This is a genomic window from Labrenzia sp. THAF187b (assembly GCF_009363375.1).
Taxonomy (GTDB): Bacteria; Pseudomonadota; Alphaproteobacteria; order Rhizobiales; family Stappiaceae; genus Roseibium; species Roseibium algicola.
In genome coordinates, this window is record NZ_CP045344.1 from 4,017,002 (window position 1) to 4,128,236 (window position 111,235).

General features: G+C 57.9%; 122 protein-coding genes, 1 tRNA gene, 1 pseudogene and 1 riboswitch (2 of these 125 cut by a window edge). Of the genes and pseudogenes, 88 read left to right on the top strand and 36 right to left on the bottom strand.

The features are described from left to right. The 30 genes from rpsJ to FIV03_RS18620 all read left to right on the top strand — a co-directional run. Window positions 1-89, top strand: partial view of a 30S ribosomal protein S10 gene (gene rpsJ, locus FIV03_RS18475; protein WP_006936455.1) — the final stretch only. It extends 220 nt beyond the left edge of the window; only the last 89 of its 309 coding nucleotides appear in the window; the start codon falls outside the window, past its left edge; the stop codon is at window positions 87-89. 23 nt (window positions 90-112) lie between these two features. Then, window positions 113-823, top strand: a complete 711-nt coding sequence (gene rplC / locus FIV03_RS18480) for a 50S ribosomal protein L3 (protein WP_031268311.1) — start codon at window positions 113-115, stop codon at window positions 821-823. Beyond that, window positions 823-1,443 (top strand): 50S ribosomal protein L4, encoded by a 621-nt coding sequence (gene rplD, locus FIV03_RS18485; RefSeq protein ID WP_022998241.1) that lies wholly within the window; start codon window positions 823-825, stop codon window positions 1,441-1,443. Before rplC ends, rplD begins: the two co-directional genes overlap by 1 nt. Beyond that, a complete protein-coding gene (locus tag FIV03_RS18490; RefSeq protein ID WP_006936452.1) occupies window positions 1,440-1,733 on the top strand; it encodes a 50S ribosomal protein L23 in 294 nt (97 codons plus the stop codon). The genes rplD and FIV03_RS18490 overlap by 4 nt, the downstream gene beginning before the upstream one ends. Before the next feature lie 18 nt (window positions 1,734-1,751). Next, window positions 1,752-2,582: a 50S ribosomal protein L2 gene (rplB, locus tag FIV03_RS18495; protein WP_055654715.1), complete on the top strand. Its 831-nt coding sequence runs from the start codon at window positions 1,752-1,754 to the stop codon at window positions 2,580-2,582. A gap of 12 nt (window positions 2,583-2,594) precedes the next feature. Next, window positions 2,595-2,873: a 30S ribosomal protein S19 gene (gene rpsS, locus FIV03_RS18500; RefSeq protein WP_022998243.1), complete on the top strand. Its 279-nt coding sequence runs from the start codon at window positions 2,595-2,597 to the stop codon at window positions 2,871-2,873. 2 nt (window positions 2,874-2,875) lie between these two features. Next, on the top strand, window positions 2,876-3,256 hold the full coding sequence (gene rplV / locus FIV03_RS18505; RefSeq protein WP_006936449.1) for a 50S ribosomal protein L22: 381 nt from the start codon (window positions 2,876-2,878) through the stop codon (window positions 3,254-3,256). Further along, a complete protein-coding gene (gene rpsC, locus FIV03_RS18510) occupies window positions 3,256-3,984 on the top strand; it encodes a 30S ribosomal protein S3 (protein ID WP_006936448.1) in 729 nt (242 codons plus the stop codon). The genes rplV and rpsC overlap by 1 nt, the downstream gene beginning before the upstream one ends. A gap of 47 nt (window positions 3,985-4,031) precedes the next feature. Beyond that, window positions 4,032-4,445: a 50S ribosomal protein L16 gene (gene rplP, locus FIV03_RS18515; RefSeq protein WP_022998244.1), complete on the top strand. Its 414-nt coding sequence runs from the start codon at window positions 4,032-4,034 to the stop codon at window positions 4,443-4,445. A 21-nt stretch (window positions 4,446-4,466) separates the two neighbouring features. Next, entirely contained in the window at window positions 4,467-4,667 is a 201-nt protein-coding gene (rpmC, locus tag FIV03_RS18520) for a 50S ribosomal protein L29 (RefSeq protein WP_006936445.1), read from the top strand. A gap of 10 nt (window positions 4,668-4,677) precedes the next feature. Beyond that, a complete protein-coding gene (gene rpsQ / locus FIV03_RS18525) occupies window positions 4,678-4,908 on the top strand; it encodes a 30S ribosomal protein S17 (protein ID WP_022998245.1) in 231 nt (76 codons plus the stop codon). A 69-nt stretch (window positions 4,909-4,977) separates the two neighbouring features. Then, on the top strand, window positions 4,978-5,346 hold the full coding sequence (gene rplN, locus FIV03_RS18530; protein ID WP_006936443.1) for a 50S ribosomal protein L14: 369 nt from the start codon (window positions 4,978-4,980) through the stop codon (window positions 5,344-5,346). After that, window positions 5,346-5,663, top strand: a complete 318-nt coding sequence (rplX, locus tag FIV03_RS18535) for a 50S ribosomal protein L24 (RefSeq protein ID WP_006936441.1) — start codon at window positions 5,346-5,348, stop codon at window positions 5,661-5,663. The genes rplN and rplX overlap by 1 nt, the downstream gene beginning before the upstream one ends. Further along, window positions 5,656-6,213, top strand: a complete 558-nt coding sequence (gene rplE, locus FIV03_RS18540; protein ID WP_022998246.1) for a 50S ribosomal protein L5 — start codon at window positions 5,656-5,658, stop codon at window positions 6,211-6,213. Before rplX ends, rplE begins: the two co-directional genes overlap by 8 nt. A 21-nt stretch (window positions 6,214-6,234) precedes the next feature. Then, window positions 6,235-6,540: a 30S ribosomal protein S14 gene (gene rpsN / locus FIV03_RS18545; protein ID WP_006936439.1), complete on the top strand. Its 306-nt coding sequence runs from the start codon at window positions 6,235-6,237 to the stop codon at window positions 6,538-6,540. A gap of 12 nt (window positions 6,541-6,552) precedes the next feature. After that, on the top strand, window positions 6,553-6,951 hold the full coding sequence (gene rpsH / locus FIV03_RS18550) for a 30S ribosomal protein S8 (protein WP_006936438.1): 399 nt from the start codon (window positions 6,553-6,555) through the stop codon (window positions 6,949-6,951). Window positions 6,952-6,991: 40 nt separating this feature from the next. Next, on the top strand, window positions 6,992-7,525 hold the full coding sequence (gene rplF / locus FIV03_RS18555; protein ID WP_022998247.1) for a 50S ribosomal protein L6: 534 nt from the start codon (window positions 6,992-6,994) through the stop codon (window positions 7,523-7,525). A 12-nt stretch (window positions 7,526-7,537) separates the two neighbouring features. Then, entirely contained in the window at window positions 7,538-7,900 is a 363-nt protein-coding gene (gene rplR, locus FIV03_RS18560) for a 50S ribosomal protein L18 (protein WP_022998248.1), read from the top strand. A 41-nt stretch (window positions 7,901-7,941) separates the two neighbouring features. After that, the gene (rpsE, locus tag FIV03_RS18565; RefSeq protein WP_006936434.1) at window positions 7,942-8,508 is read left to right on the top strand and encodes a 30S ribosomal protein S5; all 567 of its coding nucleotides are present in this window, start codon (window positions 7,942-7,944) and stop codon (window positions 8,506-8,508) included. Window positions 8,509-8,549: 41 nt separating this feature from the next. Next, entirely contained in the window at window positions 8,550-8,747 is a 198-nt protein-coding gene (gene rpmD / locus FIV03_RS18570; RefSeq protein ID WP_006936433.1) for a 50S ribosomal protein L30, read from the top strand. Window positions 8,748-8,770: 23 nt separating this feature from the next. Further along, on the top strand, window positions 8,771-9,238 hold the full coding sequence (gene rplO, locus FIV03_RS18575) for a 50S ribosomal protein L15 (protein WP_022998249.1): 468 nt from the start codon (window positions 8,771-8,773) through the stop codon (window positions 9,236-9,238). A 47-nt stretch (window positions 9,239-9,285) separates the two neighbouring features. Then, window positions 9,286-10,617: a preprotein translocase subunit SecY gene (secY, locus tag FIV03_RS18580; protein WP_022998250.1), complete on the top strand. Its 1,332-nt coding sequence runs from the start codon at window positions 9,286-9,288 to the stop codon at window positions 10,615-10,617. Next, window positions 10,614-11,210 (top strand): adenylate kinase, encoded by a 597-nt coding sequence (locus FIV03_RS18585; RefSeq protein WP_075284704.1) that lies wholly within the window; start codon window positions 10,614-10,616, stop codon window positions 11,208-11,210. Before secY ends, FIV03_RS18585 begins: the two co-directional genes overlap by 4 nt. Window positions 11,211-11,389: 179 nt before the next feature. Then, window positions 11,390-11,758, top strand: coding sequence for a 30S ribosomal protein S13 (gene rpsM, locus FIV03_RS18590; RefSeq protein ID WP_031268319.1), 369 nt, complete (start codon window positions 11,390-11,392; stop codon window positions 11,756-11,758). A 71-nt stretch (window positions 11,759-11,829) separates the two neighbouring features. After that, on the top strand, window positions 11,830-12,219 hold the full coding sequence (rpsK, locus tag FIV03_RS18595; RefSeq protein WP_006936427.1) for a 30S ribosomal protein S11: 390 nt from the start codon (window positions 11,830-11,832) through the stop codon (window positions 12,217-12,219). Between the two features lie 90 nt (window positions 12,220-12,309). Next, window positions 12,310-13,332: a DNA-directed RNA polymerase subunit alpha gene (locus FIV03_RS18600; protein ID WP_006936426.1), complete on the top strand. Its 1,023-nt coding sequence runs from the start codon at window positions 12,310-12,312 to the stop codon at window positions 13,330-13,332. An 81-nt stretch (window positions 13,333-13,413) separates the two neighbouring features. Then, the gene (rplQ, locus tag FIV03_RS18605) at window positions 13,414-13,839 is read left to right on the top strand and encodes a 50S ribosomal protein L17 (RefSeq protein ID WP_152510564.1); all 426 of its coding nucleotides are present in this window, start codon (window positions 13,414-13,416) and stop codon (window positions 13,837-13,839) included. A gap of 261 nt (window positions 13,840-14,100) precedes the next feature. Continuing rightward, window positions 14,101-16,203 (top strand): methyl-accepting chemotaxis protein, encoded by a 2,103-nt coding sequence (locus FIV03_RS18610; protein ID WP_152510565.1) that lies wholly within the window; start codon window positions 14,101-14,103, stop codon window positions 16,201-16,203. A 127-nt stretch (window positions 16,204-16,330) separates the two neighbouring features. Beyond that, window positions 16,331-17,782, top strand: a complete 1,452-nt coding sequence (locus FIV03_RS18615) for a DegQ family serine endoprotease (RefSeq protein WP_152510566.1) — start codon at window positions 16,331-16,333, stop codon at window positions 17,780-17,782. 71 nt (window positions 17,783-17,853) lie between these two features. Further along, window positions 17,854-19,095 carry a replication-associated recombination protein A gene (locus tag FIV03_RS18620; protein WP_208997915.1) on the top strand — a complete coding sequence of 414 codons (1,242 nt, stop codon included), beginning with the start codon at window positions 17,854-17,856 and terminating at the stop codon, window positions 19,093-19,095. Window positions 19,096-19,113: 18 nt separating this feature from the next. Here FIV03_RS18620 and FIV03_RS18625 read toward each other — a convergent pair. Next, window positions 19,114-19,947, bottom strand: a pseudogene (locus FIV03_RS18625) (adenylate/guanylate cyclase domain-containing protein); the annotation flags it as partial. A gap of 476 nt (window positions 19,948-20,423) precedes the next feature. Here FIV03_RS18625 and FIV03_RS18630 point away from each other — a divergent pair. The 6 genes from FIV03_RS18630 (at window position 20,424) to FIV03_RS18655 (ending at window position 26,958) form a co-directional block, all read left to right on the top strand. Next, on the top strand, window positions 20,424-22,817 hold the full coding sequence (locus tag FIV03_RS18630; RefSeq protein WP_152510568.1) for a patatin-like protein: 2,394 nt from the start codon (window positions 20,424-20,426) through the stop codon (window positions 22,815-22,817). Window positions 22,818-22,919: 102 nt separating this feature from the next. Next, a complete protein-coding gene (locus FIV03_RS18635) occupies window positions 22,920-23,705 on the top strand; it encodes a sterol desaturase family protein (RefSeq protein WP_055654709.1) in 786 nt (261 codons plus the stop codon). Then, a complete protein-coding gene (locus FIV03_RS18640) occupies window positions 23,702-24,484 on the top strand; it encodes a sterol desaturase family protein (RefSeq protein ID WP_209009645.1) in 783 nt (260 codons plus the stop codon). Before FIV03_RS18635 ends, FIV03_RS18640 begins: the two co-directional genes overlap by 4 nt. Before the next feature lie 56 nt (window positions 24,485-24,540). Beyond that, on the top strand, window positions 24,541-25,329 hold the full coding sequence (locus tag FIV03_RS18645) for a sterol desaturase family protein (protein WP_062488547.1): 789 nt from the start codon (window positions 24,541-24,543) through the stop codon (window positions 25,327-25,329). Window positions 25,330-25,431: 102 nt separating this feature from the next. Continuing rightward, a complete protein-coding gene (gene crcB / locus FIV03_RS18650) occupies window positions 25,432-25,815 on the top strand; it encodes a fluoride efflux transporter CrcB (protein WP_055654707.1) in 384 nt (127 codons plus the stop codon). Between the two features lie 123 nt (window positions 25,816-25,938). Further along, entirely contained in the window at window positions 25,939-26,958 is a 1,020-nt protein-coding gene (locus FIV03_RS18655) for an RluA family pseudouridine synthase (protein WP_035909367.1), read from the top strand. Window positions 26,959-26,984: 26 nt separating this feature from the next. On the opposite strand, the gene FIV03_RS18660 is transcribed toward FIV03_RS18655, so the two are convergent. The 3 genes from FIV03_RS18660 to FIV03_RS18665 form a co-directional block, all read right to left on the bottom strand. Then, on the bottom strand, window positions 26,985-27,491 hold the full coding sequence (locus tag FIV03_RS18660; RefSeq protein ID WP_152510569.1) for an ATP-binding protein: 507 nt from the start codon (window positions 27,489-27,491) through the stop codon (window positions 26,985-26,987). Window positions 27,492-27,537: 46 nt separating this feature from the next. Beyond that, window positions 27,538-27,708, bottom strand: a complete 171-nt coding sequence (locus FIV03_RS31620; protein WP_167579595.1) for a hypothetical protein — start codon at window positions 27,706-27,708, stop codon at window positions 27,538-27,540. Window positions 27,709-27,870: 162 nt separating this feature from the next. Next, window positions 27,871-29,160, bottom strand: a complete 1,290-nt coding sequence (locus FIV03_RS18665; RefSeq protein ID WP_152510570.1) for a DUF2778 domain-containing protein — start codon at window positions 29,158-29,160, stop codon at window positions 27,871-27,873. 401 nt (window positions 29,161-29,561) lie between these two features. Between FIV03_RS18665 and FIV03_RS18670 the strand changes: the two genes are divergently transcribed. Together FIV03_RS18670 and FIV03_RS18675 are read left to right on the top strand one after the other, a co-directional pair. Further along, window positions 29,562-30,242: an HAD-IA family hydrolase gene (locus tag FIV03_RS18670; protein ID WP_152510571.1), complete on the top strand. Its 681-nt coding sequence runs from the start codon at window positions 29,562-29,564 to the stop codon at window positions 30,240-30,242. Beyond that, on the top strand, window positions 30,242-31,015 hold the full coding sequence (locus FIV03_RS18675) for an ATP12 family protein (protein WP_152510572.1): 774 nt from the start codon (window positions 30,242-30,244) through the stop codon (window positions 31,013-31,015). The genes FIV03_RS18670 and FIV03_RS18675 overlap by 1 nt, the downstream gene beginning before the upstream one ends. Before the next feature lie 36 nt (window positions 31,016-31,051). Here the strand turns inward: FIV03_RS18675 and mgtE (FIV03_RS18680) are convergent, their stop codons facing one another. The 7 genes from mgtE (FIV03_RS18680) to FIV03_RS18710 form a co-directional block, all read right to left on the bottom strand. Continuing rightward, window positions 31,052-32,476, bottom strand: a complete 1,425-nt coding sequence (gene mgtE / locus FIV03_RS18680; RefSeq protein ID WP_152510573.1) for a magnesium transporter — start codon at window positions 32,474-32,476, stop codon at window positions 31,052-31,054. A 77-nt stretch (window positions 32,477-32,553) separates the two neighbouring features. Further along, the gene (locus FIV03_RS18685) at window positions 32,554-33,285 is read right to left on the bottom strand and encodes a proteasome-type protease (RefSeq protein ID WP_152510574.1); all 732 of its coding nucleotides are present in this window, start codon (window positions 33,283-33,285) and stop codon (window positions 32,554-32,556) included. Window positions 33,286-33,416: 131 nt separating this feature from the next. Further along, complete coding sequence (locus tag FIV03_RS18690; RefSeq protein WP_152510575.1) at window positions 33,417-34,235, bottom strand: transglutaminase family protein; 819 nt, start codon at window positions 34,233-34,235, stop codon at window positions 33,417-33,419. 28 nt (window positions 34,236-34,263) lie between these two features. After that, a complete protein-coding gene (locus tag FIV03_RS18695) occupies window positions 34,264-35,214 on the bottom strand; it encodes an alpha-E domain-containing protein (RefSeq protein WP_152510576.1) in 951 nt (316 codons plus the stop codon). A gap of 9 nt (window positions 35,215-35,223) precedes the next feature. Next, window positions 35,224-36,648 carry a circularly permuted type 2 ATP-grasp protein gene (locus tag FIV03_RS18700; protein WP_031268326.1) on the bottom strand — a complete coding sequence of 475 codons (1,425 nt, stop codon included), beginning with the start codon at window positions 36,646-36,648 and terminating at the stop codon, window positions 35,224-35,226. Between the two features lie 93 nt (window positions 36,649-36,741). Then, on the bottom strand, window positions 36,742-37,059 hold the full coding sequence (locus FIV03_RS18705; RefSeq protein ID WP_152510577.1) for a hypothetical protein: 318 nt from the start codon (window positions 37,057-37,059) through the stop codon (window positions 36,742-36,744). A gap of 58 nt (window positions 37,060-37,117) precedes the next feature. Beyond that, on the bottom strand, window positions 37,118-38,068 hold the full coding sequence (locus tag FIV03_RS18710) for an OmpA family protein (protein ID WP_152510578.1): 951 nt from the start codon (window positions 38,066-38,068) through the stop codon (window positions 37,118-37,120). A 320-nt stretch (window positions 38,069-38,388) separates the two neighbouring features. Between FIV03_RS18710 and FIV03_RS18715 the strand changes: the two genes are divergently transcribed. Beyond that, on the top strand, window positions 38,389-39,921 hold the full coding sequence (locus FIV03_RS18715; RefSeq protein ID WP_152510579.1) for an acyl-CoA carboxylase subunit beta: 1,533 nt from the start codon (window positions 38,389-38,391) through the stop codon (window positions 39,919-39,921). Between the two features lie 117 nt (window positions 39,922-40,038). Here the strand turns inward: FIV03_RS18715 and FIV03_RS18720 are convergent, their stop codons facing one another. From FIV03_RS18720 to FIV03_RS18730, 3 genes are all read right to left on the bottom strand, one after another. Further along, window positions 40,039-40,350, bottom strand: coding sequence for a hypothetical protein (locus tag FIV03_RS18720; protein WP_152510580.1), 312 nt, complete (start codon window positions 40,348-40,350; stop codon window positions 40,039-40,041). A 162-nt stretch (window positions 40,351-40,512) separates the two neighbouring features. Next, complete coding sequence (locus FIV03_RS18725) at window positions 40,513-40,983, bottom strand: hypothetical protein (RefSeq protein WP_152510581.1); 471 nt, start codon at window positions 40,981-40,983, stop codon at window positions 40,513-40,515. 120 nt (window positions 40,984-41,103) lie between these two features. After that, complete coding sequence (locus tag FIV03_RS18730; RefSeq protein ID WP_152510582.1) at window positions 41,104-41,580, bottom strand: hypothetical protein; 477 nt, start codon at window positions 41,578-41,580, stop codon at window positions 41,104-41,106. 224 nt (window positions 41,581-41,804) lie between these two features. Between FIV03_RS18730 and FIV03_RS18735 the strand changes: the two genes are divergently transcribed. From FIV03_RS18735 to FIV03_RS18770, 8 genes are all read left to right on the top strand, one after another. Beyond that, window positions 41,805-43,817: an acetyl/propionyl/methylcrotonyl-CoA carboxylase subunit alpha gene (locus FIV03_RS18735; RefSeq protein ID WP_152510583.1), complete on the top strand. Its 2,013-nt coding sequence runs from the start codon at window positions 41,805-41,807 to the stop codon at window positions 43,815-43,817. Between the two features lie 116 nt (window positions 43,818-43,933). Then, a complete protein-coding gene (locus FIV03_RS18740; RefSeq protein ID WP_152510584.1) occupies window positions 43,934-44,587 on the top strand; it encodes an HAD family hydrolase in 654 nt (217 codons plus the stop codon). 110 nt (window positions 44,588-44,697) lie between these two features. Further along, complete coding sequence (locus FIV03_RS18745) at window positions 44,698-45,990, top strand: diguanylate cyclase (RefSeq protein WP_209009703.1); 1,293 nt, start codon at window positions 44,698-44,700, stop codon at window positions 45,988-45,990. A 77-nt stretch (window positions 45,991-46,067) separates the two neighbouring features. Further along, a riboswitch (FMN riboswitch) is annotated at window positions 46,068-46,241 on the top strand. Window positions 46,242-46,327: 86 nt separating this feature from the next. Continuing rightward, window positions 46,328-47,218 carry a DMT family transporter gene (locus FIV03_RS18750; protein ID WP_152510585.1) on the top strand — a complete coding sequence of 297 codons (891 nt, stop codon included), beginning with the start codon at window positions 46,328-46,330 and terminating at the stop codon, window positions 47,216-47,218. A gap of 73 nt (window positions 47,219-47,291) precedes the next feature. After that, window positions 47,292-47,579 carry an acylphosphatase gene (locus tag FIV03_RS18755; RefSeq protein WP_022998281.1) on the top strand — a complete coding sequence of 96 codons (288 nt, stop codon included), beginning with the start codon at window positions 47,292-47,294 and terminating at the stop codon, window positions 47,577-47,579. Between the two features lie 144 nt (window positions 47,580-47,723). After that, window positions 47,724-48,944 carry an NAD-dependent epimerase/dehydratase family protein gene (locus FIV03_RS18760; protein ID WP_062488568.1) on the top strand — a complete coding sequence of 407 codons (1,221 nt, stop codon included), beginning with the start codon at window positions 47,724-47,726 and terminating at the stop codon, window positions 48,942-48,944. Between the two features lie 8 nt (window positions 48,945-48,952). Next, complete coding sequence (locus FIV03_RS18765; RefSeq protein ID WP_152510586.1) at window positions 48,953-49,819, top strand: glycosyltransferase; 867 nt, start codon at window positions 48,953-48,955, stop codon at window positions 49,817-49,819. Beyond that, window positions 49,819-50,703 (top strand): NAD-dependent epimerase/dehydratase family protein, encoded by an 885-nt coding sequence (locus FIV03_RS18770; RefSeq protein ID WP_173013880.1) that lies wholly within the window; start codon window positions 49,819-49,821, stop codon window positions 50,701-50,703. The genes FIV03_RS18765 and FIV03_RS18770 overlap by 1 nt, the downstream gene beginning before the upstream one ends. Window positions 50,704-50,794: 91 nt before the next feature. Here the strand turns inward: FIV03_RS18770 and FIV03_RS18775 are convergent, their stop codons facing one another. Both FIV03_RS18775 and lipB read right to left on the bottom strand, forming a co-directional pair. Beyond that, on the bottom strand, window positions 50,795-52,717 hold the full coding sequence (locus FIV03_RS18775) for a methyl-accepting chemotaxis protein (protein WP_173013881.1): 1,923 nt from the start codon (window positions 52,715-52,717) through the stop codon (window positions 50,795-50,797). Between the two features lie 291 nt (window positions 52,718-53,008). Continuing rightward, window positions 53,009-53,716 (bottom strand): lipoyl(octanoyl) transferase LipB, encoded by a 708-nt coding sequence (lipB, locus tag FIV03_RS18780; protein WP_152510589.1) that lies wholly within the window; start codon window positions 53,714-53,716, stop codon window positions 53,009-53,011. Window positions 53,717-53,814: 98 nt separating this feature from the next. Between lipB and FIV03_RS18785 the strand changes: the two genes are divergently transcribed. The 6 genes from FIV03_RS18785 to mgtE (FIV03_RS18810) all read left to right on the top strand — a co-directional run bounded on the left by FIV03_RS18785 (window position 53,815) and on the right by mgtE (FIV03_RS18810) (window position 57,660). After that, window positions 53,815-54,081, top strand: a complete 267-nt coding sequence (locus FIV03_RS18785) for a FliM/FliN family flagellar motor switch protein (protein ID WP_022998287.1) — start codon at window positions 53,815-53,817, stop codon at window positions 54,079-54,081. A 132-nt stretch (window positions 54,082-54,213) separates the two neighbouring features. Next, a tRNA-Leu gene (locus FIV03_RS18790) sits at window positions 54,214-54,300 on the top strand. Between the two features lie 219 nt (window positions 54,301-54,519). Then, window positions 54,520-55,107 (top strand): hypothetical protein, encoded by a 588-nt coding sequence (locus FIV03_RS18795; protein WP_152510590.1) that lies wholly within the window; start codon window positions 54,520-54,522, stop codon window positions 55,105-55,107. Between the two features lie 113 nt (window positions 55,108-55,220). Further along, window positions 55,221-55,709, top strand: a complete 489-nt coding sequence (locus FIV03_RS18800) for a hypothetical protein (RefSeq protein WP_152510591.1) — start codon at window positions 55,221-55,223, stop codon at window positions 55,707-55,709. Window positions 55,710-55,740: 31 nt separating this feature from the next. Next, complete coding sequence (locus FIV03_RS18805; RefSeq protein WP_152510592.1) at window positions 55,741-56,070, top strand: hypothetical protein; 330 nt, start codon at window positions 55,741-55,743, stop codon at window positions 56,068-56,070. A 174-nt stretch (window positions 56,071-56,244) separates the two neighbouring features. Then, window positions 56,245-57,660: a magnesium transporter gene (mgtE, locus tag FIV03_RS18810; protein ID WP_152510593.1), complete on the top strand. Its 1,416-nt coding sequence runs from the start codon at window positions 56,245-56,247 to the stop codon at window positions 57,658-57,660. A 28-nt stretch (window positions 57,661-57,688) separates the two neighbouring features. Here the strand turns inward: mgtE (FIV03_RS18810) and FIV03_RS18815 are convergent, their stop codons facing one another. Continuing rightward, window positions 57,689-58,129: a DUF1330 domain-containing protein gene (locus tag FIV03_RS18815; protein WP_152510594.1), complete on the bottom strand. Its 441-nt coding sequence runs from the start codon at window positions 58,127-58,129 to the stop codon at window positions 57,689-57,691. A 49-nt stretch (window positions 58,130-58,178) separates the two neighbouring features. On the opposite strand from FIV03_RS18815, the gene FIV03_RS18820 reads away from it, so the two are divergent. After that, on the top strand, window positions 58,179-58,772 hold the full coding sequence (locus tag FIV03_RS18820; protein ID WP_173013882.1) for a TetR/AcrR family transcriptional regulator: 594 nt from the start codon (window positions 58,179-58,181) through the stop codon (window positions 58,770-58,772). Between the two features lie 309 nt (window positions 58,773-59,081). Here FIV03_RS18820 and FIV03_RS31905 read toward each other — a convergent pair whose 3' ends face one another. Then, window positions 59,082-59,885: a MarR family transcriptional regulator gene (locus FIV03_RS31905; RefSeq protein WP_152510596.1), complete on the bottom strand. Its 804-nt coding sequence runs from the start codon at window positions 59,883-59,885 to the stop codon at window positions 59,082-59,084. Between the two features lie 148 nt (window positions 59,886-60,033). On the opposite strand from FIV03_RS31905, the gene FIV03_RS18830 reads away from it, so the two are divergent. From FIV03_RS18830 to FIV03_RS18905, 16 genes are all read left to right on the top strand, one after another. After that, entirely contained in the window at window positions 60,034-60,459 is a 426-nt protein-coding gene (locus FIV03_RS18830; protein WP_152510597.1) for an organic hydroperoxide resistance protein, read from the top strand. Window positions 60,460-60,535: 76 nt separating this feature from the next. Further along, window positions 60,536-60,820 (top strand): YciI family protein, encoded by a 285-nt coding sequence (locus FIV03_RS18835; RefSeq protein WP_152510598.1) that lies wholly within the window; start codon window positions 60,536-60,538, stop codon window positions 60,818-60,820. Window positions 60,821-60,978: 158 nt separating this feature from the next. After that, complete coding sequence (locus FIV03_RS18840; RefSeq protein ID WP_152510599.1) at window positions 60,979-61,401, top strand: VOC family protein; 423 nt, start codon at window positions 60,979-60,981, stop codon at window positions 61,399-61,401. Between the two features lie 56 nt (window positions 61,402-61,457). Next, complete coding sequence (locus tag FIV03_RS18845; RefSeq protein WP_022998298.1) at window positions 61,458-62,168, top strand: GH25 family lysozyme; 711 nt, start codon at window positions 61,458-61,460, stop codon at window positions 62,166-62,168. Between the two features lie 90 nt (window positions 62,169-62,258). Next, window positions 62,259-62,684 carry a MerR family DNA-binding transcriptional regulator gene (locus FIV03_RS18850; RefSeq protein WP_152510600.1) on the top strand — a complete coding sequence of 142 codons (426 nt, stop codon included), beginning with the start codon at window positions 62,259-62,261 and terminating at the stop codon, window positions 62,682-62,684. Continuing rightward, entirely contained in the window at window positions 62,684-63,127 is a 444-nt protein-coding gene (locus tag FIV03_RS18855) for a PaaI family thioesterase (RefSeq protein ID WP_152510601.1), read from the top strand. The genes FIV03_RS18850 and FIV03_RS18855 overlap by 1 nt, the downstream gene beginning before the upstream one ends. A 3-nt stretch (window positions 63,128-63,130) precedes the next feature. After that, window positions 63,131-63,577: a GNAT family N-acetyltransferase gene (locus FIV03_RS18860; protein ID WP_152510602.1), complete on the top strand. Its 447-nt coding sequence runs from the start codon at window positions 63,131-63,133 to the stop codon at window positions 63,575-63,577. Window positions 63,578-63,598: 21 nt separating this feature from the next. Continuing rightward, window positions 63,599-64,771, top strand: a complete 1,173-nt coding sequence (locus FIV03_RS18865; RefSeq protein ID WP_152510603.1) for an isovaleryl-CoA dehydrogenase — start codon at window positions 63,599-63,601, stop codon at window positions 64,769-64,771. A gap of 21 nt (window positions 64,772-64,792) precedes the next feature. Next, window positions 64,793-65,185, top strand: coding sequence for a cupin domain-containing protein (locus tag FIV03_RS18870; RefSeq protein WP_055654641.1), 393 nt, complete (start codon window positions 64,793-64,795; stop codon window positions 65,183-65,185). A gap of 121 nt (window positions 65,186-65,306) precedes the next feature. Continuing rightward, window positions 65,307-65,942 carry an SDR family oxidoreductase gene (locus FIV03_RS18875; RefSeq protein WP_286202202.1) on the top strand — a complete coding sequence of 212 codons (636 nt, stop codon included), beginning with the start codon at window positions 65,307-65,309 and terminating at the stop codon, window positions 65,940-65,942. A gap of 230 nt (window positions 65,943-66,172) precedes the next feature. Further along, on the top strand, window positions 66,173-66,808 hold the full coding sequence (locus FIV03_RS18880) for a TetR/AcrR family transcriptional regulator (protein WP_152510605.1): 636 nt from the start codon (window positions 66,173-66,175) through the stop codon (window positions 66,806-66,808). Next, window positions 66,805-67,767: a VOC family protein gene (locus FIV03_RS31910; protein WP_286202203.1), complete on the top strand. Its 963-nt coding sequence runs from the start codon at window positions 66,805-66,807 to the stop codon at window positions 67,765-67,767. Before FIV03_RS18880 ends, FIV03_RS31910 begins: the two co-directional genes overlap by 4 nt. A 79-nt stretch (window positions 67,768-67,846) precedes the next feature. Next, on the top strand, window positions 67,847-68,530 hold the full coding sequence (locus FIV03_RS18890) for a GNAT family N-acetyltransferase (protein WP_209009704.1): 684 nt from the start codon (window positions 67,847-67,849) through the stop codon (window positions 68,528-68,530). A gap of 13 nt (window positions 68,531-68,543) precedes the next feature. After that, on the top strand, window positions 68,544-68,948 hold the full coding sequence (locus tag FIV03_RS18895) for an ACT domain-containing protein (protein WP_152510606.1): 405 nt from the start codon (window positions 68,544-68,546) through the stop codon (window positions 68,946-68,948). Between the two features lie 114 nt (window positions 68,949-69,062). Continuing rightward, window positions 69,063-69,920 (top strand): adenylate/guanylate cyclase domain-containing protein, encoded by an 858-nt coding sequence (locus FIV03_RS18900; RefSeq protein WP_152510607.1) that lies wholly within the window; start codon window positions 69,063-69,065, stop codon window positions 69,918-69,920. Window positions 69,921-70,103: 183 nt separating this feature from the next. Next, window positions 70,104-70,718 (top strand): ATP-dependent Clp protease proteolytic subunit, encoded by a 615-nt coding sequence (locus tag FIV03_RS18905; protein ID WP_022998310.1) that lies wholly within the window; start codon window positions 70,104-70,106, stop codon window positions 70,716-70,718. A 67-nt stretch (window positions 70,719-70,785) separates the two neighbouring features. Here the strand turns inward: FIV03_RS18905 and FIV03_RS18910 are convergent, their stop codons facing one another. The 3 genes from FIV03_RS18910 to FIV03_RS18920 all read right to left on the bottom strand — a co-directional run bounded on the left by FIV03_RS18910 (window position 70,786) and on the right by FIV03_RS18920 (window position 73,099). Next, complete coding sequence (locus FIV03_RS18910) at window positions 70,786-71,190, bottom strand: Clp protease ClpP (RefSeq protein ID WP_152510608.1); 405 nt, start codon at window positions 71,188-71,190, stop codon at window positions 70,786-70,788. A gap of 365 nt (window positions 71,191-71,555) precedes the next feature. Then, window positions 71,556-72,509, bottom strand: a complete 954-nt coding sequence (locus FIV03_RS18915) for a sensor domain-containing diguanylate cyclase (RefSeq protein ID WP_152510609.1) — start codon at window positions 72,507-72,509, stop codon at window positions 71,556-71,558. A gap of 44 nt (window positions 72,510-72,553) precedes the next feature. Continuing rightward, window positions 72,554-73,099 (bottom strand): methanogen output domain 1-containing protein, encoded by a 546-nt coding sequence (locus FIV03_RS18920; RefSeq protein ID WP_209009705.1) that lies wholly within the window; start codon window positions 73,097-73,099, stop codon window positions 72,554-72,556. Window positions 73,100-73,410: 311 nt separating this feature from the next. Here FIV03_RS18920 and FIV03_RS18925 point away from each other — a divergent pair, with 311 nt between their 5' ends. Together FIV03_RS18925 and FIV03_RS18930 are read left to right on the top strand one after the other, a co-directional pair. Next, window positions 73,411-74,208 (top strand): YdcF family protein, encoded by a 798-nt coding sequence (locus FIV03_RS18925; protein ID WP_152510610.1) that lies wholly within the window; start codon window positions 73,411-73,413, stop codon window positions 74,206-74,208. A 112-nt stretch (window positions 74,209-74,320) separates the two neighbouring features. Further along, complete coding sequence (locus FIV03_RS18930) at window positions 74,321-75,568, top strand: adenylate/guanylate cyclase domain-containing protein (protein WP_209009706.1); 1,248 nt, start codon at window positions 74,321-74,323, stop codon at window positions 75,566-75,568. Here FIV03_RS18930 and FIV03_RS18935 read toward each other — a convergent pair. The 3 genes from FIV03_RS18935 to FIV03_RS18950 all read right to left on the bottom strand — a co-directional run bounded on the left by FIV03_RS18935 (window position 75,454) and on the right by FIV03_RS18950 (window position 78,269). After that, entirely contained in the window at window positions 75,454-76,209 is a 756-nt protein-coding gene (locus tag FIV03_RS18935; protein WP_077292720.1) for a DUF599 family protein, read from the bottom strand. The two genes, FIV03_RS18930 and FIV03_RS18935, sit on opposite strands and share 115 nt — an antisense overlap. A gap of 519 nt (window positions 76,210-76,728) precedes the next feature. Continuing rightward, the gene (locus tag FIV03_RS18945) at window positions 76,729-77,271 is read right to left on the bottom strand and encodes a hypothetical protein (RefSeq protein WP_152510611.1); all 543 of its coding nucleotides are present in this window, start codon (window positions 77,269-77,271) and stop codon (window positions 76,729-76,731) included. A gap of 113 nt (window positions 77,272-77,384) precedes the next feature. Continuing rightward, complete coding sequence (locus tag FIV03_RS18950) at window positions 77,385-78,269, bottom strand: SDR family oxidoreductase (RefSeq protein ID WP_209009707.1); 885 nt, start codon at window positions 78,267-78,269, stop codon at window positions 77,385-77,387. Window positions 78,270-78,390: 121 nt separating this feature from the next. On the opposite strand from FIV03_RS18950, the gene FIV03_RS18955 reads away from it, so the two are divergent. Further along, window positions 78,391-78,825 carry a DUF1489 family protein gene (locus FIV03_RS18955; protein WP_152510613.1) on the top strand — a complete coding sequence of 145 codons (435 nt, stop codon included), beginning with the start codon at window positions 78,391-78,393 and terminating at the stop codon, window positions 78,823-78,825. Window positions 78,826-78,835: 10 nt separating this feature from the next. On the opposite strand, the gene FIV03_RS18960 is transcribed toward FIV03_RS18955, so the two are convergent. Beyond that, window positions 78,836-79,441, bottom strand: a complete 606-nt coding sequence (locus FIV03_RS18960; protein ID WP_173013883.1) for a TetR/AcrR family transcriptional regulator — start codon at window positions 79,439-79,441, stop codon at window positions 78,836-78,838. 131 nt (window positions 79,442-79,572) lie between these two features. Here FIV03_RS18960 and FIV03_RS18965 point away from each other — a divergent pair, with 131 nt between their 5' ends. From FIV03_RS18965 to FIV03_RS18975, 3 genes are all read left to right on the top strand, one after another. Further along, entirely contained in the window at window positions 79,573-80,163 is a 591-nt protein-coding gene (locus tag FIV03_RS18965; RefSeq protein WP_209009708.1) for a DUF2306 domain-containing protein, read from the top strand. A gap of 103 nt (window positions 80,164-80,266) precedes the next feature. Further along, a complete protein-coding gene (locus tag FIV03_RS18970) occupies window positions 80,267-81,007 on the top strand; it encodes a VWA domain-containing protein (protein ID WP_152510615.1) in 741 nt (246 codons plus the stop codon). A 147-nt stretch (window positions 81,008-81,154) separates the two neighbouring features. Further along, window positions 81,155-81,862, top strand: a complete 708-nt coding sequence (locus tag FIV03_RS18975) for a DnaJ domain-containing protein (protein ID WP_152510616.1) — start codon at window positions 81,155-81,157, stop codon at window positions 81,860-81,862. A 17-nt stretch (window positions 81,863-81,879) separates the two neighbouring features. On the opposite strand, the gene FIV03_RS18980 is transcribed toward FIV03_RS18975, so the two are convergent. Beyond that, window positions 81,880-83,565, bottom strand: a complete 1,686-nt coding sequence (locus FIV03_RS18980; RefSeq protein WP_152510617.1) for an SPOR domain-containing protein — start codon at window positions 83,563-83,565, stop codon at window positions 81,880-81,882. A gap of 606 nt (window positions 83,566-84,171) precedes the next feature. Here FIV03_RS18980 and FIV03_RS18985 point away from each other — a divergent pair. The 8 genes from FIV03_RS18985 (at window position 84,172) to FIV03_RS19020 (ending at window position 92,494) form a co-directional block, all read left to right on the top strand. Continuing rightward, on the top strand, window positions 84,172-84,504 hold the full coding sequence (locus FIV03_RS18985; protein WP_055656591.1) for a phasin family protein: 333 nt from the start codon (window positions 84,172-84,174) through the stop codon (window positions 84,502-84,504). A 398-nt stretch (window positions 84,505-84,902) separates the two neighbouring features. Next, on the top strand, window positions 84,903-85,235 hold the full coding sequence (clpS, locus tag FIV03_RS18990) for an ATP-dependent Clp protease adapter ClpS (RefSeq protein WP_031268357.1): 333 nt from the start codon (window positions 84,903-84,905) through the stop codon (window positions 85,233-85,235). Between the two features lie 12 nt (window positions 85,236-85,247). Further along, window positions 85,248-87,695 carry an ATP-dependent Clp protease ATP-binding subunit ClpA gene (gene clpA, locus FIV03_RS18995; RefSeq protein WP_055654606.1) on the top strand — a complete coding sequence of 816 codons (2,448 nt, stop codon included), beginning with the start codon at window positions 85,248-85,250 and terminating at the stop codon, window positions 87,693-87,695. Window positions 87,696-87,936: 241 nt separating this feature from the next. Then, complete coding sequence (locus FIV03_RS19000) at window positions 87,937-88,641, top strand: SDR family oxidoreductase (protein ID WP_022998329.1); 705 nt, start codon at window positions 87,937-87,939, stop codon at window positions 88,639-88,641. A gap of 130 nt (window positions 88,642-88,771) precedes the next feature. Then, the gene (locus tag FIV03_RS19005; RefSeq protein ID WP_075282957.1) at window positions 88,772-89,533 is read left to right on the top strand and encodes an AzlC family ABC transporter permease; all 762 of its coding nucleotides are present in this window, start codon (window positions 88,772-88,774) and stop codon (window positions 89,531-89,533) included. Continuing rightward, the gene (locus tag FIV03_RS19010; RefSeq protein WP_152511983.1) at window positions 89,533-89,907 is read left to right on the top strand and encodes an AzlD domain-containing protein; all 375 of its coding nucleotides are present in this window, start codon (window positions 89,533-89,535) and stop codon (window positions 89,905-89,907) included. The genes FIV03_RS19005 and FIV03_RS19010 overlap by 1 nt, the downstream gene beginning before the upstream one ends. 85 nt (window positions 89,908-89,992) lie before the next feature. Continuing rightward, window positions 89,993-90,643 carry a glutathione S-transferase family protein gene (locus FIV03_RS19015; RefSeq protein WP_152510618.1) on the top strand — a complete coding sequence of 217 codons (651 nt, stop codon included), beginning with the start codon at window positions 89,993-89,995 and terminating at the stop codon, window positions 90,641-90,643. A 237-nt stretch (window positions 90,644-90,880) separates the two neighbouring features. Continuing rightward, complete coding sequence (locus tag FIV03_RS19020) at window positions 90,881-92,494, top strand: ABC transporter substrate-binding protein (protein WP_152510619.1); 1,614 nt, start codon at window positions 90,881-90,883, stop codon at window positions 92,492-92,494. 87 nt (window positions 92,495-92,581) lie between these two features. Here the strand turns inward: FIV03_RS19020 and FIV03_RS19025 are convergent, their stop codons facing one another. After that, entirely contained in the window at window positions 92,582-93,010 is a 429-nt protein-coding gene (locus FIV03_RS19025; RefSeq protein WP_152510620.1) for an HIT family protein, read from the bottom strand. Window positions 93,011-93,211: 201 nt separating this feature from the next. Next, complete coding sequence (locus FIV03_RS19030) at window positions 93,212-93,589, bottom strand: metalloregulator ArsR/SmtB family transcription factor (RefSeq protein ID WP_286202204.1); 378 nt, start codon at window positions 93,587-93,589, stop codon at window positions 93,212-93,214. Window positions 93,590-93,628: 39 nt separating this feature from the next. Between FIV03_RS19030 and FIV03_RS19035 the strand changes: the two genes are divergently transcribed. Then, a complete protein-coding gene (locus tag FIV03_RS19035) occupies window positions 93,629-94,996 on the top strand; it encodes an aminotransferase class V-fold PLP-dependent enzyme (RefSeq protein WP_152510621.1) in 1,368 nt (455 codons plus the stop codon). Window positions 94,997-95,140: 144 nt separating this feature from the next. Here the strand turns inward: FIV03_RS19035 and FIV03_RS19040 are convergent, their stop codons facing one another. The 3 genes from FIV03_RS19040 to FIV03_RS19050 all read right to left on the bottom strand — a co-directional run bounded on the left by FIV03_RS19040 (window position 95,141) and on the right by FIV03_RS19050 (window position 99,643). Continuing rightward, window positions 95,141-98,560 (bottom strand): acyl-[ACP]--phospholipid O-acyltransferase, encoded by a 3,420-nt coding sequence (locus tag FIV03_RS19040; protein WP_152510622.1) that lies wholly within the window; start codon window positions 98,558-98,560, stop codon window positions 95,141-95,143. Window positions 98,561-98,662: 102 nt separating this feature from the next. After that, window positions 98,663-98,944 (bottom strand): YiaA/YiaB family inner membrane protein, encoded by a 282-nt coding sequence (locus FIV03_RS19045; RefSeq protein ID WP_022998340.1) that lies wholly within the window; start codon window positions 98,942-98,944, stop codon window positions 98,663-98,665. A 15-nt stretch (window positions 98,945-98,959) separates the two neighbouring features. Continuing rightward, a complete protein-coding gene (locus FIV03_RS19050; protein WP_173013884.1) occupies window positions 98,960-99,643 on the bottom strand; it encodes a PspA/IM30 family protein in 684 nt (227 codons plus the stop codon). A 126-nt stretch (window positions 99,644-99,769) separates the two neighbouring features. On the opposite strand from FIV03_RS19050, the gene FIV03_RS19055 reads away from it, so the two are divergent. Next, window positions 99,770-100,357, top strand: coding sequence for a TetR/AcrR family transcriptional regulator (locus tag FIV03_RS19055; protein WP_152510624.1), 588 nt, complete (start codon window positions 99,770-99,772; stop codon window positions 100,355-100,357). 39 nt (window positions 100,358-100,396) lie between these two features. Here FIV03_RS19055 and FIV03_RS19060 read toward each other — a convergent pair whose 3' ends face one another. The 3 genes from FIV03_RS19060 to FIV03_RS19070 form a co-directional block, all read right to left on the bottom strand. Then, a complete protein-coding gene (locus FIV03_RS19060; protein WP_152510625.1) occupies window positions 100,397-102,460 on the bottom strand; it encodes a M13 family metallopeptidase in 2,064 nt (687 codons plus the stop codon). A 156-nt stretch (window positions 102,461-102,616) separates the two neighbouring features. Continuing rightward, complete coding sequence (locus FIV03_RS19065; protein ID WP_152510626.1) at window positions 102,617-104,098, bottom strand: protein adenylyltransferase SelO; 1,482 nt, start codon at window positions 104,096-104,098, stop codon at window positions 102,617-102,619. Window positions 104,099-104,224: 126 nt separating this feature from the next. After that, on the bottom strand, window positions 104,225-104,872 hold the full coding sequence (locus tag FIV03_RS19070; protein ID WP_062488627.1) for a TetR/AcrR family transcriptional regulator: 648 nt from the start codon (window positions 104,870-104,872) through the stop codon (window positions 104,225-104,227). Window positions 104,873-105,313: 441 nt separating this feature from the next. Here FIV03_RS19070 and FIV03_RS19075 point away from each other — a divergent pair, with 441 nt between their 5' ends. Together FIV03_RS19075 and FIV03_RS19080 are read left to right on the top strand one after the other, a co-directional pair. Beyond that, complete coding sequence (locus FIV03_RS19075; RefSeq protein ID WP_209009710.1) at window positions 105,314-106,609, top strand: HlyD family secretion protein; 1,296 nt, start codon at window positions 105,314-105,316, stop codon at window positions 106,607-106,609. Between the two features lie 216 nt (window positions 106,610-106,825). After that, on the top strand, window positions 106,826-108,382 hold the full coding sequence (locus FIV03_RS19080; protein WP_022998347.1) for a DHA2 family efflux MFS transporter permease subunit: 1,557 nt from the start codon (window positions 106,826-106,828) through the stop codon (window positions 108,380-108,382). A gap of 42 nt (window positions 108,383-108,424) precedes the next feature. Here FIV03_RS19080 and FIV03_RS19085 read toward each other — a convergent pair whose 3' ends face one another. Further along, window positions 108,425-110,479 (bottom strand): hypothetical protein, encoded by a 2,055-nt coding sequence (locus tag FIV03_RS19085; RefSeq protein ID WP_152510628.1) that lies wholly within the window; start codon window positions 110,477-110,479, stop codon window positions 108,425-108,427. Between the two features lie 32 nt (window positions 110,480-110,511). After that, window positions 110,512-111,235, bottom strand: partial view of a phosphatase PAP2 family protein gene (locus FIV03_RS19090; RefSeq protein WP_173013885.1) — the 3' portion only. Its footprint extends 566 nt past the window's final position; only the last 724 of its 1,290 coding nucleotides appear in the window; its start codon lies off the right edge, out of view; the stop codon is at window positions 110,512-110,514.

Consider the following 111,235-nt stretch of genomic DNA (forward strand, 5'->3'; position numbering starts at 1 on the left):
TCGATATCGTTGATCCGACGCCCCAGACGGTGGACGCGCTCATGAAGCTCGACCTCGCCGCTGGTGTCGACGTCGAGATCAAGCTCTAAGCCGGGTCGAAGGGGACACATCCATGCGTTCTGGAGTGATCGCTCAGAAAGTGGGCATGACCCGCATCTATAACGATGCAGGCGAGCATGTTCCGGTCACCGTTCTGCGGCTGGAAAATTGCCAGGTGGTTGCCCACCGCACTGACGAAAAAAATGGTTACACTGCGCTGCAGCTCGGTGCAGGTACCCGTAAAGTAAAGAATACGCCGAAGGCACTGCGTGGCCACTTTGCTGTTGCAAAGGTCGAGCCGAAGCGGACCGTGGCCGAATTCCGCGTTTCTGCGGAAAACCTGATCGACGTTGGCGCGGAACTGACCGCTGACCACTACGTCGAAGGCCAGTTTGTCGACGTGACCGGCACTTCTATCGGTAAGGGTTTTGCCGGTGCCATGAAGCGTCACAACTTCGGTGGTGGCCGTGCATCGCACGGTAACTCGATCTCGCACCGTTCGCACGGTTCTACCGGTCAGTGTCAGGACCCGGGCCGCGTGTTCAAGGGCAAGAAAATGGCCGGTCACATGGGTGATGCCCGCGTGACCACGCAGAACCTGAAGGTTGTGCGCACTGATGTTGAGCGTGGCCTGATCATGGTCGAGGGCTCTGTTCCGGGCGCCAAGGGCGGCTGGATCCTGGTCCGCGACGCGATCAAAAAGGCGCTGCCGGAAAACGTTCCGGTTCCGGGTGCTTTCAAAGCAACCGAAGCGACTGCGGCCGCCGGGAAGGAGAGTGAGTGATGGAACTCCAGGTCAAGACCCTCGAAGGTGGGGCGGCCGGTTCGATCACGGTGTCTGACGAGATCTTCGGTCTCGAGCCGCGCACCGATTTGATCCACCGTGTGGTGCGTTGGCAGCTGGCCAAGCGCCAGGCAGGCACCCACAAGTCGCTGGGCCGTTCGGAAGTTTCTGGTACGACGAAGAAATTCGTTCGCCAGAAAGGCTCCGGCGGCGCACGTCACGGCAACAAGAAGGCCCCGCAGTTCCGCGGTGGTGGTAAGGCATTCGGCCCGATCGTTCGCGATCACAGCCATGACCTGCCGAAGAAGGTTCGCGCCCTCGGCCTGAAGCATGCCCTGTCTGCGAAAGCCAAGACAGACAGCATCGTTGTTGTCGAAGACGCGAAGGCAGCCGAAGCAAAGACCAAGGCACTCAAGGCACAGCTGACCAAGCTCGGCCTGACCAGCGCCCTGATCATTGACGGCGCCGAGGTCGATGCAAACTTTGCTCTGGCATCCCGCAACATTCCGCATCTGGATGTGCTGCCGGTTCAGGGCATCAACGTTTACGACATCCTGCGTGCCAACACCCTGGTGTTGACCAAGGCTGCGGTGTCCGCACTTGAGGAGCGCTTTAAATGAGCAAACTTCCTCACTACGACAAAATCGTCGGCCCGGTAATCACCGAAAAGTCGACGATGGCTTCCGAAGAGAACAAGGTTGTCTTCAAAGTTGCTAACGATGCAACGAAGCCGGAAATCAAGGCCGCAGTCGAAGCGCTGTTCGGTGTGAAGGTCACGGCAGTGAACACCCTGGTCCGCAAGGGCAAGGTCAAGCGCTTCCGCGGTCGCATCGGCCGTCAGTCCGACTACAAGAAGGCCGTCGTTACGCTGCAGGAAGGTCACGCAATCGACGTGACCACCGGGCTCTAAGACGGGGACTTAAGAAAAATGGCACTTAAGACATTCAACCCGACGTCCCCAGGCCGCCGTCAGCTGGTTCAAGTTGATCGCTCTGGTCTGTGGAAAGGCAAGCCGGTCAAGACCCTGACCGAAGGCCTGTCCAAGTCCGGTGGCCGCAACAACGCCGGCCGCCTGACGTCTCCGAACCGCGGTGGCGGTCACAAGCGGTCTTACCGTCTTGTCGACTTCAAGCGCCGTAAATGGGACGTTCCGGCAACGGTCGAGCGCCTTGAATACGATCCGAACCGGACCGCATTCATTGCACTCATCCGTTACGAAGACGGTGAACTGAGCTACATCCTGGCGCCGCAGCGCCTGGCTGCTGGCGATACCGTCATCGCCGGTGAATCCGTCGACGTGAAACCGGGCAATGCCGCGCCGCTGGCTCGCATTCCGGTTGGCACGATCGTGCACAATGTCGAGCTGAAGCCGGGCAAAGGCGCCCAGATCGCTCGTTCGGCAGGCGCGTTCGTTCAGATCGTCGGCCGCGACCAGGGCTACACTACGCTGCGCCTTATGTCTGGCGAGCAGCGCCGTGTGCTCGGAACCTGCATGGCTTCCATTGGCGCCGTGTCCAACCCGGACCACGCCAACGTTAACCTGGGTAAAGCAGGCCGTTCCCGCTGGCTTGGCATTCGTCCGCATACTCGCGGTGTTGCCATGAACCCGATCGACCACCCGCACGGTGGTGGTGAAGGCAGGACCTCCGGCGGTCGTCATCCGGTTACTCCTTGGGGTAAACCGACCAAAGGTAAGCGTACGCGGCGCAATAAGCAGACTGATAAGTTTATCGTCCGCAGCCGTCACGCGAAGAAGTAAAGGGCAAGGATCGTGGCACGTTCGATCTGGAAAGGTCCGTTTGTCGACGGGTATCTGCTGAAGAAAGCGGACAAGGTCCGTGAGTCCGGCCGGAACGAGGTCATCAAGACCTGGAGCCGCCGCTCTACCATCCTGCCGCAGTTCGTCGGTTTGACCTTCGGCGTCTACAACGGTCAAAAGCACGTTCCGGTGCTGGTGTCTGAGGAAATGATCGGTCACAAGTTCGGTGAGTTCTCGCCGAGCCGGACCTATTATGGACACGGCGCCGACAAGAAGGCGAAGAGGAAGTAACGATGGGCAAGCCGAAGCGTGAGCGGACGCTCGCTGACAATGAGGCCCGGGCAATGACCCGCATGCTGCGCGTTTCCCCGCGCAAGCTGAACCTCGTTGCGGCTTCGATCCGTGGCAAAAAAGTCGGTTCCGCGATTGCGGACCTGACATTCTCCCGCAAGCGCATTGCGCAGGACGTCAAGAAGACCTTGATGTCGGCCATTGCCAACGCGGAAAACAACCATGACCTGGACATCGACAACCTGGTGGTTGCTGAAGCACATGTCGGCAAGGCATTTGTGATCAAGCGGTTCCAGGCCCGTGCACGCGGCCGCGTTGGCCGGATCGAGAAGCCGTTCTCGAACCTGACCATCGTCGTGCGCGAAGTTGAGGAGACTGCCTGATGGGACATAAGACAAACCCGATCGGCATGCGCCTCGGGATCAACCGCACCTGGGACAGCCGCTGGTACGCGAACAAGAACGAATACGGCGATCTTCTGCACGAAGATTTCCGCATCCGTGAGCTCCTGCTGAAGGAACTGAAGCAGGCTGCCGTATCCAAGGTTGTTATCGAACGCCCGCACAAGAAGTGCCGTGTGTCCATTCACTCCGGTCGTCCGGGTGTGGTCATCGGTAAAAAGGGTGCCGATATCGAGCGTCTTCGCAAGAAGATCGCCGACATCACCAATTCCGAAGTGCATCTCAACATCGTTGAAGTGCGCAAGCCGGAAATCGACGCGACCCTGGTCGCCCAGTCGATTGCCCAGCAGCTGGAACGCCGCGTTGCTTTCCGTCGCGCCATGAAGCGGGCCGTTCAGTCCGCCATGCGTCTCGGTGCACAGGGCATCCGTATCAACTGCGGTGGCCGTCTCGGCGGTGCGGAAATTGCGCGTATCGAATGGTACCGCGAAGGCCGCGTCCCGCTTCACACGCTGCGTGCAGACATCGACTACGGTGTTGCAAGCGCTCACACGGCTTACGGTGTGTGCGGTGTGAAGGTCTGGATCTTCAAGGGTGAAATTCTGGAACACGATCCGATGGCGTCTGAGCGCCGTGCGACCGCTGCTTCCGAAGGCAACCAGGGTGATCGCGGCGGACGCCGGGATCGGGGCCGCGAGCGCGCAGCTTAATTCAAGCTGCCTGCCGCTCGTAACTTAAGAAAGACGAGAGAAGAACGATGCTGCAACCGAAGCGCACAAAGTTCCGCAAGCAGCACAAGGGCCGCATCCACGGCTTGTCGAAGGGAGGCACTGACCTCAACTTCGGCGCATTCGGTCTGAAGGCGATTGAGCCGGAGCGTGTTACGGCACGTCAGATCGAAGCGGCCCGCCGTGCTATGACCCGCCACATGAAGCGTGCGGGTCGTGTTTGGATCCGCATCTTCCCGGACGTCCCGGTTTCCTCGAAACCTGCTGAAGTCCGCATGGGTAAAGGTAAGGGTTCTCCGGATTACTGGGCTTGCCGTGTCAAGCCAGGCCGGATCATGTTCGAAATCGACGGTGTGCCGGAAGACATTGCGCGTGAAGCCATGCGTCTTGCTGCAGCCAAACTGCCGATCAAGTGCCGCTTCGTTCAGCGTATCGGCGAGTAGGGCAGGCGAGGAGTTAGAGCCATGAAGGCTACCGATGTACGGGCTAAGACCCTCGACGAGCTCCGCAGTGAGCTTGAAGGCCTGAAGAAAGAGCAGTTCAACCTGCGCTTCCAGCGGGCTACGGGTCAGCTTGAAAACACTGCGCGTGTCCGGCAGATCCGCCGTGATATCGCGCGTATCCAGACGATCATGCGCGAAAAGCGCGTGTCGGCGAACGCGTAAGGAGACGGCCATGCCGAAGCGTATCCTGCAGGGCACCGTTGTCAGCGACGCCAATGACAAGACGGTGACGGTGAATGTGGAGCGCCGCTTCACGCACCCGCTGCTGAAGAAGACTGTGCGCCGGACCAAGAAGTACCGCGCACACGACGAAACCAACCAGTACAAGGTTGGCGACATTGTTCAGATCGAAGAATGCGCGCCGATCTCTAAAAACAAACGTTGGACCGTGGTCGCTCAGTGACCGCGCTCCATTCAGTGAGCATCAGGCGCCCGTGACCCGAGCGCCATCAGAAGAACAAGGCAGCCAGTCATGATTCAGATGCAAACAAACCTCGACGTCGCGGATAATTCCGGCGCTCGTCGTGTCATGTGCATCAAAGTGCTCGGCGGCTCCAAGCGTAAATATGCCCAGGTAGGCGACATCATCGTCGTCTCCGTGAAAGAGGCAATTCCGCGGGGCCGCGTTAAGAAGGGCGACGTGATGAAGGCTGTCGTCGTGCGCACGGCAAAGGATATCCGCCGTCCCGATGGCAGCGTGATCCGGTTCGACCGCAATGCGGCCGTGCTGGTCAACAACAACAAGGAGCCGATCGGCACCCGTATCTTCGGACCGGTACCGCGTGAACTCCGTGCAAAGAACCATATGAAAATCATTTCGCTCGCGCCGGAGGTGCTCTGATGGCTGCGAAAATTAAAAAAGGCGACACGGTGGTTGTGCTGACCGGCCGTGACAAGGGTAAGTCCGGCGAAGTCATCCAGATGCTGCCGGCTGACAACAAGGCCCTGGTCCGCGGCATCAACATGGTTCGCCGCCACCAGAAGCAGACCCAGACGCAGGAAGCAGGCATCGTGGCCAAGGAAGCCCCGATTCACCTTTCCAACGTTGCACTGGCCGATCCGAAGGACGGCAAGGCGACCCGCGTCGGCTTCAAAGTGCAGGACGATGGCACCAAGGTCCGTGTGGCCAAGCGTTCGGGAGACCTGATCGATGGCTGAGACCACTAACGTGCCGCGTCTCAAGACGCATTATGACGAAGTTGTGCGCAAGCAGCTTCTGGAGAAGTTCCAGTACAAGAACGTCATGCAGGTTCCGCAGCTGGAAAAGATTGTCCTCAACGTCGGTGTCGGCGAAGCGGTCAGCGATTCCAAGAAGGCGCGTATCGCAGCTGACGACCTGGCACTGATTGCCGGTCAGAAGCCGGTGATCACCAAGGCGAAAAAGTCGATCGCAACCTTCAAGGTTCGCGAAGGCATGCCGCTTGGTGCAAAGGTTACACTGCGCCGCCAGCAGATGTTCGAATTCCTGGACCGTCTGATCACCATCGCGCTGCCGCGCGTTCGTGACTTCCGTGGTCTGAACCCGAAGAGCTTCGACGGTCGCGGCAACTACGCCATGGGCATCAAAGAACACATCGTGTTCCCGGAAATCGAATACGACAAGGTCGACCAGATCTGGGGCATGGACGTGATCATCTGCACCACGGCGCCGAATGACGACGAAGCACGCGAGCTTCTGCGCGCGTTCAACTTCCCGTTCACGAAGTAACGGGCAAGGAAGGGATCGACGATGGCGAAGAAAAGCGCAATCGAGAAGAACAAGCGCCGCGAGAAGCTTGTAAAGAAATACGCTGAGAAGCGCGCTGCCCTGAAGGCACTGGCTAAAGATGAAAGCCTGTCCCTGGAAGAGCGGTACAACGCACGCCTGAAGCTGGCAAAATTGCCGCGGAACTCCGCGCCGAACCGCGTTCGCAACCGTTGCGAAGTGTCCGGCCGTCCGCGCGGTTTTTACCGCAAGCTGAAGATGTCGCGTATTGCGCTTCGTGAACTGGGCTCCCTGGGTAAGATCCCGGGCCTGGTCAAGTCGAGCTGGTAAGGAGAAACTCCGATGGCAATTTCTGATCCGTTGGGGGATATGCTGACCCGCATTCGCAACGCGCAGATGCGTCGCAAGAACAAGGTCAGTTCACCAAATTCCAAATTGCGCGCACATGTACTTGATGTGCTCGCAAAAGAGGGGTACATCCGTGGCTACACCACGGTTGAATACGAGGGCGGTAAGTCCGAGTTGGAAATCGAACTGAAGTATTTCGACGGTGAACCGGTTATCCGCACGATTGAACGTGTGTCCAAGCCGGGCCGCCGCGTGTACTCGTCGGTGAAAAACATCCCGCATGTCTCTAATGGCCTGGGCGTGTCGATCATTTCGACTCCGCGTGGTGTCATGAGCGACCATCAGGCGCGGGACGAAAACGTAGGTGGTGAGGTTCTTTGCCGCGTCTTCTGATGCGGCATCCTCATTTTAAAACAACGACAAGGTTGGTCATATGTCTCGTATTGGCAAAAAGCCAGTCCCCGTGCCAAGCGGGGTAACGGCATCGATCGACGGTCAGACGGTTACGATCAAGGGCCCGAAAGGCGAAAAGTCTTTCGTGCTCAATGATCTTGTTCTGGCCGAAATGACGGATGATGGGATCAAAATCGATCCGTGCAACAGCTCCAAGCCGGCTCGCTCCATGTGGGGCATGAGCCGTACCATGGTCGCGAACCTGATCACTGGCGTAACCGAGGGCTTCAAGAAAGACCTCGCCATCACCGGTGTCGGTTATCGCGCTCAGGTCCAGGGCAAGAACCTTCAGCTGGCGCTCGGTTTCTCTCATGACGTTGTCTATCCGATCCCGGATGGTATCGATATCGTGTGCCCGAAACCCACGGAAATCAACATCACCGGTACCGACAAACAGCGCGTCGGTCAGGTTGCTGCTGAAATTCGTGAATTCCGCCCGCCGGAGCCCTACAAGGGCAAAGGCGTTCGTTATGCAGGCGAGTTCATCGTCCGCAAAGAAGGCAAGAAGAAGTAACGGACCCAGATCATGGCGAACAGCAAACAAGCTTTCGAGCGCCGCCGCGATCGCGTGCGCCGTTCGATTCAGAAAGCCGCGAACGGTCGTCCGCGCCTTTCTGTCTTCCGCTCGTCGAAGCAGATCTACGCCCAGATCATCGACGATGCGAAGGGACATACGATTGTCTCTGCTTCAACGATCGAAACAGATCTCAAGAGCAGCCTGAAAACGGGCGCCGACGTCGCTGCAGCCGCAGCCGTTGGCAAGCTTGTCGCCGAGCGTGCTGCTGCCGCTGGCGTAAAGCAGGTCGTGTTCGACCGTGGCGGGTACCAGTATCATGGGCGCGTAAAAGCGCTTGCTGATGCAGCCCGTGAAGGTGGACTTGAATTCTGACCAGCGCCCGTTGGCGCTCTTAAGAACGGAAGACGTATAATATGGCGAGACAAGAAAATCGCGATCGCGACGAGCGAGACAGCGAATTCGTCGACAAGCTCGTTCACATCAACCGCGTTGCGAAAGTGGTCAAGGGTGGCCGTCGTTTCGGCTTCGCAGCACTCGTTGTGGTTGGTGACCAGAAGGGCCGCGTCGGCTTCGGTCATGGCAAGGCGCGTGAAGTGCCGGAAGCCATCCGTAAGGCAACTGAAGCAGCAAAGCGCACGATGATCCGTGTACCGCTTCGCGAAGGCCGGACCCTCCACCACGATGTGGAAGGCCGTCACGGCGCTGGCAAGGTTCTGCTTCGTGCAGCTCCGGCCGGTACCGGTATCATCGCAGGCGGCCCGATGCGTGCCGTTTTCGAAACGCTCGGCGTCCAGGACGTTGTGGCCAAGTCTCTGGGGACTTCCAACCCCTACAACATGGTGCGTGCAACTTTTGCTGCGCTGACCAAGGAAGACAGCCCGCGTTCCGTCGCTGCCCGCCGTGGCCTGAAGGTCTCTGTGCTGCAGTCCCGCCGTCGTGACAACAACGATGAGGCGGCTTCGGCTGCCGCTGAGGCTTGACCTTAGCGGCTCCGGTCCCCAGCTGAGAGAGGGTATGTTCCATGGCGAACACCGAAAAGACTGTCACGGTCGAACAGATCGGCAGCCCGCTGCGCCGTCCTAAGGACCAGCGCGCGACGCTCGTCGGTCTCGGCCTGAACAAGATGCACCGCCGTTCCACACTGAAGGATACTCCTGAAGTGCGCGGCATGATCAATAAGGTCCAGCATCTCGTTCGCGTCGTCGAAGACAACGCGTAAGAACGGGGTGAGGAGAAACGAACATGAAGCTCAATGAACTTCGTGACAACGAAGGTGCCGTAAAAGACCGCATGCGTGTGGCTCGCGGCATCGGGTCCGGCAAGGGCAAGACCGGTGGCCGTGGTGTCAAAGGTCAGAAGTCCCGTTCCGGCGTTGCCATCAAAGGCTTTGAAGGCGGTCAGATGCCGCTTCACCGCCGTCTGCCGAAGCGCGGCTTCACGAACATTTTTGCCAAGGACTACAACACTGTGTCCGTTGGTCGTGTTCAGAAGGCGATTGATGCAGGCAAGCTGAATGCGTCCGAGACGGTTACCGTCGAAGCGCTGAAGGCAGCAGGCGTTGTCAAGCGGGTCCGTGACGGTGTGCGCATCGTTGCCAACGGTGAACTCACCGCTGCAGTGACCTTTGAAGTTGCCGGTGCCTCCAAGGGCGCTGTTGCAGCGATCGAAAAAGCAGGCGGCAAGGTTGCCGTTCTGGGAGCTCAGGCTTAACAGCCTGGGCTTCACCCATTTCTTGGGCAAGCATTCCGGAGTAGGGCATGGCATCGGCCGCCGAGCAACTGGCGTCAAATCTCAATTTCTCAGCTTTCGCCAAGGCTGAAGAACTCAAAAAGCGCATCTGGTTCACACTGGGGGCGCTTTTGGTTTATCGACTGGGCACTTACATTCCCTTGCCCGGCATCAATCCGGACGCCTTTGCGCAGGCCTTCAATCAGGCCCAGTCCGGCATCATCGGCATGTTCAACATGTTTGCCGGCGGTGCTGTCGAGCGCATGGCGATCTTCGCTCTCGGCATTATGCCGTATATTTCCGCCTCCATTATCATGCAGCTCATGACGACCGTCGTTCCGACGCTCGAGCAGATGAAGAAGGAAGGCGAGCAGGGCCGCAAGGTCATCAACCAGTACACGCGCTACGGCACTGTTATCCTGGCGGCTTTCCAGGCTTACGGTATCGCAGTCGGTCTGGAAGGAGCGACCAATGTGGTTGCCGATCCGGGCTGGTTCTTCCGGGCTTCAACTGTTCTGACGCTTGTCGGCGGTACCATGTTCCTGATGTGGCTCGGTGAGCAGATCACATCGCGCGGTATCGGTAACGGTATTTCGCTGATCATCTTTGCCGGCATTGTCGCCGGTCTGCCGGTCGCGCTGGTCAACGTGCTTGAACTCGGCCGCCAGGGTTCGATGTCGACGATCCTGATTCTCGGCATCCTGATACTGGCTGTCGTGGTGATCGCACTGATCGTGTTCATGGAGCGGGCTCAGCGCAGACTGCTGATTCAGTATCCGAAGCGCCAGATGGGCAACCGCATGTTCGAGGGCAACACCTCGTTCCTGCCGCTCAAGCTCAACACTGCTGGTGTGATTCCGCCGATCTTCGCGTCCTCCCTTCTGCTGGTTCCCGCCACTATCGGCGGCTTCAGTCAGGGTTCGGGCAATGAGTGGCTGACGTATATCACTGCGGCGCTTGGTCACGGCCAGCCGTTGTTCATGGTGTTCTACGCAGCGATGATCGTGTTCTTCTGTTTCTTCTATACCGCGATCGTTTTCAATCCGAGCGACACTGCGGACAACCTGAAGAAACACGGCGGTTTCATTCCCGGGATCCGTCCCGGCGAGCGTACAGCGCAGTATATCGACTACGTTCTGACGCGCATTACGGTGGTCGGTGCAATTTACATCACCGTCGTTTGTCTATTACCCGAATTCCTTATTTCGGCGACAGGCGTTCCGTTCTATTTCGGTGGCACCTCTTTGTTGATTGTCGTAAGCGTGACGATGGATACCGTGTCACAGATCCAGGGGCATTTGCTTGCGCACCAATATGAGGGTCTGGTGAAAAAAGCGAAATTAAGTGGGAGGCGTCGATGAGGCTTATTCTGGTTGGACCGCCAGGAGCGGGGAAGGGGACACAGGCCGCGCACCTCGTTGCGAAATACGCGATCCCGCAGCTCTCCACCGGAGACATGCTGCGGGCCGCAGTGGCCGCCCAGACCCCGGTAGGCGTTAAAGCCAAGGAAGTCATGGACGCAGGTGGGCTCGTGTCGGATGAGATCGTTGTCGGTATCATCCGCGACCGGATCGCCGAAGAAGATGCCAAGAACGGATTCATTCTTGATGGTTTTCCCCGCACGCTCGCCCAGGCCGAAGCGCTTGACGAGATGCTGGAAGCAAACAGCCTCAAGCTGAATGCCGTAATCGAACTGCGTGTCGACCAGTCGAAGCTGGTCGATCGGATCATCAAGCGTGCCGCTGATGCACAGGCTGCCGGTCAGCCGGTGCGCAAGGACGATGACCCGGAAGTCTTCAAGCAACGTCTTGAAGCCTACAACCGCGATACCGCAGTTGTTGTGCCGTATTACGAGAAGACAGGTCTTCTTTCCGTGATTGACGGCATGCAGTCCATTGATGAAGTGACGGCTTCAATAGATTCCGTTCTTCAAGGACTTGACGAAAAGGTTTAGAGCCGTTAAACGACCCGCTCTAGCTTACAGTTAAGCCGGTTCCATGTACGTGGGGCCGGCATTCTCTGTGCCGGGGTTGCCCCGGCATTTTCGTACCCGCAAGGGCCGGACTCCACCGGACGCGGGCATTACAACCTGCGGCAAGACCATGGTCTCGCTGCGTAATCATGGAGACGAACGTGGCACGTATTGCTGGCGTTAACATCCCGACGAACAAGCGCGTTGTCATCGCGCTTCAGTACATTCACGGCATCGGCGCGAAGTTCGCGCAGGAAATCATCGAAAAGAACAACATCGATGCTGCCCGCCGTGTGAACGAGCTTTCCGACGCAGAAGTTCTGTCCATCCGCGAAACCATCGACCGCGATTACCTCGTTGAAGGTGACCTGCGTCGCGAGACCGCGATGAACATCAAGCGTCTGATGGACCTTGGCTGCTACCGCGGCCTGCGTCACCGTCGCGGCCTGCCGGTTCGCGGTCAGCGGACGCACACGAACGCACGTACCCGCAAGGGTCCGGCTAAACCGATCGCTGGTAAGAAGAAGTAATTACCCTGCCTCGATTGGTGGTGGAGCTGCCGGCATTACGGCAGTGACGAGATCAAAACAAGGATAAGAGAATGGCTAAAGACACGACGCGCGTGCGTCGCCGCGAACGCAAGAACATCTCTTCTGGCGTCGCGCATGTGAACTCCACGTTCAACAACACCATGATCACGATCACCGACGCACAGGGCAACGCGATCTCCTGGTCGTCCGCCGGTGCACTCGGTTTCAAAGGTTCCCGTAAGTCCACTCCGTATGCTGCCCAGGTTGCTGCGGAAGACGCTGCGAAAAAAGCTGCCGAGCACGGCATGCGCACCCTGGAAGTGGAAGTGCGCGGTCCGGGTTCCGGTCGTGAATCTGCTCTGCGTGCCCTGCAGGCCGCCGGTTTCCTGATCACGTCCATCCGTGACGTGACGCCGATTCCGCACAACGGCTGCCGTCCGCGCAAGCGTCGCCGCGTCTAAGGCTTCCCAGCTTTAGGTACTTGTTTCTCCAAATGGCAAAGAATGGCCTGGCGCTGATCCGCCGGGCGGGATAGCCGAAGGGACGAAAACGTGACCATTCAAAAAAACTGGCAAGAACTGATCAAGCCGACCAAACTCGAGATCAAGCCGGGTGAAGACCCGCGCTTCTTGGCAACCGTCGTTGCCGAGCCGCTCGAGCGTGGCTACGGTCTGACCCTTGGCAACGCGCTGCGCCGTATCCTGCTGTCTTCTCTGCAGGGTGCCGCCGTGACTGCCGTTCAGATCGATGGCGTTCTGCATGAGTTCTCGTCGATCCCGGGTGTCCGGGAAGATGTCACCGACATCGTGCTGAATATCAAGGAAATCGCCATCCGCATGGAAGGCGAGGGACCCAAGCGCATGGTCGTGCGCAAACAGGGCCCGGGTGTTGTTACCGCCGGCGATATTCAGACTGTTGGCGACGTTGAGGTTCTCAATCCGGAACTGGTGCTCTGCACGCTGGATGAAGGCGCTGAAATCCGCATGGAATTCACCGTCAACACCGGCAAGGGCTACCATTCTTCGGACCGGAACCGTCCGGAAGATGCGCCGATTGGCCTGATCCCGGTCGACAGCCTCTACTCTCCGGTCAAGAAGGTCTCCTACAAGGTGGAAAACACCCGTGAAGGCCAGGTTCTTGACTATGACAAGCTGACCCTGACTGTCGAAACCGATGGTTCCGTCAAGCCGGAAGACGCCGTGGCATTCGCTGCACGCATTCTGCAGGATCAGCTCTCCATCTTCGTCAACTTCGAAGAGCCGCAGCGTGAAGTCGCCGAGGACAGCGTCCCGGAACTGGCTTTCAACCCTGCGCTTCTGAAGAAGGTCGACGAGCTGGAACTGTCTGTACGGTCTGCAAACTGCCTGAAGAACGACAATATCGTGTATATTGGCGATCTCATTCAGAAGACCGAAGCGGAAATGCTGCGGACCCCGAATTTCGGCCGCAAGTCGCTGAACGAAATCAAGGAAGTTCTCGCCCAGATGGGTCTCCATCTCGGCATGGAAGTTGCCAACTGGCCGCCTGAGAACATCGATGATCTCGCCAAGCGCTACGAAGACCATCAGTACTAAGGGCGTACGCGTCCTGTGAGGATCAACCGGGCAAGAGTTCAACCAGAAGAACTGACTGCCTGAAAGAAAAAGGAGAGGGCCATGCGCCACGGTAAATCCGGCCGCAAGCTCAACCGGACCTCTAGCCACCGTAAGGCTATGTTCGCGAACATGGCAGCGTCGCTGATCAAGCACGAACAGATCGTAACGACCCTGCCGAAGGCTAAAGAAATGAAGCCGATCATCGACAAGCTCATCACCCTGGGCAAGCGCGGTGACCTGCATGCACGCCGCCAGGCCATTTCGCAGATTCGCGATGCGGCAATGGTTGCCAAGCTGTTCGAAACGCTCGGTGAGCGTTACAAGGACCGCAGCGGCGGGTATTCCCGCGTGCTGAAAGCCGGCTTCCGCTATGGCGACAACGCTCCGATGGCTGTCATCGAGCTGGTCGACCGTGATCCGGAAGAACGCGGTGCTGAAGACCGTGCTCGCGTTGAAGCTGAAGAAGCAGCTGAAAACGCAGCGTAATAATTGCCTCAATGGCAATCGGGAAAGGCGGGCAGATTTGCCCGCCTTTTTTTGTTGTCTTCGTGACTGTCCGCCCAAACGTATTCGTTTCGAATAATGAGACCGCAATTATCAATGATTTAAGGAAAACTGCCTAGCTTCTAGCCATGCCTCCTGGACTAGTGGGAGAGGCTGGGGAGATTTACTGTGATAGCCAAAACGAATTCCGCTTCTAAGAAGAGGTCGCCTTCTCTTCGACTTTCTTTTGTTATTCCGGCTCTGATGATCGTGATTACAGTCGCCGCATGTGCGGCGGTGGGTGTCATCGGCTACATGACCGGTCGCGACGGATTGCAACAAGCGGCAGAAGCCGAACTTGGCATGGTCATCACAGCGCGTAACGCGCTCCTGCAGTCGCGCCTGCACGCAGCTGAATCCCAGATCGTGAACCTGGCGTCCAGCGTGTCGGATCCGTTGAGCAACCTTGGCAACGCGACCATGAACCTTGCCAAGGAAAAAGACGAAATTCTCGGCCTGTTCCAGGCGCCGCAGAGCCCTGAAGAACGTGCAGCGGTCACAGGCAAGGAACAGAAGACAATGTATGCCTGGCGCCACACCGAGGCGCACCCGGCCTTCTACAATGTCTGGAAAAACGGCGGCTTCGCAGATCTTTATCTGCTCGATAACGCCGGCCTCATTCTTTATTCGGTCACCAAGGGTGACGAATTCCTGTCCAAGCTTGGCGAAGGCAGTGTTGCCGAAGGGACCGGCCTGGAGACAGTCTACAACGCTGCCAAGGAGCTGGGTGAGGGGGAGATCGCCGCCAGTGTCTTTGCACCTTACACCCCTGCCGGCGGCAAGGGCTCTCTGTTCCTGGCATCGCCCGTCTTCATGAATTCGTTCGGTACGATCAGCCTCAGCGGTGTTGCCGTCATGCGGATCGATTCCGATTTCCTGAGTGAAGTTGTTGCGAACCGTGAAGACCTTGGTGAAACCGGTCAGGTTTACGTGATCAACCAGGACGGCCTCGCGCTCAGCGACATGCCGCTTGCAGGAGCGCCGACTGCGCTCAGCACCAGCGTTTCCAGCGGACCGGCGATTGAGGCTGCCGCCGGCACCGCTTCAGCCGGTATCGTTCAGGGGGCTGATGGCGTTGATGATCTTGTCGTTGCCCGTCCGCTAGCCTTCCAGGGGCAGAACTGGGCCATCGTTGCAGAGAAGAGCGTTGAAGAAACGCTTTCTGCCGTCATTCGCATGCGCGATCAGATGTTCCTCTGGTCGCTTGCAACAATTGCCGTTGCAGCCGTCATTGCCCTGTTCTTCTCCCAGTCGATCACCCGTCCTCTCACCACGCTTGTAGGGGCTCTCAACGCGATTGCCTCCGGTGATCTTGGTGCGGAGATCAAGGCTGCGAACCGCAAGGACGAAATCGGCGACATCGGCCGGGCCGTTCTTCAGATCCGCCAGAATGCAGCTGAAGAAAACGAGCGCCGTGCAGCCGAGGAAGCCGATGATGCAAGACGTCAGGCAGAGCAGCGCCAGGAAATGCTGGCAAGCCTTGCCGGCGACTTCGAAGCGACTGTCGGCACTGTCGTCGACAAGGTGGCTCATACCGCTGCAACCTTGCGCGAATCGGCCAACAAGATGCGCAGCATGACCGACATGGCAGGCGAAACATCTGCCAATGCGGCCACTATGTCCGAGGAAACCCTGGCCGAAGTGGAATCGATCGCGGCAGCTTCCGATCAGCTTTCCAGCTCGATCCAGGAAATCTCGACATTGATCGAACGCTCTTCCAGCGTTGCTGCCGAAGCAACCAAACGTGCGGAAACGACCAACGATACGGTGCGATCGCTTGCGGAAGCTGCCAACCGGATCGGCGAAGTCGTCACGTTGATTTCCGATATCGCCGACCAGACCAACCTTCTGGCTCTCAACGCCACCATCGAAGCCGCACGTGCCGGTGAAGCCGGCAAGGGCTTTGCGGTGGTTGCCTCCGAGGTCAAGGACCTTGCGTCCCAGACAGGCAAGGCTACCGGCGAAATCCAGCAGCAGATCGATGCCATCCGCGGGGCGACCGACGATGCGGTTGATGCCATCGGCGACATCCAGAAGACCATCGACGAGATTACAAAGTCGGTGAGCGAAGTTGCTGCAGCCGTTACCGAGCAGAGCTACGCGACGCAGGGCATTGCAGAGAACACTCAGCGGGCTGCCGGTGGAACCTCCAAGGTTACCGAGGACATCCGCAACGTTTCTTCTCTGTCGAACGATACCAACATGGCTGCACAGAACTTCTCCGAAGAAGCAGCGGACATGGCATCGAAAGCTGAAGAACTGGATCAGGAAGTGCGCAGCTTCCTTGCGCAGGTTCGTTCGGCCTGAAGTAAGCCTGCATGATGAAAAAGGGGCCGCCGGAAATCCAGCGGCCCCTTTTGTATTTGCCTCTTTTCCTCCCTATCTGCCATGTATCGCGATGGATATGAGAAGATTCGAAAAAGAGGCACCCGCCATGCGCCTGGTCCTGACCAGCTTTACGCGTTCCCTTGTCATAGCGGGCCTGGCCGGCCTGATCGGTATGTCTGCTGCGCTTTCCCAGACGGTGCAGCCGTCTCCGGCCGATCTTCGGCTTGTTCCGCAAAGCGATGCGCAGATCAAACTCTCCTTCGCGCCAATCGTGAAAAAGGTCGCGCCGGCGGTGGTCAACGTTTATGCGAGCCGCAAGGTGGTGCAGCGTCGGCAAGTGTCGCCCTTCATGGACGATCCCTTCTTTCGCCGGTTCTTCGGCCAGCCCGGCGGGAACGACAGGCCACGGCAGCGGGTTGAATCGTCCCTTGGATCCGGCGTCATCATTTCGAGTGATGGTACGGTGATCACCAACCATCATGTGATCAAGGACGCGGACGACGTTCGCGTCGCCCTGAACGACCGTCGTGAATTCGATGCCGATATCGTTCTCATGGACGAACGTACCGACCTCGCGGTGCTGAAGATCCGGGGTGATGGACCTTTCGAAAGCATCGACTTTGCGGATTCCGACAGCCTTGAAGTCGGCGACATCGTGCTTGCCATCGGTAACCCGTTCGGTGTCGGCCAGACGGTTACCCAGGGCATCGTTTCGGCCACGGCTCGCACGCAGGTCGGCGTGACGGACTTTCAGTTCTTCATCCAGACCGACGCGGCAATCAACCCGGGCAACTCCGGCGGTGCGCTTGTCGATATGACCGGCAAGCTGGTTGGCATCAACTCGGCCATCTATTCTCGCTCCGGCGGCTCCAACGGTATCGGCTTTGCCATTCCGGCGCATATGGCGCGTTTCGTTGCGAAAGCTGCCGATCATGGCGGCAAGGTGCAGCGGCCTTGGCTGGGCGCGACAGTGCAGCTGGTGAATGCCGAAATCGCTGAAGCACTGTCTCTCGACCGGCCACGCGGTGTGCTTGTGACGGCAGTCTTTGATGGGTCACCTGCCTTTGAGGCCGGGCTTCGGGTCAGCGATCTGGTAATTGCGGTTGACGGCAAGGAAGTGACCGATCCCAATTCCTTCGGCTATCGTTTCGCAACAAAGATGATTGGCGAACAGACCGATTTTGTTGTCCTGAGGGACGGTGCGGAAGAGCATGTGACCGTGTCACTGCAGCCGGCTCCCGAAACCATTCCACGGGATACACGTGAACTTGTCGAGTATTCGCCCTTCGAAGGCGCGACGGTCATGAACCTTTCGCCTGCCGTTTCCGAGGAACTGGGAATGGAAGGGATTTTCGACGGTGTCGTGATTGCCGAAGTGAAGCGCGGCAGCACCGCGGACCGTGTGGGGCTTCGCCCGGGCGACATCATCCGGGGGATCAACCGGCAAACCGTCGAGACCACCGAAATGCTGGAAGGTATCACCAAGAAGCCACCGCGTGTTTGGCAGCTCGATATCGAGCGGGACGGCAAGGTTTCACAGCTCATCCTGCGCGGTTAGGAGACAGTGTGAGCGATCTGTTCGAAGCTTCCGGACTAAGCCAGTCCGGCCCGCGGCCACTGGCGGACCGGATGCGACCGACCAAACTTGCCGATGTGGTGGGGCAGGATCACCTGCTCGGGCCGGAAGGCACGCTGTCGCGCATGCTGAAGACGCGGACGCTTGGTTCGTTGATCTTCTGGGGGCCGCCGGGTACCGGCAAGACAACCATTGCCCGGTTGCTGGCCAATGAAACGGACCTCGCGTTCGAACAGATCTCTGCGATCTTTTCCGGTGTTTCGGACCTGAAGAAGGTGTTCGAAACGGCTCGCGCCCGGCGCATGAGCGGCAGGGCAACGCTGCTCTTCGTTGACGAGATCCATCGGTTCAACCGGGCGCAGCAGGACAGCTTCCTTCCGGTGATGGAGGACGGCACGATCACGCTGGTTGGTGCGACCACGGAAAACCCGTCTTTTGAGCTTAACGCGGCCTTGCTGTCGCGCTCTCACGTCATGACGTTCCATTCCCTTTCCGCGGACGCCATCGAAAAACTGCTGGCGCGGGCAGAGGAGTTGGAAGAGCGTAAGCTGCCGCTTGACGAGGAAGCCCGACGGGTGCTGATCCGCATGGCCGATGGCGACGGCCGCTCTTCTCTGACCCTGGCCGAGGATGTCTGGCGCGCCGCAGGAGAGGACGAGGTCTTCGATGCCGAGCGCCTGCAGGAAATTGTCCAGAGGCGGGCGCCGATTTACGACAAGAGTGCCGACGGCCATTACAATCTGATTTCCGCGCTGCACAAGTCCGTGCGGGGGTCCGATCCCGATGCCGCCCTCTACTGGTTCTGCCGGATGCTGGATGGCGGGGAGGACCCGCTCTATCTTGCCCGGCGTCTTATCCGCATGGCGGTTGAGGACATCGGGCTGGCCGACCCCAATGCACTGGTGCAAGCCAATGCGGCCCGTGACGCCTACCAGATGCTCGGGTCGCCCGAAGGGGAATTGGCGCTTGCGCAGTCGGTGATCTATCTTGCAACGGCGCCGAAATCGAACGGTGCTTATGTGGCCTACAAGGCGGCGATGCGGGATGCCAAGTCCAGCGGCTCTCTGCTGCCGCCCAAGCATATCCTCAACGCGCCCACCAAGCTGATGAAGCAGGAAGGGTACGGCGACGGCTATCAATACGACCACGATGCTCCCGACGGCTTTTCCGGTCAGGACTATTTTCCAGAGCAGTTGGGCCGCAAGACCTATTACGACCCACCCCAGAGAGGGTTTGAGCGGGAACTGAGAAAACGCCTGGAGTTCTGGGACAAGCGGCGCAAGGAACGCGGCTGAGCTCGGTAGCCTGAAAGATCAGGCGGTTTCGGTTGATGTCAGACGGTCGAGGGCGCTCTTGAGTGTGGCGATCAGCTTGTCCCGGTCTTCCGGTGCCATCGTGTCGGAAATCTTGTCCAACTGGCGAGACACCAGGTCGACTTCCAGATCATCCTTGACCGGAACGGGTTCCTTCAGGCCGATTACCTCGTAGGTGGAGACCGGATAGGCAATCCCCTTGACGTTGACTTCACCATTTTCAGCGCATTTGATCTGCTCTTTCACCTGCGAATAGGTTTCGAAGGAGATCAGGATAGAGCCCGGTGTGGCAAGGCTTTCCAGGCGTGAGGCCGTGTTCACGCCTCGTCCGATGATGGTGTAGTCCAACCGGTCTTCGCTGCCGAAATTGCCCACGGTGCAATAGTCCGTATGGATCCCCATGCGGCATTTCATCGGTTTGGAGATACCGGCTTCCCGCCAGGCACCCTGGAGCGCCTTCATCCGGTCCTGCATGTCGATGGCCATGCGTACGCAGGCAAGTGCGTCCTCGGTCACACCACGTGTTTCCGGGTCACCGAAAAAGATCAGGATGGCGTCGCCGACGTATTTGTCGATGGTCGCGCCGTAGCGCAGCGCGATATTCGACATCTCCGTCAGATACTGGTTGAGGATCGCCGTGAGTTCTTCTGATTCAAGCCGGTCTGCCGTTTCGGTGAAGTCGGCTATATCGGAGAAGAAAACCGTCAGTTTCTTGCGTGTGGACGCAATCTTGACTTCCTGACGGCCTTCGAAAATGGATTGATAGACCTGAGGCGAAAGGTATTTGGCGAGCTGCCGCGAAAGTGCCTCGAGCTTGGTGGATTGATCCGCCAGCTGGTCCTCGACCGCTTCGCCATGCTCGATGGTCGCCTCGTACAGGAGGCGCAGATCTTCCAACTCGGATCGCAGATAGTCGTTCTCTTCCTGCAGGGATTGCAGCGAGGTCGTCTGGTCGGCTTGCCCGGTATCATCGGAGCTTTGGGCAGCTGTATCTACACTCTTGGCCATTTCATTCCGCGTCGAAAAGGTCTGGTCTCATTGTCTGATTTATAATGCTGAACTTTAAAGAATCACTGTCGGATCCATGAACTATCTTAGCGGAATATACAGGTCAGGCGGGGGAAAATTGTAGCACGCTTCAGAGCGCCAAGTTCCCGGCAAGCCTCGTCGTCAAACCATGTTTGCATAGAAGTGATCGGGCGGGAGCATAGTTCCGCCATGTCTTGATTGGCGAATGGAAAGGTCCGCCGCATAAAGATAGTAGCCATTCTTTCGTGTTAGGACTTCAACATGTTCCCCACGGTGACCTCATGAAGGAAATCGAACTCAGATTGGCGCTGGTGTTTTATGGCGGCGTTTCGCTTGCCATCTACATGCATGGCGTAAGCCGGGAAATCCTCAATCTTGTTCGGGCGTCGAGCGTTCGCCTCGACCGCAAATCGAACGGTTCTGCCCAGGAAGCACCCGATCAGGAGCTTCCTCCGGTTCAAAGCGCCTACAAGGATCTGCTCGATCTGTTGTCCTCCGTTGCCGACATCCGGGTGGTGGTTGACGCAATTGCCGGTGCGTCTGCAGGTGGCGTCAACGGCATCATGCTTGCGCGGGCCATCACTCACGACCTGCCACTCGACAGCCACAGCGAGATGTGGCTGGAAAATGCCGATGTCACGCGTTTGGCCCGGCCACAGGCCGGTTTGTCCCGATACCTGAAGATTTCCATTTCGCCGGTGCTGGACCAGCTGATTTCCACACGGCTGACAAAGCAGATAGAAAGCGCGGAAACGCGCGAGAAGCTGCGACTGTTCATGCAGGCGCGTTGGTTCACCCCACCGTTTTCCGGTGAACGGTTCATCGGCTGGATGCTGGATGCCTGCCAGAAGATGGAGGACGGTGCCGTGCCCGGCCGCAGTCTGATCCCGCGTGGTCAGACGCTCGACCTGTTCGTGACGATCACCGATTACAACGGCATCAAGCGACGCATTCACCTGGACGATCCGGACTATGTCGAGGAGTGGGATCATCGCCGGATCCTGAGTTTCCATGCCGCGCACAGAATGCCAGGAGATATCGAAAGCCAGTTCGATGCCGACAGCATTCCGGAAATTGTCTTTGCGGCTCGTGCGACGTCCTCGTTTCCAGGGGCGTTCCCTCCTGCAACGGTTGCGGAAATGGAGCGGGTGCTGGTCGATCACGACCTGACGTGGCACAACCGGGATGCGTTTCTTGCAAGAGGGCTGAACCTGACGTCCGAGACAGCCGGTCAGCATTGTTTTGTCGATGGCAGCGTCGTCATGAACAAGCCCTTTGCGCCGGTGATTGACGTTATTCAGGATCGGCCGGCGGTGCGCGAAGTTGCCCGGCGGCTGATCTATGTGGATCCGTCACCGGTGGTTCCGGTCGAAACGGATAGCACCGTTTCGGAGCTGCCCGGGTTCTTCCGCGTGATCCTGGCTTCGCTCGCTCATATTCCGCGCAATGAGCCCATCGGCGATGATCTGAAAGAGCTTGAACAGAACAACCGGCGCAGCCGCTGGCTGTCGCAGCTGATCGATGATGCGGGGCCGATGGTGGAAAAGGCGGTGGCGGGCATTTTGCCAAAGCGGCGCCGGGTAACACCTGACATTCTTTCGTTATGCCGGAAGCAGGCAACCGTGGCCGCATTCGAGCAGGCAGGGTTCGCCTTTCTCAATTATCAGTCCCTGAAACTTCATTCCCTGGCTGAGCGGCTGGCAGGCCTGACGGCGCGGCTCAGCGGGCTGGACAGTGCACGTGGCCAGGAAGAAGCCCTTCTGGGACTGTACTCGCGTCACACCAGCCGCCTGACAGCCGAGAGCAAGGACATCCTGGGGCGTACGGACCCGCATGTTGTTGCCTTGTTGCGTGGGCTGGATGTCGACTACCGGATACGCCGGCTTCGCTTTGCGGTGCGCAAGCTCAACGGCTTCTATCACTATCGTCCGGGCTCCGACTTACCGCCGCCCAATTTCGAGGCGCTCGATCAGATGAAGGGATTGCTCTACGAGCAGATCGATCATCTGGGTTGGCGCTGGAATGACCGCTTTTTCGGTGGCCGCAGCCGGGAACTCGCCGAAACGTTCGTTCGGGCGGCGGAAGCGGGTGGTCCGGACGCTGCCGAGCATGTCCAGCCAATGCTGAAATCCCTGACACAGATGATGGGGCTTGCCGATCTGGACAGGCTGCAGGACGAACTCTTTGCCGAGACGGCCCGAAACCTTCTCGACAAGAGCCGTCACACATCCCTGATGGGAACCTATATCGGGTTCGGTTTTTTCGATCTGATCACCTTTCCCGTATTGCAGCGCAACGACTTCTCGGAGGTGACGGAAATCCTGGTCGACCGCATCAGCCCGACCGATGCGGCAAGCCTTTATACGGAAGGTTTCGACCTCAAGGGCAAGTCCCTGAATACGTTCGGTGCCTTCTTCAATCGCAGCTGGCGGGAACATGATTATCTGTGGGGACGTCTCAACGCCGCCGACAGGCTGGTCAGCATCGTTCTGTCTGCGGCAGGTGAGGGCACTTTGCCGCAGATCCAGGTAAACCAGGCGCGCGCACGGATCTTTCTGGCGGTTCTGGAAGAAGAACGTGGCAAACTTTCTGATATTCCAGAGGAAATAGACCGGGTCGACAAGCTGGTCCGGTCGATCTATCCCGATTTCGCTCATGTGACGGAAAGCGTCTGACCGGGTAATATTCATAATTTGGCAAGTCATTCCTTGACGTGAGGTCCGCTCTTTCGCTACGCACAAAAGTGGCCAGGGAATTGCGCGTGGATATTTGAGTTGATGACTTTTATTGCCGAACATTTTGGGACCGGCCCGGAGGTGTTTCTGGGTTTCTTTCTGGTGCTTTACGCTTCCAGCTTGATCGTGCTGTTCACAACCGGCCTGACCATGACGGTGATGAACAGGCGTCACCCTGACCGCAAGATCCAGAAGCGCCAGCCGACCCACGATGCCCTGCGCGATATCAAATCTTCTATGGGGCAGCTGTCGATCACGAGCTGCTGCCTTTCCATCGGCCTTTATGCCCAGCTGCGTGGCTGGACGCTGTTCGACCCCGTCGCGTTGTCCTGGTGGTCGGTGCCGTTGTTCTTCGTCATCTCGCTAGCCCTGCACGATACCTGGTTCTACTGGGGGCACCGGATCCTGCACACCAAGATGTTCTACCGGTTCCACAAGCCGCACCACATGACGGTGACACCGACAGTCTGGTCCAACGATGCAGGCTCCAGTGTGGATACGCTGTTCGCCCATTCCTATTATGCGCTTGTGCTTTTTGTTGTGCCAATTCCGCCGCTGGTTTTCCTGGGCCACAGGTTGTTCGACCAGGTGTCGGCCGCCATCGGCCATTGCGGCTATGAGCATTTCGCAAGCCCGAGCGCACGCAAACCCTGGCCACTGCTGTGCACGCTCTACCACGACCAGCATCACCAGTATTTCGTCTACAACTACGCCAACTACTTTTCCTTCTGGGATCGGTTCTGCGGCACTATCCATCCGACCTATGACGAGCGGGTGGAAGGGTTCGAAGCGCTTTATGCCGGCACCGGCAAACAGGAAAAATCATGATGGGGCTACTCGTCGATTACCTCATCGTTCTGGCGCTCACCTACGCGGCCATGGTGGCGGTCTATTTCGCGACAGGGTTCACCATGATCGCGATAAATGCCCGTCATCCTGACCGGCGGATCCAGAAACACCGTGACGGCATGAAACGCCAGGCAGAGGAAATCCGTGCCTCCATGAAGGCGTTGGCGACATCTTCCGTCCTGCTGTCGTCCGGATTTTTCGCTCAGACCCAGGGCTGGACGCTGTTCGCTCCGCTGGAACTCAGCTGGTGGTCGTTTCCGCTGATGTTCGCCGTTTGCTTCGTCCTGTTTGATGCCTGGTTCTATTGGGGGCACCGGATTCTTCACTGGCCGTCGCTCTACAAATTCCACGTACCTCATCACCGCTCGATCGCACCGACGGTCTGGAGCAACGACAGCTCGACCACGGTCGACACCCTGATCGAGCATTTTTTCTATTTTCTGGTCTGGTTCGTGCTGCCGGTGCCGGCCTTGAGCGTTTTTGCCCTGCGGTTGTTCGACCAGATTTCAGGCATGGTCGGCCATTCGGGCTTTGAATATTTCGCGTCCAAGTCGTCGCGATTCCCTTCGCCGCTGATTTGCACGACGTTCCATGATCTGCATCATTCGCAGTTTCACTACAATTACGGTAACTTCTTCTCGTTCTGGGACCGGATCTGCGGAACGGTGCATCCGAAGTACGATGTGCTGGTGCGGTCCATGGAAGAGACCGGCGAAATTCCGGATTCGGAAGAAACGAAAGTCAAGGCAACCGGGTAAGCCCGCACAGTACTCACATGTGTCAGCCAACCGACCAAATGGATGTATGAAGAGATATGCTCGATCAGGCGCTGACGATATTGCTTGAATTCCTGCCGATTTACGCAGCGTGCTACGCTGTGAACGTGTTCCTGTATTTTGCGACCGGCTGGGTGCTGGTGAAGATACAGAACCGGCACCCGGAGCGGCGTATTCAGCAGAACCGGCGTGGCGAAAAGCGCATGTGGAAGGAAATCCGGGCCAGCGTCTATTCGTTGACCGTGACCGCGGGCTGTCTTGCCGGCGGCATCTTCCTTTCGATGAAGGGCTGGACCCTGGTCGCGCCGCTGGAGCTGACCTGGTGGTCTGCAATCCTGATGTTTGTCGTTTCCATCCTTGCCTTCGACACCTGGTTCTACTGGGGCCACCGGTTCATGCATACGAAGGCGATGTACCGTTTTCATGCGGAACATCACCGCTCGGTCGCGCCGACTGTTTGGAGCACCTATTCCGACGATCTGGTCGATGCCTTTGTCATGCAGAGTTATTATCTGTGGGCGGTCATCTTCCTGCCGATCCCGATCCCCGTGCTGATCGTTCACCGGCTGTGGGACCATTTCAATGGTACAATCGGCCATTCCGGTTTCGAATTCTGGGCGTCGCCGATGTCGCGCATGCCTTCGCCGATGGTCTGCGTGACTTTTCACGACCAGCACCATTCGCGCTTCCGCTACAATTACGCCAATTTCTTTTCGTTCTGGGACCGTGTCTGCGGCACCATCGACCCGAAGTACGATGAGCAGGTCAAGGTGTTTGAACAGATGGGCGAAAAATCGGCTGCAAAGCCGGCGGCTCCCGGCGAATAGGGCTTTCCCTGGCCCGGCAGATTCCGTGATGGTTCACCCATGCACGGATTGAACTCGGCGTATTCAGGGGCGACTGGGACCAGTTAGAAGCGGGGCGACAGTTTGAAACATCTTTTGCTGGTGATGCTGGGCGGTGGTCTGGGTGCGGGCGGACGGCATCTGGTGTCGCTTGCGACGCTCCGTTTGTTTGGGCCGGGTTTTCCTGTCGGAACTCTTACTGTCAATGTCGTCGGCTCACTGGCCATGGGGCTTTTCATCGGTTGGCTGGTTCGCCATGAGACCGGCAACCTGCAGTCATTGCGCTATTTCGTGGCGACCGGCTTCCTTGGCGGCTTCACGACGTTCTCCGCGTTTTCGCTCGACACCTCAGTGCTATGGGAGCGCGGCGACACGCATCTGGCACTCATGTATGTTCTTGCCTCTGTCGCCTTGTCCATTCTTGCCGTGTTTGCCGGACTGATGATCATGCGCCAGGTCGCAACTTAAGAATTCCTTCCCTTTCGGGCCGATTCCGCCTATACGCTGCGGAACGAATTTTCCCCCCGCCTTGATGCAGGGGCGATGGATGCGCGTCACGGCGGCAGGCCGGATGCCGAATTTGAGAAAAACATGTCCGCGATTGAACAGAAACAAGTGTCCGCCGATGAGGCGGGCATGCGCCTCGACCGTTGGTTCAAGTCCCATTACCCGGGCCTTGGATTCGGTCATCTGCAGAAACTGCTGCGTACGGGGCAGGTCCGCGTCGACGGCAAGCGTGCCGAGACGAACACCCGTATCGCCAAGGGGCAGATGATCCGTATTCCACCTCTCGGGGTGGAACTTCCGGCGGACGACAAGAAGAATGCCAAGCCGAAATCCACCAAGCTGATTGCTGACGACCGCAAGGCCATTGAGGACATGCTGCTGTTTGAAGACAGCCAGGTAATGGTGCTCAACAAGCCGGCAGGTCTTGCTGTTCAGGGCGGTTCAGGCCTCAAGCGCCACCTGGATGGCATGCTGGACGCCTATACCGACCGCAAGGGCAACAAGCCGCGTCTGGTGCACCGTCTTGACCGTGAGACCTCCGGCATCATTCTGGTTGCCCGTACGCGTCAGGCCGCGCAGGAACTGACAAAGGCCTTCCGTCACCGGAATACCCAGAAGATCTACTGGGCAATCCTGGCGGGTGTTCCGAAGCCGTTTCAGGGCCGCATTTCCACCTTCCTGGCCAGAAATGACGGCGAAGAACGCATGCAGATCGTGCGTCAGGGCGACGATGAGGCACAGCACGCCGTGTCGCTCTATTCCGTCTTCGAAAAGTCCGGCCAGAAGCTTTCCTGGGTGACGATGAAGCCGGTGACGGGCCGAACGCACCAGTTGCGCGCACATGCGGCTCATATCGGCCATCCGATCATCGGTGACGACAAGTATTTCAATATCGAGAACTGGGAGCTGCCGGGTGGTATCCAGAACCGGCTGCATCTGCTGGCGCGCCGGATCGTGATCCCGCATCCGTCGGGCCATGGCACGATCGATGTTTCGGCACCGCTGCCGCCACACATGCAGCAGACCTGGAATCTGCTCGGATTTGATGCAACGGACTATGATCCGGAAGTGGATGATCCGGACGACGCGCTCAACAAGCGCTGATAGCGGTTCTCTGCTTTGGCAGAAGTCTAGCTGCCGGCGGCGGGATAGACCTTCAGATTGAAGCTCTCGTCTTCCGCCGGTGGCTGAAAGTGGCTTGAGATCCGGTCGAACTCGGCCTCGGACACCGAGAACTCGTGCTTCCCGGCGGCATTGCGCTGGCGAAGGCGTTCCTTGCAGACCTCATCCGGCACATCGAGAAAATGAAGCTGATGCTTGCACTCGACCTTGTCGGCAATGGCACGCATCCATTGCCGGCTTTCTTTCGTGTTGGCATGAAAGTCCAGTACCACGGAAAGACCGCTTTCCAGCAGGGCTGCCACATGCGGCGTTATCGTTTTTCTCAAGAGTGACGAACAGCGGACAAAATCTGCGAGGCTGGACATCTGGTCAGCGTAGAGACCGGACAGCCAGACGTCTTCCCGCAGGAGAATGTTGCCGGGACGTTCGGCAAAGCGATCCGCCAATGTCGACTTGCCGGAAGCAACCTTGCCGCAAAACAGATGCAGAGTTGGAGCGTCGTCAGATGGTAGCATTTGATGGGAGCTCGCTGTCGGATGTTTGCAAACCTGGTGGACGTAATCAAACGCCCTGAAACAGTGCACCCAGGATCACCGACGCAAAGGTGATGCACACAACGCCCGCCACCAGTTTCCAGGCATCCGAGCGTTTCTTGAGACCAGGCCAGCCAAGCGGTTTGATCACCTGGATCGCGGCAATCATGAACAGCAGCAACAGGATGATCTTGGTCAAGAAAAGCTCCGGGCGGGCAGGGCGCTATGCTGCAACGGCAGTTGCCTGATTGAGGCCGTCAGACCAGAACGTGCTGGCGGCCCCATAACGATGAAACATCCCGCTCTCGACTGAAAACGGGATGTTTAGAAGGCATATCCAATCCGGCAGTTGCCTGCAAGGTCAGGCTCCGGTGCTCCGCTGAAGTTTTGCCATGTAGGTCGGCAGCTTTTCCATCGACGGAACGACGATCAAGGTCTTTACGTGGCCGCGTTTGAATGCGTTCAGGAACTTGTTGTAGTCCTTGAAGGCAACACAGCCATGGGACCCGATGGAGCGGCGCAGCAGACGCGTATGGGTCAGCATGCCGTCACGGCCTTTCATGGCAGCACGGTCCTGCGGCAGCATGCGAATGGCTTCCACGCCATGGAAACGGCGTTCGCGCATTCTCAAGTTGTAGATGTTGGGCGGCGTCGGACCGAGCATCTTCACGTGTGAATATTTCGGATTGTCCATCCGGTGTCCGATACCGGAATGGGCCTCAAGCTTGGTTCCGTCCGGCATGTGAACGGTTGCGGCGCTGATGTCATAGACGGCGATCTTGCTGCCTGCACCGGGAAGGCCGGGCTTGGCGCTGCCGAACAATTTGCCGAGACCGCCGAACACTCCGTTTTCATCTTCTTCCGGATTTCCTGGCGTTGCATAGGCCAGAACGGGAGACGCTTGTTCAGGCTTTTCCCTGCCTTCAGGACGGTTTTCTGCAACCACCGGCGCGCTGCGGCGTGGCGGTTCGGGTTTCATGTCCGGGGTCGGTGGCAGAATGGCGCCGGGTTTGGCCGGATTACCCGCAGCCATGGCAATGTTCACGGCCGTCTGTTCAGGCTTTGCAGCAACATTCGTCTCTGCTTCAGCCGTGGTGCCGACGCTTTGTAACGCTGCGACCTCGACATTCGGCGCAGCGTCATCGGCTGCCGGTTCATCGAGCGCGGTAACACTTGTGGTTTCTGAAGCAGCTTGATGGGCCAGAAGTGTCTGGGCGAGTTTCAGCCTTGCGAGCTTGGCGGCAAGGGCCACCTTCGCAGCCTTTTTAGCCTCGGCTTCGAGTGCCGCGGCTTCCGCCTTGAGCGCTGCTTCTGCTTTTGCAGCTATTGCTGCGGCCTGTTCGGCGGCTTTTTGGGCTGCAAGCGCGGCCTCCGCTTCGGCGGATTGCCGTTTTTTCGTTGTCAGCGCCATCGGGGCCAGACCAAGAGAAGCTACGGCAGGGGTTGTCTGCGCAAGCGTCAATGTCTTCTGCGGCTCAGTGCCGGCGGCAACAAAATGAGACGGGGCGATCGAGGTTCCAAGATAAGTGGCGGTTCCGGCCAAACCGGATATCACCAAAGTTGCCCCCGCGAGGATCGTATAAAAAGTCCGGCTGGTCTTCCGGGATTTTGCTTGCCCCTTCAGGCCGACCTTTTGTTTCTTCTGAATCATTCAGACAAAACCACTCTGTTACGCCGGTCTTGTTCGACCGCGCTCCAAATTCGTATCCTTTGGTGACAATCTTGCCCCAAACGTTCATGCCCACCCGCCTGCAGCAGTATCGTCGATCATGGTAACCAAGTTCTTTACGATAAATATGCAAGCAGCCAAGAGACCGGTAATCACTCTAAAGAGGCAATTTTCGGGCGGTTTTTCAAAATTGGCGATATCCAAAGATTGAACGTCAATTTGCCGCAGACTGTGGAAGTCTTTGCCTATTGTTGAATTTACCAATCAATGACGTAGATGTCGGCAAAACTTCCAATCCGGGGCAGTGTCAAATGTGCTCTTGACCCCCGGAGGAAAACCCGGCACATGCGGGCTACTTTCCGTTCGCTTGGCACAGGATGCCCATGTATCTGATCATCTTCGACGTCGACGGCACGCTGGTGGACAGTCAGAAAACCATTTTGCAAGGCCTGCAGGTCGGTTTCGAGGCTGCGGGCCTGCCCATGCCTGACCGGGAAACGGCGCTCTCAATCGTCGGACGGTCGCTGGACGAGGCTTTTCTGGATCTCGTTGGACCTGAACACCAGGACAAGATCCCGGTGATGTCCAACGCCTATAAACAGGCGAAGTGGTCCCGCAGGAGGGAAGGGTTGGATCTCGACCCGCTTTATCCGGGTGCTCGCGAGGCTATCATCCGGTTGAATGCGCGTGACGATGTCCTTCTTGGAATTGCCACCGGCAAAGCGATGCGTGGGGTCACGCACATGCTGGATACCCATGATCTGCATGGACGCTTCGTGACCGTCCAGACAGCTGATACCTCACCCTCCAAGCCTCATCCGGACATGGTGCTGCGGGCAATGGCGGAGACCGGAGCGGACAGGACACGAACCATCATGATCGGTGATACCGGTTTTGACATGGCGATGGCCAAGGCCGCCGGCACACATGCCCTGGGTGTTGCCTGGGGTTATCATGATCATGACCGGCTGAGTGCTGATGGTGCAGACAAGATCATCCAGACCTATGCCGAGCTGGATTTGACACTTGGTGAACTTCTGGATTTCGACAAGGAAACAATGTGATGCGCGACTTTCTTGAAACCTTGCAGGAAGATGCGGCCAAGGATCCGGAGCAGCGGGCGCGCGAACTCTCCAGGCGCGAATTGCCTAAGCGTTTCTACAAGGAAGCAACCCATGTTGCCGTGGACGGCGGTTTCGCGATTCATCTGGACGGAAGGCCCGTCAAGACACCGGGCAAGGCGGCCTTGTTGCTGCCGAGTGAGGCGCTTGCTGCAGCGGTTGCCGCCGAATGGCAGGCTCAGCAGAAGGAAATCAATCCGGCCACCATGCCGCTGACCCGGATTTCCAATTCAGCGCTTGATGCAGTCAGCATCCGGTTTGGCGAAGTGGCTGACGATATCACCCGGTTTGCCGGCAATGATGCGCTGTGCTACCGCGCGGACGATCCGCAAAGCCTGATCGACACCCAAAGGCGCATGTGGGATCCGGTCGTGGACTGGGCAGGCGGGTTGCTCGGCGGCCGTTTCGTGCTGATCGAAGGCGTCATTCACGCTGCCCAGCCGGAACCGCTGCTTGTCGCCTATCGGGCCCGACTTTCCGACCTGACCCCGATGCGCCTCGCAGCGCTCCATACGATCACCAGCCTGACAGGCTCAGCGCTCCTGGGGCTTGGTCTGCTGGAAAACTACCTCGACGCCGATGCCGCCTGGACGGCCGCTCATGTGGAAGAGGACTTCAACATCGAGCGCTGGGGCGAAGACGCGGAAGCTGCTCTCGTCCGAGCCTACAAGCGCAAGGAATTCGACGCGGCGGTTCTGATCCTGCGAGAAGCGTAACAATTTCCCTGCGATGTGGTGTGGAGCGTATTGGCTTCACCCCAAGTAGAACGTCGTTGCCATCAGAAAGAAAATGAGCACGCCGAGAACGTCGTTGGACGAGGTGATGAAGACACCGATGGCCATGGCCGGGTCGATGCCGATCTTGTCCAGAATGATTGGTATGGTGGCGCCGACCATGGTTGCAAGCGTGGTGACGCACAGCAGTGACAGCGATGTGGCCAGGGCAAGGTGCAGCGGGTCTTCCAGCGGCACGATCAGTGAAGCCACGAGTACGAGACAGCCTAGGATCGTGCCGGCGATAGCGCCGTTGAAGAGCGCCGCCACCATTTCCTTCAGCAGGCGGTAGAAGATGTCGCCGGACCACAAGGCTCCGGTCGCAATGCCTTGCACCGCCACAGCGGAGGCCTGCAGGCCCGCGTTTCCGGCCATGGACATGGTGACGGGAATGAAAGCGGCCAGGATGGCGGCTTCCGCCAACTGGTCTTCATAGGAACCGACCACCGTTGCAGCAACGCTGGCCCCCACCAGACCGGCCAGCAGCCAGGGCAGGCGGCCGCGTACTATGCGCAGCACCGTGTCATCCGACCGGGCTTCTGAGGAAACGCCGCTCATCAGCAGCATGTCCTCGTTGGCTTCGTCCGAGGCGATGCGTGTCAACTGCTTGGGCGTAATCCGGCCGATCAGGTGGCCTTCTCCGCTGACGACCGGCACGGTGCGCATGTCGCGTTTTCGGGCGAGCCGCAGCACTTCTTCCTGGTCGGTATCCGTGGACACGGCAATCACGTCGCGGTTCATGAAGCTGGACAAGGGTGCGTCCGCCGGAGCGAGCAGAAGCTTGCCGACTTCCACTGTTCCGGTCAGCTTGCCGTCGGCATCGGTCACATAAACGGTAAAGACCTTGCGAATGCGGCTGGCTTCCGCGCGCATCTGCGCGACGGCTTCGCCGGCGGTGCAGGTTTCGGGAAGGGCAACGAACTTGCGGGCCATCACGCGGCCCGCGGTGTCGTCGGCATAGGAACCGCGCGTTGCGATGTCTTCCACATCCGGCAAGCGCGCGATCAGTTCGTCCGCGACATCGTCCGGAAACTCGTTGAGAATTTCGATGGCATCTTCCGGATCGAGACCGGCGAGAATATCCCGAAACTGCTCAAGGGTGGATTCTTCCATCAGAATCGAACGGAATTCCGGTCGAAGCTCGGCAATGACCTTGATCGACGGGTTGGCCGGCAACCACTGGAACAATTTGCGGGCATGTTTCAGGCGCAGCCGCGTCAACAATTGCATGACGTCGACGGGGTCCCAGCGCTTGAGCAGTTCGACCAGCTGCGTGCGCTGGCCCAACTTGATCATCTCGCGCACGGCCCGGAGCGCAGCATCATTGATTTCCAGCGGTTCGTTAGCCGGCTCCCTGGTCCATGCGGTTGGGTCAAGCTCGGCGACGTCGCTGGAATTGCTCATGGATACTCACTTTCCGGAAGGGTCCGGTCCGCTTCTACTGATCGATTGTGACGTCCGCCTGACAGTTTCCTGCCGGATCAGACTTCAAATTCCTCAATATCGGCAAAGGCCTGCCGCAACTTGTCTGACCAGCCCCGGGACAGTTTCTGGAAATACGGGTCGTCCTGCTGAATGCGCACCTGGCGGTTGGTGGAAAAGCTGTCGGTGTTGTAGAGCAACATGTCGATGGGCATGCCGACGGACAGGTTCGACCTCAGCGTGCTGTCAAAGGACAGCAGCACCAGCTTGGCCGCTTCACCGAGGCGCATGTCCGCACGCGTGACCCGGTCCAGGATCGGCTTGCCGTATTTGTGCTCTCCGATCTGCAGATAGGGCGTGTCTTCACAGACCTCGATGAAGTTGCCGGCCGCATAGATCTGGAACATGCGCGGTTCCTCACCCTTGATCTGGCCGCCCAGAATGAAGGTGACGAAGAAGTTTTCCGCACTTGTTGCAAGGGCTTCGCCGTCGATCGCCTTGACCTCACGAACCGCACTGCCGACGAGGCGGGCAACCTGGAACATGGTCTTTGCGGTCATCAGGGTCGCCCGGTCGCTTTCGGCAGACGTGATGTGCTCACTCAAAAGCGAGACGACAGCCTGGGTGACCGCAAGGTTGCCGGCCGAGAGCAGGGTGATCACCCGCTCGCCTGGCTCTTCCCATACGTGGAGTTTCTTGAACGTGGCAATGTTGTCGACACCGGCGTTGGTGCGTGTGTCCGCGGCGAACACCAGCCCGCGATCCAGTTTCAAGCCAACGCAATAGGTCATTCCCAAGCCCTCAGACTGCGCCAAGACCCGATGCTGGAGCCCCTAAAGGGCAAGCATCCATCAGGCAGGGCGCAGGTTGCCCTTTAACATCTTTTGCTGGAGTGAGCCTGTTCGGGCGGTTTGAAAGACACTTACTGCTGTTGCTGGAATGCGGCCTGGGCCACATCGACCTCAACATGCAGGTTTTCCTCAAGCCCGCCAAAACGGATCCCCCTGATAGGGGCAGCTGAACGGGAATCCAGGCCCACCGTCAAGCGGATATAGCGATCGGTCGGACACATTGCGTTGGATATGTCGAATCCGGTCCAGCCAAGACCGTTTATCATCACTTCGGCCCAGGCATGATGGGCTTCCGAAGCCTGTTCGTCTTCCAGCAGCAGATAGCCGGAAACGTACCTTGCCGGAACGCCGATGGAACGTGCGGCGGCGATGAAAATATGCGCGTGATCCTGGCAGACGCCTTCTCCGGCGGCCAGTACGGCAGTGGCCGGAGCATGCGTTTCGGTGACGCCCACCTTGTAGTCGACCTTGTCGCGGATGGCATGCATCAGAGCATGGAACCCGGCAATCTTGTCATGCCCTTCCGCGTTGGCCGCCAATTTGCGGATCGCCTGGTTGGATTGCGTAAGCGGAGTGACTCTTGTGTAAATCCGCGGTGGGATGCCGGCATCCGGTTCGTGGCCGAGAATTCCGTTGGTATCCGTCGTCTCGACAATACCGCTGGCGGTGATCTCGACGTCCTCGATCGGCTCGCTACGCGAAACCATGTGAACCTGGTTGCCGAAAGCGTCCTTGTAGGTCGTCGCCCGTTCAATGCCGGGTGCTTCGATGGACCATTCGACAACTCTCTGGCTCGGGCCATCCTCGGGCGTCAGGCGCAACTGCTGCATGGCGTTGGCGAGTGGCGTCTCGTAACGGTATCGGGTCGTATGTCTGACAGTCAGTCGCATGCTGCACCGGTTCTGCGGGGTTCCAGGGTCAGGCGAAATTGTAGTCTTCGCAAAGCTGATGGGCGAAAAGATTGTTTTTGTTGATGAAATCCGAGAGGAAGTCATGCAGTCCCTGCTGATAGATTTCGTGCATCTGCTTTTCAGCCAGGTCTTTTGCCATGTCCGCTGCCATGTCCAGGCTTGGTTCACGCGAACCATAGAACTGGGCCAGGTCTTCCGCGGTATCGGCCATCCAGTCGTAGCAATGGGCAAGGGACCGGGGCATTTCCGTTCTGAGGATCAGAAACTCGGCAATGTTGAACGCTTTCAGTCGGGCATTCGGATACGCAAACCGGTAGCTTCTCCGCCCGGACAGGGCTCGCAGGATCGCGGACCACTGATAGTGCTCCAAAGAGCCGTCACCGATGATGTCGCTGTCCGGCAGCAGGGTCCAGTAGTAGGTGTCGAGGATGCGGGCCGTGTTGTCCGACCGTTCCACGAAATTCCCCATCTGGCTGAAGAAATAACCGTCGTCGCGCAGGATCGTGTTCAGCAGCGCGCCGCGGAACAGGTGCGCCCGCTGATTAACCCAGGCGAGAAAGTCCGGCAGTTTTTCCTGGGTGATGGATTGCGGGTTCACATCGGTGAACTCGATCCATGTGGTGTTGATGGCTTCCCAGAGTTCAGCCGTGATGCCGGTGCGAACGGCGCGAGCGTTGTTCCTGGCAAGTTCCAGGCAGCTGCGGACGCTTGAGGTGTTTTCCTTGGAAAAGATCATGTGGGCCGCCACGTTGCGGCCGTTCAGTTCCTCGTATTTCTGCTTGTATCCGGTCTCGCACCCCGCGCAGGCGAGGGCGAAGGTCCAGTGGGTTCCGTCCTCCTGACCCGAATGGGAGATGATGGCGCCACGACAGGCGACCTCAAGGAGACGGGAAACATTCTGGGCACGCTCGTGGTAGCGCGACATCCAAAACAGCGAAGAGGCGGTTCTTCCGAGCATCTGGTTCTCTCAGTCCTCAAGTACCCAGGTGTCTTTTGTGCCGCCACCCTGGCTGGAGTTGACGACGAGCGAGCCTTTCTTGAGGGCAACCCGTGTCAGGCCACCTGGCGTGATGCGGACCTGATCGCCGATCAGCACGTAGGGGCGCAGATCGACGTGGCGCGGGGCGACACCCGAAGCGACGTGTGTCGGGCAGGCCGACAGCGCCAGGGTCGGCTGGGCAATATAGTTGGAAGGGTTGGTTTCCAGGACTTTCCGGAATTCCGCGATTTCCCGCTTCGATGCGGTCGGACCGATCAGCATGCCGTAGCCGCCCGAACCGTGGACTTCCTTGACGACAATGTCCTCAAGATTGTCCAGAACATAGGCGAGGTCATCCGGCCGTGAGCAGTTCCACGTCGGAACGTTGTTCAGGATCGGTTTCTGGCCCGTGTAGAACTCGATGATGTCCGGGACATAGGCATAGATCGCCTTGTCGTCGGCAATACCCGTTCCCGGCGCATTGCAGATGGTGACGTTGCCGGCGCGATAGGCATCGAAGAGGCCCGGCACACCGAGCATGCTGCCCGGATTGAAGGTCAGCGGATCGAGGAAGGCATCGTCGATACGCCGGTAGATGACGTCGACCTGCTTCGGTTCGCGCGTTGTGCGCATGTAGACATGTCCGGCATCAACGAACAGATCCCGGCCTTCCACCAGTTCCACGCCCATGGAATCAGCCAGGAAAGCATGTTCGAAATAGGCGGAGTTATAGATGCCCGGGGTCAGGACAACGATCGTTTGCGAAGACTTCGAGGGATCCGGTGCGACGCTTTCCAGCGTCTGCAGGAGGTTCTCGGGATATTGCTCCACTGCGGCGACCCGGTGACTCTGAAAGAGCTCGGGGAAGAGACGCATCATCGTCTCCCGGTTCTCCATCATGTAAGAGACACCTGAAGGCGTGCGCGTGTTGTCTTCCAGCACGTAGAATTCGTTTTCCGACACGCGGACCAGATCGGTTCCGATGATGTGGGCATAGACCTTGCGGGCAGGGGTGAACCCGGCCATTTCAGGCAGGAATGCCTCGTTCTGCAGCACGAGCTCCGCCGGGATCCTGCCTGCGCGCAAAATTTCCTGGCGATGGTAGATGTCGTGCAGGAAGGCGTTCAGAGCCCGCACACGCTGGTCGATGCCTGCAGACAGGCGCCGCCACTCCGGAGCCGAGATGATGCGCGGGATGGGATCAAACGGGATCAGCCGTTCGGTAGCTTCTTCCGCTCCATAAACCGCGAAGGTGATGCCAAGTCTGCGGAAAATGGTTTCAGCGTCGCGGCCCTTCTTGGTCAGAAAGTTGGCTGGTTTGTCTTCCAGCCATTTGGCGAGCCGGGCGTATGGCTGGCGCGGCTTGTTGGCCTCGTCGAGCATTTCATTGAAGAAAGTGCGTTCGTCCGCCATTGCCTCCCCTTTGCCGATGCTTCGTTCTTGGGCAATCATGGCAAAATTCTGAAAGGTGTCAAAGTTCAATGTCGCGGCGACAGTGCCTGCAAATTAGGCAACGAGCTGAAATTCATCGAAAAATCCTGAGGTTCCCTCAGGTTGAATATATTTTTTTCGACCACTGAAAAAGGATTTGAAGGCGGTGTTTTTCACCGCTTGCGCATGCGAACTTCGCCAAAATGATGGGCTCAAATGAACGTTACGGCATCCTTGCTGCGGGACGGGGCCGGGAAAGACGAGTGGCCGGATCGGTGGGCGTCTGCTACCCGCCAAAACCTGCCAGACCGGAGTGGTAACATCTGCTTGTTCAGTCAGACAGAAGTTGTGTTCAATCCAATATGCACAGTCGATGGGCAGTTCGGGCAGCATGATCGAAAACCGATTTGCTGCCCGGTGCGTGTGCGGACAGGTGGCCGGGGACAGGGTGCTAACGCATCAGTGTCCTGCCGACCGAGATCACCGAAACGTCGCCGTATTTGCGTCCTGTCCAAACGTGCAGGCCCGCACCGACACCTAGCATCGGAATTGTGTAGAGACCTTTCTTGACGAACCCCTTGTTCTTGGTCAGTTCAATCGCGGCATGGCTCAGTTCCTCGTATTTCTCCATCGTAGTGACGATCTTGCCGATGCCCTTGATGCCCTTGAGGACGTCCCCCAGCTTTCCGGCAATCGCCAGATCGAGGTCCCAATCAGACCATTCGCCCTTCTTGTTGAACTCGCTGGGCGTCTTGACACCATGTGCCACGATGACGATGCCGCCGACGCTGCCTCCCAGGCCGCCGCCGATTTTCCAGCCGTCCGCCATAAGGTCAACGTAGTCGACATAGCCGTTGTCATCGGCGCTGGCCCGGTAAAGGCGTCCATTCCAGTTGTACCGCCCGACAGCAACAAGGTCGCCTGAATGGCTTTCACCGATGCCGACCCACAAGGTGGAAGCCGCCTTTGGTTTGGGCTTCATCTTCTTGGGCGTTTTGATGACCTTCGGATTGGGCGGGGTCGGCAGGGAATGCACGTAAATCATCACGGCACGGAACTGTCCGTCTTCAACGCCGTCTTCCTGACCCATTTCTTCAGCCAGGGTTTCGCCAAGTCCGTCGACCAGATCGAACGGAAAACAGGACAGTAGGCATTCTTCGAGGAACGTCTTCACGGCATTTGCCCGCTTCATCGACAGGGCCTTGTTGAAGGCTGCCTTGCCGCTGCGGCTGGAAAGTCCGACGATACTGATGCTGCCGTTGCCCTTCAGCAGCGGTACGACGTTTCTGCGAAGCCAGTTCTTGTGATCTTCCTTGAGGTTCGCCTGGCTGACGTCGAAATATTGCAAACGCGCGAGCGTGATGACACCGTCACGGTGATCAACAACATAATTTCCTGACATTAATGTACTCCGTTAAGAATGGGTCCTGGACCTGAAATGAGATTTCTCGAGTTTGAAAATCGTGCTTCAAAAAAGGGCACGTATTGAAGTGATCCTGGTCTGTCCTGGCGCGCGGAAACGTGAGGGCAGGTTTGGGATCGGGCAAAGCGTGGCCATAAAGGCTTTTGCCGGACATTCGTCAAGCTCTTCGTCCAGCTTCTGTGGGCGTTTGGCTGGGAAGGTTCACGGGGCGTAGTTTCCCCATAAGCCCATGTGCTGACTAGGCTCTGTCGGGGGATCATGCTACGGCGTGATCCAAGCTCAAGTTTTGGGAGGACCGGATGAAAGAAGTTCTGGCCGAATTGGAACAACGCCGCGAAACCGCGCGGCTGGGCGGCGGACAACGCCGCATCGATGCGCAGCATGCCAAGGGCAAACTGACTGCGCGTGAACGTATTGAAATTCTTCTGGACGAAGGGTCCTTTGAAGAATTCGACATGTTCAAACAGCACCGCTGTACCGATTTCGGCATGGAAGAGCAGCATATCCCCGGCGACGGCGTGATCACCGGCTGGGGAACGGTCAACGGTCGGACCGTTTACGTGTTCTCCAAGGATTTCACGGTCTTCGGCGGGTCTCTTTCCGAAACGCATGCGGAAAAGATCACCAAGCTCCAGGACATGGCCCTGCAGAACCGGGCACCAATCATCGGCCTGTTCGACGCAGGTGGCGCCCGTATTCAGGAAGGCGTCGCGGCTCTTGGCGGTTACGGCGAAGTGTTCCAGCGCAACGTTCTGGCTTCCGGTGTCATTCCGCAGATTTCGCTCATCATGGGACCTTGCGCAGGCGGCGACGTCTATTCCCCTGCCATGACGGACTTCATCTTCATGGTGCGTGACACGTCGTACATGTTCGTTACCGGACCGGACGTGGTGAAGACCGTGACGAACGAGACGGTGACAGCCGAGGAACTCGGCGGCGCGTCGATCCACACCACCAAGTCTTCGATTGCGGACGGTGCCTTTGACAACGACGTCGAAGCCCTGCAGGAAATGCGCCGGCTGATTGACTATCTGCCGATGAACAATCGTGCGGACCTGCCGGAACTGACGAACTACGACGACCCGGAGCGGATCGACACCAGCCTCGACACGCTCATTCCGGACAATCCGAACAAGCCCTACGACATGAAGGAACTTGTTCTGAAGACAGTCGACGAGGGCGACTTCTTCGAAATCCAGGGCAGTTTCGCGGGCAACATCCTTACCGGTTTCGGACGGATCGAGGGTCGCACTGTCGGCATCGTTGCCAACCAGCCGATGGTTCTGGCCGGCGTTCTGGATTCCGATGCCAGCCGCAAGGCTGCAAGGTTTGTCCGCTTCTGCGACTGTTTCAGCATTCCGATCGTGACCTTCGTCGATGTTCCAGGCTTCCTGCCCGGCACGTCGCAGGAATATGGCGGCCTGATCAAGCACGGCGCCAAGCTGCTGTTTGCCTACGCTGAAGCTACGGTGCCGAAGATCACCGTCATCACCCGCAAGGCCTACGGCGGTGCTTACGACGTGATGAGCTCCAAGCACATCCGCGGCGACATCAACTACGCCTGGCCGTCTGCTGAAATCGCGGTGATGGGCGCAAAAGGGGCGGTCGAAATTCTCTACAGATCCGAACTCGGCGACAAGGAGAAGATCGCCAAGCGGACAAAGGATTACGAGGACCGGTTCGCCAATCCGTTCGTTGCTGCCGAGCGCGGCTATATCGACGATGTCATTCGCCCGCATTCCACCCGCCGGCGTGTATCCAAGGCCCTGGCCCTGCTCAGGTCCAAGCAGGCGGATATGCCATGGAAAAAGCACGACAATATTCCGCTCTAGCAAGAAGAGCCGATTTGCATTCATTCGCTCGGTTCCGGAAGACGATCGCTGGTCCGCAGCAGTGACACACGAGATTGTATCAGGCCGGATTTTCCGGCCTGTTTGCTGTCTGCAAGATCAATCCCAACGCGAGAGACCGCGCGGGAACAGAGGTTCCTTGCATTCGAACGCGACAGGGCAGCGTGGTGTATCCCGCGTCTGGCCGAACTGCGTGAACAGGACCTGGTTACGATCGCAGTAGCTAAGGTTCGAAACAAACATCGAATAGGTATACTGCCCCGTGGTGAAGACCACGGCACCGTGCTGGCGCACCATGTTCTGCGCCTGGGCACAGGTCATCTTGCGAAGGTCCGGTCGTGCCTCGGCCGCCGTCGACATGACAAGGCCGGGAAGGGCAAGCGCTGCTGCGCAAAGAAGCATTTTCCGCATGAAAGTCTCCTGACGTGCCGTTGCCACCGGAAAGAACGCTCTGAAGGTTTAGTCTAGCAGAACAGTCCGGAAAGTTGGTGACAGGAGAAGTGTGCACCAACTTGTGGTGCGCAAATGTGATTGCGAGCACACAAAATCGCCGGTCAGGATTTTGCCTGGAGTTTACTGCGTATTACGGGCCATCTGGCTGGAACATACAGACCCCGCCATGGCTTCTCGCACACCGTTTAGGGAAAAGCCCGAATAGCGTCTGTCTTCCAGTTGCACGGCGAATTTTACCGATGAACGCAACCGGTGCCAGAAATAGGTCATGTTGTCGGAACAGGCCGGGCAGTCATTGTAGATGTAACCGTCGTTTCCTGCCTTGAACTTTATCAGCTTGTGATCCAGCTCGACCAGGACTGTGGACCCGGGGTCCGGCCTGCGGCCCTTGATGCGCACGCCGATAAGGGTGTTCCTGACGGCATGATTGGGCGGGCACCAGATCGTGAATCGCGCTCCTGATGAGCTTTCGGTCCAGTAGCGCTCGTAGCCATACGCCGTGTCTGTATGCCACTTGCCGTATTCGGCTGCGGCTGCCGGCAAGCTCGTGGCCAGTGCAAGGTATAAAAAAGAAAAGAAGGCGCTGCGCATCGAGCCGTTTCCGTAATCTGTCACCGACGAAAATTACAGGTGTTCTGTTAAAAGCCCTTCAATCAAGAAAGTAATTTGGCGGCCTGGCATGCCACGTGGCGATGGCCAGGCCGCCCTGCCTCAGGACCTGGGGTGTTGTTTCTGCCAGTCGGTCGGGCAAACGTTTCCGGGAATGATCTTCTGGGCGCCACGCAGGGAAAATCCGGCATAGCTGTCGTCCTGGAATTTCACCGCAAGGGAATGGGATGACCGCAAACGGTGCCAGACATAGCCGAAGCTGTCGGAACACGCGGCGCAACCCGTTTCCACGTATCCCTGCTCGTTGATTGGCAGCTCCAGGATCTCGCGGTCCATGATCAATTTGATCCTGCTGCGCGGTGGCGGCATTTTTCCGTCGATATCAATATGAAGCAGCGTGCCGTTGATCCGGCGTTTCGGATGACACCAGACTACGAAGTTCGCGCCAAGGTTGTTGGTGGTCCAATAACGTGTAAAGCCATTGATTTCGCCGCTCTTCCACTTGCCTGCGGTTTCCGCCAGTGCGGAAGTTGGTAGTAAAGCACTCGCGATAATTGCCGCTGAAAAGATGCGTTTCATTTAATTGTTCCCCATTGCCTTGGTAATTCCTGCAATAAGTTTATTAAAATTCGGATAAATAGACGCTTTCCCGCCGAACTACCTTCGGTCGGTCCTTGTCGCGGCATGCCGTTTTTGAGTGTTTGGGCAACTATCCGCAAAATCACGTCTCGCCCTTTGGATAAGTTGCGTGCCAAAGTGGCGCAGCCTACAAAATGGAAAATCGTCCAGCTGGGTGGAAATTCATGTTCTCCAAAATACTAGTCGCCAACCGTGGTGAGATTGCCTGTCGCGTCATCAAGACGGCCCGCCGCATGGGCATAAAGACAGTTGCGGTCTATTCCGATGCCGATCGCGATGCCCTTCACGTGGAAATGGCAGACGAAGCGGTCCACATCGGTCCCGCGGCAGCGTCGGAATCCTATCTGATCGCCGACAAGATCATCGCGGCCTGCAAGGAGACCGGAGCTGAAGCCGTGCATCCGGGCTATGGCTTCCTGTCCGAACGCGCCAGCTTTCCCGAAGCGCTGGCGAAGGAAGGCATTGTCTGGATCGGCCCCAATCCGCGCGCCATCATGGCGATGGGCGACAAGATCGAATCCAAGAAATTCGCCAATGAGGCGAAGGTCAGCACGGTGCCGGGCTATCTTGGCGTAATAGAAAGCCCGGAGCAGGCTGTCGAAATCGCTGCGGACATTGGCTACCCGGTCATGATCAAGGCGTCCGCGGGTGGTGGCGGCAAGGGTATGCGCATCGCCTGGAATGCGGACGAGGTGCGGGATGGCTACACCCGCTCGAAATCCGAGGCGGCGTCTTCCTTCGGCGACGATCGGGTTTTCATTGAGAAATTCATCGAAAACCCGCGCCATATTGAAATCCAGGTCCTGGGCGACAAGCACGGCAATGCGATTTACCTGGGCGAGCGTGAATGCTCGATTCAGCGGCGCAACCAGAAGGTCATCGAAGAGGCGCCGTCGCCTCTGCTCGATGAGGAAACGCGCCGCAAGATGGGTGAGCAGGCCGTCGCGCTTGCAAAGGCCGTCGACTATGACAGTGCCGGCACGGTCGAGTTCGTCGCCGGGCAGGACAAGAGCTTCTTCTTCCTGGAAATGAACACGCGCCTGCAGGTGGAGCACCCGGTGACCGAACTGATCACCGGTATCGATCTGGTTGAGCAGATGATCCGCGTTGCCGCCGGTGAAAAACTGGACCTTGCCCAGGAAGACGTCAAGCTGAACGGCTGGGCAGTCGAAAGCCGTATTTATGCGGAAGATCCCTACCGCAATTTCCTGCCGTCCATTGGCCGGCTTGTGCGCTACCGGCCGCCGGCGGAAGAGGCCAGCAACGGGGTTACCGTCCGCAACGATACCGGCGTTGTCGAGGGCTCTGAAATTTCGATGTTCTACGACCCGATGATCGCAAAGCTGATCACCCATGCGCCGACACGGGCGGAGGCGATCGATGCGATGAGTTCAGCTCTGGATGCGTTTTACGTCGACGGTATTCAGCACAATGTACCGTTTCTGACAGCGCTGATGAACCATCCGCGCTGGCGGTCGGGCGAGTTGGCTACCAGTTTCATCGCAGACGAATATCCGGACGGCTTCGAGCCGGCAGTTCCCGATGACGAGGCCTATGCGGTTCTTGCAGCCGTTGCCCTGTCCATGGGGGCGTTGCAACGCGAGCGTCTGGACCACCTGCCCGGGCGGTTGCGGGCTCATTCCGGTGCCATTCGCGAGGATTGGGTGATCAAGCTCGACAAGACCTATGTTCCGATCCGGCTTGCTGCCGGGTATCCGGGGACGCCCGTCGAGATCGATGTCGCGATCGGCGATGGCCCCGTTGTCAATGTGGAGGCTGACTGGGCGCCAGGTGATCCGCTCTGGTCCGGCAAGGTCGGCGCGAAGGATGTGACGGTGCAGGTCCGGACCCTGCGCGGTGGCTACCGCCTCGACTGGCAGGGCTATTCCGTGGTCGCGAAAGTGATGACACCGCGGATTGCCGAGCTGGATGCCTTGATGCCGGAGAAGCTGCCGCCGGACACGTCGAAGATGCTGCTGTGCCCGATGCCTGGTCTGGTGGTGTCCATCGCTGTGGCCGAGGGACAGGAAGTCAAGGCAGGTGAGCAGCTTGCCGTCGTTGAGGCCATGAAGATGGAAAACGTGCTGAGAGCGGAGCGCGACTGTGTCGTGAGCGCCATCAAGGCAACGCCCGGCGACAGCCTTGCCGTAGACGCCGTGATCATGGAGTTTTCCTGATCCGGGGTGATTCACCTAACGCAGCCTGATTGACAGGCATCGGATACTGCCGATATTCAGCGGCCTGCGACCATCCGGTCCAGGCCGCTTTCTTTTTCAATACGTTGCGGGGCATCATGACGACTTCGACCATCCTGTTCGATCTGGACGGAACCCTGACTGACCCCTTTGAAGGCATCACCCGTTCAATCGGGTATGCGGTTGAAAAGATGGGTGGGCAGGCACCTGACGTGGAAGAGCTGCGCTGGTGCATCGGGCCGCCGCTCTGGGACAGCTTCAAGGTTCTTCTGGGAACGGAAGACAAGGCTGTGCTGGATCAAGCCGTGGCCTTCTATCGTGAGCGCTACACGGTGACGGGACTGTTCGAGAATTCGCTGATCGAGGGTATTCCCGAACTGCTGACAACTCTCAGGAAAGACGGGTTTCTTCTTCACGTCTGTACCTCAAAGCCCCACAGTTACGCAGGTCGGATCGTTGAGCATTTCGGCCTGATGGACTTTTTCGGCAAGGTCTACGGTGCAGAGTTGGACGGCACGCGGTCCGCGAAAGCCGAGCTGATCGCGCATATCCTGAGTGAGGAAAACATCCAGTCGTCGGAGGCGGTCATGGTTGGTGATCGCAAGCATGACCTTGTCGGAGCAAACGCCAACGCAGTGGCGGGCATTGGCGTGTTGTGGGGCTACGGTAGCCGTGAAGAACTGGCCGCCGAAAATCCGGTATTGATAGCAGCCAGACCTCAAGACATCGCCGCGTATTTCGCGACCCGCTAATGGCCTCCATTCCGACACGGTGGCAATGAGAGTGGCTTCTTGCTGCCGGCAAACTTTCTTAACTCCGAATTTATCGATTTTCCCGTAGGTTAAGCTCAAAGGAGTGCGCCTTGGCAGAACGGATGCATGCAACGGATACCCAAAATACGTCGGTACCGTCTGAAAAGGCGGTTGACGTCGGGTATTATTCGCCTGCCAAAAGACCGCCACCGTCGCTTCCAGCCGGTTACGTCCTGCACCAGGTCACTGTCCAGCCGCTCTCCTCTTGCCCGTTTCAGGTCTGTCTTCTGGATGTCGGGGCGACGGGGGCATTGCCGACCTGCGATTTTCACAGAATACGGGATACGACCCTCATCATCGCTTGTTCGTCGGGAGAACTGGCAGCAAAAACGCAGCTGACATTGCTGGAAGGCGGGGTGGATGATGTTGTCGACGCCGATGACGCGGACCTTCTGCTGCTTGCCCTTAAACGCGCAGAACTCGTGATCGCGCGGCAGGGTGGGCTGTTCCGAAAATGCCGCGATCTCGCCATTGAGAGGGATAACCTTCAGTCTGCAATCGATAACCTGCCTTCACCCATCTTCTTCAAGAACCGGGCCGGCATCTACAGCGGCTGCAACAAGGCTTTTGAAGCGTTCATCGGTTTGCCGGCCAGCAAGGTGAACGGCGCCAGTGTTTACGACGTAGCGCCAGCTGAATTGGCAAAGGTCTATGAAGCGGCCGACGAAGAGCTGATGCAGCAGGGGGGTGTTCAGATCTATGAGGCGGACGTTTGCTATGCTGATGGCGAGCGCCGAACGGTGACCTTCCACAAGGCTGTTACCCGTGACCGGGTCTCCGGCGAGGTGAACGGCCTTGCTGGATCCATGCTCGACATCACTGAACGCAAACGTCTGGAAGAGCAGCTCAAGTGGGCAGCAGAGCGCGATGCCCTGACAGAGGCCTACAACCGTCGCAGGTTTTTCGAGCTGGCAGCTGCAGCAAAGGAACGGGCACAAAAGACGCCAGTCAGCCTGTCCATCCTTGTGCTGGACGTTGACCATTTCAAACTGATCAACGATCGATACGGCCATGCCTGCGGCGATGCAGCGCTCAATCATCTTGTCGGCCTGCTGAAACGTGAACTTCAAGAGCCGCATATCTTTGCAAGGGCGGGCGGTGAAGAGTTCTATTGCCTGCTGGAAGGGTGCGACCTCAATGAGGCCTTTGAAATCGCCGAGCGCATTCGAAAGGCCGTCGAAACCGTGCCCCACTTGCATGATCAGCAGCTGATCTCAATGCGGGTCAGCATAGGGGCTGCCACCGTTGGAGATGGCGAGAAAATCAGCCAGACCATCGCCAGGGCTGATGAAGCGCTATACAGCGCCAAGCAGGCCGGCAGAAATCGGGTTTGCGTGGCCTGATGTGCCGTTGAGGTGCCTTTCGGCATGCATCCACTATTGCATCCTGTCTATTTCAGGGATACTGAAAGCTCTTGGAGAGCAGTTCTCGGGGCGGGGTGAAATTCCCCACCGGCGGTATCGGGGAAACCCGGAGCCCGCGAGCGCTTCGGATAAAATGTTCGAAGGTCAGCAGATTCGGTGAGATGCCGGAGCCGACGGTTGAGGTGGCGTCAAGCGAAGCCGCCCGAAAGTCCGGATGAGAGAGAACTTGACCGCCGCCATTTGTTGATGGCCGGTGGGCGTGTGTCTTTTGAGACTGTTCTGAACGATGACGGAACGGATCGCAGATAGGACGCCCATGTCGACCAAATCGAAGAAGCCCATATTCGCCGCACTTGCCATGATCGGGGCAGGGGCTTCGTTTGCAATCGTGAACGGCGCCCTGCAGGCCTCGACCATGCAACTGGGCGTGCCATCAACGTCCGCGGCCTTCTGGCAATATGCGCTGGGCCTTTTCGTTGGCCTGCCATTCGTCCTGCGGCGCGGCTTTTCCGCCTTGAAGACACATCAGATCGGATGGCATCTGACGCGGGGTGTTCTTGCAGTGATCGGGATCCAGTTGTGGGTCGCAGGTCTTGCGCAGGTCGAGATCTGGCAGGCAATCGCCTTGGTGATGACTTCGCCGTTTTTCGTGATCATTGGCGCCAAGCTGTTCTTCAGGGAACGGGTTGGCCTGATCCGGTGGCTCGCGACGTTGGCGGGCTTTTCCGGCGGCATGGTGATTCTGGAGCCCTGGACGGAAGGCTTCAGCCTGGCAGCACTTTTGCCGGTCGGGGCAGCTGCATTCTGGGCAGGAACTTCGCTCGTCACCAAAAAGCTGACTGCAACTGAAGATGCCGATTCCATCACCATCTACCTGCTGCTGCTCCTGACACCGGTAAATGCACTGCTTGCGCTGGGAGAGGGCGGTATCGTGCCAACCGGTCCGGCGCTGTGGCTGCTCGTGGGTGCCGGCGCCCTGACTGTGCTGGCAAACTACCTGCTGACCCTCGCCTACCAGAAGGCCGATGCGGCCTTCGTGCAGCCTTTCGACCACCTGAAGCTTCCGCTGAATATCGCGGTCGGCTTCTTCGCTTTCGGCTTTGCCCCGAGCGGTGCATTCTGGCCGGGAGCGCTGGTGATTGTCGGTGCATCGCTGCTGGTCATGTTGGACGAGCAAAAGCGCGACACGCAAGTGTCCACAGCCTGAAGCACACGCAGACGTTTGCGAACAGGCAGGTTTGCACTAAGCTTTTGCAGCATCGCGAACTTCGGAGACCTGAATGACCGCCGATCCATTGACCGTTCACGTGCTGATTGAGGGCAGGGTCCAGGGTGTTGGGTACCGCGCCTGGTGTGCGGGTGAAGCTGAAGACAGGGCACTGGCCGGCTGGGTGCGCAATCTCAGCTCCGGTGGGGTCGAAGCCGTGTTTTCAGGCCCGTCCGATACCGTTGTCGACATGCTGGATGTACTCTGGCATGGGCCGTCTCTTGCAAGGGTAAACCTGGTCAAGGACCTTGAGCCGGTAGAGCCCTGCTCGGGCGCCTTCGAGGTGCGCGATACGGCTTAACCGGCTGTGGCCAATCGTCTTTTCTATATCAATCGCGACATTGGAAGTTGAGTTGTCACGGAAATATCGCAATGATCTGATCTTTCAGATGAAGCAATCGGTGCCGCACTGTTGGTGCCGAAACGTGAAACCGGGAGATTTTCAGTGAAGATTGCGATACTTGGCGGTGATGGTTTTGTCGGCTGGCCCACATCCTTGCATTTGTCAGATCAGGGCCATGAAGTTCATATCATCGACAATCTGAGCCGTCGCTGGATCGATGCCGAGCTTGGTGTGCAATCGCTGACGCCCATGGATTCGATCCAGGAACGCACGCGGATCTGGAAGCAGGAAACCGGCAATACAATCCGGTTCCACCTGATCGATATTGCCCGCGACTATGAAGTGTTCAAGGCCTGGCTTGCAGACAACCGGCCGGATGCCATCATCCACTTCGCCGAACAGCGCGCTGCGCCTTATTCGATGAAATCGGACCAGCACAAGAACTACACTGTCAACAACAACGTCAATGCCACGCACCATCTGCTCAACGCGATGGTGGAACTGGATCTTGATGCGCATCTTGTCCACCTCGGCACCATGGGCGTCTACGGCTATTCCAGTGTCGGCGCGGCGATTCCCGAAGGCTATCTGTCGGTTGACGTCGAGACCCTGAACGGCTCCAAAGCGGCTCAGGAAATCCTTTATCCGGCCAACCCCGGCTCGATCTATCACATGACCAAGTGCCTGGATCAGCTGCTGTTCCAGTTCTACGCCAAGAACGACGGGCTAAAGGTCACTGACCTGCACCAGGGGATCGTGTGGGGCACGCATACCGAACAGACCCTTCGACACAAGCAACTGATCAACCGGTTCGACTATGACGGCGACTATGGCACGGTTCTGAACCGGTTCCTGATCCAGGCAGCCATCGGCTATCCGCTGACGGTTCACGGCACCGGTGGCCAGACACGGGCTTTCATCCATATCCAGGATTCGGTTCGCTGCATTGAACTGGCGTTGAAGAACCCGCCGAAAAAGGGCGACCGGGTCAAGGTGTTCAACCAGATGACCGAGACCCACCGGGTGCGGGATCTGGCAGAGCTGATCTCCCGTCTTACCGGCGCGAAGGTTGCCTATCTGCCAAACCCGCGCAAGGAAGCGGCAGAAAACGATCTGGTTGTCGAGAACAAGCAGTTCCTGGAACTGGGCCTCAATCCGATCACGCTGGAAGAAGGTCTGTTGAGCGAGGTGGTGGACGTCGCTAAGAACTTCGCCTACCGCGTCGACCGCAGCCGAGTACCGGCAGTGTCCGCCTGGACCAAGGAAATTGCCGACGAGATCGAACGGGATCCGGAACATCCGCGTCTGAAATCCGTGTCCTGAGGCCGGGAATGCAAGACACTCCTCAGTTCGACAGGGCGCCTGGAAGCACATGTGCCTATGTGACACTGGTGACGAACCGGGACTATGTGCTCGGGGCGACGGCGCTTCTGCGCTCGCTCCGGCATTCGGGAACCGAAGCCGACCTCGTGGTCCTCTACACGCCCGGGGTCGGTGAGGCGGATCTTGTCGCACTTGCGGAATTCGGACCTCGGCTTGGCCGGTGCGAGCGCCTGCCAACGAGCGAAAGCTTCAACGCGCGCCATGAACGCGGCCGCATTCACAAGGCAGCTCCCTTCACAAAGGGCGGCAAGCCGGTCTTTCACACGCCTCTGGACAACTTCGTCAAGCTGCGGCTGTGGCAACTCGAGGAATATGACCGGGTCATCTTCATCGATGCCGATGCCATCGTGCTGCAGAACTGCGACAAGCTATTTGGCTATCCCGAGTTCTGCGCAGCGCCCAACGTCTACGAAAGCCTGCAGGACTTCCACCGGCTGAACAGCGGCGTCTTTACCGCCCGGCCGAATATGGCCACGTTCGAGGCCATGCTGGCGCGTCTGGACAGGCCGGAGGCCTTCTGGCGGCGTACGGACCAGACGTTTCTGGAAGACTATTTTCCCGACTGGCACGGGTTGCCGGTGTTCTTCAACACGCTCCAGTATGTCTGGTTCAACCTGCCGGAACTCTGGAACTGGAAGCAGATCCATGTGCTGCATTACCAGTATGAAAAGCCCTGGCAGGAGGGGCATGAAAAGACCGCCAAGTTGCGTCCTCTGATCGATCTCTGGCAGGCTTTTGCGACCGGTGTCGGCATTCCGGACGATATGGCCGGTCTGCCCGGTCCTCTGGAGTGGGCTGCAAAGCAGGCATCCTGATGCATGTTCTTCTGACGGGGGCAAGCGGGGTAGTTGGCCGGTTCATCCTGAAGCGGCTGCTTGACGATGGCTGCACGGTCACGGTTCTTGGAAGACGCCCTGTTGACGGCGTTGCGGCAGCCTTTCGGACCTATGACCTTGCTGACCCGGATCCTCAACTCCCGCAAGCCGATGCACTCGTTCATTGTGCACTGGTCCATGAGCCCGGCAAGTTCCGGGGCGGTGAGGGGGACGATCCAGAGCGGTTCAGGAAGCTGAATGTCGACGGTACCCGGCGTCTTTTTGAAGCGGCCGCGAAGGCGGGCTGCCGGACAGTCGTTTTCCTCTCCAGCAGGGCTGTTTACGGCGATCACCGCCAAGGCGAAAAGCTCGCGGAAACGGATGAACCTGCACCCGATACGCTTTATGGCGAGGTGAAACTTGCAGGGGAAACGGCACTCAAGGCGTTATGCTGCCAGAGTATGAGCGGCATCGTTTTGCGCGCGACCGGTGTTTACGGACCAGGGTCAGGCTCGGCAGACCACAAATGGTCAGGGCTTTTCAGGGACTTTGCGGCCGGTATTCCGATTGCCCCGCGCAGGGGAACGGAAGTTCACGGGGACGATCTTGCTGCTGCCGTTGCCCTGGTTCTGGAAGAGCGACGGGTAAATGAAGAACCATTTCAGATCTACAACGTCTCGGATCTCCTGCTCGACCGCCAGGACCTTCTGGCACTTTATGCTGCCGAAGCAGGTTTGAACCTTGAGGTGCCGGCAGCATCGAACCAGGCGCCAGGCGAAATGACGACAGACCGGCTGCGGGCACTTGGGTGGTCGCCTGGCGGAACTGAAAAGCTGAAAGTGTTTCTGCGCTCAATAGCTAGGCGCGGTGCGGCCGGCACATGACGCTCAGCTTGTGAGCAAGCTTTGTTTGCCGGTTTGGCAACAAAAAAGGCGGGCACAGCGGCCCGCCTTTTCCATTTGCCTTTGTGCCAGATCAGGCAGCGCGGATGTCGTCGAAGAAGCGGTCGACCTTCGAGCTGAGGTTGGCGGATTCGCTGGTCAGTGCCTCTGCTGTAGACAGAACATCCGCGGCGTTTCGGCCGGTCGACTGAGCGCCGCTGGAGACCTGGATAATCGTCTCGGAGATGGCGTCCGTACCGGTGGAGACTTCGTTGACGTTTCGCGAAATCTCGTTGGTTGCCAGGCTCTGCTGTTCGACCGACACAGAGATGTCCTTGGAGATCTCGGACATTTCTGCAATGACGTTGCTGATATCGCGGATGGCTTCAGCAGCGCGGTTCGAAACGGTCTGCATCGCCTGGATCTGCGTTGCGATTTCCTCTGTCGCCTGGGCAGTCTGGTTGGCCAGGGATTTCACCTCCGATGCAACAACCGCAAAGCCTTTGCCGGCTTCACCGGCGCGGGCCGCCTCAATGGTGGCATTCAGCGCCAGAAGGTTGGTCTGGGCGGCAATGTCGTTGATCAGGCTGACGATCTGGCTAATCCGGTCGGTGGTCGCCACCAGGCTCTGTACGGTCTGATCCGTCTGGGAAGCCGCGCTGGAGGCCCGTTCGGAAATGCCGGCCTGCTCTTCAACACGCCGGGCGATTTCGGCGATGGAGGACGTCAGCTCCTCGGAGGCTGCGGCCACCGAGCGGACATTGGCGGCGGTGTCCCCAGTGGTCCGGGCAGCCGATTCCGCATCGGTCGAGCTTTGTTCGGAAGTTTGCGCCAACTCTCGGGCGGTGCGTTCCAGTTCTTCTGTGGCGTTGGAAACGGTTTCCAGAACGCTGCGGATTTCCTGGTTGAAACCACCAAGCAACTGGTCGACGGTTGCTGCCCTGCGATGCTTGGCTTCCTGCTCGGTGGCGCGTTCGGCTTCCAGGCGACGCTGTTCCTTGCCGTTGGTCTTGAACACCTCCACGGCATTGGCGATCGAGCCGATCTCGTCGTTCCGCTCCAGGCCCAGGACCGGGGTTTCCAGATCGCCTTCCGCAATCTGGGCCATTGAACTGGTCACGGACGCGAGCGGACGGGCCAGCAGTGTCTGGAATAAGGTACCAAGGATGGCAAGCATCAGCACGGTTGCAATCACGGTCGCAAAGAGTGCCGAATAACGGAAGCTCGTCAGGCTTGCAAAAGCGGCGTTCCGATCAACGGAAAGGCCAATCTGCCAGTCGACCGGCAATCCGGTGACCGGAACGAACTGGACGATACGGTCGCCATCAACACTGGACGCGTATTGCGGTTCTGCACTGACCTTGACCTGCTCGTTGGGGAAAAGCTCACTGAGCGGCTTGGAAATCATGTTGCTGTCCGGGTGCACCAGGATGGTGCCCTTGGAATCGGCCACAAAGACGTAACCGAGGCCGCTCATGTTCGACGAGGCGAGCATGTTCGCCAGGGTGGTGATGTCAAAGTCACCACCGACCACACCGGAAAGGGTGCCGCCGGTTTTTACCGGTGTTGCAGCCGTCACGATGAGATTGCCGGTTGAGGCGTCCTGATAGGGAGCAGTGATCACGGGTCCGCCTTTTGCGACGGCATCCTTGTACCAGGGGCGCACGCGCGGATCGTAGCCTTCGGGCAGATCTGCCGGCGGCCACATGTTGAAGGCACCGTCTGCTTCCACGCCGAAATAGGTCGCGCTGAAATTGCTGGTCAGGGTCTTTAGGTCGAAGAACTCGGGTGTTACCTCGGGCTGCTTGGCAATGCGTTCGGACAACGCCTCGATGAGCATCATGCGCGCTTCGAACCAGTTTGTGACGATATTGACTTCCGACTGGCCGACACCGGTCATGTAGTCACGAACTTCGTCGGTCTTTGCGTTACGCTGAAGGGTGTCGTTGAAGAGGCCGAAGCCGGCGAAGATCAGAACAATGACGCCGGCGGCGGCCAGCAGGATTTTGGTGATCACGCTCCGACGGGAGCGAACTGAGAGAGCCTGGGTCACAAACTTCATTCCCATGGTTGAGAAGGTTTGTGTCTGTATTCGCTCATCTGAATGAAGGAATACTAAATCTGACCGGTAACAAAACGGTCTTCGAACTAAAAAAGCCAAAACTTCATGGAATTTCGAATGTTACTCGCAAAAATAACAATGGAATTTCTTGAGGTTGCTTTTTGGCCTTTGTTGCAACTCGAGCTTGAACTCGATATTACCTAGAGTTCAGTGCGTCTGTTTGAAGCCTGCGCCGCGCGAGTGGCTTCACACGGAAACCGTGGGGCCAAATATCTTTTCAAATTCGGCCCGCAGGACGCTGTCGTTTTCGGCCATGGTAACCGGCAGGCCGAGATCCACGAGACTGGTCACGCCATGTTCGGTAATGCCGCAGGGCACGATACCGTCAAAATGATCCAGTTCAGGCTCCACGTTGAAGCTGATGCCGTGGAACGTGACCCATTTGCGCAGGCGGATGCCGATTGCGGCGATCTTGTCCTCGACCGTCGCCCCGCGGTCTGGCCGACGCACCCAGACCCCGACGCGGTCTTCACGGCGTTCGCCGCGAATGTGATAGTGCCAGAGCGTGCTGATGAGCCAGGCTTCAAGTGCGGAAACAAAAGCCCGCACATCCTGCTGACGCCGCTTCAGATCGAGCATTACATAGGCTACGCGTTGCCCTGGCCCATGGTAGGTGTGCTGTCCGCCGCGGCCCGTCCGGTAGACCGGAAAGCGGTCGGGAGCGATCAGATCGCTGTCCTTGGCGCTGGTGCCGGCGGTGTAGAGCGGGGGATGCTCCAGCAGCCAGACCTGTTCGTCGGCTTCGCCGGCAATGATTCTCTGGACCCTTTCATCCATTTCCCGAAGAGCGGTCTCATAATCGACCAGTTCGTCGGAAATCCGCCATTCGACCGGCCGCGAGCCGGAAACTGGCAGAAAACTGAGGGAAAGAGCGTCTCTATCGGCGGGTGACATGTGGATGACACTTCATTGTTTTTTGAGCTGGCTTGCCATGCCGTGGTATGGTTAAGCGCTGGCGGGTCAGTTGCCCTATTTAAGGATCAAGGCGTCCGATGACTACCTTCGATGAAATCAAAGTCGATATTTCCGTCGTTCTCGGGGAGAACGAGATGCCTGTCCACCAGTTGCTCCGCATGGGGCGTGGCGCCGTTATCGACCTTGATGTGGCCGAAGACGACGATGTGAAGATCTATGCCAACAATACGCTGGTCGCCAAGGGGCAGGTGGTTTTGCTCGGCGAGCGGATAGGCATCTCGATCACGGAAGTTCTGATGCGTCCGCCGGACATCCGACCCATGCGTACCGATGGCCCTCTTTGAGGGACTAAAGCATTTCTGCATAAGAAAAATCGCGTGCCTGTGAATTAATGCAAAAAGGCCTCTTGCGCCCCCAAATTCCTTTTGCTACATGGAGCGCCTCGATGCTGAGAGGCGCCGGGAACAATCGAATATGCGGTCGTGGCGGAATTGGTAGACGCGCAGCGTTGAGGTCGCTGTGGGGTAAAACCCGTGGAAGTTCGAGTCTTCTCGACCGCACCATATTCGAAGCATTTCTACCGATGCTTCCTCAAAAGGCTGCCCCTCCGGGCGGCCTTTTTGCTTTTCCGCACTGCCCGCAAAATACCTGATTGCTCTGGGAAAATTCAGATACCGGCTTTTTGGGTTTGTTGCGATGTGCTTTTCTGCAAGGAACAGCCTCAGCGGGCTACTGGCAAAAACCGGTCCGGCACATTCATGCGAAATCGAAGGAAGCCGCACGTGTTCAATTTCCGTTCCATCAGTACTTCGTCCTGTGCCGCAATGATGACCCTGAGCTTGCTGGCAGGTCCGCTTCTGGCGCAGGAGCAGGAGGCAATGGTCCCGGCCGGCGCCATTGCCGGTGCGGTGACGTCTCCCGTCGACGGCGACATCAATCGCTTTCGCGCAATCCTCGTCGAAACGGAAGAAGGCGGCGATCTCTACGTCTTTACGGACGCAGGAGAGGGCTGGAAACAGGTTGCCCATGCGAAAGACATGGTGTGGCGTGGCGGCATGTATGGCCAGGAGCCCTGGATGGAAGCAAACGAACACGGTTCGTTGAAAATCTATTCGGAAAACTCGGCCGTCGGACGCAACCGTTGGGAACAGGTCCTGACCATTGCCTATCGCAACGGCGTCTTCCGGGTCGCCGGCTACACCTATTCCTACTACGATACGCTGGATCCGGATGCCAACGGACAGTGTGACGTCAACCTTCTGACGGGCAAGGGAGTCCTGAACGGGAAGAACTTCAAGACTTCACTCGGTGCCTTGCCGGTACAGGATTGGACCATGGATACGCGGCCGCCGGAGTGCGAGGTCGAGTGATGCGGCCTTTGCGGCGAGAGTGTCCGCACTGGCTGTGGAAGCGGTTCTGAAGGGTTCTTGATGACGCTTTGTCGTGTTGTTGTCCGTCATTGAGAAGACACGGGAGGGATGACATGTCCGATACCGCAAGGCCGGATTGGCGCTGGGTGATCCGCGGCATGATTCTGACGCTCGTCATCTGCCTGTTGCTGATACAGCTCTTCCCCGAAATTTACGCAGTAAAGGATTTCTGGCTTGTCACTGTGCCGAGTGGCGCCTTTTGGGGCAGCTTCTTGTCGCGTCTCTTGAGCGAACCCGGGCTCTGGAAACTTCTCGTGACGAGCGCGGAAGGGGCTGCGATGATCGTCGTGCTGTTTCTTGTGGTGTTTCGTCCGCTGGTTGCCTGGAAAGCGTATCTGGTCTGCGTTGCCTTGACTGCCGTCTCGGCAATCCTGTTTTTTACCTACGTCCTTCCCGCAATGCCGAACAGCACGCTGCTCATGGTCTTGACCGGCAGTCTCTATTCATCGTTCCGCTATGGCGTCACGCTTGCGCTGCTCTATGCGCTCGCGCTCACGTCGGACACAGCGCCAACCAATCGGCAGCTTTCCGCCCATGCGTGAAGGTGTGAGAAAAGGCCTTGCGGAGCGACTGGTGTCCCTCCGGAGCAGGTTCGTTTTCGTGTGGCTGGCAATTGCATTTGTGTCGCCGGCGGCATTTGCGCAGTCGCTTTCCGTTTATCCTGCCGTTGACCCGGGCAGGTTTGGCGCGATGACGTGCCAGCAGCTTTGGTATGTCGAGCAGGAGGTGCTGGCTGCGGGCAGAGTGTGTCTTGCCAGCGAGAGAGCGCGCCGCGCATTCCGCCGTGCGGAGCGATGCATTTCCGATGACGAGGCCATTCTGCCACAGGACACCCGTGACTATCTCGATCACTTGCGAAGCGTTGCAGCGGACAAGGGGTGCAGCGGCCCCGAGAGGCGCTGAAGGACTTCAAGGAAAGTTGGCAGGCTTTTGAACCAGAGCGGCATTTCCGAGTTAAGTCTGTGGACCGGTTTCGCTTTTCCGGTGGCGCTTTGCCGCCGCAAACGCTAGATCTGGTGAGGAGTGTCCGGTGCCTTTCGCCGGAAGAGTTCGTTGCGTTTTGAGGGGAGGCGCCAGATGAGTGAAGCATCCGAGCTTGATGTCACCGCCTCTTCCGTTCCCGACATTCCGGTGCGCGACGAGGATGAGCATCTCAATCGCGAATTCATTGCGGCTGTTGAAGCGGCAATCGAGGCGAACGATCAGGATGGCCTGAGACACCTTGCCGCCGATCTTCACGAAGCCGACACCGGTGACCTTCTCGAGACGCTGGATCCGGAGGATCGGGCGTCCTTTATCCGGCTTCTGGGCGAGGACTTCGACTATACCGCGCTGACCGAGATCGATGAGGCAGTGCGTCTGCAGGTTCTGGAAGACCTGCCGACGGAAGTCATCGCCGAAGGTCTGGGCGATCTCGATTCGGATGATGCGGTCTACATTCTGGAAGACCTCGATGAGGACGACCAGGCTGCTATTCTGGAAGAGCTGCCTTATGCGGACAGGGCCCAGCTGCAAAAAGCTCTGGACTATCCGGAAGAAAGCGCCGGCCGGCGCATGCAGACGGAATTCATTGCGGTTGCCCCCTTCTGGACCATCGGTCAGACGATCGACTACATGCGCGAGGCCCGCGACCTTCCGGACAGCTTCTACGAGATCTACGTGGTCGATCCGACGTTCAAACTGCTCGGATCCGTTCACCTGGACAAGATCCTGCGCACCAAGCGGGACGAGAAGGTCACTTCCATCATGGAGGAGACTCGCCAGGCGGTGCTCGCGACGGAAGATCAGGAAGAGGTCGCCCGCCGGTTTGAGCGCTACAACCTCGTTTCCTCCGCTGTTGTGGACGAGAACGACCGCCTGGTCGGTGTTCTGACGGTTGATGACATCGTCGACGTCATCCAGGAAGAAGCGGAAGAAGACCTGCGTGCCCTGGCCGGTGTCGGTGACGAAGAGATTTCCGATAATGTGATGACCATTGCGCGCTCGCGGCTGACCTGGCTGGTCGTCAACCTTGGCACCGCCGTGCTTGCCTCGGTGGTGATTGCGCTGTTCGAGGACACGATCGAGGCCATGGTGGCGCTGGCGGTGCTGATGCCGATCGTCGCGTCCATGGGGGGCAACGCCGGCACTCAGACCATGACCGTTGCCGTGCGTGGTATCGCGACCCAGGAACTGGGTGCGCGCAATCTTTTGCGCGTTCTCAACCGCGAAATTCTGGTGAGTGTGTTCAACGGTGTTGCCCTGGCCATCCTCATCGGGGTGACCGCCTGGATGTGGTTTGGCAGTCCGGGACTCGGCGTGGTGATTGGCGGTGCGATCGTGATCAATCTGCTGTTCGCGGGTCTCTCCGGCCTTCTGATCCCGATCGCGCTCGACAAGATGAACGTCGATCCGGCGATCGCCTCGAGCGTCTTCGTGACGACGGTGACAGATGTGGTCGGTTTTTTCGCCTTTCTCGGCATCGCGGCGCTTTGGTTCGGCCTGCCGTTCTAGCCTCCAATCGGCAGGCCTCGTTTAAAGGTCAGTCACCGCAAACCAGAACCTTCTGTCGCAGACATGCGGCCGTTCGGTGATGGAAGGCATCGCGATAAGCGCTGTCCGAATAGAGTGCGACCAACGCGGTTAAATCGGGATAGGCGCCGATAGCGACCAGATCCCAATCCTCGTCCTGCCCCAGGAACATGCCCTGAAACGGTCCGACATAAAGGAACCGTCCACCAGCCCGCTCCATGGCCGGCATGCTTGCGGCCGCATAACTGGCAAAGGCTTCCTGGCCGGTCTGGCCCGTCGTTCCGTCCGCATATGTTGCGGCGGCATTCAGCTTGAAGAAATTGATCAGGGTTACGGGTTTGTCGCTCGCCCGGCTGAGGATCTGCGTCCATTGGCTTTCCGTCGGGCTGGTACCGTCGGTTCCCGAGCCGTACCAGGTTACGAATTGGGCTGACTGTTGCTTGACGTCCATGAGGCTTCTCCATAACTTTACACGTGTCAAATTGCAGGAAAGTTTACACGTGTCAAGTCAAGCCAGGGTGCAACGCACGCGCGCGGAAATTCTCGATAGTGCCTGGACGCTCATCTCGCAGCGGGGCGCGGACGTGTCGCTGGCGGAAATCGCCAAGGCGGCAAAAATCAGCCGTCAGTCCGTCTACGATCACTTTGGTTCGCGTGGGGGGCTGATCCTGGCACTCGTCCGGCGGGCTGATGAACGTCTCGACATACGGGCGAAACTGTTTGCAGCCTTTGACAGGCCACAGCCGCATGAACGGCTGAATGCTACCGTTGCTGTCTGGATCGGCTTCGTGAAGGAAATCTACCCAGTTGCCTCGGATCTTATCCGCCTGCGAACCACCGATGCGGACGCATCGGCGGCGTGGGAAGACCGGATGTCGGAACTGAGGCAATGGTTGCTTGTGTTGACCGGATCGCTGGAACGTGACGGTGCGCTGCAATCCGTCTGGACAGCGAAGTCGGCTTCAGAATTTCTTTGGGCGTCGTTCAGTGTGCAGGCGTGGGGTCTGTTGACACAGGACTGCGGCTGGGAGGAGGGCGAGGCGGAAGCTGTCCTGACGAGGACACTGCGGCAGGCATTGCTGACGGAAAAATGATGCCGTCGAGATTGTGTAGGTGGGTCAATAAAAGCAAACGCACCTGCCAGTGAGAAAGTAACACCGGTTCACAGGAGTGGAGGGCATGCCTGGACTAAGGCTGCTTCCTGTCGAATGTTTTGGTGTCGAATTCAACAAACACGACGCCATGGAGGGGAATGCCGGCCGACCAAGACTTGAGCTGCGCTGCAAAAGGTCACGCAGACCTGTTATTGCCAAAACAAAAGGCCCCGAGATTTGTGCTGGTGCAGCAACCTCCCGGAGCCTGTTTGATGGCTACTCATTTTGCCTGCTGCTCAATGGCGGGTATCACTCCAGGCCAGCTTTACGCAAATTGTCCCGAAGCGTCATGACCTTTGCCTGAAGGTCGATGACTTCTTCCAGTTTCAGTCCGGTCGAAGACATGATGCAGGTGCTGAAATGTTCTGTCTTCTTCTGCAAGGCGCGCCCCTTGCGGGTTAGTTTCAGGATAACCTGGCGCTCGTCCTTGATGTTGCGCGTGCGCGTTACAAGCCCCATGGCCTCAAGCCGCTTTAACAGTGGCGTCAGCGTGTTGGTGTCGAGCTGCAGCTTGGACGTGATTGCACCAACCGGAACGTTGTTGGTTTCCCAGAGTACCGTCATGGCCAGGAACTGCGGGTAGGTGAGCCCGACTTCCTTGAGCAACGCCTTGTAGACGCCATGCATCGCGTGGTTGGCGGAATACAACGCAAAACACAAGTGCCGGTCGAGCGGCAAGCTGCCATCATGGATTTTCTGACTGTCGTCGTCCTGGTCGCTCGCAGGGTCATTGACAGCGGATGCAGCCTGCTCGGTGCCGGGATCTTCGCCAGCCTGCGTTTCCGCAGAAACGTCAGGCGTCTCTCCGGTATCAGCTATCTCTTGGCTGACAGGCGTCTCGGCGACGGAAACGTCAATTTCCGCTTCGCGTGCGTCATTGCTTTCAGCGCCGGAAGCCGCTTCCGCCTCAGGCTTGGCAGCGGCCTTCTTGCGCTGTTTCTTCTCAGACTTTTCGGCTTTTGCCGGCTTGTCTTTTTTTTGTTTTTCAGTCGCTTCCGGCGCGGAAAATCCAATCGCGTCCAGCAGGGACATCTGGTTTGTGGTCTCGCTCATTCGCTCCTTATAAATCGCGCGCGATATGGTCGCAACTGTTGACGAACTGCAGGCGTGTGTATATGTGGGTAATTTATATCGTGTACGATTAAAGCTTATGCGATAAATATGGCTAGATGACTTGATATTTGAGAGAAGGAGCCTGCAGATGGCTGTTGATGTGAAATATGAAACCAGGGCAAAGGCCACCGGCGGCCGTGATGGTGCGGCGGAGACGTTGAGCGGATCCTTCAAGGTCAAGCTGGCGACGCCGAAAGAACTCGGCGGCGCAGGCGGCGAAGGCAATAACCCGGAAGAGCTGTTCGCAGCCGGATATGCAGCCTGCTTTATTGGCGCGATGAAATTCGTCGGCGGGCAGGAAAAGATCGCAGTCCCGGCTGATACGTCCATCACCTCGACGGTTGGCATCGGTCCGCGTTCTGAAGGCGGGTTCGGTCTGGCGGTCGCGCTGGAAGTGTCCCTGCCGGGTTTGGACAAGGCTGTAGCTGAAGACCTCGTTGCCAAGGCACACCAGGTTTGCCCCTATTCAAACGCCACCCGGAACAACATTGACGTCAAGCTGACTGTCGTCTGACACGGATTGTCCGGTTCGAGCTTTTGTGGTCGAGCCGGACCTCCTTTTGGGCTTCTGTTGGTGGAAAGGAGCTTTCGTGAGCCTCTTTGTTATCGATCTTCACTACACTGCTGATCTGCGGGAAATAGATGCTCTGGCGGAAGAACACAGGTCCTTCCTGCGGGATCAGTATGAGGCCGGCCTATTCCTGGCATCCGGTCCGAAACAGCCGCGAACCGGTGGTGTGATCCTGGCGCGCGCTGCTGACCGTGTCGAAGTCGAACTGGCGATCAACAAGGACCCATTCAAGTCGGCGGGCGTTGCGGAATATACCGTTACGGAATTCAAGCCGGTCATGCACGCACGGAACTTCCCGATTTGACGCAATCACGGGCGATCACCTCTGTGCGGAATGCAGCCGCCACACGACAATTCCAGATGACGATGGCGATTTGAAAGAAAACCTTGCCGGGTAACCTGAAATTCCCGGCGGATGGGTGTTAAGAAGGGCCGACTTGTCTCACGCGGAGAATTAAGAACATGCGGCCGAAGCTTGATGGCATCTTGGAAACCGCCGTTTATGTCGACGACATGGAGACGGCTCACTCCTTTTATTCCGAAATCCTGGGATTGAAGCGCATGGTCGCTGGAGAAAGGCTGTTTGCCTATGATGCCGGCCCCGCGCAGGCGCTTCTGGTGGTTCATCGCGGCCACACCGGGGAGGACGTTGAGACGCCGGGAGGTGTCGTTCCCGGGCACGATACGTCGGGTCACAGTCATTTCGCGTTTCGCATTGGGTCCGACCAACTGGAACCCTGGCGGGCTTACCTGGGCGAGATGGGTGTGAAAATTGTCAGCGAGGTCGTATGGCCGGCAGGCGGCACCAGCCTTTATTTCAACGACCCGGACGGCAATGTCCTGGAGCTGGCGGCAGCCCCGCTCTGGCCGAATTACCTATCGTGATTCTTAACAGTTTTGCGGCAGGGTGACGGCGTTTGAAAGTCATAACAGGTGGCGCAATGAATTTCTTGCAAGCGGTCCTGCGGACATTGTTCTACGTTGCCGTCGGCGGGGTGATTTCGATTGTCGGAGCGGCGTTTTTCTTCATGAACTGGGAGCCTGACCGAAACCAATACACGATCCGCGGCATCGATATTTCGCACCACCAGGGTGATATCGACTGGGCGCAGGTTGCGGCGGACGACATTGCCTTCGTCTACATGAAGGCAACCGAGGGCGGAGACTTCAAGGACCGTGCCTTTGCCCGCAACTGGGCCGGGGCGGGCGGCGCGGGTCTGGCGCGTGGTGCCTATCATTTCTTCAGTTTGTGCAAATCCGGCCGGGAGCAGGCGCAAAACTTCCTGTCGGTTCTGCCGCAGGACAGCGACATGCTGGCTCCGGTGGTGGATCTGGAATTCACCGGGAACTGCGCGCGCCGTCCGCCGGCCGAGGAAGTGCTGCAGGAAATCAGTGATTTCGTTGCTCTGGTCGAGCAGGGGCGCGGCAAGCAGGTCATCCTTTACGTGCCGGAGGACTTCTATCTGGACTATCTGAAAGGCAAGGGCCTGAACCGCCGTCTCTGGACGCAGTCGATCTGGCATTCTCCCGGCTATGTGTCAGACTGGTCGCTCTGGCAGTACCATGACCGGGGCACGATCAAAGGCATTTCCGGTGATGTTGATCTGAATGTCCTTCATCCAGAGAAGAGCTTGGATAACCTGAAATCCTGATTGCTCAAGTGCATGAAATATAAGCTTTAAAATAGACGTGTTGACTTTAACGTAAAAAGACGGAACTGTGCGCTCCAACAAGGAGCGGGCATGCAGCGTTATTACACCATCACCCAGCTGACGCAGGAGTTCGACATTACCACCCGAACCCTGCGGTTCTACGAAGCGCAGGGGCTGGTGTCGCCGACGCGCCGGGGCCGTCAACGCCTTTACACACCGGGTGATCGTACCCGCATCAAACTGATCCTTCGCGGCAAGCGTCTCGGGTTTTCCCTGAACGAAATCAAGGAAATGATCGAGATGTACGGCAGTGCGCCCGGTGAAACCGGCCAGCTGCGGCTGCTCCTCGACAGGATCGCCGCCCGCCGGGCAGAACTTCTCGAAAAACAGCGTGATATCGAATTGACCCTGGTTGAACTCGACGATGTCGAGGCCGGTGCAAAAGCGCGCATGGTCGAGCTTGAAACAGGCCCGGGCCAACTGTTTGGCGCCGATGCGACCTCGGAGGACAAGTGATGGATCTTTCGCCTCGAGACGAAAACTGGGAACCCCGTGTGCGGGCCAGTTTTGCCGCGCAGAAATTCATGACCCATCTGGGGGCGAAGATGGTTCACGTCTCACCCGGAGCGGTCGATCTGGAAATGACGATGCAGCCGGAACTGACACAGCAACACGGCTTTTTTCATGCCGGTGCGACGTCTTCCATTGCGGACAGTGCGGCAGGCTATGCAGCTCTGACGCTGTTTTCCGCCGGCTTCGGGGTGTTGACCAGCGAATACAAGATCAACCTGCTCAATCCGGCGAAACAGCCGGTGCTTCTTGCGCGCGGGCGGGTTGTCAAACCGGGACGAACGCTGACCATAGCCAAGGCTGATGTCTACGGACTGGACGACGGCGCACAGGTGCATGTCGCAACGGGGCTGTTCACGCTCATGAGCGTTGCCGGCGTCAAGGACTGAAGAATGACCGATATCACCATCAGGCCGCTGGAACGATCCGACAAGCCGGGCTGGCTCGAACTCTGGATGGCCCATCTTGCATTCTACGAGCAGGATCTGGCGCCGGAAGTGACGGAAACCCTCTTTGAACGACTGCATTCCGATGCAGGCCACCGCGCGTTCGTGGCAGTTCAGGAGAATGAGCTGGTTGGACTGGTCCATTACCTTTTTCACGATAGCACCTGGGCCAGTTCGTCCACCTGCTATCTGGAAGATCTGTATGTCAGCGAAAAGCTTCGTGGCGGCGGAGCCGGCCGCAAGTTGATCGAGGCGGTCTACAGGGCCGCGACCGAAGAACCGTCTGCGAGCGGCAAAGTCTACTGGCACACACATGATCACAATACACGCGCCCGGCAGCTTTACGACCGGATCGGCGTTTTGAGCGATTTTGTCCGATACGACAGGCCTTAAGAACTCTGGGAGGTAATCAAGATGATCCGTAACGATTTTCCGGGTTTCAATTTCGATCTCGGCGAAACCGCCGATATGCTGCGCGACACCGTTCGGTCCTACAGTCAGGACCGGATTGCGCCTCTGGCAGAAAAGATTGACCGCGAGGACTGGTTCCCGCGGGAGCTCTGGCCGGAAATGGGAGAACTTGGCCTTCACGGGATCACCGTGGAGGAAGAATGGGGCGGTTCGGGTCTGGGCTACCTGGAGCACTGCATTGCCATGGAAGAGGTCAGCCGGGCGTCCGCCTCCATCGGCCTCAGCTATGGCGCCCATTCAAACCTGTGTGTCAACCAGCTTCGCCGCTGGGGAAGTGACGACCAGAAGAAGCGCTATCTGAACAAGCTCGTGACCGGTGAACATCTGGGCGCGCTGGCCATGTCGGAACCGGGCGCTGGCTCAGACGTCGTTTCCATGAAACTGAAGGCGGAAAAGAAGGGCGATCGGTACGTCCTCAACGGCTCCAAGATGTGGATCACCAACGGTCCGTCTGCCGATACGATGATCATCTATGCCAAGACCGATCCGGAAGCCGGGCCGAAGGGCATTACCGCGTTTCTGGTCGAGAAGAGCTTCCCCGGTTTTTCCGTCGCGCAGAAACTCGACAAGCTCGGCATGCGTGGGTCCGAAACCGGTGAACTGGTGTTCCAGGATTGCGAAGTGCCGGAAGAAAACGTCCTCGGCCAGGTCGGCAAGGGGGTCAACGTGCTGATGTCGGGTCTGGACTACGAGCGCGCCGTTTTGGCCGCAGGGGCCGTCGGCATCATGCAGGCAGCCATGGACGTGGTCATTCCCTATGTCCACGAGCGCGAGCAGTTCGGCCAGCCGATCGGCACGTTCCAGCTTGTTCAGGGCAAGGTCGCCGACATGTATGTGACCATGAACGCCACCAAGTCCTATGTCTATGCGGTTGCCAAGGCGTGCGATCGGGGCGAGACCACGCGCGAAGACGCTGCTGGTGCAATCCTCTACGCTGCTGAAAATGCAACCAAACTGGCTCTTGATGCGATTCAGTTGCTTGGTGGCAATGGCTACATCAACGAATATCCGACCGGGCGTTTGCTGCGTGACGCCAAGCTGTACGAGATTGGTGCGGGAACTTCCGAAATTCGGCGAATGCTGATCGGACGTGAGATCTTTAACAAGACCGCCTGATCATCGAATTCGGAGAATGGCATGAAACAGACCCGGCTTCCTGAAAAGCCCGACGCGAAATCTCCGGCAGGGGCCGATATCCGTTTCATCATGGATGGGCCGACAGGAAACATGATCCATTCGACTGTTCCTGTCGGCCAGACCAACCGCGCAACACGGCACAGGACCGTGCACGAGTTCTGGCATGTGCTTTCCGGCCATGGACAGATCTGGAGGTCCGACGATGCCAGCCAGGGCGTTGTCGACCTGGAAGCCGGTGTCTCCATCGATATCCCGGCAGGAACTGCTTTCCAGTACCGCAACACCGGTGAAAGCGTTCTGCAGTTCATCTGTATCTCCATGCCTCCCTGGCCAGGGGATGACGAAGCCGAATTTGTTGATGGGCCCTGGGAAGCGACGGTCGGCAGTACCTGAGACCAATCGGGCTACCGAACCGATCCGGCTTTTTCTACGTATCGCTGTCACGACAAAAGTGAGGCAGTGAATGACGTCAATTGCGGTAATCTTTGGGGCCAGCGGCGGAATTGGCTCAGCCATGAGAGACCACCTTGAAGCGGGCAGCGGCTACGACAAGGTCATCGCCCTTCATCGAACGTCGTCACCACCTCTTGACCTGCTCGACGAACGCATGATCGAGGCCTGTGCCGACAGGGTTAGGGAGGAGGGGGATGTTCGATTGCTGTTCGATGCCACCGGAGCTCTCACCTTGGGCAGTGCCCGTCCGGAAAAGAGCCTGCGCGAACTCGATCCTGAAGTCCTTGCCCGTTCATACGCGATCAACGCCATTGGACCGGCACTGCTGATGAAACACTTTTTGCCGCTGCTCCCGAGAGAGGGAAGAAGCGTCTTTGCGACGCTTTCGGCCCGGGTCGGTTCGATCGGCGACAACGGTCTTGGCGGATGGTTTGCCTACCGGGCCGCGAAGGCTGGGCTCAATCAACTGGTCCGTACGGCGTCTATCGAGCTGGCACGCAAAAATCCCGCTGCTATCTGTGTTGCGCTTCATCCCGGTACGGTGAAAACGCCCTTGACCGAGAACTTTGCGAAAACCGGTCTCGACGTGCAGGAACCGGCTGTTGCAGCAGAGCGTCTTGTCGATGTGCTGACCAGTCTTAAACCTGCCGACACCGGTGGATTTTTCGATCAAACCGGCAGGCCGATCCCCTGGTAGGCATGGCCTGGGCTTGAATCCCGACGTATTGCGATCACCAAGCGTTCATCGTCTGCTCAATTCAGGTGTTGGCGGGGAAACCTCTCGTTTTTCAATGCCTCAATTTCAGAAACCCCGCTCGCTCGCTTGCTCGATTTTGGCACATCCTTGCTAGCCGGTGACAGGAGGGCGCTGCACGGTCGACAAGCAAGTTAATTGACAACATACCAACTGGTCGGTATGATTGGCGTATGACAGAGAAACCTCAAAAGACTAAACGGCCGGATGCGCGGATCAAGCTGCTGGATTCGGCACTGCTTGTGATCCGCATGAAGGGTTATACGGCCACCACCGTCGATGATCTGTGCCGGGAGGCGGGCGTTACCAAGGGGGCCTTCTTCCACCACTTTCGTTCGAAGGACGATCTGGCAGTAGCCGCTGCTGACTATTGGTCTGAAACGACCGGGGCTCTGTTCGAGAAGGCGACCTATCACGATCCCGAAGATCCGCTGGACCGGGTGCTCGGCTATCTCGATTTCCGCAAGGCACTGGTGCGGGGCGACGTGACTGAGTTCACCTGTCTGGTCGGGACCATGGTCCAGGAAGTCTATGACACGAACCCCTCCATCCGCGATGCCTGTAACCGCAGCATCACCGGGCACGCTGCAACACTGGTCTCCGATATCGCAGAAGCAGCTGAAGCCCGGGGCGTTGAAATTCCAGGTGGTGCGGAAAGCCTGGCACTTCACACACAGGTCGTGATCCAGGGGGCATTCGTGCTGGCAAAGGCAGGCAATGCGCCGTCGATAGCAACTGACAGCATTGATCATCTGAAACGTTACGTCGAACTGTTGTTCGGCCGGTCTGGAAACGGGAGAGCGCAATGAGTGAAGTCGAAATTCGCAAGGAAGGTCTGACGCTGGAACTCAGCCGCGTCATTGCCGCGCCGCGCGAGGCGGTCTGGCAATGCTGGACCAATCCCGAATTATTGAAGCAGTGGTTTTGCCCGAAGCCCTGGTTCGTATCGAAGGCCGACATGGACGTCCGTCCGGGAGGGCGTTTCAACACAGTGATGGCCGGTCCGGAAGGGGAGCTTTTCGAGAACGTCGGAATGTTTCTGGAAGTTGTCGACGGTGAGAAGCTGACATTCACAGATGCCTATTCGGAAGGATATGTGCCGCGGGAAAACGCGTTCATGACCGGGTATGTGGAACTGGCAGATGTTCCGGGTGTTGGTACGCGCTTCACATGGGGGGCTCGCCACACTTCGGAAGCAGGCAGGAACAAGCACCTGGAAATGGGTTTTGAGGAAGGCTGGAAGGCCGCTTCCTCTCAGCTTGATGAGCTTGCTAGGTCGATTGCCATTGAGGGTTTGCAAACTACTCCTGCGTTTCCCGCCAAGGTGCGCACTTGCCTGTTCTTCAGTGAAAAGGGCGAGGAAGCCGCCAAATACTACACGTCCCTGTTGCCGGATAGCGTGATGGGCTCGGTCTTCCGGCCGGATCCGAATGGACCTGTGCTTGTTGCCGAGTTCACCCTGGCGGGCTCACCTTTCATGATCCTGAACGGCAACCCGGATATGCAGCCGAGTTACCTGACCTCGATTTCCATACTGACGGAAGATCAGGCTGAAACGGATCGGCTTTGGCAGGCGCTCCTTGCAGATGGTGGGGAAGAAGGGCAGTGCGGCTGGTTAAAAGACCGCTACGGTGTTCACTGGCAGATCGTACCGAAGGCGTTGCCTCGGCTGATGCATGCAGGCAATCCGGAGCGTGCCGGCCGTGTCAGTGCTGCCCTGATGAAGATGAGAAAGATCGACATTGCCGGGTTGGAAGCCGCTGCCTGAATTGGAGCATTCACGCAGCTCGTTGTCTTGATTGCCCAACAAGGCTTGAGCGAAGAATGAAAATCCGAAACGCCGCCTGTTGAGCGGCGTTTTGCTTTTGTGGAACAGACACTTTCACCGGGATTGCCGTCCCCGTTCTTTCCGTGCAACTTTGCAATCCGGAGGAGTGGATATGACACATAACGATCCCGTCCACATTCAGCTTGCAACCCTGGAGCGCTGGGCGGATCTGGTGGATTTGTTCGGACCGGAGCGGGGGGCGTCTGGCGGTTGCTGGTGTATGTGGCCGTTCATGCGGGGCAGGGACTGGAAAGCGATGACCCGTGATGAACGGCGCGATGCATTCCAGCAGAAAGTGGACACTGGTCCGGCGCCAGGGCTTCTGGCCTACCGCGGCAATCTGGCCGTGGGCTGGATCGCACTCGGTCCGCGCATGCAGTATCTGCGTTTTCAGCTTGGCAAAACCACCCAGCCGCTGCCCGATGACAGCGAACAAGCGCTGGCGGCGACATATGCCGTCACCTGTTTCTTTATCAGAAACGGACATCGCAAAACCGGGTTGATGTCCGTGTTGCTCAATGCAGGCATTGACCACGCCAAAGCGCAGGGAGTGCATCAACTGGATGCCTGTCCAATGGAATCGGAAAAGCCCCTTCAATGGGGAGAAGGCTTCGTTGGTATAGCAGACGTCTTCCGCAGGGCAGGTTTTGTCGAAATCGCACGCAGAAGCCCTCGGCGGCCGCTGATGCGCAAACTTCTTTGAATGGATTATCCGAATGACCGGTGAAACCGACCTTGCCACCCTGATCTCCCAGATGCGTCCGATGCTGGATCCGGAGCCTTATGTTTTCTGCACCTTTGCTTCGAAATCCATGACGGACCTCGCGGAATATGACCCGATCGGGCTCTTTGCGGAAACGGAAGGCCTGACAGCCATCCTGCCGGTGGAGCGTGCGCGCGAACTGGGTTTGGCCGAGGCCGAATGGTTTCGCCGGATAACCCTGACAGTGCATTCGTCACTTGAAGCCGTGGGGCTGACGGCGTCGATCTCGGCTGCATTGGCCACTGAGGGTATTTCGGCAAATGTGGTCGCAGCCTATTTTCACGATCATGTTTTTGTGCCCGAAGAGCGCGCCGATGATGCCCTGGCAGCGCTGCGCAAACTCGCTGGGGACATCTGACACTGCTTTTCTTAGTTGGCCGAACTTCGGGCTGGGTGGCGAATTCGGTGGATTTTCCCTTGCAATTTCCGGTTTGCCTTCCCATTCCTAAGCGGGAGCAAGCGGGGTAAGAGCATGCAACGGGTCAAGCGGCGTCTGGCGGCAGTTATGTGCGCAGACGTTGCGCAATATTCCAAGCTCATGGAGCGGGATGAAGACGGAACGCTGGACCGGCTCAAGGCCTATCGGTTGGTGATGTCTGCGCTGACCGAGCGTCACAATGGACGTATCGTCAACACCTGGGGTGATGCCGTCATCATCGAGTTCGCCTCGGTGATGGAGGCCGTTCAATGCGCCGTCGACATTCAGAACGAGCTTTCCGTTCGCAATGCGGACCTTCCGGACCTGAACAGGATGGAGTTTCGCATCGGTATCAATCTCGGCGACATCATGGTTGAGGGCGAGGATATCTACGGCGACGGTGTGAATGTTGCCGCCCGTTTGCAGGAAATCGCGCCGAGGGGCGGGATCATGCTCTCCCAATCGGTCTATGACCAGGTCAAGACCAAGATGGCGCTGGGCTTTGAGCCGCTTGGCCCTCAACATGTCAAGAACGTTACCGATCCCGTTGAAACCTATTGCGTACGTATTGGCGGTCGCAATGCGCCGGAGGAAAAAAGTTCCGGGCAGGAGACGAACGGAACTGCGGAGCGACGCCAGACCGAAATTCCAAGACCGGAATGGGAACGAGACACCCAGGCGGTTGCCTCCGGGTTTGAACAGGCGCGCCGTTGGTTGAGGGCTCAGCCAAAGCGGGTGCGAAGCTGCGTTTTCATGATCGGCCTGTTTTTCGTGATCAACCTGCTGACATCTGGCTTGTCCACATTGTGGTTTGTCTGGCCGTCCCTGCCTTTCGCAGCCATGCTGGTTTGGTATCTGCTTGTCGGGCGACAGGAAAAGCGCTTCGGCGAGACGACGAGACCGGGTGATTGAGAGAGGGCAATGTCACCTGTTGCCGATCTGATAACTCTTTTCACGCTAATCAGGGTCTGATGATTTGCGAGTGCAACTGACTTCGCTTACACATGGACCAACGCGGGGCGACGAAACATTCCGTCAGCCCATCGAAAATGCCGGCTCGGCCGGCCCAACAGCAAAGGGAGCTTAATCCTGCGCATGAAAAACTATTCGACCACGGTGCCTGCACGCCTCGACGATGAAGACGAGGATAAGCCCAAGAGCCAGCCGTCGATCCAGGTCGACAAGCATCTGTTCGAAGCGCGCACAGTCCTGATCACCGGCCCGGTGACACAGGACATGGCCCGCGACGTGTGCGCCCGGCTTCTGGCGCTGGCGCAGGTTTCCAACGACCCGATCACGGTCATTGTTTCGTCTCCGGGCGGTCATGTCGAATCCGGTGACATGATTCACGACACCATCAAGTTCATCGCACCCGAGGTCCGTATCCTCGGCATGGGCTGGGTCGCCAGCGCCGGTGCGCTGATTTACGTGTCCGTTCCCAAGGACAAGCGTTTCTGCACGCCGAACACTCGCTTCCTGCTTCATCAACCGTCCGGTGGTGCCGGCGGCATGGCTACGGATATCGAGATCCAGGCCAAGGAAATCATCAAGATGCGCGATCGACTGAACAAGATCTTCGCGGCGGCGACTGGCCAGCCGATCGAACGGATCGAAAAAGACACCGATCGCGACTACTGGATGAGCCCGGAAGAGGGTATCGACTACGGTCTGGTCGGCAAGATCGTCACGAGCGTGGACGAACTGGGTTGATCCCGACTGACCTGACTGCAAACGTAGAAACGCCGGCAAATGCCGGCGTTTTTTCTATCCGAACCGATCAGAGGCAGATCGGTTCGGGTTCGACGGAATAGACCATTACCGGTGCAACCGGCTTGGGGTTGAGCACATGCGGCCGAAGTCGGGACATGAGCTCACGCAGGTGCTCTTCGTCTCCGGGGGCAGGGGCGCCGTCGAAGATGACTGCGACAAGGTGATCCACGAAGCGTTCGTAGATGTTGTTGCAGGTGCAGATCGGCGCCAGCAGTTCACAGACGGGCTTGCCGTCGTAAAATGGCGCTCCACCGGCAAGGAAGATCAGGAACTCGGTCAGATCGTCCGAGTGTTCGAATTCCGGCAGAAAGTTGGTCACGTCGAAACACGGGTCCTGTTCCAGTCTCGCTTTGAGGCGAGGCATTGCCCGCATGATCGCCGTGCGACCGCCTAATTTCATATAGAGTGTCATCTGGCTAACCCTCATTGATCCTTCATTACGATGTCGCCAAGATGACTCAGAAAGCGTGCCAGCCCTGTGACTCCGATCACGGATAAACCCTTTGTCAAAATCACCAGTGCCCGCTAATGGCGAATTGGTGTGGTGAAAACAGCCCCTAAACGGCCGTTTTCAACGGTTTGAGCAGGAAGATGTCGGTAAAATGTGACAGGCGCGTTACAGGACCCGTAATCAGCGGTCCGTTAGTCCCCGCGGAGGCATCGGCGTCCACATTGTTAAAAATAGTGAGGCATCTAAGGAAAGCGCGCGGTAGTCGGATCGGCGAAAAGCCTGACCAAATCGAAGCCTGCCAGCAATCGCCAAAGTTCGGATTAACTTCACAAATGCTGCGAATCGATGCGCCCTGACTTCCGGCATTCGCCGGACTTTCCGCTCTCGATGACCGCTGTCGTGGGGACAGCGTCCCCGGCGATGAGGCGGGCTCTGCCGGTTTCCTTTGCCAAATAAAGATTTCTGTCAGCCCGTTCAAAAAGCGAGGCAGGGGTGTCTTCTGGCCTTTTTTCCGCCAGACCCGCGCTTGCGGTATAGGCGTATCTCCTGCCGCGCGCGAACATTGGTGTCGCGTTCAAGAGATCAAGCATGCGACTGACGACAATTGTCGCTTGCTCCAAATTTGTTTCCGGCAGGATCAGCGCGAATTCTTCACCACCCACACGGCAAACGACATCCGTCTGGCGAAGATGTTCCAGACATCTTTGCGCAAAATGAACGAGGATTTCATCTCCAAGCTGATGGCCATGGGCATCGTTGATCGACTTGAAATGGTCCAGGTCGATAAGGGAGATGCAGAAATCGTGGTCATAGCGAGCAGATCGACTGTATTCCTTGTCCAGTTCCTGGTCGAACCCGCGGCGGTTGGCGATACCGGTAAGCGGATCCGTGAGTGCCAGGTTTTCAAGTTCGGTCCGCTCCTGGCCGAAATGCAAGATCTTGTTGTTGAGCGACGAAATGTCGGCATTGAGCGCGGCAAACTTGCTGGAAAGGTTCATGCTCTCGTCGAAGCGGACAAGAACGGCGCCGTCAATTCCGGTGCCCGGCACAGACAATCTGTGGCCGAAAGCAACGCTTTCATATCCGGACAGAAGTTTCAGGCGCACCGGTACGGGAGTGGTTGATGACCTGCACATCGACAGGTAGTCAGCCACCTGCGCTGTATCCCTGACCTTGTCCGAAAGTTGTTCACCTACACTAATTCCGGCAAGAGATTTGGCTGCTTTATTTGCGAGAACCACGCGGCCGTAATCGTCCAGCAGCAGAATAGGCTGGGGCATGGTCTGTACAAGGGCCGATATGATGGCAGTGGACCTGGGCACGACTATCGAACCTTGTAGAATTCTTTGCCGTTGACATCGTTCTCTGCGGTCGGAGCCAGGTGGACAACAACACGGCAGTCAGTATCACCACGGGCAATTGACCTGTCGATCTGGACCCTGGCGTAGCCATGGCAATCTGCAGCAATTCTTCCGAACACGTTTGTCGTCATCATGCAGAGGGAAGGGCGGTCCTTGACGCGATCCCCGAACGGGCAGCGGGCGTTCTTGAGGATCAAGACCTTGTCGTCTTCGTATTCGACACTGAACTGGCCGCCGATCCGTCGTTTCAGGTCAACTAGGACGTCTGCCAGCAAAGGCCTTGGGATCTGTTCAAGATGCAGGGCAGACTTGTAATCGGAATTGACCTTTTCACCGATGCGGTTGGCTACCAGTGCGATGAACCCTTCCGCCTCGTTCAATCCGACAATTTCCTGCAGTGCTCCGCTGAGCTCTCGAATGATCTGATTGAAGAAGTCGGTTGTCTCCAGAGGGATCTGTGCCTTGGTGATTTCCGGCTGCTGCTGGTCCACTTCAATCGGCAGGCTCATGAACGATCCTCCTAGGGTTGCAATCTTACGTTGGGTGAATTTTCTTTCGAATCAATTAAATCATTGAAATAAAGAGATAATAACAGTGCAACCTGGAGATTTGTGACAATGCGAGGGCGAACGTCTGAACCTCGAACATTGTCGTAATTGTCATGCGGGAGAACGACTAGAAAATCCGGGCCAAGGCCGTGAAAACCTTGTTGGCTCAAAAGCTGTCAGCATGTGTTTCAACTTCGGCTTCAAGTCTCAATATTGTCGATTTCGCCGTATCTTTGTCACGCATCGGGCCCGCAACGATTCGGATTTTCAAGATGTATGTTTACCTATCCAAGATCGGCGGATTTCTGATCCTGCCATCCAATTTTCTCGTTGTTCTTCTGGCTTTGGGATTGGTGCTCAGCCTTACGTCAAAGTGGCGGCGCAGTGGACGGTTTCTGACTTTCGCCGGTTTCCTTGGTTTGGTGGTTTGCGCTTTCTCACCGGCAGCCAACTGGTTGATTGTGCCCCTCGAGGACCGTTTTCAGCGTCCCGGCACTTTGGAGAATTATGACGGGATCATCGTTCTGGGCGGTGCAGTGGACACGGTGGTGACCGGCGTGAGGGGCGACACGGCGCTGACAATGTCCGCCGAGCGCATCACCATCACTGCGCGGCTGGCCAAAGCGCTGCCGGAGGCGAAGATCATCCACACCGGTGGGCAGGGCATGATCGTGTCGGACCAGGCAACAGAAGCCGAAGGGGCTGCACGACTGTTTCGAGACTTCGGCATCTCTCCCGATCGCGTCATACTGGAAGACAAGTCCCAGAACACCTGGCAAAACGCAGTCTACGCAAAGGATATTGTGCAACCGCAGCCCGGACAGCAGTGGCTTCTTGTCACTTCGGCCTATCACATGCCGCGCGCCATGGGAGTGTTCGAAAAGGCCGGTTGGACCGGGGTGACGGCATATCCGGTGGACTATCGCACGCGTGGACCGCAGGACAAGTCGCTCGGCTTCGACGGTGCTTCAAAAGGCCTGCGGCGCTTTGATATCGCCTACCGGGAATGGGTTGGTCTGGCTGTCTATTGGATGCTTGGCAGGAGCACGGAATTCTTCCCTGGTCCGTGAATGTGCAAAACCCTTTCGACTGTCAGCGACTTTTGAAATTGAACCTCTTTTACTGTGCGGAGCGTGTTCCCATATACTGGGCTCAATCAGGGATTTGAAAGGACGTGGGCTGATGGTCCTCGAAGCGCCGATCGTTGCGGCAGACGTCGTACAATGGCTCTACAGCGATGCGCCCCAATTGAAGGGGACGCTGGAAATCGTCACTGAGATGGCGAAACGTCTGCGCGCCGGAAAAGTTCCGGTCGATCGTGTCACCACGGGGATCTGGGTGGTGCATCCGAACGTGCGCGCGGAAAGCTCGATCTGGGTCAACGGCCAGACACCGGAATTGCGCCTTCACACTGCGGAGAACAAATCGCAGGACGAGTACCAGAAAAGTCCGATCAAGCGCGTGCATGAAACGCAGAAGGCCGTTCGTGTGGAAATCGGCAAGAAGCCGGCTGTCGCCGACGAATTTCCGATCACCGCAGAGCTGCACCAGGAAGGCTATACCGACTATATCGCACTACCCATGCGGTTCTCCGACGGCTCGGTGAAGGTTGCGAGTTTCGCAACCAAGACACCTGGCGGATTTTCTGGGTCGCATATCGGCGTTTTTGAATCGCTGATCCAGCCGCTTGCCCTCGTGTGTGAACTAAAAACACTACGCCGCACCGCAGAAACCGTTCTGGACACCTATGTCGGCCCGCGGGCGGGTTCGAAGGTTCTGGACGGCACCACGCGGCGTGGAGAAGGCGAATGGATCAAGGCGGTTGTCAGCTTCGCCGACATTCGTGGGTTCACGCGTCTTTCCAACACGCTTCCGGCGGACAAGATCGTATTGTTTCTGAACAAGTATTTCGGAGCGATGACAGCAGCTGTCGAAGCCCACGGTGGCGAGGTGCTGAAGTTCATTGGCGATGAAGTGATGGCGATCTTTCCGTATGAAACCGAAGAGGAAGCCAGGGACGCCTCGGTGCGTGCGCTGATGGCAGCACGTGAAACGCTGACGCGGATCGAGGCGATCAACACGGCCCGAACCTGTTCGGTCACACCTGACCTGAGCGTTGGAATTGCCCTTCATGCAGGCGATGTCTTCTACGGCAATGTCGGCAGCGAAACGCGGCTGGACTTCACGGTCGTCGGCCCTGTGGTCAATCTTGCGGCCCGTATTGCAGAGCTTGCAAAGGACCTGCAGCGCCAGCTTCTGGTCTCGGATGCCCTGGCCGATATCATGGGGTGCCGGTCGGGCCTTTATGGCCGCTATCAGGTGAAGGGGTTTGATGAACCCGTATCGGTGTATTCGCCGGATTTGTCCGCGGATCCCAAGTTCGGATATTGCCCCAAGAGCACAGCGGCTCTGGCCTTGGAAACGAACTGACGACGTAGCAGGACCAGGAGAACGGCGAGGGTGGTTGCGGCAAATACATAAGGCCCGGCGAACCACCCAAGGAAGCCGATCGAAAAGAACAGCGCTCGCTGGCCGCGATTGAAATGGCGGCCGGCGAGAACGCCCAGCTCTCCGGCCTGCGCAGCCATTTTCGCGATCACTTCGTCAGATGCCTGACCTTGTTGCGGGACTGCGCCCATGACGATACTGGCATAATTGAAGAGCCGGTACGCCCAGCCGAATTTGAAAAATCCATAGGCAAAGATCAGCATCAGGGCGAGCACCTTGATTTCCCAGAGTGCTCGGCTGTCGGCCACCGGGATGGACAGGTCACCGGCGACCTGAACGATGCGTTCCGTTGCATCCAGAAGCGCGAAACCGCCACCGATCGCCAGTAGGGACGTTGACGCGAAGAAGGCGGTGCCTTGCTGCAGACCTGACATGATAGACGTGTCCATGATGCGGACTTCCCGCAGGCTCATGGCACGCATCCAGCCTCGTCTGTAGGTTTCCATGGCGCTGGACAAAGTCTTTTTACGCAGCGGACTGACATCGATCAGCAAATTGAAACCGAGCCAGGCAAACAGAAACCAGGCGGCTGCTGCCAGGTCCATATTCGAGAGCGCGTGCATCCTGATCCCTTTTGATTCTCCGGTGGCCGAATCCGGCCATGGTCTGTCTTACCAGACTTTTTCCTTGTCCCTAACAGGCAGCACCGAGAGGACTAAGTGGCTGAATTTCCTGATGCGAAACGAGGAATGCAAAAATGCGGGATCAGCTGCTCTTTTTTTGCGCTTGCGAAATGGTAATGGATCGTTTACCTCCTCGCCTCAATGGCGCCATATTTGAGGTCGGTGGGACCCGGCGTCGCACAACAATATGTAGGGTTTTTATGGACGAAAACGTGCAGAAATCTTGTTGGAGCGTCACTCTCTGGACTGTCGCTGCAGTGGGCCTCGCATTGACGATGGTACTTCTGTTCAACGATGTTGAAAGTGCACAACAAGCCGTCGCCGCCGCCAAATAAGCCAGCGGGACGCAAGGAAAACAAAGGCGCAGCGTGAGGCTGCGCCTTTTGTCGTTTTAGCGGACATTTTATGCGAGCTCGGTATTCTCCGAGCTGGGAAGGCGTCGCTCGAACTTCGGGTTTGTCAGTTTCCGGCAGAACTGGTTGAGAACGAAATCTCAGGCCTGTCCGACGGCCCGTAGGACTGCCTGAATTCCATTTGCCGCACCACTGTCCTGTTGCCGGGATGGCTGATGAGGAACGCGGTATAGGCTCTTTCACCCAGAGGCAGCAGTACAAGCTGGACGGTGCCGGATCCTGGCCAGTCCAGTTCCGCGCCCCAGGCCGGAACATCTTCCGGATTGTCTTTCCCGAACAATGCCTGAATGTCGATGTCATGAAGCAGGGACGTTCCGTTGGCGTCCCACGTCAACGCAGCCAGGCCTTGTTCCAGCGGAAACAGGCTGAGTTTGGCGCCGTTGATCTCGACATCAAGACGGTTGGTGGCATCCCTTTCGATCAGGGCCGTGCCTTCGCTCATGTCGGTTGCCAGCGCGATGCGTTCCCCGTTGCTTTGAACGAAACCTTCTGTGTTCACCACCTTGAATATGCCAACGGGGATGCTTTCCGCCTGAAGTGGCAAAACGGAAACGAGAAAGACCAGCAACGATGTGAGTGTACGTAACACGCCCGGACCCTGTATTGAGCTTTTGTCCGGACCATACACCTCCAAAACTTTAGAAAGTCTTTGTCCAATACCGGACTCGGCTCGCTAAGCTGCTCAAAACTCAAGGTTATCGTCTATTTTGACTGGGATACCACGAGGTCCTCTATTGTCGAATGTTCCGGTTGCCAGCCGGTTGCCCTTCGGGCATGGCTGACGTCGACGGATTGCGACAAGGCAAAACCGGCGGCCCAGTCGGTCAGTGGTTCGGCTGCTTCAGAGGCCGGAACCGTTACGATTTCCAACGGCAACCCGTGGCGGGCTGAAATGTGAGATGCCAGATGACCGACCGAGATGCCGGGAATGCAGCTCGCGATCAGTGACATCCGGAACCTTGCGTTCTTGAGGGCAAGAGCATAAAGCGCGGCAAGGTCGTTGATTTCAACAAGCGCCCATTTGGTTTGCGACGTCGCGCGGGTTTCGAACGGCCTGCCTTCCTTCAGCGCGGCGGTCATCTCGGCAATCGGTCCGGTCGTCTGGCTGCAGGCGAGGGCCGGATGAATGACGGTCAGATTGAGATCCGTTCCGTGTGACAGGGTCCTGATCGTCTCGGTCATGAAGCGAAACGCAGGTAAGGGGGCGAACTGGGTTTTCTCGGTCAGCAGGCTGTCGCCTGTCGTTGCGGGAAAGAGCCAGATGCCTCCGGTGTAGATAATCTTGAGCGGCTGCTTGCGGTGCCTTGATGCCTGTTTCAGCGCAAGCATGCTCTGGCGGTCAACACGGCCCATGTCTTCAGAAAAAGTTGCACCAAGATGGATGACGGCATCGCATGAGGCCGCCCGTGATACCCAGCTTTCCGGTGCTCGCAGGTCGCCCGGGTAGGCGCTTGCACCGAACGCACGCAGCTTTGCCGAGGACGCGTCAGAGCGGGCCAGACCGATTACCCTGGCACCATCCTGAACCAGCCGCTTTACCACGGCAGAACCGATCTCGCCGGTTCCACCCGTTACAAATACTTCCATGGGCAAAGAGAACCCCGTTCTTGCCATCGGCGCAAGCTGAAGCTGCCTGTGAAGGTGGACAATCCACCGCCGTTTCTCGCCACAATCTTGACCTTGGCGGGAAGCCTGATACGTCAGAAGCATGACCTTGCATCTGGTAAAACTGTGCGTCGGCGCGGACAGCGTCGAGTCTCTTCAGGCCTGGATCGATTTTCGTATGGACAATGCCCGCAAATCGGGACTTCCGGCGGAAACGATCCATACGACGCGCATGGTGCCAACCCGCAAGGACGAGCTTCTGGACGGTGGTTCTCTCTATTGGGTGATCAAGGGCAGGATCCAGGTGCGTCAGCACCTGATCGACATCAGGCCGTTTACGGATCAGGCGGGCGTCAAACGCTGCGACCTGGTGATGGAACCGAGACTGATCCTGACCCAGTACCAGCCCAAGCGGCCGTTTCAGGGCTGGCGATATCTGAAGGTGCAGGACGCGCCGGCGGACCTGAAGGCTGGTGGTACGGCACACGCCATGCCGGAAGACATGCGGCGGGATCTTACGGAACTCTGCCTGCTTTGATCCGCTGATATCAGCCTGGATCCGGCAGGGCCTTCTGAAGATGCGTGACCAGTGTGCCGAGTTCCGGCCAGCCGCGCCCGAGGCCCGGGTTCTCCTTCTTTCGTGTCATGGCAAGGTGGGCATAGCCATGCACCAGCGACCACACGAGTATCTCGATTTCTTCCGGGTCAGTCCCTTCAGGGATCAGCGGGGCGCATGTTTCGCGCAGGATGGCGTAGGCCCTTGAGGCGTGCACCGCGAATTCCTCGTCATCCTCATTGAACTTCTGTCCCGAAAAAATGAACAGGAACAGCTCCGGGTGGCCGGTGGCGAAATCCAGATACCCCTGGCAGATCGCGCTCAGTCTTTCTGTTGCCGCAGGAGGGGACGCATCGAGGCGTTGTTCCATCGCCTGGCAAAACAGGGCGAATCCGCGCGCTGCAATCGCCGTCGACAAACCTGCGATGTTCTTGAAGTGATAACCGGGCGCAGCGTGTGACACACCTGCCTTGGCGGCGCATTCACGCAACGAGAGCTTGTCCGGACCACGTTCTCGCAGAAGCGCCACGCCTGCATCAACCAGGGATTTTCGAAGACTGCCGTCTCTTTTGCGACGAGAAGGAGGAGGAGCTGTCATGTGATCTTCATCGGCCATTCGCTTGACAGTGTCAAGTTTCGCTCTATCTTGACACTGTCAAGTTTTGTTGGAGGGTCGGTATGTCGATGGTTTCAAAGTTTGCAGCAAACGTGGCTTTTTGGACGGCAGCTGTGAGCGCCGCTCTGGTCGCCGTGGCTTCATTGAGGTTTTTGGCGCTGGGGGTATCCGCTTCGATGGAATTCGTGGCGCATAACCTCGATGGAAATGCGCTGATGCTTTACGCCCATATCGGTGTTGCACCGATCGCACTTGCGTTGATGCCGTTTCAATTCATGACAAGGTTGCGAGCCAGCAGGCCGAAACTGCATCGCTGGCTGGGGCGGGGGTACGTCGTGTCAATCCTGGTCTCGGGGATAGCGGGACTTCAGCTTGCCTTTCACACGACTGCAGGCCCCTTCGCTGCAACAGGCTTTGCGATTCTTGCGGTCTTGTGGCTGGCGACGACCGGTATCGCGTTGGCCTTTGCCTTGAGGCGGCAATTCCCGCGTCACCGAGCCTGGATGCTGCGTTCGGCAGCCCTTACATTTGCTGCCGTAACATTGCGGGTCTATCTGGGGAGCAGCATGGCGGCGGGGGTCGATTTTGAAGTCGCCTATCCGCTTATCGCCTGGCTGTGCTGGGTGCCTAACGTCCTCGTCATGGAGGCATACCTGCAGATGGCTCGGCCCGGAAAGACACGCCTGATTTCAGCGGTAGCGTAAGAACATGATCGGCTGCGACATGTCGCATCCGACGGCTTGAGGCTTGCCAAAACGACAGCTCCGACCCAAGTTGAGTGTCACCAACTGGCAGAAGGAGGCGGCCGTGAACGTCAAGACCGGCAAAGGCGCGGTAGACCCGAGGGTCCGGCAGGACGCTAGCGTGCCTTCAGCCGAATCCGATGTCGCTGCCTTTCTTCAGAAGGCCAAGGAAATTGCTCCGCAACCGGGCAGCGACGGGCGACTGGTTTTTGCCCTGGATGCTACCATGAGCCGTCAACCGACCTGGGACCAGGCCTGTCAGATTCAGGCGGAGATGTTTCAGGAAGCCGGCAAGATTTCAGGCCTCAGCATCAAGCTTGTCTATTTTCGCGGCTTCGGTGAATGCCGGGCGTCCCGCTGGTTTTCCAGCGGCACTGAGCTTGCCCAGGCCATGAGCCGGATTTCCTGTCAGGGTGGGCGTACCCAGATCCGAAAGGTGCTCTCGGCTGCGTTGTCCGCTGCCAATACCGAGAAAATCGCGGCGCTGGTCTATGTCGGCGATTGCATGGAAGAGGACGTGGATGCCCTGTGTGACAAGGCCGGCCAGCTGGGCATGCTTGGTGTGCCGATGTTCCTGTTTCAGGAGGGGCGTGACAGCGTCGCTGAGCGCGCGTTTCGCGAGATGGCCAGACTGACCAACGGCGCCTTTTGCCGGTTTGATTCCGGGTCGGCCCAGCAACTGGCTGATCTTTTGAAAGCGGTTGCCGTTTTCGCCAGCGGAGGCCGGACAGCACTCCAGCAGCTGGAAAAACAAGGTGGCAAGGGCGCAACGCTCCTGCTGCAGCAGCTACCATCGGCCCGCTAGAGCCCGGAAAGCGCCGCGCTTGCACTTCCTTGCTGTAGCCGGTGCCGCAGGTTTACATAATCGGCAACTTTCAACACGTGACTGGAGTAGGGCCGGAGCATCCCAATATGATGGTCCCGGGCCGGCGAACGGGGAACCTACCGCCACATGATTTATCTGATTATCGGCTTGATACTGCTGACCGCCCTGTTGACGCTCGGCAACAAGTTCGTGAACGCCAATCCCGCAAATCTGGCCAGAGGACTTCGCCTCTTCGGAGGTGCGTTTCTGATGGTGCTGGCGCTAGTCTTTGCGCTGACGGGCCGGTTCGTGTTTGCCATCCCGTTGTTCGGGCTTGGCTTGTCGGTGCTGGGCATGTCCGGGCTGAACTGGCTCTCGTCAGGCTACAAACCCCAGAAAACCTCCGGACAACGTTCCCGCGTGCGGACCGCTATGGTGGAGATGGAACTCGATCACGATACCGGTCACATGACCGGGACCGTGCTGGCAGGCACCTATCAGGGGCGCGAGCTGGATCAGTTGACCGAAACGGACCTGGAAGCCTTTTGGCGGGAAACAGCCCAGGACGGTCAGAGCCAGAAGTTAGTCGAAGCTTATCTCGACCGCAGGCTTGCCGGTTGGCGTGAACACTTCCAGGCGGATGGAGCAGAGCGGCAGGGAAGCGCGGCGAGCTCTGGCCCCATGACAGATGAGGAGGCCTACCAGATCCTGGGGCTTACGCCCGATGCCGGGGACGCGGAAATTAGAGCCGCGCACCGCAGGCTTATGATGCGGGTCCATCCCGACCAGGGAGGCTCCGGTTTCCTCGCGGCGAAAATCAACGAGGCTAAAGACACGCTTCTCAGAAGACATTGACGGCATCCGTTACGCGGTTACTGGTAGATGGCGAAGCAAGCGTATTTTGCCTTTTTCAAGCTTTTGCAGGCATTCCACGCAGCTGTTTTCGTGTCGAAGCCGACGAAGCGGGCCCGGTAAAGGGTCTGTCCGTTGGTGTCGACGGGTTCGGTGTAAGGGACCCGGCCGCGAAGGGCGGATCCGGTCTTGGCCTTGGCGTTCTTAAGCATCGTGATGGCCTGGCCTTCGGATTCTGTTGCGGCGATCTGGACCTGCCAGCCCGGCTCGACATCGCGGGTGTCGCTGGTTGCAACCGTAACGCTGTCGTCATCGCTGCTGTTGTCGGCAGCAGTGGCTTCCGGTGCAGCAACCGTTTCAACCGGCGTCGTGTTGACCGCGATCGTCTGAACGGAGACAGTCTTGACCGATTGCGCGGAACCGACAGCGCGCTGGCTGTTGTCCGACTTCACGACCTCTGCTCTTGCAGCTTCGATCAGGGCAGTCCGGGAAATCGAATTGGTGTTCAGCGGCTCATCCGGGCTTGAAGGCGGGATCGGCGGCAGAGCTGTTGCGACTGCAAAGGTGCTGTCAAAGCGTTGCTTGACCAGTTTCGGCGGCAGCGGAACGTCGTTGCCAAAGCCGGGAACCGAGGCAGGGGGCTGGGCCGAAGCCATGACTGGCGCATTGGACGCAGTCACGGGAAGGGGGGCCGGAGCCGGTGTCGGAATGGCGCTGGGGTTGGATGGTGCGGTGAATGCCAGCACCATCGGCTCACCCGTTGCAGGCACAGGTTCGCTTCCCGGCTTGCTGTTCGGAAGAGGCGGGTTCTTCAGTGCAACGGCCACGAAAGTCGGTTCAGACGTGCTCTGAGCGATCAGCGGGGCAGTTCTCGGACCGCGGCTTGCCTTGGACAGATAGGAGTTGATGAGCTTTGTCATCTGCGCGTTGCGTGACGCGCCGGTCTTGCCACCCATCACAACGGCCACAATCTGTCGTCCGTCCCGGTTTACAGATGTCACCAGGTTGAAGCCGGAAGCCCGGATGTAACCGGTCTTGATGCCGTCCACACCCTTTACGCGGCCCAGCAGCTTGTTGTGGTTGCCATAGGTGCGTCCCTTGTACTTGTAGGCACGGGTTTTGAAGTAGCCGTAGTACTGCGGGAAACGTTCCTGGATCGCGCGGCCGAGCGTCGCCATGTCGCGGGCAGTCGTACGCTGTCCGCTGTCGGGCAGGCCGTGCGGATTGCGGAAAGTGGTCTTCGACATGCCGATCTGGCGCGCCGTACGTGTCATGCGCTCGGCGAATTTCTTTTCAGAGCCACCAAGGTTTTCAGCGATCACGGATGCGACGTCGTTCGCGGACTTGGTGACAAGTGCGAGGATGGCGTCCTTGACCTTGATCGTACCGCCGGGCTTGAGGCCCAGCTTGGACGGCGGACGTGCAGAAGCGTAGCTGGAAACGCTCAGGTTAGAGTCCAGCGACAGTCGCCCGGCTTCCAGTTCCTCAAACACAAGATAAAGCGTCATGATCTTGGTGAGTGATGCCGGGTACCGGTAGGCGTCAGCCGAGGAGGAGTAAAGTGTCTTGCCGGTCTTGGCATCAACGACGATCCCCGCATATTTCGGGTTGGCCATCGCCGTTGCCGGCACCCCCAGGAGCACCAGGCCGAGGGTCAAGATCTTTGCGGTGCGGGCGAGAGCCCGTCCTTTGCGAAAAATACGCATCCCAAACACAATTACTATCCCATTCTGGGTCACGTGGTTCGTATCTGGAGCGGCACGGTTCGGATCTTAACCCCCTGCGATTCAAAGCCGCGGCCCCGTTGTTCTCCATGTCATTTGATGGAATCACGGTTACGAATGAGTAAATGAATGATCGAAAAAGCACTTAAAAAAATAGTTTTTTGTTAGAGTTAATTGTTGGTTAAAGTTGTGTTTTGCGTACTTGAAAAGAATTGTTTTGATGTAATTCTTATTTCCATTTATTTTATTGGTTAAGAGTTCGTTTATTTCCGACAACTGTTGTTCCGAAGTTGGTCAATTTAAAGAATTTGACTGAAATCTTTCTGGGGCTTTGTTGCTTCCTGCTTCCGGTTGCTGGGGCCGGTCTCGATCAGAGGTATCTGTTTTCCCGGGGGAGCCTGACAGTTTACGCCATGGAAGGATTGTCAATTTCGCGCAATGGTTGTTTTTGCAATGCAAAATCGCCTTGACACTTATTGTGCAGTGCATTACGACAAATTCCCGTAGGTAACGCGATGCGCGCGCCGGGCCGCCCCATAAGGCCGATGCTTGGGATTGGAAACCGGTTCGCCGGAAAAGGGCAGAAAAATGATGAACAACTTTGATGAAATGCAGAAGATGAGCAAAGACAACATGGATATGGCCATGGCGTCCTTCGGCTCCTTCAGCAAGGGTTTCCAGGCCATCGCCGCTGAAATGGCCGACTACCAGAAAAAGTCCTTCGAGGAAGGTTCCGCAGCTGTTGAGAAGCTCGTTTCCTCCAAGTCCCTCGACAAGGCATTTGAAGCGCAGGCCGACTACGTCAAAACCGCTTACGAAGGTTTTGTTGGCGAGATGACAAAGATTGGTGAAATGGTCACCGACATGTCCAAGGACGCCTACAAGCCTTACGAAGGTGTGATGGGCAAGCTTGCGAAATAAGTTTTCCTTTTAGCCGTCGCAGGATGGCTTGAAGTTTCAAACCCGGCTCCGACGAGCCGGGTTTTTTCGTATATGTACAGATTTACAGGCTTCCCGCGCTTCATCCTGCCATTTGCAGCCGGATTTCGAAATGCGTTCTCTTGCCACCTTTTAATCATTAACGGGCAACCTACATTCCCCTTGACCGGCAGCGCAGGGACTACAAATGCGTTGTTGACCTTTATGTTGATGAAATCGACCATTGCGCGAGCGCGGCTTGCGCGGCAGGATTACCACTGAGAATGCGTATTCGCGGCGCAGTCCGTGCTGCGGAAAGCTCTGGACCAGCTGCGCAGGGCAGTGTGTTCAGGATTCGAAATTTGGTGATGGCCGGAGTGATAGAGGCAAAAGAAACGGCAATGTCGGCGGGCTCTGATTATGACAATGACGGTGGCGACGCCGGAACGGTTACAGTCACCCGTACCAAAACAGTAACCAAGCGGCCAAATCTCTATCGAGTGCTGCTGTTGAACGATGACTACACTCCGATGGAGTTCGTCATTCACGTTGTGGAGAACTTCTTCCAAAAAAACCGCGAAGAGGCGACCCGCATTATGCTGCATGTTCACCATCACGGCGTCGGGGAATGCGGGATATATTCCTACGAGGTCGCGGAGACGAAAGTCACCCAGGTGATGGATTTCGCGCGCAAGCATCAGCATCCGTTGCAATGCGTCATGGAAAAAAAGTGAGGACAAACGCACGTGCCTTCCTTCTCACGCAGTCTTGAAAAAGCACTTCACCAGGCTCTGGCCTTCGCCAACGAGCGACAGCAGGAGTATGCAACGCTGGAGCATCTTCTGCTGGCGTTGCTGGACGACCAGGACGCGGCTGCGGTCATGCGGGCTTGCAACGTGGATCTGGAAACGATCCGCCGCAATCTGGTTGAATATATCGAAACCGAGCTGGACAACCTTGTCACGGACAGTGACGAGGACTCCAAGCCGACCGCGGGCTTCCAGCGCGTCATTCAGCGGGCGGTTATCCACGTCCAGTCGTCCGGGCGGGAAGAGGTGACCGGCGCCAACGTGCTTGTTGCGATCTTTGCCGAGCGCGAAAGCCATGCGGCCTACTTCCTGCAGGATCAGGACATGACCCGTTACGACGCGGTCAATTATATCTCGCACGGCATTGCCAAGCGTCCCGGCATGTCCGAGGCCCGTCCAGTCGAAGGGGCGGATGAAGAAGATGTGATGCCCGGAGCTGAAACCGAGAAGAAGTCCAGTCAGAAGACGGACGCTCTTGAAGCTTACTGTGTCAATCTCAACACCAAGGCCACCAACGGCAAGATTGATCCGCTGATCGGACGCGACAGCGAAATTTCGCGCACGATCCAGATCCTGTGCCGCAGATCGAAAAACAATCCGCTCTTCGTCGGCGACCCTGGTGTCGGCAAGACGGCCATTGCGGAAGGGCTGGCGCATCGCATCGTCAATGGCGATGTGCCGGACGTCCTGAAGGATGCCACCATCTTCTCGCTCGATATGGGCTCGCTGCTGGCGGGTACCCGCTATCGCGGCGATTTCGAGGAGCGGCTGAAGCAGGTGGTCAAGGAGATCGAGGACTACCCGGGTGCGGTGATGTTCATCGACGAGATCCATACGGTGATCGGCGCCGGTGCAACCTCTGGCGGGGCGATGGATGCGTCCAACCTCCTGAAACCGGCGCTTGCTTCCGGAGCGATCCGCTGTATCGGATCGACCACCTACAAGGAATATCGCCAGTTCTTCGAAAAGGACCGGGCGCTGGTTCGCCGCTTCCAGAAGATCGACGTCAACGAGCCGTCGATCCCGGACGCGATCGATATCCTGAAGGGCCTGAAGCCTTACTTCGAGGACTTCCACAAGGTTCGTTACACCAACGATGCCATCAAGGTGGCTGTGGAGCTGTCGGCGAAATATATTTCCGACCGCAAGCTGCCGGACAAGGCGATCGACGTGCTGGATGAAACCGGTGCCTCACAGATGCTTGTTCCCGAAGCCCGCCGCCGAAAGACCATTGGCGTGAAGGAAATCGAGAACACGATTGCCACCATGGCCAGGATCCCGCCGAAGTCCGTTTCCAAGGACGATGCGGAGATTCTGGAGAACCTCGGCAAGGATCTGAAACGGGTTGTCTACGGACAGGATGAAGCTATCGGGACGTTGGCCTCTGCCATCAAGCTGGCGCGTGCCGGTCTGCGTGAGCCTGACAAGCCGATCGGCAGCTATCTGTTCTCCGGCCCGACAGGCGTCGGCAAGACGGAAGTCGCTCGGCAGCTGGCATCTTCACTGGGTGTTGAACTGATCCGGTTCGACATGTCCGAATACATGGAGCGGCACACCGTGTCGCGCCTGATCGGTGCACCTCCGGGATATGTCGGCTTCGACCAGGGTGGTCTCTTGACCGACGGCGTCGACCAGCATCCGCACTGCGTGCTGCTGCTGGACGAGATCGAAAAGGCTCATCCGGACCTGTTCAATATCCTGTTGCAGGTGATGGACCATGGCAAGCTGACCGACCACAACGGCAAGCAGGTCGATTTCCGCAATGTCATCCTGATCATGACCACCAACGCCGGTGCCGCGGACATGGCCAAGATGCCGGTTGGCTTCAACCGCATGAAGCGGGAAGGCGACGACGCGGAAGCGATCAACAAGCTGTTCACGCCGGAGTTCCGCAACCGTCTCGATGCGATCATTCCGTTCGGCAATCTGCCGATGGAAGTCGTTTACAAGGTGGTTGAGAAGTTCGTCATGCAGCTGGAAGTCCAGCTGGCTGACCGCGGCGTGACCTTCGAGCTGACGGAAGATGCCGTGAAGTGGCTTGCCGACAAGGGCTATGACAGCCAGATGGGGGCTCGCCCGCTTGGGCGGATCATCCAGGAGCACATCAAGCGGCCTCTGGCCGACGAGGTGCTGTTCGGCAAATTGAAGAAAGGCGGAATGGTCAAGGTCACCGTGTCCGAGGACGGCAAGGGTCTGCTTCTGGAAAGCATCGAGGAGCGTGCGACACCGCCAAAAGCCAAGGCCAAGACCGAAACCAAGGCAAAGCCGAAGCGCCGGCGCAAGCCTGCTGCCAAGGCAGCGGCCGCCAAGGATACGAAGCCGCCTGCAGGCAAGAGCGGTCCGGCCAAGAAAAGCCTTGTGCCCAAGGTGCCGCTGGCGGACTGAGGCCCTGCACAATCAGATCGGAAAGGCCCCGAAGAGATTCGGGGCCTTTTTGTTTTTCGCCTGCACAGACGACGCGCAATGCGCGAAGCGGCCGGGTTGGTTCACGCTCTGGACCTGTCCTCCGACAGGCGTACTGCGCTTGTTCTCATTCATGTTTGGAATTGAAACCATTCAGGAAAATCATTTGCCGCCGCCCGGCTGCTTGCCTAGCTATGAAGCAGACACTTTCGGGAGAACGAACATGAGCGATAACAAGGTTGCGATGATCACCGCTGGCGGCTCCGGCATGGGGGCCGATGCAGCAAGACGGTTGGCTGCAGATGGGTTCCGGGTCGCAATCCTGTCGTCCTCCGGCAAGGGGGAAGCGCTTGCGGAGGAATTGGGCGGGGTCGGGTTCACCGGATCCAATCTGGTTGCAGACGACCTGACCTCTTTTGTCAGCAAGACGGTGGACGCTCTTGGCCGGATCGATGTTCTCGTCAATTCGTCCGGACATGGCCCGAAAGGCGATATTCTGGAAATCTCCGACGAGGACTGGCACCTCGGCATGGATTACTACCTGATGAACGTCATTCGCCCGGCACGCCTTGTCGCCCCGATCATGGCTGCGCAAGGTGGGGGAACGGTGATCAATATCTCGACATTCGCCACCTTCGAGCCGGACCCGATGTTTCCGACTTCCGGTGTGTTTCGGGCAGGGCTTGCCAGCTTCACCAAGCTGTTTGCCGACAAGTTCGCTGCCGAGAACGTGCGCATGAACAATATCCTGCCCGGTTTCATAGACAGCCTGCCGGAGAAGGAAGATCGCCTGGCGCGTATCCCCATGGGCCGCTACGGCCGCTCGGACGAGATCTCAAGCCTGATCGCCTACCTGGCCAGCGACGAGGCGGCCTATATCACAGGTCAGAACATACGTATCGATGGCGGGCTGACGCGGTCGGTGTGAGCTGTTCAGACGGCAACAAAGGGAGTTCGGCAATTCGCGTGCCGAACTCTTTCGCCAATTGGCACTCTGGACAGAAAATCTCCAAAAAGGTAAGGCTACCTTACTAACTGCCCAGAGATGAGTCAGCCTGATGACGGCTCCTGATCAGCCAGATATCGACCAGGAATCCCAGAACCCGCCGGAGCATGCCCGGGTCTGGATGGCGCGTGGAGCGCGGGCGGCGGTGTCTATTCCAGCGTTTATTCTGACTGCAGCTTTTGTCGGGTATGCGGGGCTTGCCCGTGAAACAGGACTGACGCTCTTTGAGACGCTGGCAATGACCGGTTTCGTCTGGGCACTGCCTTCCATCGTGGTTCTGACAGGCGCGATTTCCTCCGGAATGGGAATCCTTCCTGCCGGAATTGCCGTCGCTCTTGCATCAGTCCGTCTGATGCCGATGACCATGGCCTTGATGCCGCTGGTCAAGGTGCCGGGCAAGACAAAGACCTGGCAATTGCTGATCGCGTCTCATTTCGTTGCGGTGACTGCCTGGGTGTTCGCGATGAAGCACCTGCCGGACATGCCGAGGGAAGGGCGTCTGCCGTTTTTCATTGGTTTCGGCGCGGCGGTGACCAGCTTCGTCTTCTGCATGACCGGCGTCTCCTATCTGTTGGTTGAAAGCATGCCGGGCATGGTGGCGGGTGCCTTGTTCCTGCTGACGCCTGTCTATTTCCTGTGCTCGCTCTGGGGGGCGGCAAGGCTCAATGCCGACCGGGCGGCCATGGTCGCAGGACTGCTGCTCGGACCGGTCTTCTTCACCTATCTGCCCGGGCTGGATCTGCTTTGGACCGGCCTTGTTGGCGGCACGATTGCCTACCTCGGAACCAGGATCATGCGCAGGGGGCTGTCGTGATGGAGGGATCAACGGCAGGTGGATTGGTATCCGAAACCTGGTGGCCACTGGTGATGATCATCATCGCCGGCTGGTTTGCAACTGACGTCTGGCGATGGCTGGGTGTCTTTGCTGGTGGCAGGCTGCGTGAAGACGGCGAACTGCTGATCTGGGTGCGCTGTGTTGCAACTGCGCTGGTTGCCGGAGTGATTTCCAAGCTGATCCTGTTCCCGCAAGGTGTGCTGGCAGAAACACCTCTCTGGCTGCGTCTGGCTGCCGCCGGTTTCGGCTTTGCATCGTTTTTTGCAGCCCGGCAACGTGTGTTTGTTGGCGTACTTGCCGCAGAAATCTTTCTCGTTTCCGGTTGGCTGATCCTCGACACGATGGCTTCCTGACACCAAGCGATTTCCCGTGTTCACTTGCCCGCCAGATAGGCTAGGTTGAAGAGAACGGCGATTGCACCCGTTCAAGGAGAGGAACATGGCGGATCAGGTCGAACTCTTTTACGCACCACAGACACGCGCCACCGGCGTACGTGTTCTCCTGGAGGAGCTGGGCGCACCTTACAAGCTGAATGTGCTCAATCTGAAGCTGGGTGAAAACCGGACACCCCGATATCTTGCCGTCAACCCGGCTGGCAAAGTTCCGGCATTGCGCGTTGGCGAGGCAGTCATTACCGAACAGGTCGCGATCTATGTCTATCTGGCCGATCTGTTTCCCGAAAAAGGATTGACCCCCTCGCTGGATGATCCACTGCGCGGACCGTACCTGCGATGGTTCGTGCATATGGCATCCTGTTTTGAGCCGGCAATGATCGACCGCGCACTCAAGCGCGAAGAACCGCCGCATTCCATGTCCGCCTATGGTTCGTTTGACACCGTCATGGAAAGCATGCGTGCCCAGCTGGCAAAGGGACCTTTCGTTCTGGGTGAACGGATGACGGCTGTCGACGTTCTGTGGGGAATGGGGCTGCGGTGGGGAACAATGTTCGGCATCGTACCGGAATTCGATGAATTCACCGCCTATATCGAGCGGTTCGCGGAAAGGCCGTCGGTGGTCAAGGTGCTGCAGGAAGACCAGAACATGGCCAAGGAGCAGGAAGACGCCGCAGTTCAGGCGGGCGTCGCGTAAGATCTTGTCACAGCCGGCGTCTTCTCCGCGATGCGCAGCACCGTCTGCAGTTTCCCTCTCTTCTATCCGCAATCCTGACAGGACAATCTTTTGCCGCGCACTATCTAACGAAACGTCGTTTTTGCGGCACTAAACTTCGAATGGGGGATGATCGGATAAAACGCAGCCGACCTAGAGTTAACGATTGAAACCGGGCGCAAGCCAGATGGTGACTGCAAACTTGGAGGTAATCTGACGATGAAGGACAAGTTCAAAGATACGGAAATGCTGGAAAAACTGGGTGAGGCCGCAAAATCTGGCCGCATTTCCCGCCGTGATTTCCTGAATTATTCCATGGCTGCCGGTGTTGCAGCTTCCGCCGTAACTGGGCTCTGGACCACGAAAGCCAAGGCGCAACCAAAGCAGGGCGGAACCTTCAAGGTCGGCATTCATGACGGCAATACATCAGACACCCACGATCCGGGCACCTATCTCACCATCGCCATGATCGTGCTGGCGCATACTCACCGCAGTTACCTTACCCTGATCGAACCAGACGGGTCTCTTGGGCCGGATATCGCCACCGAATGGACGGCGAATGCGGACGCAACGGAATGGACCTTCAAGCTCAACGAAAACGTTACCTTCCACTCCGGCCGCAAGATGACAGCCGACGACGTCATTGCATCGATGAACCACCACCGCGGCGACAGCACGACCTCCGCGGCCAAGGCTCTGCTGACCGACGTCGCTGATATCGTCAAGGACGGCGACAACACGATCGTTTTCAAACTGTCATCGGGCAATGCGGATCTGCCGTGGCTCATGACCGATTACCATCTGGCCATCTGTCCGGCGAACACCGATGGCTCGATCGACTGGGCTTCGGGCGACGGTACCGGTCCCTACAAGATCGAAACCGGTGACTTCGGTGTCAGGTTCTCGCTGACGCGCCATGACGGCTGGCATCTGGATGGTGCACATTTCGACGGTGTGGAACTGATCATCCTGACCGATCCGAACGCCCGCCAGACGGCTCTGGTTACTGGCGACGTGGATGCCGTTTCGCTTATCGATCTGAAGACGATGGGTCTGCTTGCGCGCAATCCGAACCTGGAGATCGACAATGTGCCGTCTGCCTCGACGCTCACGATGCCGATGTTCTGCGATACGCCTCCGTTTGACAACAAGGATGTTCGCAACGCACTCAAGCTCGCGATGAACCGCGACGAGATCATTGAGAAGATCGCCTTTGGTGCAGCGACAAAGGCGAACGATTTCCACCATTCGCCAGCCATGCCCTATTGGCCGGATGACATTCCCCAACACGACTACGATCCGGACCAGGCGAAATCATTGCTGAAAAAGGCCGGTGCCGAGGGACTATCCATCAGCATTTCCTCTGCAGAATCCATTTACTCCGGCGCGGTCGATCTTTGCGTGCTTTATGCCGAGCATGCCAAGGCGGCGGGCATCGACATCAAGGTCGTGCGTGAACCGAACGACGGCTATTACTCGGATGTCTGGCTGAAGAAGCCGTTCTGTGTGGTGGCCTGGGGTGCGCGTCCGACACCGGATGTGATGTATTCGCTGGCCTACAAGTCCGACGCCGCCTGGAACGAGAGCCATTGGCAGAACGAGCGTTTCAACGAACTGCTGTTGATGGCGAAGGCCGAATTGGACGACACCAGGCGGGCAGAGATGTACCGGGAAATGGCGCTGCTTGCGCATGACGACGGCGGCACGATCATCCCGTTCTTCCGCAACTTCGTTTATGCCCGCCGCAGCAATGTTCAGCATGGTGAGCAACTGGCATCGAGCTGGGAGCTCGACGGTGCCCGTGCCTGCAGCCGCTGGTGGTTCGATAGCTGATTGAGCATCGAGAAAAACGCCCGCCCGGTTTGAAGCCAGGCGGGCGTTGTCTGTTGTGTGCTGAATGGCTGGAGATGCTCGCCTGGCTCAGGCCAGTGCGGCTCGTATCTTTTCTGCTTGCGCTGCCAGCAGGTCATTGTCTGCCATCGCACCGGTGTGGGGTTTCAGCGACACGCCCTCGAAACGTGGAATGACATGGACATGGGTGTGGAACACCACCTGGCCACCGGCAGGCTCCGAGAATTGCTGGATGGTCGTGCCGTCGGCATTAAAGGCCTTGATCACCACCCTGGCCATGGTCTGCGTTGTTGCCATGACCGCGTTGAGATCATCCGGTGCGATATCCAGGATGTTGCGGGAAGGGGCTTTCGGGATCACCAGAACATGACCATCGCCGCGGGGCATGATGTCCATGATCACCAGTGTTTTGTTGTCCTCGTAAACCTTGTGGCTCGGCAGTTCGCCGCGCAGGATTTTGGCAAAGACATTCTGGTCGTCATAAGCGGGTGCGGACATGTTTGCATTCCTGTCTGGTAGGCAAAAGAATTTCGCGAAGCGGTGTTCAGAAACGAGCCACCCCGACACTTCAGGGTTGATCAAAGGACTATCAATCGATTCCGATCAAGAGTTACTCCTGATCTAGTCCGAGATTTCTTGCAGCTGCAAGCCGCGACTGCGGCAGGATCGCCGGGATGAGTTTGCTCAAGCCGCGGTTGTTCAGGAAACGGTTTCGCTGGCCGGTTGGCCAGCATTTGAGGCTTCAGGATCCGTTTGCGATGCGCATGTGAGCTTCAATCCCAGGTCTTCAAGCCTTGTCCTGTCGGGTTTGTAGAACATCCAGTTGCCGATCCGCTTTCCAGTTACCAGGCCTGCTTCCGACATCTTTTTCATGTGTGAGCTGACGGTCGGTTGGCTGAGGCCCACTTTGTCGGTGATGAAACCGACACACACGCCGTCATCCACGAGGTCTCCGTCCCGCTGGCGGGGAAAGTGGGCTCGAGGGTCGAGCAGCCACAAAAGGATCTGCAGCCGCACGGGGCTCGCCAGTGCCGCCATCGCCAATGAACTTGACTCTACATCTATATTGATATTCATCTATATAGATACTCTTCGATATGGATTGGTGGTTCGAACATGGAAAATAGCCTTCTCGGCCTTCAAGCGGAAGCCTTTTCGAACGGCGCGACGCGCGGCGTGCGTTATCTGAAACACTTGCCGGATCGGCGCGTCGGGCCGAATTTGTCTCGTCTTGCCGAGCTCGATCCCGGTTTGCCGGAGCAGGGCGCCGACGTTGGCGATATTCTTGATCTGCTCGAGACCGTAGGCGGTGAGGGCACTGTTGCGACGGCGGCAGGCCGGTACTTCGGTTATGTCATAGGAGGCGCATTGCCTGCAGCCTCCGCGGCCCGGGCCTTGCTCTCCGCGTGGGATCAGGTTGCAGACGGTTTGACGGGACCTTCGGTGATCAAGATGGAAGAAACGGCGGTGTCCTGGATCGTAGGGCTTCTGGGGTTGCCTGAAGGTACTGATGGCGCTTTCACCACCGGTGCGACCATGTCCAATATGGCGCTACTGGTCACTGCGCGCGACACACTGTTGTCGCGCCTTGGCCACGAAAGAGGAGAGGGCCTGATTGGCGCTCCCGGCTTGCGGATTGTCGCCAGCGCCGAAATTCATGCAACCGTGCTGAAATCCCTTCGGATGGCGGGCCTGGCCACAAAATCGATCGAGTGGGTGGAAGTGGACGATCAGGGGCGGATGCGGATCGACAAGCTACCCGAACTGGATGATCGCACGCTCGTTTTGTGCCAGGCAGGAAACGTTTGCAGCGGAGCCTTCGATCCATTTGACGAACTCGGCGACAAGTGTAATGCCGCTGGTGCCTGGCTTCACGTTGATGGCGCTTTCGGGCTGTGGGCAAGGGCCTGCAGCGATACGGCAACGGCGCTCAAAGGGCTTGAGAAGGCAGACAGCTGGGTGGTCGACAGCCACAAGACGCTCAACACGCCATATGATTCAGGCTTGGCCTTGTGCCGCCATCCGCAGGAAATGCAGGCGTCGATGGCAATCGGGGCCACCTATCTGCCGGCGACCGTATCAAACCCGGCCAACCGCGCTCCTGAATTCAGCCGGTCTGCCCGCGGAGCCGAGACCTGGGCAGCGCTGCTTTCCCTCGGCCGGCAAGGCCTGGAGGACATGCTGAGCCGTTTTCACAGTCATGCAAGGCGCATTTCAGGGGATCTGACAGCGCTCGGGTTCGAAGTACCGCATGAGGTGCATTTCAACCAGGTGTTTGCGACGCTGCCGGGGGCTGAAGACGCCTGTGCCCGCATCGCTGGCCATGTTCAGGCTTCCGGTGAAGCCTGGTTCGGTCAGGCCTCCTGGAAAGGGCGACAGGGGTTTCGCATCAGCGTCTCGAACTGGTCAACCCGGACGGAAGATGTCGACCGGCTGATAGCTGCCGTTGCGAAGGCAAAGGCCGAGGTGATGGCCCCGGCCTGATGCAGCTCACTTCGCAGAAGACGCGACCCTGGTCAGGTCCTTTCGGGCCACAGATATGACAGGGTCGCGTTCGAGCGTATGACCACGAATTCTCTCGTCAAATACCTGGTACCGCAGAGATGAATTGCGAGGACGATAGTTGCGTCAGGCGGCTTCGCCCAGTTCAGATCCGTCTTTGACCAGTTTTGCAACCGCTGCGAAGTCCAGCTTTCCGGAACCCAGGACAGGAACCTTGGATACCACACGGACTTCTGCCGGTATCATCAGGTCCTGTGCGCCTCGGGCTTTGGCGCCTTCAACGAAAGCTGCGCGGTCCGCATCCGGGTTTTCCGTCACGAGCACCAGCTTCTCGCCCTTGCGGGCATCCTTGATGGCGGCAACTGCGGACAGATGCTGCGGCCAGATCTGACCCGCCAGGGCTTCCACGGCGGACAGAGACACCATCTCGCCTGCAATCTTGGCGAAGCGCTTGGCGCGGCCCTTGATGATGATGTAGCCGTCGTCATCGATCTCGACGATGTCGCCGGTGTCGTGCCAGCCGTCGACAAGTGGTTCGACGACGCCGGGATTTTCGGCCTTCAGATAACCGACCATCACGTTCGGTCCCGACACATGCAGTCTGCCGCCGGTTTCCACACCAGGTACGGGCTCAAGGCGTGCCTTCATGCCGGGCATCAGTTTGCCGACCGTGCCCGGACGGTTGTACATCGGCGTGTTGAGCGCAATGACCGGTGCGGTCTCGGTCACGCCGTATCCTTCCAGAACACGCAGACCGAAGCGTTCCTGATAGATCTGCCTGGTTGACGGTTTCACCGGCTCCGCGCCTGCAAAACAGTAGCGCAGGGAGCGGAAGTCGTAGGCATGGGCAACGCGGGCATAACCATTGAGAAAGGTGTCCGTGCCGAACAGGATCGTTGCATTGGAGGTGTAGATCAGCTCCGGAACGATCCGGTAATGCAGGGGCGAGGGATAGAGATAGACCGGCACACCGGATATCAGCGGCAGGATGGTGCCCGCCGTCAGGCCGAAGGAGTGGAACATCGGCAGGACGTTGAACACCTTGTCGTTCGGAGTGAAATCGATCCTGGCGGCTGCCTGCGTGGCATTGGACAGGATGTTCCTGTGTGTCAGCACAACACCTTTCGGTGTTCCCTCCGATCCGGAGGTGAACAGGATCACTGCCGTGTCGTCCGCTTGCCTGCGTACCAGGGGGCGACTTTTGGTCAGAAGGCCGCGGATCTTGTCCATGAAGCCGATTTCAGAGCGCAGATCTTCCAGCCAGATGATGCGAACGTGGTCTTCCAGGTTTGAAGCCAGTTGCTCCAGGCGAGCCTGCTTGACGAAGGCGCGGGAAGACAACAGCGTACGAACATCCGCAGCACGGCAGGCAGCGAGAATGTTTTCCTGACCGGCGGTGAAATTGATCATGGCGGGCACCTTGCCGGCAGACATGGTCGCCAGAACGGTAACGGCAGCGCCATTGGCATTCGGCAGCATGATGCCGAGGGTGTCTTCTCCACCGGTGTGCTGCAACAGTTTGCGGCCAAGAACGGAAACGCCTGTCAGCAGTTTGCCTGCATTCAGCTTTCCGGACACCGGATCCTCAACCGCCAGCTTGCCGTAGCCGTATTCTTCGGCCGTGGCGATTACCTTCTCCAGGATCGTCACGTCTTCCGTCAGGCTGGTTTCAAACATCAGTTCGGACATGACGCTGTACAGCTTGGCACCCGCTGCAGCGCGCCGCTGACGTCCCCTCAGTTCGTCGTCGAGGTCCAGGCGGGTAGGTTCCATGATTGTCACCTTCACTTTGGGGAACAGACGCTTGCGGATCTGGCTTGGGTTCAGGTAGGAGAACGGCGTTTTTTCAAGGCCGTCGATACGGATCGGGACGATCATGGCCCCGGTCTTGTCGGCCACCATTGCCGCGCCGTCGTAGACCTTCATCAGGCTGCCGGTGACAGTCAGCCGGCCTTCCGGGAAGATCACCATCGGTTCGCCGGAGTTCACCACCTTGATCAATGCGCGGGTGGCCATGGGTTTTGACGGGTTGATCGGCAGGGCATTCGCAAGGTGCAGGAAGGGTTTGACCCACCAGCGCCGGGCAATGTCATAATCGATGGCGAAGGACGGCTTCTTGTCAGTCAGGGTCAGAGCCAGGCCAGCGTCCAGCAAACTAACGTGGTTCAGCGCCAGGATCGGGGCTTCGCCGGCTTTTTCCAGATTTTCCAGGCCTTTGACTTCCATCCGGAAAATGGCGCGATAGAGGATCGAGATCGCATCGCGCATCGGGTTGGTCGGCAGGATCTTGAGCATCACGATAGCTGCGACCAGGTTCAGCCCGGCCAGCGCCAGAAAAATTGCGGGAACGGAAAATCCAAGTTTCTGGGCTCCTGCCAGCAACAGTCCGCCAACCGTCATCAGGGCAGCGCCAAGGGCGTTGGACGCTGCTATCCGGCGGGCACGCACCTGCGGTTTCGCCCAGGTCTGGAGTGCCGTGAAGGTGGGAACAACGAGCAAAGCTCCGGAAATGGCAAGGCCGGCCATATCGACGCTGAGACGGATTACGCCCTCATGGGTCAGGAACTCGCGCAAGCCAGATGCTGTTGCGGTGGCCGGCAGGCCTGCCAGGGTAAATGCCGCATCCAGGCAGAAGAGCGCCAGCAGAAGCGTTCCGACGGGAGCCGGCAAAAGGACGACGCGGCCAGCCAGAAGCCAGGCGGCAATTGCCGACCCGATGCCGATCGAAACGGCGAAGACGGTCAGGAAATAGGTGACGGCAATTTCTTCGCCGCCCAGGAACGTCTTGACCATCAGCGGCAGAACAGCGAGCACCATGGCGCCGATGAGCCAGAACCAGGCATTCATCATGGCTACCAGGAAGAGACGACGATCGACAGCCAGATCTCTCACCACGCACCATGTGGACGTTGCAAGGTTCCAGTCAATCGTCAGATGAGGGGCTGCTGCCGGTGCGGAGGGAATTTGCCGGCTCAGCCCGTAACATGCGAGAGCCAGGGCTATCATCACTGGAGCAAAGATCAGGGTGGGAGCACCGGTACTGAACAAAAGGCCGGCGGAAATCGTACCGCCCAGGATTGCCAGAAAAGTTCCCGCTTCTATCCACGCATTGGCGCGCGGCAGGTTTGAAGCCGGCAGATGATCCGGGAGCAGCCCGTATTTGACCGGGCTGAACAAGGCAGACATGGCACCAAACACGAACAGCGCGGCAAAGAGGATGGGGAGGGAGGACAGAGCCATGCCTGTCACGGCCAGGCCTGCGCCTGCAATTTCTGCAAGCTTGGTTGCACGGGCAATCCGAGCCTTGTCGAACTTGTCTGCGAGTTCGCCCCCGAGTGCGGACAGAAACAGGAAGGGCGCGATGAAGACAGCCCCGGCCAACGTTATCAGAACACCGGTGTTGTCACCGTCTGCACCGTGTCCACCAACCTGGAACAACACAAGGAACACCAAGGCGTTTTTCAGGAAATTGTCGTTGAATGCAGAGAAAAACTGCGTCCAGAAGAGCGGTGCGAAACGCCTGGATGTCATCAGTGACGCGCTCATGAGGTCCTCCTTCGAAGCAGCTATCTGTCAATCTGCTTCATAACCTTCAATCTTTGAAACCCGGGCGGAGAGTTAGAAACTCCGCCCGGTTTAATTTCTGGATCAGACTTGTTCCGGCTTGCTGATGTCCATCAGCAGTTTTTCCGTCTTTGCGTCTTCCAGGCGGTTATGGAACTTGTTGGCTTCCTCGCGATCACGCATGGTCTTGGTCAAGGTGACCGCTGTATGGACCAGCATGATTGCGGCCATTGCGTAGAAGCCTTTCGCGGAGAAGCTTGCTTCAAGGTTCCAGATGCCCAGGGCCATCATGATAGCGGCAACAGCGAAACTGCCGGCGGTAAAAATGGTCCAGTTGTTGGAATGTTTGACTGTGGGTTCCTGCATGGTCTTGTCCTCGTGTTAGCTGCTTTTTTCCAGAAGAAGCGGAATGTCGGATTTCAGGCGGGCGAGCACATCGTCCACTCTGGTTTTCACAGGCGCGCCGCAACCGGCATCGCCCAGTTTTTCGATAACCGCACTCGGGTTATCCGCTGCCGACAAGGTCTTGAATTCCTGTTCGGCCAATTGGTCGCGTTCCTGGCGTCGGCGGATGTCCTCCAGCTGTCCTTCTGCAATGGCGAGCGCCGACTGGCCTGTACTGGAGCCAAAGGACTGTGCTTTCTGGATCTGGTCGCGAACTTCAACGGTGCGTTCACCGCGCTTTAGGGCGCGCAGACGGCTCTGGGCGCGGTGCAAGGTTTCCGTGAGGCTTGAAAGATCACCGTCGAACGATCGGATTGCCTCTTCGAGCGCCGACTTTTCGTCTTCCAGAAGTGCGATAGCTTCCGCAGCCTCTCTCGCGAGGGGTTCAAGACCTTTGAGGAGGGCGTTGCGAGCCCTGTTCTCCAGATCTTCGAGGGATGCATTGATTTGCCACAGCCGCTTGCGGTCCTGCTGCTGTTCTGCCTTGGCGCGGGCCAGAGCAACCTGGGCAGCCCGGACGGAAGCGGCGGCTGTACGCGTGTTGATGGAGAGGAGAGCAAGAGACTGATTGTCCCGGCTTTCCTCGGCGCTGGTTAGAAACAGCGCCCTCAGTTGGTTCATGAATGGCTCAAACATCGTGCCTCTCTCAAAAGGTGAACGTTGTTCACTATTTGACAAAGCCACATCATTTTGATTAGGTCAAGATGAAAAATGAACAAAGTTCACTTTTGAGGTGCGATACGGTTAATGGCCGGAGTTCAAAAAGCAAAAAGCGAAGAAACCCATCGTCGCGTTCTGGAAGCGGCGATTGCCGCCGTGGAAGCAGGGGGCATGGAAGCGGTCAACATCAGAAAGATCGCGGCTGATGCCGGTTACTCGGTAGGGTCGGTCTACAAGCATTTCGCGGACCAGGATGCGTTGTTGCTTGCGGTCAACTCGGTGACGCTCGGCCGCATCAAGGATCTGATGGCATCGAAAGTCGAAACCGTGGACGAGCCGTTGGCACGGCTCAAGGTGCTGGCTTTGGCCTATCTGGGGTTTGCGCGCGACAATCGAAACCTCTGGATGACACTGTTCAGCCATCACTTGCCTGAAGGCAAGGCGGTGCCTGAGTGGCATATTCAGGAAAATATCGCGCTTCTCGGCTTCATCGCAGCACCATTGCGCGAACTCGATCCAAGCATGCAGGAAGAAGACCTTGCAGCCCGGACACGCACCGCTTTTGCGGCGGTACACGGTCTCGTCACGATCAGCCTGGAAGCACGGTTCGTCGGCCTGTCGGGAGAAAAGCTGGAGCAGGAAATGAACTTTCTGGTCGAGCGCCTGGCAGGGTAGAGTCCCTGGCTGCCAGGCTGGAGATTATCCTGCTGAGGTTTACCAGGCTCTCACCCGTTTCTCCGGTGGCAGCCACATCGGGTCGCCCTCCTCGATGCCGAAAGTCTCGTAGAACGCATCGACATGTTGTAGGGCCGCAAAAGCTCGATAAGGGCTCGGAGGATGCCCGTCACCGGCGACAAGCATGCGCAGGAACGGGTCGGAGGCCTTGGCCGTCCAGAACTGGGCCCAGCCGATGAAACAGCGCTTGGCCGGCGACAGGCCATCTATCTCGACATTTTCCTCAGGGTGCTCGGCCAGATAATCCATCAGGCTTTCATAGGCGAGCGTGATGCCGCCGACATCGGCCATGTTCTCTCGGACGTTGAGCGGACCGTTGGCGTTAAGGCCAGGCAGCACTTCGAAGGTGTTGGCCTGGTCGATGAGTTTCTGGGCTTCCCTGTCGAAGGCCTTTGCATCCGCTTCCGTCCACCAGTCACGGAAGTTGCCTTCCGCATCGTATCGGCGGCCACCGCTGTCGAAACCGTGGGTCATTTCGTGGCCGATGACCGCGCCGATCCGGCAGAAACGCAAGGGAGCGTCCATATCGTGGCTATAGGCTGGCGGCTGGGTGATGGCCGCATTGACCTCGAAGCCGTTGATGGAAGGTGTATAGGCGGCATTGATGACGATCGGCAGCGTTGACTGCGTGTTGAATTCCTCGTGCACGACGGGTTTCTTGATTTTCTCCAGCATGCGGTTCATGGAAAAGGCTCCAAGATTGCGCATGTTTGCAACGGGATCGGCCCCGATCTCGAGTTTGGAATAATCGACCCATTCGTCGGGATAGCCGACCTTGTAGTAGAAGGTGTCGACCTTCTTCAGGGCTTCGGCGCGAGTATCTTCCGACAACCAATCCCGCGTTTCGACGCGCTCGCGAAACTTCCCGTGAATGCGCTCGACCATCTTGATGACTTCGGCTTTGGTCTCGTCGGAATAGTAGGTTTCAACGAAGAGTTGGCTGGCAGGATGGCCGAGGTTCTCTTTCAGGAGGTCGTACAGGTGCTCCTCGCGAGGGCGGTCCGTTCGTGCACCGGTCAGGACAAGATTGAACTCCTTGGCGGGTTCTTCGAAGGCGGATGTCAGGAATTCCTTGTAGTTTTCGATAACCCGATAAGCCGCATAGGCTTTCAGATCTTCAAGCGGTGTTTCCTTCAGCACTTTTGAGAGCTCAGGCAAAGCCCTTGGTTCAAACATGTAGACTGCGTCGGGTTTCTCGAAGCCGACTGTTTCAAGATAGAGATCGAGGTCGAATTCCGGCACCTGTGCCTGGACCTCCTCATAACCAAGTTTGCTGTAGCGGTTGCGTGGATCGTTGCCTTCTTCGGGCGTCAGTATCCCGGCATAAAGCGCTGTTTCTATTCGAAGTGTGATGTCGGCGATGCGAGCGGCATCGTCCTCCGGATAACCGGCGACCTTCATGATTTCCGCCACATAGGCACGGTAGGCAGGAATGCGCGGATCGCCTTCCTTGTTGCGCAAGAGTTCGAGATGGTGGTCCTCAACGCCGAAACTGGGACCTACTGAAAAAATGGCGTAGCGCTTGCTGTCGGCTGGATCTGCACTCGGTGCGAAAATCGCAAACAGGGCAGGTCCGGACATTGCGGCCTGGTCAGCCGCGAACCGGGTGAGGTCGTCCAGGGTTTCCAGGGCTTCGATGGCGTCCAGGTCGCTTTGGATCGGTTCGATGCCTGCAGCATCCATCGCCTCGACATTCATATAGGCCTTGTAAAAGTCACCAACGAGCTGCGTCGGGCTACCCTTGGGCGCTTCCGCGGAGCTTTCGCTTGCTTTTTCGGAAACAGCCGCAAGCTGCTTGATCAGTCTTTCGCCGATAATCGAAAAAACATCCCAACGCGCCTTGTCTGCTGGCCGGTTCACCCGGTCGAGCCACTTGCCTGAGGCATAGCGATAAAAATCGTCGGCCGGATCCACGGAGGTATCCATGTTCTCGGGTGAGAACTGAAGGTCGTCCGGGGTGAGTGGGGGAAGGCCGTTTTCCTCAGCGAAGGCAGATCCGGACAGCAGCACCGCGCTCGTCAGCAGAAGTGGGATAATTTTCATTTCAGCGCCCCCAGGGAAGTCTTTTTACCTTACGTAAGAATAGAGTTCCGGCCGCAGATGGCAATCCGATTACTGCAAGGCTTGTGGCGGCGGCGTTCAAGAGCGAGGTGGCTTCTGGCGCAATCGAACCGACCGAGAGGTGCGCACGGTTTAGCCTTACGTTCCACAGAAGGTTTGATAGGGACCAAACGCCTCCGGGGCAGGAAGGGCATAGCTCTCAAAGCCGGGGCGTTCTTCATACGGAGCTTTTAGAACATCCAGTAACTCGTTGAGTAAAAGATACTCTCCTGTTTCCGCACTCTGGAGTGCCGCTTCCACCTTGTGGTTCCGTGGAATGTAGAGCGGATTGACAAGGTTCATCGCCGCCCTGGTTTCCGCCGGCGCTCTGCCTTCGCTTTCAAGGCGTTGCATCCAGCGCTCCAGCCAGTCGTCTAACTGCGTCGGATCGACAAAAAGTTCGCGCAGTTTTTGCGGGGCGCCAATAGCAGCCTCGCTCAGGTGCCGGAAGTAGAGCGTGTAATCGACCGATTGTTCCTGCAAGACCGAAAGCATCGTTTCGAACAGGTCCTGATCTTCCGCGGTTTCTTCCACCAGACCCAGCTTTGCGCGCATCCCGTTCAGCCAGGATGTGCGGTAGATATCAGGAAAGCGGCCGAGTTCGGCGCTTGCCAGTTCGACTGCCTTGTCCAGATCATCGGGCTGGATCAGGGGCAACAGAGTTTCGGCAAGCCGGGCAAGGTTCCATTGCATGATGACGGGCTGGCGGCCGAACGCGTATCGTCCACCGTGGTCGATGGAGCTGAAAACGGCTGCCGGATCATAGGCGTCAATGAAAGCGCAAGGGCCATAGTCGATTGTTTCGCCGGAAATCGTCGTGTTGTCGGTGTTCATGACACCGTGAACGAAGCCGACAAGCACCCAATTGGCGACCAGCGCTGCCTGGCGCTCGACTACACCCCGAAACAGCCGGATATAGCGGTCCGGCTGTCCGGCAAGATCCGGATCGTGGCGGGCAATGGCGTAGTCGGCGAGCTGGCGGACTTTTTCCGTTTCACCGCGTGCCGCAAAATACTGGAAGGTACCCACCCGCAAATGGCTTGCGGCGACACGGGTCAACACTGCGCCCGGTTTCGGACCATCCCGGTAGATGGTTTCTCCGGTGGTTACCGCTGCCAGTGCTCGTGTCGTCGGGATGCCGAGTGCATGCATGGCTTCGCCGAGGATATATTCGCGCAGGACCGGCCCCACCACAGCCTTGCCGTCTCCGCCACGGGAGAAGGGGGTCGGTCCCGACCCTTTCAGCTGAATGTCCTTCCGATTGCCGGTGCTGTCGATGATCTCTCCGAGAAGAAGCGCGCGGCCATCCCCCAGCTGTGGCGAGAAGCCGCCAAACTGGTGGCCGGCATACACCTGGGCAAGAGGCGATGCGCCGTCCGGCTGACGGACCCCGGCAAAGATTTCTGCGCCTTCGGATGTTTCCAGAAGGTTGGAATCAAGACCGAGTTCTTTTGCAAGTTCACGATTGAACACCACAATCTGCGGCGTTGGCACCTTCGCGCCTTCCCAGGCCACGTAAAAGCCGGGCAGGTCCCGTGCGTAGGAATTGTCGAACTGAAAAATGGGCGGTCGGGCGGTCATGGAACCTACAGTGTGCGGTGGAAATAGCTTTACCGCTTAATATAGGAAGTTATGGCCGTCTGTCCGCCCCGGTCAGGTCGGAAATCGAATTCATGTGAACTTTGAGGGGGGCGGCAGCGCGGCGTGTCACGCTGCGTAGGCCGCCAGAAACACCTTCACCGCTGCAGCAACATTGGTTTCGATTTCTTCTTCGCTCGGCTTCGGGCCGGCATTGAGCAGCATGCGCCTCAGAACGCCCGCCACACACAAATCGAAAAACTGGCCTGCTGCCAGTTCGACATCACAGTCCTTCAACTCGCCGCGGTCGATCCGCTCCTGAATGAAGGCACCAAGGTCGCGTCGGCCCTGGCATGGACCGGCTTCGTAGAGCAGAACGCCGAACTGAGGGAATTTTTCCGCAGCGCCTACCACCATGCGGAGGGTCGACAATTTTTCCGGGTTTGCCATTTTCTGCAGATAACTGCGGCCGATACGGTGCAGATCACTTTTGACGTCAGCCCTGCTGACGAGGGTTTCCCGCAGGATTTCCGCCTGGCTGAAACGTTCTTGCAGGATCAGCGCTTCGAACAGCGCTTCCTTGCTGCTGAAGTAGACGTAGAGCGTGCCTTTGGAAACGCCGGCTTCCTTGGCGATAACCTCCATACTGGCGCCATCGAACCCCTTCGCCCGGAAGACTTTTCGTGCGCCGGCAAGAATCTGTCTGCACTTGGCGTTGTCGGTCTTCTGAGCCGGATCTTCGGCTGTCGCCGGTAGTTCCTGTGTTTCGGTTGTCATCGCAATCTCGAATTTCTGCCGTCTTTCAGTAGTTTATCGCTAGTATTCTGTCAAACACACGGTTTTTCTCAAAAAGCATTCCCATAAATGCAAAGGTCAACTGTTCGGCAGGTGGTTGGTCAATCTCAACACTATCGGCCAACAGGACGAACCATTCAATCTTTCCTGGTCAGACCAGCTGTGTCTGCAAGTCAAAACGCCCCCCAAAAAAAATCTTCGACAGGATCCGACTTCCGGACAGGTGATGCGTCTCGCGTCCCCCTCCCAAAGTGTCTTGTTGCCGTCTCGATCAACCAGGTTGTTGAACAGGGGGCTTTTGTGCGTCGCAAAAATTTCGCCGGAACCCTTGCGTTCGCCAAGGGGATGAACATATAAATGCCATTGACCGAACCGTTCAGTCAATGCCTGGACGGTCAAGAATTTTGGGCAAAGGATACCATCGTGGCACTCAGAGAAGGCCGCAACGAAAGCGGCGCGATCGGTGGTGGGCCGCAGGCTGCGAGCCGCCAGGATCAAGACAACGAGACTTCAGTAGCCTCGAAGAGCGGACAGGCAACACCATCTTCCGCGAAAGACACAAGCGATGACAAAGGCGGGCAGGTGGCAGTTTCGTCTCAGGCACAGGTAACAACCGCAACAACCACCGCAGAAGCGCCTCCACCGAAAAAGAAAGGCAAGGCCAAGCGGGTATTCACGCTGGTTCTGCTCGCCGGTCTCGGCTTTGGCGGATATGAGGCGTACCATTGGTGGACCGAAGGCAGATTCATTGCCAGCACGGACGACGCCTATGTGACCGCGGATATCACCGTCATCCTTTCCAAGGTGTCCGGTTATGTTGCGTCGGTCGCTATCGGCGACAATCAACGCGTGAAAGCCGGTGACGTGCTGCTGAAGATCGACGATGGCGACTATAAGCTTGCCGTCCAGTCCGCAAAGGATTCCATCGACAGTGCCCGCGCAACGGTCGATCGTATCGCGACCCAGATTACGGCTGCCAAGGCCTCCGTGCTGCAGGCTGAAGCGTCTGTTGCTTCTGCCAAGGCGCAGAAGGACGAAGCTTCCGCGAACTTCGATCGTCAGAAAAGACTGGCGGACAACAAGTTTGCGAGCCAGGCAACGCTTGATACCGCCGATGCCACACTGAAAGGCGCGCAGGCGGATCTGGAGAATGCGCAGGCGGCAGTGACGCTGGCCAAAGCCAATATCGATGTGCTCAACGGCCAGAAGAAAGAAGCCGAACAGGCAGTGGTTGCTGCCAAGACAGCTCTTGAGAAAGCCGAACGCGACCTCGCCTTTACAATCATTCGGGCACCGGTCGATGGCATCGTCGGCAACAGGGCAGCCCAGGTCGGCTCCCTGCTGCAGCCGGGAAGCCGAATTGCCGCGATCGTGCCGCTGGCCGACACTCACATCGATGCGAATTTCAAGGAAACTCAGCTCGAGGGAATTCAGCCCGGGGCAGAGGTTGAAATCTCCGTCGACGCTTATCCGGACCAACCGATCAAGGGAACCGTCGAAAGCATTGCGCCTGCGACCGGTTCCGTATTCAGTCTGCTGCCGGCAGAAAATGCGACCGGCAACTTCACCAAGGTGGTTCAGCGCGTGCCGGTGAAGATCAAGGTTCCGGAAGAAGAAATAACAAGCGGACATCTGCGAGCTGGCATGTCGGTGGTTGTCGAAGTCGACACCAGAACAGGTGGCCAGAAAGCCAACGTCGCCTTGTCGGCGCTCCACTAGATCTTCAGGTGCGGGTCAAGGGTCCGTATCAAATCAAGTCCTCCCCGCGGCCTCCAACCGCACAAGCCCGGTATCCGCATCTTGCGGATGCCGCCCCTTTGAAGAGCAGACCGCCGACAGCGTCAGCTGCGCGGATGTTCCAACAGTATCGAATGATCGGCCACAGGCCATTCCGTCTCTTTCGGCTGAATGACCGCCGGTTCAAGGCTACGTCACATGAGCGAGACGGCACAAAGCGCATCCATCGACGGACGCAAGCTGTTCACCTTCCTCTGCATGGTGTTCGGCATGTTCATGGCGATTCTGGATATCCAGATCGTGTCCGCGTCCCTGTCGGAAATCCAGGCCGGGCTTGGGGCTTCCCAGGACGACATTCCCTGGGTGCAGACAAGTTACCTGATAGCGGAAGTCATCATGATCCCGTTGTCCGGATACCTCTCGCGCATGCTGTCGACGCGCTGGATGTTTGCGCTGTCAGCGGCCGGTTTCACAGTGATGAGCCTGATGTGTGCCACTGCCTCCACGATCGAGGAAATGATCGTCTATCGTGCCTTGCAGGGGTTTCTCGGTGGCGGCATGATCCCGACGGTTTTCGCGACAGCTTATCTGATTTTCCCGCGTGAAAAGTTCAACGTCATCTCTCCCGTGATCGGTCTTGTCGCAACGCTGGCACCGACCATCGGTCCGACGCTCGGCGGTTATCTCACCGAATTCGGCTCCTGGCACTGGCTGTTCCTGATCAACGTGGTGCCGGGCATCTTCGTTACGCTTGCCGCTGTTACCCTGATCGATTTCGACGAGCCGGATCTGTCTCTGCTCGATCATTTTGACTGGTATGGCTTCGCGGCCATGGCCATCTTCCTCGGTTCTTTGGAATTCGTTCTTGAAGAAGGCTCGGGCGAAGACTGGTTCCAGAGCGGCGAGATCGTTTTCTTTTCCGCAATCACTGTGCTGGGCGCTGCGATCTTCTTCTGGCGGGCTTTCACGGCGCGAGAACCCATTGTCGATCTGAGAGCCTTTGCCGACAAGAACTTCGCCATGGGCAGTCTTTTCAGCTTCATCATGGGGGTGGGGCTCTACGGCCTGACATATCTTTATCCGGTCTATCTGAGCGGCGTTCGCGACTACACCTCGCTGCAGATTGGCGAGACAATGTTCGTGAGCGGTCTTGCCATGTTCCTTACAGCCCCGATTGCGGGGCGGCTGATGTCCGTGCTCGATCCGCGTGTGATGATGGCAATCGGCTTCTCCGGCTTCGCGATCGGCACCTACATGGTAACCGGTATTACGCACGACTGGGATTTCTGGGAACTGCTGGTTCCGCAGATCCTGCGTGGCTGCTCGCTGATGCTGTGCATGGTACCGATCAACAATATCGCCCTTGGTATGTTGCCGCCGCAGATGATCAAGAACGCATCTGGCCTGTTCAACCTGACCCGGAACCTGGGAGGTGCCGTCGGTCTTGCGGTGATCAACACGCTGCTGACCAATCGGCAGGATTTCCACTACGAACGTATTTCCGAAACGGTCAACTGGTCGCGTCCCGTCGTCAATGAGACATTGACCAACATGACACATGCGTTCTCGGAACTGGGTCAGAATGCGGAAACGGCGGCATTGAAGACGTTGTCTGGCATCGTCACCCGCGAAGCGTTCCTGCTTTCCTTCTCGGATATTTTCCTGATCCTGACAGGCTTGTTCCTCGCTCTCGTTGCCGCGCTCTATTTCGTGGAACGACCGAAACCGGCACCTGCCGGTGGTGGCGGTCATTGATTTCAAGATAGTGGATCATCCGGACGAGAGCTGCCGTGTCGATCAGGCCTTTCTGTCCGGTCCGAAACGAATTCTTCGTTGCATCCGACCGCTGCCAATTCGCGTATTGGCCGGTCTCGATGGTGGCGGATGATCGTCAAATGCGGCTTGTGCACTGACGTCACCCTTCGTTGCGGTTTGGCCTTGTGCAAGCCTGTCGGCCATCCATCGGGCAACCTGAGGTGTCGCGACACTGGTTCCGTCGAGAGACACCAGCGACCCGCAGCGTGATCCGGCACTCAATATGCCTCGCAGGACCGGTGTGTCGTCGCTGACCGCGGCTGCATCCGGACCATTTCTCGTCGGACCGGTAGCATTGAATGCTGTTGTTACCGGGCCGGCGGCAGAATAGCCGGCCAGATCGTTGCGGGTTTCGACATATCCAGCAAGAACGGCGGGAAACTCGCCGCAGGCAAAGCCGCTTATGGTGCCGCTGCGCTTGACCAGGCAATCGGATCCGGGCGGATCGATCGGCAAGGGGGCACCAAAGCTGTCGAAACGCTGATAGTCGTCATTGTCGAAATAGGATTGACGCCCCAATGCCGGGAACCCGGGCAAGGTTTCGTCGCGCCGGACCCAGACCTGAACCCGGTCGGCTTCGGTCAGGGCAACATTCTCGATTTCGATTTTCCAGACACCCGAAGGTGCCAAGTGATCCGTGACGTCGTGATGAAAGGTCGGGTGAACGCCGACGACAATGCAACCGCGCCAGGTTGGCGCGTGGGGAGGGGTATAGAGGATCCGGCCGAATTCCACGTTATCTCCGGAATGGAGGATCGCAGTCTCTCCAGGCACTGTTGAAACCGGCGCACTGCTCGGTCCCACGGGGGGCGTAACGCGCACTCTCACAAGGTTGTCGGGATTCTCCTTCGGCGGCATCCAGATTTCGACGTAGCTCGCGCTGCGGTCGTCAGGCTGAATGCGCCAGTCGAGGCTTGCGGGCCTGACGTTACCCGTATCCTCGTCCGTGAAAGTGATCTCCGCGTGTGTGCGCGCCAGATTGCCGTTCCCGGCAGGAAGAGCCACCTGGATTTCACGCTGGGTGGTCGAGTGAAGCTCGTGATCGATCTTCGCTTCGATCAGACCGGTACCATCGTGCGGTCCTGCAAAATTCCCGAAACTGAAATTGACCACCAGCGGGATCCGCTTGCCGTGATTGGTGTCGAGCCGGAAGCGTTCCGCGTGTATCTTGATGAAGTCGATCGCGCGGCCCAGAGCTGGCAGGATCTGCGCTCCGCTGACATCCATGGTGAGGTCGGTTGGCAGCTGCACGCAAATGATGGGGCGCGTGTTGTCCTTCGTGCCGGGTTGGTAGCCGGTGGCAAGTCCCATCACATGTGTGCCGTGGGACACGCGCATGGCGGCGGGCTTGAGGCCGGGCCAGTTGTAGTCGATCAATCCGCACTGACTGTAGAATCGATTCTCATCGAGGAGCCCGCTGGCCGTGTTCGTGGCAAGCAACCCGTCGATTTCGCTCCTGGCAAGGGCGTGCCCCTGCGGGACGACGAGGGTGCCGGTCCGCGGTCTGGCGTCCATGATCCAGGCAAAGGAAACGCGTGACGCATTTGGGTCGGCTTTCCGGAAAAGTTCATGGCCGAACGCGATGCCGTTGTCGATGACAGCGGTAACAACGGAACCATCCTCGACAAATATTTCCGGCAAATTTCCGGGCATGATCTGCACGCTCGTGTCGAGCTGTCCAACCGGAACGACAGTTCCAAGAACGATGCGTTTGATGCCGAGTTGTCCCGCGTTCCTCGTTGCTTCCTGCAAGAAGATTTCTTTTGCGTAGAGTGAGGGATACAGGATCGCTTCTTTGGCCGCCCGCTGTTGCGCGGTATAGAAATTCGGGATGAGGACTGCGTCCTCAAGCCCGTTGCCGCCGCCGATATCCTTGGCCCTGGCGATCAAATCATCGAGCGAGATGTCATCGAGCTCGACGAGGATGTCCCACCAAGGGTCTTCTTCGCCGGTTCCGAACTTTGCTGCAACAGCCAGCCGCCAGTTCGTGACCGGATCGATAGAAAATTCATCAAAGGTTCCGTTGGTATCCGACATGACTTGACCTCCGGTTCGACTTTGCTATGCGATCACGAGCCGTCGTCTTCCAAAGGCGCGGCACCATCACCACCATCCTCGAGTATTCCGCCACCGCTGCTGCCACCGGCACAGGGTTCCCTCAGGTCGAGCCATTCCTGCTTTGCGCGGTTCCACAGCCAGGCCAGCGGCCTGGATTGAATGGTCGTGCCGGTGAGGGACGTTGTGGTTTCATCGGCCCAGGCTCCCGGGTCCTTCTGGGTGTGGGTTGCCGGATCATAGAGCTGAGTCCAGTCGAAATCCCGGCTGTCAGGATACTGGTCGCCGTGGAAGGCCCATCCCTTGATTTCATTGGAACCCTGGCACCGACCCGCGAAATAGGCGCCGAGCGTGAGCCCGAGAATTGCGCCGGCCTCGCTGTCGACCGGAAAATGTACACCCGCGACGGTGCGGTTTACTGCAATGCGCGAAGCCTGACGCATGAACATCTTGCCCCAGATCGTGTCGTCATAAGGTACGACACCGGCATCCCTCAGAAGGAGCCAAAGAACCCGGGCCAGCGTGAAGGCTTCCGTTGAATGACCGCTCGGCAGGGTGCCGTGCGTGGGCGTCAGGATCATCGGCTGGATCTGCGGGGAGAATTCTATCGGACGCTTGCAGGCCAGGGCATACTTGATCCGCATCTCCACCAGATTGGCGAGACCTTGCGCAGTTGCCAACAGCTCGATCGTAAATGGTGTTCGAGCCGGCGCGATGAATGCGATTGACCGCAGAAAT

Coding starts and splice junctions, on each gene's coding strand:
- rplC (WP_031268311.1), top strand. CDS start 113: ATGCGTTCTGGAGTGATCGCTCAGAAAGTGGGCATGACCCGCATCTAT.
- rplD (WP_022998241.1), top strand. CDS start 823: ATGGAACTCCAGGTCAAGACCCTCGAAGGTGGGGCGGCCGGTTCGATC.
- FIV03_RS18490 (WP_006936452.1), top strand. CDS start 1,440: ATGAGCAAACTTCCTCACTACGACAAAATCGTCGGCCCGGTAATCACC.
- rplB (WP_055654715.1), top strand. CDS start 1,752: ATGGCACTTAAGACATTCAACCCGACGTCCCCAGGCCGCCGTCAGCTG.
- rplV (WP_006936449.1), top strand. CDS start 2,876: ATGGGCAAGCCGAAGCGTGAGCGGACGCTCGCTGACAATGAGGCCCGG.
- rpsC (WP_006936448.1), top strand. CDS start 3,256: ATGGGACATAAGACAAACCCGATCGGCATGCGCCTCGGGATCAACCGC.
- rplP (WP_022998244.1), top strand. CDS start 4,032: ATGCTGCAACCGAAGCGCACAAAGTTCCGCAAGCAGCACAAGGGCCGC.
- rpmC (WP_006936445.1), top strand. CDS start 4,467: ATGAAGGCTACCGATGTACGGGCTAAGACCCTCGACGAGCTCCGCAGT.
- rpsQ (WP_022998245.1), top strand. CDS start 4,678: ATGCCGAAGCGTATCCTGCAGGGCACCGTTGTCAGCGACGCCAATGAC.
- rplN (WP_006936443.1), top strand. CDS start 4,978: ATGATTCAGATGCAAACAAACCTCGACGTCGCGGATAATTCCGGCGCT.
- rplX (WP_006936441.1), top strand. CDS start 5,346: ATGGCTGCGAAAATTAAAAAAGGCGACACGGTGGTTGTGCTGACCGGC.
- rplE (WP_022998246.1), top strand. CDS start 5,656: ATGGCTGAGACCACTAACGTGCCGCGTCTCAAGACGCATTATGACGAA.
- rpsN (WP_006936439.1), top strand. CDS start 6,235: ATGGCGAAGAAAAGCGCAATCGAGAAGAACAAGCGCCGCGAGAAGCTT.
- rpsH (WP_006936438.1), top strand. CDS start 6,553: ATGGCAATTTCTGATCCGTTGGGGGATATGCTGACCCGCATTCGCAAC.
- rplF (WP_022998247.1), top strand. CDS start 6,992: ATGTCTCGTATTGGCAAAAAGCCAGTCCCCGTGCCAAGCGGGGTAACG.
- rplR (WP_022998248.1), top strand. CDS start 7,538: ATGGCGAACAGCAAACAAGCTTTCGAGCGCCGCCGCGATCGCGTGCGC.
- rpsE (WP_006936434.1), top strand. CDS start 7,942: ATGGCGAGACAAGAAAATCGCGATCGCGACGAGCGAGACAGCGAATTC.
- rpmD (WP_006936433.1), top strand. CDS start 8,550: ATGGCGAACACCGAAAAGACTGTCACGGTCGAACAGATCGGCAGCCCG.
- rplO (WP_022998249.1), top strand. CDS start 8,771: ATGAAGCTCAATGAACTTCGTGACAACGAAGGTGCCGTAAAAGACCGC.
- secY (WP_022998250.1), top strand. CDS start 9,286: ATGGCATCGGCCGCCGAGCAACTGGCGTCAAATCTCAATTTCTCAGCT.
- FIV03_RS18585 (WP_075284704.1), top strand. CDS start 10,614: ATGAGGCTTATTCTGGTTGGACCGCCAGGAGCGGGGAAGGGGACACAG.
- rpsK (WP_006936427.1), top strand. CDS start 11,830: ATGGCTAAAGACACGACGCGCGTGCGTCGCCGCGAACGCAAGAACATC.
- rplQ (WP_152510564.1), top strand. CDS start 13,414: ATGCGCCACGGTAAATCCGGCCGCAAGCTCAACCGGACCTCTAGCCAC.
- FIV03_RS18610 (WP_152510565.1), top strand. CDS start 14,101: ATGATCGTGATTACAGTCGCCGCATGTGCGGCGGTGGGTGTCATCGGC.
- FIV03_RS18615 (WP_152510566.1), top strand. CDS start 16,331: ATGCGCCTGGTCCTGACCAGCTTTACGCGTTCCCTTGTCATAGCGGGC.
- FIV03_RS18620 (WP_208997915.1), top strand. CDS start 17,854: ATGCGACCGACCAAACTTGCCGATGTGGTGGGGCAGGATCACCTGCTC.
- FIV03_RS18630 (WP_152510568.1), top strand. CDS start 20,424: ATGAAGGAAATCGAACTCAGATTGGCGCTGGTGTTTTATGGCGGCGTT.
- FIV03_RS18635 (WP_055654709.1), top strand. CDS start 22,920: ATGACTTTTATTGCCGAACATTTTGGGACCGGCCCGGAGGTGTTTCTG.
- FIV03_RS18640 (WP_209009645.1), top strand. CDS start 23,702: ATGATGGGGCTACTCGTCGATTACCTCATCGTTCTGGCGCTCACCTAC.
- FIV03_RS18645 (WP_062488547.1), top strand. CDS start 24,541: ATGCTCGATCAGGCGCTGACGATATTGCTTGAATTCCTGCCGATTTAC.
- FIV03_RS18655 (WP_035909367.1), top strand. CDS start 25,939: ATGTCCGCGATTGAACAGAAACAAGTGTCCGCCGATGAGGCGGGCATG.
- FIV03_RS18660 (WP_152510569.1), bottom strand. CDS start 27,491: ATGCTACCATCTGACGACGCTCCAACTCTGCATCTGTTTTGCGGCAAG.
- FIV03_RS18665 (WP_152510570.1), bottom strand. CDS start 29,160: ATGATTCAGAAGAAACAAAAGGTCGGCCTGAAGGGGCAAGCAAAATCC.
- FIV03_RS18670 (WP_152510571.1), top strand. CDS start 29,562: ATGTATCTGATCATCTTCGACGTCGACGGCACGCTGGTGGACAGTCAG.
- FIV03_RS18675 (WP_152510572.1), top strand. CDS start 30,242: ATGCGCGACTTTCTTGAAACCTTGCAGGAAGATGCGGCCAAGGATCCG.
- mgtE (WP_152510573.1), bottom strand. CDS start 32,476: ATGAGCAATTCCAGCGACGTCGCCGAGCTTGACCCAACCGCATGGACC.
- FIV03_RS18685 (WP_152510574.1), bottom strand. CDS start 33,285: ATGACCTATTGCGTTGGCTTGAAACTGGATCGCGGGCTGGTGTTCGCC.
- FIV03_RS18690 (WP_152510575.1), bottom strand. CDS start 34,235: ATGCGACTGACTGTCAGACATACGACCCGATACCGTTACGAGACGCCA.
- FIV03_RS18695 (WP_152510576.1), bottom strand. CDS start 35,214: ATGCTCGGAAGAACCGCCTCTTCGCTGTTTTGGATGTCGCGCTACCAC.
- FIV03_RS18700 (WP_031268326.1), bottom strand. CDS start 36,648: ATGGCGGACGAACGCACTTTCTTCAATGAAATGCTCGACGAGGCCAAC.
- FIV03_RS18705 (WP_152510577.1), bottom strand. CDS start 37,059: ATGCTGCCCGAACTGCCCATCGACTGTGCATATTGGATTGAACACAAC.
- FIV03_RS18710 (WP_152510578.1), bottom strand. CDS start 38,068: ATGTCAGGAAATTATGTTGTTGATCACCGTGACGGTGTCATCACGCTC.
- FIV03_RS18715 (WP_152510579.1), top strand. CDS start 38,389: ATGAAAGAAGTTCTGGCCGAATTGGAACAACGCCGCGAAACCGCGCGG.
- FIV03_RS18720 (WP_152510580.1), bottom strand. CDS start 40,350: ATGCGGAAAATGCTTCTTTGCGCAGCAGCGCTTGCCCTTCCCGGCCTT.
- FIV03_RS18725 (WP_152510581.1), bottom strand. CDS start 40,983: ATGCGCAGCGCCTTCTTTTCTTTTTTATACCTTGCACTGGCCACGAGC.
- FIV03_RS18730 (WP_152510582.1), bottom strand. CDS start 41,580: ATGAAACGCATCTTTTCAGCGGCAATTATCGCGAGTGCTTTACTACCA.
- FIV03_RS18735 (WP_152510583.1), top strand. CDS start 41,805: ATGTTCTCCAAAATACTAGTCGCCAACCGTGGTGAGATTGCCTGTCGC.
- FIV03_RS18740 (WP_152510584.1), top strand. CDS start 43,934: ATGACGACTTCGACCATCCTGTTCGATCTGGACGGAACCCTGACTGAC.
- FIV03_RS18750 (WP_152510585.1), top strand. CDS start 46,328: ATGTCGACCAAATCGAAGAAGCCCATATTCGCCGCACTTGCCATGATC.
- FIV03_RS18755 (WP_022998281.1), top strand. CDS start 47,292: ATGACCGCCGATCCATTGACCGTTCACGTGCTGATTGAGGGCAGGGTC.
- FIV03_RS18765 (WP_152510586.1), top strand. CDS start 48,953: ATGCAAGACACTCCTCAGTTCGACAGGGCGCCTGGAAGCACATGTGCC.
- FIV03_RS18770 (WP_173013880.1), top strand. CDS start 49,819: ATGCATGTTCTTCTGACGGGGGCAAGCGGGGTAGTTGGCCGGTTCATC.
- lipB (WP_152510589.1), bottom strand. CDS start 53,716: ATGTCACCCGCCGATAGAGACGCTCTTTCCCTCAGTTTTCTGCCAGTT.
- FIV03_RS18785 (WP_022998287.1), top strand. CDS start 53,815: ATGACTACCTTCGATGAAATCAAAGTCGATATTTCCGTCGTTCTCGGG.
- FIV03_RS18800 (WP_152510591.1), top strand. CDS start 55,221: ATGTCCGATACCGCAAGGCCGGATTGGCGCTGGGTGATCCGCGGCATG.
- mgtE (WP_152510593.1), top strand. CDS start 56,245: ATGAGTGAAGCATCCGAGCTTGATGTCACCGCCTCTTCCGTTCCCGAC.
- FIV03_RS18815 (WP_152510594.1), bottom strand. CDS start 58,129: ATGGACGTCAAGCAACAGTCAGCCCAATTCGTAACCTGGTACGGCTCG.
- FIV03_RS31905 (WP_152510596.1), bottom strand. CDS start 59,885: ATGAGCGAGACCACAAACCAGATGTCCCTGCTGGACGCGATTGGATTT.
- FIV03_RS18830 (WP_152510597.1), top strand. CDS start 60,034: ATGGCTGTTGATGTGAAATATGAAACCAGGGCAAAGGCCACCGGCGGC.
- FIV03_RS18840 (WP_152510599.1), top strand. CDS start 60,979: ATGCGGCCGAAGCTTGATGGCATCTTGGAAACCGCCGTTTATGTCGAC.
- FIV03_RS18845 (WP_022998298.1), top strand. CDS start 61,458: ATGAATTTCTTGCAAGCGGTCCTGCGGACATTGTTCTACGTTGCCGTC.
- FIV03_RS18850 (WP_152510600.1), top strand. CDS start 62,259: ATGCAGCGTTATTACACCATCACCCAGCTGACGCAGGAGTTCGACATT.
- FIV03_RS18855 (WP_152510601.1), top strand. CDS start 62,684: ATGGATCTTTCGCCTCGAGACGAAAACTGGGAACCCCGTGTGCGGGCC.
- FIV03_RS18860 (WP_152510602.1), top strand. CDS start 63,131: ATGACCGATATCACCATCAGGCCGCTGGAACGATCCGACAAGCCGGGC.
- FIV03_RS18865 (WP_152510603.1), top strand. CDS start 63,599: ATGATCCGTAACGATTTTCCGGGTTTCAATTTCGATCTCGGCGAAACC.
- FIV03_RS18870 (WP_055654641.1), top strand. CDS start 64,793: ATGAAACAGACCCGGCTTCCTGAAAAGCCCGACGCGAAATCTCCGGCA.
- FIV03_RS18875 (WP_286202202.1), top strand. CDS start 65,307: ATGAGAGACCACCTTGAAGCGGGCAGCGGCTACGACAAGGTCATCGCC.
- FIV03_RS18880 (WP_152510605.1), top strand. CDS start 66,173: ATGACAGAGAAACCTCAAAAGACTAAACGGCCGGATGCGCGGATCAAG.
- FIV03_RS31910 (WP_286202203.1), top strand. CDS start 66,805: ATGAGTGAAGTCGAAATTCGCAAGGAAGGTCTGACGCTGGAACTCAGC.
- FIV03_RS18895 (WP_152510606.1), top strand. CDS start 68,544: ATGACCGGTGAAACCGACCTTGCCACCCTGATCTCCCAGATGCGTCCG.
- FIV03_RS18900 (WP_152510607.1), top strand. CDS start 69,063: ATGCAACGGGTCAAGCGGCGTCTGGCGGCAGTTATGTGCGCAGACGTT.
- FIV03_RS18905 (WP_022998310.1), top strand. CDS start 70,104: ATGAAAAACTATTCGACCACGGTGCCTGCACGCCTCGACGATGAAGAC.
- FIV03_RS18910 (WP_152510608.1), bottom strand. CDS start 71,190: ATGACACTCTATATGAAATTAGGCGGTCGCACGGCGATCATGCGGGCA.
- FIV03_RS18915 (WP_152510609.1), bottom strand. CDS start 72,509: ATGCCCCAGCCTATTCTGCTGCTGGACGATTACGGCCGCGTGGTTCTC.
- FIV03_RS18920 (WP_209009705.1), bottom strand. CDS start 73,099: ATGAGCCTGCCGATTGAAGTGGACCAGCAGCAGCCGGAAATCACCAAG.
- FIV03_RS18925 (WP_152510610.1), top strand. CDS start 73,411: ATGTATGTTTACCTATCCAAGATCGGCGGATTTCTGATCCTGCCATCC.
- FIV03_RS18930 (WP_209009706.1), top strand. CDS start 74,321: ATGGTCCTCGAAGCGCCGATCGTTGCGGCAGACGTCGTACAATGGCTC.
- FIV03_RS18935 (WP_077292720.1), bottom strand. CDS start 76,209: ATGCACGCGCTCTCGAATATGGACCTGGCAGCAGCCGCCTGGTTTCTG.
- FIV03_RS18950 (WP_209009707.1), bottom strand. CDS start 78,269: ATGGAAGTATTTGTAACGGGTGGAACCGGCGAGATCGGTTCTGCCGTG.
- FIV03_RS18955 (WP_152510613.1), top strand. CDS start 78,391: ATGACCTTGCATCTGGTAAAACTGTGCGTCGGCGCGGACAGCGTCGAG.
- FIV03_RS18960 (WP_173013883.1), bottom strand. CDS start 79,441: ATGACAGCTCCTCCTCCTTCTCGTCGCAAAAGAGACGGCAGTCTTCGA.
- FIV03_RS18975 (WP_152510616.1), top strand. CDS start 81,155: ATGATTTATCTGATTATCGGCTTGATACTGCTGACCGCCCTGTTGACG.
- FIV03_RS18980 (WP_152510617.1), bottom strand. CDS start 83,565: ATGCGTATTTTTCGCAAAGGACGGGCTCTCGCCCGCACCGCAAAGATC.
- FIV03_RS18985 (WP_055656591.1), top strand. CDS start 84,172: ATGATGAACAACTTTGATGAAATGCAGAAGATGAGCAAAGACAACATG.
- clpS (WP_031268357.1), top strand. CDS start 84,903: ATGTCGGCGGGCTCTGATTATGACAATGACGGTGGCGACGCCGGAACG.
- FIV03_RS19000 (WP_022998329.1), top strand. CDS start 87,937: ATGAGCGATAACAAGGTTGCGATGATCACCGCTGGCGGCTCCGGCATG.
- FIV03_RS19005 (WP_075282957.1), top strand. CDS start 88,772: ATGACGGCTCCTGATCAGCCAGATATCGACCAGGAATCCCAGAACCCG.
- FIV03_RS19010 (WP_152511983.1), top strand. CDS start 89,533: ATGGAGGGATCAACGGCAGGTGGATTGGTATCCGAAACCTGGTGGCCA.
- FIV03_RS19015 (WP_152510618.1), top strand. CDS start 89,993: ATGGCGGATCAGGTCGAACTCTTTTACGCACCACAGACACGCGCCACC.
- FIV03_RS19020 (WP_152510619.1), top strand. CDS start 90,881: ATGAAGGACAAGTTCAAAGATACGGAAATGCTGGAAAAACTGGGTGAG.
- FIV03_RS19025 (WP_152510620.1), bottom strand. CDS start 93,010: ATGTCCGCACCCGCTTATGACGACCAGAATGTCTTTGCCAAAATCCTG.
- FIV03_RS19030 (WP_286202204.1), bottom strand. CDS start 93,589: ATGAATATCAATATAGATGTAGAGTCAAGTTCATTGGCGATGGCGGCA.
- FIV03_RS19035 (WP_152510621.1), top strand. CDS start 93,629: ATGGAAAATAGCCTTCTCGGCCTTCAAGCGGAAGCCTTTTCGAACGGC.
- FIV03_RS19040 (WP_152510622.1), bottom strand. CDS start 98,560: ATGAGCGCGTCACTGATGACATCCAGGCGTTTCGCACCGCTCTTCTGG.
- FIV03_RS19045 (WP_022998340.1), bottom strand. CDS start 98,944: ATGCAGGAACCCACAGTCAAACATTCCAACAACTGGACCATTTTTACC.
- FIV03_RS19050 (WP_173013884.1), bottom strand. CDS start 99,643: ATGAACCAACTGAGGGCGCTGTTTCTAACCAGCGCCGAGGAAAGCCGG.
- FIV03_RS19055 (WP_152510624.1), top strand. CDS start 99,770: ATGGCCGGAGTTCAAAAAGCAAAAAGCGAAGAAACCCATCGTCGCGTT.
- FIV03_RS19060 (WP_152510625.1), bottom strand. CDS start 102,460: ATGAAAATTATCCCACTTCTGCTGACGAGCGCGGTGCTGCTGTCCGGA.
- FIV03_RS19065 (WP_152510626.1), bottom strand. CDS start 104,098: ATGACCGCCCGACCGCCCATTTTTCAGTTCGACAATTCCTACGCACGG.
- FIV03_RS19070 (WP_062488627.1), bottom strand. CDS start 104,872: ATGACAACCGAAACACAGGAACTACCGGCGACAGCCGAAGATCCGGCT.
- FIV03_RS19080 (WP_022998347.1), top strand. CDS start 106,826: ATGAGCGAGACGGCACAAAGCGCATCCATCGACGGACGCAAGCTGTTC.
- FIV03_RS19085 (WP_152510628.1), bottom strand. CDS start 110,479: ATGTCGGATACCAACGGAACCTTTGATGAATTTTCTATCGATCCGGTC.